The following is a 107,146-nucleotide window of genomic DNA, read 5'->3' on the forward strand; positions in this document are numbered from 1 at the left end:
TAATAAAAATCACTCTTACTATCGATTGCAATAAAGAACTCGAAACAGAATTTGGAACTGACCACCCAATAAGTTGATTGACCATCATTCCTATAGGCAAGTGTAATAAATACATTGAAAAACTACACATACCAAGATAGGACAATATATTATTTAATTTTTTGAATGAAGGCAATTTTAGATAAATATAAGATAATGTAACTATCCCCCATAAAAACGCTTCAATAGTAAAAGATAAAGAAACGAAAAAAACACTATTTTTTTGAAAAGTGAAAAGATATAAAAATGAAAATGATATTATGATTAATAAAAAAATTTGATATTTGAGTTTTTCAAGAAATTTAAAAAAACCTTTTTGATAATAATATCCTAAAATAATACCTATCACAAATTGGTCTAATCTACCAATTATTGTATGATAAGTATTGTAATAAATATCGCTTCCTTTTAAAATAGCGAGGTTAAATCTTGTCGCAATCATCAACACAACAAGCCCTATTAAATATTTAATACCATAACGTTTTAGAAATAATGTAATAAAAGGAAAAAGAAGATAAAACTGGAATTCAACCGCTATAGTCCAAATAGGGCCACTTGGGTAAAAATCATGCCCCCAACCTGTAATAGGATTTCCAGTATTTAGCTGTAAAGTAAAAATTCTTAATATATCCAGAGGCGTTGACACAGGCCTACTACAACAAATAACTATAAAAGCTAAAAAAACCATTAAAGGAAAGATTCTCAAAACACGGTTATAAATAAACCCCCAATATTTTAACTCTTTCTCCCCTCCTTTGGTTATTTGACAAAATAAGAACCCAGTCAAAACGAGGAAAAAAGACACGCCGGTTGAGCCATTTTGTAACCATAATGGTATGATAGATTTAAATTGCAAATGTCCATTCCACGCAATATTTCCACGAAAATGATGAAATATTAATAAAATTGCTGCAAAGAAACGTAAATGATCTAATCTATCTATATATTTTGTATTAAGTGAATACATATAAATCCTTTTATCTCAACTCCGAAAAAAGTCCATTTAAACATTTAAATAATATATTAGCATATTGGTTTTGTTAATTTACCACTTATCCACAATTTTTTTTACAAATTTTTCCGGTATTTATATATAAAAGGAATAAATTTGATAATTAGAATTTTTTTTATATCTTTTAAAGTAAAATATGGATTTTTTTTAGAATAAATCTCCCGATATTTTCGTATTTCTTTCGAAAAATATAATAAAAATGAATATCTATAAGGCATTTCCAATCGATTATAATTCCATTTATAGCTTTTATATTGTAAGCTGCAAATTAAATATTTGAGCTTTTCATATAGCATTTTATCTTTGCAAAAATTAATTATTTCTTCAAATTCATCACAAATACAAAAGACTTTATCTTTACTTTTTATTGAAGATTGTTCATGGATTCGGTAATAAATTAAAGCAGATTCAATAAGCATTAAGCGGTTTGCGTAAGCATACACTTTGAAACTAAAAGATGTATCTTGATAAGATGCTCCAGGTGTTTCTAAAAATCTTATATTATTTTTTTGAATAAATGTTCTTCTATAAATATTAGCCCACACTGAAGGCCACTGTAAAAATGGCGATACGTCTTCTTGAGGGTTAATTAAAACGTTACTTTCCATTTTACAAGCGTCTATTTTTTTTATTGCGCCATTTTTTTGTTTGTAAGTATAGAAATGACATCTTGCTACATCCAAATCATTTTTTATTGCCACGTTATACAATGATTCAAACATCTCAGGCTTGGCAAAATCATCTGATTCAACAATACCAATATATTCTCCGGAACATCCCTGAATACCAATATTCATAGAATCTCCATAACCACTATTCGGTTTATTTATAATCTTAATTCTTTGATCTTTAGCAGCATATTCCTTTAAAATTGTAAGAGAATTATCGGTTGAACCATCATTAACACAAATAATTTCGATATTTAACAATGTCTGCTTAACTATACTATCTAGACATTGTCGCAAATACGATTCAACATTATATACAGGCACAACAATTGAGACTTTAGGGAACATAAAATTCATCCTATTATTTGTTTGCTATTTAAATATGCTATAACCGTCTTTTTCAACCCACTGTCGAACTCCTCTTGTGGTTGCCAACCTAATTCTTTCTTTATTTTGGATGAATCGATAGCATATCGATAATCATGTCCCGGTCTGTCAGATACAAATTGAATTAAATCTCGATATTTTATTATTCCATTTTTATATTGGGGAGCAAGTTCATCAAGTATTTTACAAAGTTTTTCAACTAATACTATATTGGTTGATTCGTTATTAGCACCAATATTATATGTTTCGCCTATTTTACCATTGATTAAAACTGAATATAAAGCTTTAGCATGATCTTCTACATATATCCAGTCACGTATTTGTCGTCCATTACCATAAATAAGGATCGGTTTACCGGCAAGTGCATTTGAAATGACTGATGGAATTAGTTTTTCAGTGTGTTGGAAAGGACCATAATTATTTGTGCTATGAGTGATAATTGTTGGTAGGTCATAAGTTTTATACCAAGATCTAACTAGATGATCGCTCGATGCCTTTGATGCTGAATACGGGCTGTTTGGTGCATAAGAAGTCGATTCAGTGAAAAGATGGTTTGAATTTTGCAGTTCCCCATACACCTCATCGGTAGAAACATGAAGAAAGCAAAAATTATTCTTTGCTGATGTAGTTAAAGTATCAAAATAACAGCGATATGCTTCAAGTAAAGTATAAGTACCCACTATATTTGTTTCGATAAATACATGAGGATGATTGATAGAGCAATCGACATGACTTTCAGCTGCAAGATGCATTACTGCATCAGGACGATATTGTTGAAAAATCCGATCTAGCTCTGGTCTATTACAAATATCGATTTTTTCAAAAAAATAACGTTTATTGTCAGATACCTCTGCAAGTGCTTGCAAATTTGCAGCATAAGTCAGTTTATCAATATTAATAACTTGATGCACTGTTTGTTCAATAATATAGCGAATAACAGCCGAACCAATAAAACCCGCACCACCAGTTATTAAAATTTTTTTGCTATTAGACAAAACTACCGCCCTATCCCATAATCCCTAAGCTTATTAGCAATCGCAGTATGTGATACGCCTAATCGTTTGGCCAATTTTCTTGAGCTTGGATATTGGTCATACAATTTTAATAAAATCTCTTTTTCGAATTGCTTGGTCATTTCATCAAGTGTCTTATTTTCGATATTATCAAAATTAGACAATTTTGATGAAGTTTGCGCTGGTAGCTCAATATCTTTTATTGTTAATTTAGAGCACGTTAATTGTGACAATGCAGAATATAAGATATTTTTGAGTTGCCGAACATTTCCTGGCCATGAGTAATTTGATAAATAATCAAAAACTTCATTATCAATCTCAGGAGGATTGATTCCTTGCTTGTCTGCAAATTCATTGACAAAAATCTTGGTTAAAGGAGCGATATCTTCTTTACGCTCTTGCAATGAAGGTAGGTGCAATGAAAGAACATTGAGCCGGTAATACAAATCTTTTCTAAATTTACCTTGCTCAACTAAATCGGCTAAATCTACTTTTGTTGCACAGATAATACGGACATCAACATAAACTTCATTATCATCACCCACACGACGAAAATAACCATCATTGATAAAACGTAGTAATTTGGTTTGCATTTGGAATGACATTTCATCTATGCCATCAAGCAAAACTGAGCCACCATTCGCTTGCTCAAAAAAACCTTTTTTACTTTCAATTGCGCCAGGATAAGCACCGGCTGCATGACCATACAATTCACTTTCAACTACTTCATCGGGCATCGCCGCACAGTTTAATGCAAGAAAAGTTTGATCACCTCGTGCACTATACTGGTGACAAGCGTTGGCAAGCAAGTCCTTTCCGGTACCCGTTTCACCAGAAATGAGAAGCGGTTCTCTTTGCATTGAAAAAGCTTTTGCTTGTTTAATAAGTTTTTGCATTACAACACTTTGTATGGCAAAAATAGCAAAAGCATGATGATTAACAACTTTAATTTTTGACAAGTGCTTTTTTAAATATTCAATAGACTGAACAATAAAGACGATTTTTGATGATTCCACGACTTTTTGCAATAAAAAGTACTGAGAATTTAAAACAATAATTAGGTCGTCTTGTTGTTCTAGTTCATCTAGATTTTTAAGATTAAAAATAATCTGATAATCAAATGGTTGATTTAATATTAACGACGTTGAATCAAATAACTCTATTGCCTTGTCATTATATGCAATGAGTTGCTGGTTATGATTAATTTCAATGATGGCGGCTTGCATAATCTGCCCACTTCTCGTTTAATCTCATTAAATTTTCATGACGACGTTGCCAATCATAGCTTGTCCTCAAATCTTTATCGGTAATTTTGGTGTCAGCCAGTAACTGTTTGGCTTTACTTGTAGTTAAAGGCTGTGTTTTATTTAAAGCTTCTAATTGCTCTAAAATAGACAATGTTCCTTGACGATTATTACAGGCTAAAAGTAAATCACAGCCGGCCAATAATGCTGCTTGAGCACGCTGAGCATGGTCACCCAAGATGGAAGCACCTTCCATCGATAAATCATCAGAAAAAATCACACCATTAAAATGCAGTTGCTGGCGAAGGACTGTTTTGAGCCAATAAGGAGAACCACTGGCTGGTTTATCATCAAAAGCTGGATAAATTACATGTGCTGGCATAATTGCATCAAGTTTATTATCGGCAATAAGTTTGGCAAAAATCTGCATATCATGCTCTATTGATGATTTGTCACGGTGATCAATTGGTGTTTCTTTGTGTGAATCAGCAATTACATGACCATGCCCCGGAAAGTGCTTGCCAGTTGTTTTCATACCAGCACTGTGCATTCCATCAATCATTGCAGAAGCAATTTGATAAGCGATATTGACATCTTCATGAAAAGAGCGTGTTCCAATTGCTAAACAATCATGACCTAAATCTAATACTGGTGCATAACTAAGATCGATATCAAAAGCCATAAGCTCTGTAGCAAGCATCCAACCTGCATCAAATGCCAAGGATTTAGCTTGAGGTAACGCATTTAAAGCAGCAAAAGATTGCGCAGGAGGAATAATAGTAAAGCCCTGTTTAAAACGTTGAACTCGCCCACCTTCATGATCAACAGATATTAATAAACGCTCTGATGAGACAGCTCGAATCTGATTAATTAAATCACTCAATTGTGCTGGATCTTGATAATTACGGCCAAATAAGATCACTCCAGCAACTAATGGATTTTGCAGAAGTTTTTTATCATCTTCACTTAATGATATGCCTTCAACATCAATCAACAACGGTCCCATTATTTAGTTTCCTCTTGGGTTGAAGAAACTGATGATGACGAATTTTGTTGTTGAGGGAAATCTTTTGATGTTACACGAGTTAAAATTTCACCAGTTTGCGTTGACAGTAACTCCATAGAAAGGTTAGCATCATTGTTGTCTGTCGGCAGTTTATTAATCGTAGTAAATAACACAAAACCAGCATTGATAGATTTCGCTAAACCAATCATTTTACTACGGGAAACCAATTTATCATCAGCAGAAATACCCAACGCTTGTTTTGCTTGGATGATAGATTGCTTATCAGCAATAACAAAAAGATTTTGTTTATTCATTAAACTATGCAATGTTTCATCGATCTGATTTTTTGCTAAATAATCACCACTACGATTCTGAATATCACTAATTAACAAAACTTTATTGCCATCAATTGACGATGAGGATTTCAATATTTTTTGCACAAATGGCGACAATATAATATTCCAATCAGTTGATTTCACAATTGATGGCGGCGTCTCAATCACATCAGTATTATTTATTTGCGAGTCTTCAACCGGTGGTTTTACTTCAATAGGTTTAGTTTGATTAAAAAGCTGACAACCAGCTAAAATAAAACTTAATGTACCAATAATGACAACATGCTTGATCTGTTTCATATAAAAATCAACCTATTAAATGACCTAAATTCTTACCACCAAGTAAATGCATATGAATATGAAACACTTCTTGACCGCCGTCTTTATTGCAATTCATAATTAAGCGGTAACCACTTTCATCTATGCCTTCTTGTTTTGCTATTTTAGCAGCGACAGTCATCATATGACCTAATACTAATTCGTCTTGTTCGGTAATATCGTTAATAGTTGGAATTAATTTATTAGGTATAATCAAAATATGGGTAGGTGCTTGAGGAGAAATGTCTCGAAATGCAGTGACTTTTTCATCTTGAAAAACAATATCAGCTGGAATTTCATGCCGAATAATTTTACTAAAAATGGTTTCCTCAGCCATCGTGTTTCTCCTTTTCATTTATCAATATTTATTATTTCATAATTTCATTATTGCAAGCATAGCATATTTTGAAGAGAAAAATGTATACAAATCGTTACATTTTACAGATGTAGTATCAAATTTGCCATGACACTTAAAATTATCCTCACTTTGCAAGTAAAAAATCTAATGCAACTATTTGTCAATTATATTGTGTTGATATATAATGCCCCGTCGATTTCAACCGCCTATTTTTCATGTTCCTTGCTTTCAATGGGTTGCGGTTGCCCCGACAGAAAGCTGATTAATCCGTAGGGAGCGATAATGCGTCATTACGAAATTGTATTTATGGTTCACCCAGATCAAAGTGAACAAGTACCTGGTATGATTGAACGTTATACTGGTACATTAACCACTGATGGTGGAAAAATCCATCGTTTAGAAGATTGGGGTCGTCGCCAATTAGCCTATCCTATCGAAAAACTGCATAAAGCACACTATGTGTTAATGAATGTAGAAGCTACTCAAGAAGCAGTAAATGAACTTGAAGATAACTTCCGTTTTAATGATGCAGTAATTCGCAGTTTAATTATGCGTACAAAACACGCTGTAACTGAAACTTCACCTATGTTAAAAGCTAAAGACGAGCGTCGTAACGCTGAAGAAGATTTTAGCGATGTAAACATGGATGATGATTCCGAAGAATAATCGTTTAGAGTTATCGGGTATTGTTACTAAAACACCGATACGAAGAATGAGTCCGAGTGGGATTTCGCACTGTCAGTTTTATTTAGAACACGTTTCTGAACAAATCGAAGCAGAACTTCCAAGACAAGCATGGTGCACAATACCAGTTATCGTCAGCGGACAACAAGAGTTAAGTTACAGTATTAAAAAAGGCAGCAAAGTATTAGTAAGTGGCTTTATCAGCACACATACTAAACGAGATAAAACCAGTCAAATAGTTTTACATGCTGACCAAATTAAACTATTAGGAGAATAGCCAAATGGCACGTTATTTCCGTCGTCGCAAATTCTGCCGTTTTACTGCAGAAGGCGTTAAAGAAATTGATTATAAAGATGTTTCTTTATTAAAAAGCTATATCACAGAAAGTGGTAAAATTGTACCAAGCCGTATCACTGGTACTAGCGCAAAATATCAACGTCAATTAGCTCGCGCTATCAAACGCGCTCGTTACTTGGCATTATTACCATATACTGACAACCATCAGTAATTAGCAACAGAGGAACATATAATGCAAATTATTCTACTCGATAAAGTTGCTAATTTAGGCAGCTTAGGTGATCAAGTTAATGTTAAAGCAGGTTATGCACGTAACTTTTTGATTCCACAAGGTAAAGCCGTACCTGCAACTAAAAAGAATATTGAATTCTTTGAAGCACGTCGTGCTGAATTAGAAGCTAAACTTGCTGAAACATTAAAAGCCGCAGAACAACGCGTTGCTGAAATCAATGCTCTAGGTAAAGTTACTATCCAATCTAAAGCAGGTGATGAAGGTAGATTGTTCGGTTCAATTGGTACTCGTGATATCGCTGATGCAGTTAAAGCTCGTGGTATTAATGTATCAAAAAGCGAAGTTCGCTTACCAAATGGTGTATTGCGTACCACTGGTGAACACGAAGTATTCTTCCAAGTTCATAGTGAAGCTTTTGCTAAACTTATTGTTGATATTATTCCTGAATAATCATTCTACAATGATAAAAACCCGTCAATTATGTACGGGTTTTTTTATTTTCTCGATTACCATTACAAAGCAAATTTAACTAAATAGTAATTTATTATATTAACTATTTTATTTAATGACGAAGGATGTTCCTCTTCCACGACTATCTGAAACAGCCTCTGGTTGTTTATTAGTTACCTTAATCGCTTGAATATCACCATTAAAATCCTGTTGCTCAAAACGATAACCCATTTGTTCTAGTTTGTGTTTAAAATCCTCAGGGACTTTCTTTTGATAAGGTTCGGTAAAAATCACATTTTTAGGTAATAATTGATGATGATAACGTGGTGCATCCATTGCAGCTTTCAATGACATATGATTATCAAATACGTTTGTTATCACTTGGAAAATTGAAGTAAAAATCCTTGAACCACCAGGCGTACCAATGACCATAACCACATCATTATTTTTAATCAATATACTTGGAGTCATCGACGATAAGGGGCGTTTGTTAGGTTCAATAGCGTTAGCATCTTTACCCACTACACCAAATTGATTGGCAACACCGGGCTTACTGCTAAAATCATCCATTTCATTATTTAAAATAATGCCAGTGCCTTCAATCACAACCGCTGATCCAAACCAGCCATTAAGTGTATAAGTATTAGAAGCCGCATTACCCCATTTATCTACCACTGAAAAATGCGTTGTTTGCAGTTTTTCAGGTTCATTAGTTAAACCTGGTTTAACTTGTTCGGTGATAGAAATAGCTGTTGGATTGACTTGTTTAGCTCTTTCTGCCACATATTTAGCATCAATCAATTTCGCAACGGGCACAGTAACAAAATCGGGATCACCCATATATTCAGCGCGATCGGCAAATACTCGCTTTTCTATTTCAGCTAATAAATGAATATATTGTGGAGAATTAACGGAAACATTTTTAAAATCATTCGCTAAATCTTGTTTCATTAAAAGTAATTGAATTAAGCCAACACCACCTGAACTTGGCGGAGGCGCTGTCACAATCTGCATATCATGCCAGTTTGCAACGAGCGGGTCTCGCCATTTAGCTTGATAATTAGCCAAATCACTTTCACTAATTAAGCCATCATTTTGTATCATTTGCTGTGCAATTAATTTTGCTGTTTTCCCTTTATAAAAGCCATCACTTCCCTGCTCAGCAATACTTTCAAGTACTTTGCCAAGTTCAGGTTGTTTGAACACTTTACCTTCTTGCATTGAACCAAAGTATTGTTTAAAGTGACCATTAGTAGGGGCTGATGCTTCAACTTCTTGATAACGTTCAACTAACTGTTTATTGACTGTAAATCCATCATTGGCAAAACGGATTGCTGGTGCTAATACCTCTTTCCAGGTTAATTTACCAAATCGCTGATGGATTGCCCACATGCCCGCAACCGTTCCAGGTACTCCCGAAGCTTTATGAGAATACAAACTTAAGTCAGTAATAACATTCTTATTTTCATCAAGGAACATATCTTTATCGGCTTTTTGTGGGGCAGTTTCTCGATAATCAATGAAATAGGGCTTTCCTTCCATCCAAAGCGTCATAAAACCACCACCACCAATATTACCTGCTTCAGGATAAGTCACTGCCAATGCAAAGGCGGTAGCAACAGCAGCATCAGCAGCATTACCACCTTTGGTTAACATTTCCTCTCCAGCAATCGCACCATAATAATCGGGTGAAGCTATTGCGCCTGATTCAAGTTTTTGTTTACCATTTTCAACCGCATATATGGGCTGACAAAACATAAAAAACAGGATAAGGTAGCAATACTTTATCAACTGGCCTTTGCAATTTAACATTTTGTACCTCCTCATCAATATTGTATTTTCGTCCTTCCCTTTTACTCAAAGTACCAACAAAACATGATTAAATCATAATACTGTTGAATAAAGGGGAATTATCAATATAGCATATAATTTTAAAAAATTGAGTAAATATTAAACAATATCAAATTAAGGTGAACCAAAATATTTGAGGCATATATCAAATATAAGAATTTGAGAGAGAAATAAAAAGAGCGTCATCATTTTAATAAAAATTTAAACGCTCTAATAAGAATCAAAGGCAGACTATAGGTTCTGTATTTAACTATTTGCCTTTTGTTGTTCTCCTTTAAAAAGTTTGTTGTCGTATAACTTTACAAAAGGTAAATAAATCAATAATGCTAAAATAGCCGAAAGTATAGCAACAATCGCGGCTTTATAATCTCCACCTGTGCCAATAAAAGCGCCTAATCCTGCTGGGGATGGCCAAGGCACTAAAGCAATAATAGGATTCATAAAATCACTATTTATAGCAAAATAACCCAACGTACCACAAGCCATTGGCGCTAATAAGAATGGTATGGCAAGATATGGATTATAAACGATTGGCATACCAAAGATAACAGGTTCATTAATATTGAAAATGGCAGGCACAACCGAAGCTCGACCTAATATTTTTAATTGACTAGATTTAGCAAAAAAAGCAATAAAAAAGGTCATTAATAGCGTTGAGCCAGATCCGCCTAAAATGACTAATGAATTATTAAATTCACCAGCAAAAGGAATATGTGAACCAGAAGCATTTTCAGCCATATTGGCTAACATTATTGGCGTTATAAACGCACCGATAATACTAGCACCATGAATACCAACAACCCAAAGTGCATGAATTAAAAATAGAATTACCATGATACCAAGCCAACTTTTGGTTAGATTGGTCACAAAAGTAAATGGCACACCAATAATATCAAAAATATCGGTACCAAAGTAAATTAAAATGCCATTAAGAATGATGACAGTAAATGCGATGACAAATGTTGGAATTAAAGCTGTGAACGATCGAGAAACACCTAATGGAACAGTTTCGGGCATTTTGACAACCCAATTGCGTCTAACACAAACAAAATAAAGTTGAGTTGCAACTATCGCCATGACAATAGCAATAAAAATACCCGAAGTACCTAACCGAAAAATAAAAGGTTTTAAGCGTAAACCATTAAAAACCAATTCTGTTGTATCATTAAGTAAAACTACAGAGCCATTTTTCAAAACAAGCTCAGGTAAAGTCATAATAAAAGCAAATATGGAAAGCATGGCTCCATTGAGTGGACTAACTTTTAAACCCGTCTCTTCTTGTTCAATTTTAGTTAGTTCATAGCCAACAACAATATTAAAATAGATCGCTAAAATCCCCATGGTTGCTGTATTAGCAATCATATAAAGATCACTTATTCGAAAAATCGTATTCTCAAATAGACTTTCTAAACCAGTAAAAGTCATCGGTAATGTATTAAAAACTAAAAACATCGATCCTACGATACAAAAAGGAATTGATGCCATACCTGCCGCCATCACTGCTCGTACAATTTTAAATTGTGATATTTTTGCCATAGGCGACATCAAATACTTTTGTAAAAACATAAATCCAGTATTCATCTTGTTTTCCTCATCTAATTAATGATCGCTTGGTAAGCTAGAATTCTTTGATAGTGTTTATCTTTGTTACACTCAATCTTTTTCAATTTATAGAGCATTAACAGCGAAATAGTAAGACACCCTAATAAGAGTGCAAAAATGGTACTTAATGTTGTTGGTGCTACTTTTAAAAATGGAAAAAATAAATGAAACAGAGGGCTATAAACAGTAATAGTTACCACGCAATAACTGATAAAAATGGTTTGATAAAATAACTTGGCAAAAGGTAATCTATTTTGATGTTGCCGATATAATTTAATTTGTTCAAAGCTGGTTAATGTGCCTAGAATAAAAATCATAGCTGGTAAAATAGCCATAAATGACAGTGAACCAAGTAGAAATACCAACCAATAGAGATTTAAAAATAGGAACAACGCGGTGCTGTAACGAATGGCTAAAAAGCGATTGAAATAAAGGTTAGTTAAACTCGCTTTCTGATGTATTTTCAACTGTTTTTCCATGATTAGATTCAACCTCGTAATTTTTCGGTAAGCTGATGATTAAGCTCGTACAGATGGACCATTTCAATGGCAATTTCTCGCATAGTCATGGTTGTCATTAAATGATCTTGTGCGTGCACCATAATAATTTCCATGTTGATTTTGATGCCATTAGCATAACTTTGCAGTAAACCAGTTTGCGATTTGTGTGCTTGAAGAATCTCATCATTGGCTTGTTCAAGGAGTTGTTTTGCCAAGTTAAAATCAGCTTGCCGCATAGCGTTAAATGCATCATGAATTTTGGTTTTGGCATTACCACTATGTAAAATAATGTTAAAAGCAATCAATTGAATATCATCGGAACTCATTTCATCATTCATTGCTATGCTCCTTTTCAATAAGTTGAATAAAAAGTTGTCTAAATTGGTTAAAATTTTGCGTTTTGAGTAATTTTGCTTGCATATCAAGGCTATCTATTAAATTGACAATTGCTTTAGTCATCATCGCTAAGTTGGGATTTTGATAAATAGACGGTGAAATCAAAAAAACAAAATGTATTTTCGGGTGATTTTGCTGCCAAAATAGCCCTTCAGGAATAAGAGCGATGCCTATTTTTGACAACTTGCCTACAGGCTCAGCCGGATGAGGGACGGCAATGGTGTCACTAAAAAAAATATCGCCTAGTAACGAACGCTTATCTATCTGTTTTAGCATTTTATTTGTATAACAACAGGATTCATTTATCGATAATCGATCCAGTAATCGAACTAACAATTCATCTTTTGATATAGGATGTTGGCAGATACAAAAATAGTCGGCACTTAAATCATCAATAACTTGCTCAATATGCGTTAATTCACCTGAAACATTAGGTATTACTTTGTTGATTTGGGTACGATTAACAAAATTAAAGTGTTTTTTTGAAGCAAGATAACAACGGATTTTTTGCACATCGTCTTCAGTAAAAAATACAGAGACTTGAAAAACGGGAATTTTAAACACTTTTGATGAAAGATCGACGGAAGAGATGATAAAATCGACCTCATCTAACATTTCGGGATCAATTTCATAATATCCTCGTGTGTCGACAATTTTAATTCGTTCTTGAAATTCACGTTCAACTCGATTTTTTAATAGTTGTGCACTACCTAAGCCTGTAGCACAAATAATTAAAACTTTCGCTTTTTGTTCATTTTTAAGTTTTTCAATTGATGCTAGAAAATGGAGAGCCAAATAACCCCACTCATCATCTTGAATTGAATACTTGTTTAAATTGGGAAGCTGGCTAAAATAATGTTTTACCAATTCAAACAGTTCCGCCGAACAGGTTTTGATTTCTTTAAGTAAGGGATTTTCTAATTTTATATTTTGTTCTAAGCGTACTAACATCGGTTTTAGATGCTGTACTAACCCATTTTTTAACTGCTCATCGTTCAAAAATGGATAACCTGTTTCATGTTGAATTTTGACTAGCAAATTGCTCAACATTGTGCTTAATTGGCTATCTAAATTCTGCTCAATAACATTGGATTTACTCATCAAATGTAAAGTTAAATACATCTGCTCTTCTTTAGGGAACGAAAATCCAATTACTACTTCAATTCGATTAATAATTTTTTGAGCTACTTGGTATTCTAAGGTGTGATTAGCTGAACTTGGCAAATCAAGATTTTGAATAAATAATCCTGATTGTAAACGTTTTATACTCAACGCCAAATGCAACACAATATTTTGCATCATTACATCTGATAGTTTAATTTTTGCTTCACGACATTCATCTAAAATAATAATGGTTAAAGTATCAAAACTTATTACATCACTAAATTTATTGAGATAACTTAAGCGGTGTAAAAAATTGAGTGTTTCTTCATGAAAAAAATAGCTCATAATGAAATGTCGCTTTGCTTTTTCTGCACCATCTACATAAAACAAGCTGCGATTTTTTTTTAAAGTAAGTTCAAAAGGTTGAAGTTGAAGCTTGATATCTTGCATATCTTTGCATAATTGCGATGTACTAATAAATAACTGTTCTGATAATGTTTCAATATCTATTGTTTGGCTTTCAAGTAATAAAAGATTAAGGATATGGTGTTTTCTTTGGCAAAGTTCTCGACAATTAACTTGTTCTTGATTGGGATCCAATAAGTGATGTTTAATTAAAAATTGATTAAATACTGTTCTATCTTTTACTTGTAGTTGGTATCCGTAGCCTTGCTTACTCACAACAATGGCACCATTTTCTTCAATGAGTGATTTGAGATCATGAAGATAAGTACGTACCGTTCTATCTGATAACGACAACTCTTTTGCGAGCAAGGCACTACTTTTGAATATATTTTTAGAACAGACCATTAAAGCAATAAGGTCACGTTGTTTGTTTTTTATCATTATCATTTTTACCTGTGGCAACTAAAACCGCTATACAAAATATCGTGGTTAATTTTATCTACGCGAAAAACTCACCGACCAAGGTAATAAGGCGCTGTTATTTAAGGCATAGCAAATACAGCGCCAACCAATATATACAAATTTAACTTAGTTAATATTATCCTCAATCAACTTCGCTAATTGTTCAATCCCTGATTGGATAGGGATATAGGCTTGAAAAGGGATACTGACCACAGGCTTACCTACTTCATCACCTAATTTTTTAAATTTATCAAACATCATCATGGTTTGCGGACTAATTAAAAAAAGTGCAAAGTCACTGTTTTTGATCATGTTAGTGCCTTCAGTGGCTGAAACTGCATCAACGGTAAAAGCTTTATCTTCTTTTGCAAAAAATTCCGTGACTTTTTTTGCCATTAACGATGATGACATACCAGCAGCACAAATAATTAACGCTTTTTTCATAACTTCTCCTAATGAATTTGAATCGTTATAAGGTTTCACCATTTGACTCAATGACTTTTTTATACCAAGCAAATGAATCTTTTCGACTTCGTTTTAAGGTGCCATTACCTTTATTGTCTTTATCAACATAGATAAAGCCGTAACGTTTTTCCATTTCACCCGTTCCAGCGGACACTAAATCAATACAACCCCAAGGGGTATATCCCATCAAATCAACACCATCTTCTTCAACCGCTAACTTCATTTGTTTAATATGTTCTCGAAGATATTCAATGCGATAGCTGTCATGAATACTTCCATCAGCTTCAACTTTATCATATGCACCAAATCCATTTTCCACAATGAAAAGCGGTAAATGATACATATCAGTTAGCCAATTTAATGTGTAGCGCAAACCTTCCGGATCGATCTGCCAACCCCAATCAGATTTTTTAACGTATTGATTACCAATTAAATCGGTTTTTTCGTTATATTCATAGTTATCTGATTTTTTCCTAATCGCATTAGACATGTAATAACTAAAACCAATGTAATCAACAGTGCCGTTTTCTAACACTTCGAGATCTTGACTTGTCACGTCTAATTTAAAGCCTTTGCGTTGCCAGTATTTGATAATATGGTTAGGATATTGACCATGAACATGAACATCGGTAAAGAAATACTTACGTTCCATGACTTTTTGCGCCATTAAGATATCACCTGGTTTACAGGTTTCCGGATAGATTGGCACAACGGCAATCATACAACCAATTTGAAAATCAGGATTGATAGCATGACCGATTTGGACAGCTTTTGCACTAGCGACCAATTCATAATGTGCTGCTTGATACATAATTTGTTCGCGATCATCGCCAGCTTTATAGTAGATACCAGAATTAGTAAACGGTGCAAAGTCTTCATCAAAATTGGCTTGATTATTGATCTCATTAAAGGTCATCCAATATTTGACTTTATTTTTGTAACGATCAAAACAGACCTCTGCAAAGCGAACAAAGAAATCAATTAATTTACGATTACGAAAACCACCATACTCCGTAACTAAATAATAAGGTAACTCGAAGTGAGAAAGCGTAACAACCGGCTCAATATTATATTTCAAACATTCATCGAAAAGTTCATCATAAAACTTCAAGCCTTCTTCATTTGGCGCAAGCTCATCCCCTTTGGGAAAAATGCGAGTCCAAGCAATCGAAGTTCGAAAACATTTAAAACCCATTTCAGCAAATAGTTTAATATCATCTTTATAATGATGATAAAAGTCGATAGCCTCGTGATTAGGATAATACTCACCAGGAATGATTCCTTCGGTAATTTTTCGATAACTTTTAGGCGATCCAACAGTCATCACATCGGCAACACTAGGACCCTTACCACCAGCTTGCCAAGCACCCTCTAATTGATGAGCAGCAACAGCGCCTCCCCATAAAAAATCCTTTGGTAAACCTTTATTATTCATGATCAAATACCTGTATTAAATGAGAGATTAAATTCAGTATAAAAGGAAAAAATTTGAATTACTAACCAACTTTTTCCGTATTGATCAGGAAAAATAGAAAATGAGGACATGATAAGGAAAATTTATCTAACCTTTAGATAAAGCGATGAGATTGAGGAACTACTATAAAAATTTTATCTAATAAAAAAGGTGGTTGTACAAATTTGTTAAATAATTTTTTACTAAATAACTCGCATTTTTTTAAAACGATTAAGCTTATGATAAGTTAATGATTAGGTTGTATAACGACTAATTTAATCCCCGTTCGACAAATCGATTCTAATTTATTAAGTGGTTATTGATCGCCCTGACATACTGATTTGATTAGTTATTCTCTATTTTTACTTATATTTTTTCATTGATAATTAATCAATTCATAATAAATAGACTTAAATAAATTTAAATTAATTTTATTTAGCAAATAACATACTTATATAGAACTTGAAAAAGCCAAAAAAGCTCAACATTTTTATCAATTTTTTGAAACAGTGATATTAAAGGATGAATGGATTGATAATCGGTTCATTTTATAATGATACTTAGACTAACTATTTTTTAATAAAATTTTATTGATATTCATTAAAATTTTTTTGAGTATAATTAGATAAACACTTCAAACTGCTTCGCAAACTTTGTAGGTATAAATTCTATAAGTTCATATTGTGCAATTTGCTGAATACAAAATGGATCTTTTTGCATTATTGCTATTGCCTGTTCACGACTCTCCGCACGACAAAGAATAATACCACCAATACGCGGGACTTTGCGGCCAGAAGCAATAAAATGTCCTGATTGATAATGACGTTCTAAATAATCGATATGTTGTGGTAAGTATTTTTCTACTTCACTAACCGGCTTGAGGTAGGTAATTGAAAAAATGAACATTTTAATCTCTTAATTTAAATATAAATAAGCCAACCATACATGTTGGCTTGGATTATACTATTTTTTATTAATTATCAATTAAATAGCATTATGGTTTGTTAAAACAAGTATACAACATTAAAGTTACGATTTAGCGACCCATTTGCCGTTTTCATCTTTATGATAAAGCTTTTCAACCGCCGACCAAGCAACACGGAAAGCAACTTGCTCAGGTGTACTATTATCTCGTCGCTTTTTAGGATCTTGATACTCTTTTATGGCACTATTAAATGCTTCTTTAAAAATATCTTGAGCATGAACGGGTAAAACATGTCGAACGGATTCTGGTAGGTCATCTCGTGTTTGATAAGGCATATCACATTCCCCCATAAATTAATTATACATTATGGATAATTCTAAACGGTTATTGCGAACTCAACTTTCAAAACAGCTAAGATTGAATTTAGTCTTATTTTATAGGAAATACAAGAATTATTAATCAATGAATTGTATTAATTTTTATCTAAATCAATTTCGGGGTTAATAAAGCGGTGTAAAATTACACCACTTTATTGAATATCGATTTAGTTATTTACATCAACTACAAAGCGACCTTTAATTTTATTTGCGATCATCTTATTTGCCACTTCAGCACATTCATTTAATGTAATAGTCTGAGCTATATGAGAATACAGTTTTTCATCCATGTTTTCTGCTATCAATTGCCAAGCAGCAATTCGTTTATCATAGCTTGCCATCACACTATCCACACCTGCTAATGTGACGCCTCTTAAAATAAACGGAGCAACCGTTGCGGGTAAATCCATGCCTTGAGCAAGACCACAACAAGCGACAATGCCGCCATATTTAGTTTGCGCACAAATATTGGCTAATGTATAAGAACCAACTACGTCGATCGCCGCTGACCATAGCTCCTTTTGTAATGGTCGATTTGGCTCTTTCAAAGATTGGCTATCAATAATTTCCACTGCACCGAGTTTATGCAAATAATCTTTATCTGCCACTTTACTCGTAGAGGCAGTCACCTGATAACCTAATTTACTCAATATCACGATAGCAACTGAACCAACACCGCCTGTTGCACCAGTAACTAAAACTTTTCCATCTTCAGGTTTAACACCAAAATCAACAATACGTTTTACACACAATGCCGCTGTATATCCTGCGGTGCCAATAATCATCGATTGATAGGGTGTGATATTTTGGGGTAAAGGAATTAACCATTCCGATTTTAAATAAGCATATTGAGCAAAACATCCCCAATGGGTTTCACCACAACCCCAACCATTTAAAATAACCAAATCGCCGGATTGATAACGACCACTCTGACATTCAATTACCTCCCCTACTCCATCGATACCAGGAACCATTGGCCATTGTCTAACAATAGGACCGTTATTAGTTAATGCTAGTGCATCTTTATAATTGATACTTGAATAGTGAATTTGAACTAGAGTATCACCTTGTTGTTGCAGCAACTGTTGTTTTGTTATGGTTTTTAATGAATGTGAAAACCCATTTATCTCATCTTTTTCTAAAATAATGGCGCTCAATGACATACATATTCCTTATTAAATTTTTGTAAATCGGATTGGGTAATTCACTACAAAAAAGCTTAGTAATAAAGTTAACTTATTGAATTACTGTTTATAGACAAATAGTCTAAAGATTATAGACCGATCGTCTAGTTAATTGCAACAGATTACAATCAGATATTTTGGTCCTAAATATGGCTTTTGTTTTAACGGATTAATTATGTTCGATAATTCAAAAAATGCGTAATATTTGTCTTACTATCAATAATCTTGTAGGGATTAGTGGACAATTTTATCGAGAAACAGTTGAATAAAACGATCTAACGGATCAGATCGTTTTATTAACTTACTACGTGTCACCGCTCCTTCCCAACCAATCCAAAAAAATTCAGCTAATGCCTTGCAGTCACTATTTGATTTTAGTTCACCACATTGCTGAGCAAGAAGTAGACATTCTTCAAGTTTAGCTTGCCAATTTAGCAAAATTTGTTCAAGAACTTTTGCGTATCCCTTTGGCAGTAAGGATTCTTCTTGAATTAATTCCCCAATTAAACAGCCTCGATTGTAATCATATTTTGCCATACCTTGCTTCGCATCTTCATAAAACGCTTGGATTCTAGCTAAAGGTGATGAAATTGCATTATTAGTTAGATGTTTATCTAATTTATGTATAAAAAAATTGTTGTATGAGGTAATAATGGCATGACCAAAATCCGCTTTACTTTTAAAGTAGTAATAAAAAGAACCTTTTGGTACCCCGACTTGTTTTAATATACTTTCAATATTTGATGATAAATAACCATATGTTGTCATTAACTCCATACCACTACGAATTAATGCTGTTTTAGTATCATTTCCTTTTTTCAAGAGTGTTTGAGATGACATATAAATAACGATTATTGAATTTTTACAAAATTATAGTTCTTTAATAATAAGCAGTCAGTGAAACAAAAGCAACTCGATTATATAGTTAGTAAACTATACGACTATAATAGTTTAATAATGCTTGGAATAGTTAATGACAACTAAAAGTAGAAAAAATCACAATATTGATGCCTTATTTATTAACAATAAGATAAATAAATCCTACTTATTAAAACTAAGTTTGATAAATAATTATGGTTTCAATCATTTTGATATCATTAGTGTTAATTACATTTTTTGAATAATCTCAATGAAAAACCGATACCCTACTTAAATAAGATATCGGTTTGTATAAAATAAAATTAGGATCTAACTTAAACTACCAATTAGCTCTAAGACCTAAAGATCCCGTAATAGGTGCTTTGACATTGGCATCACCGCTGTTAGACCAAGTATGACCAATTTCAGTATATGCACTTATTTGACTATTGATCTCGTAACTTCCACCAATAGCAAGCTCTGTGCTTGTATAGCCCGCACCACTTTTAATTTTTGTTGAAGCACTTGGACTTGCAAAAATAGTGTGATCATCACCATCTGGCGAATAGAACAAATTGACACGGGTATAAGGTCGTAATGTACCTAAATCAGTCTGAAAATTATTCTCTAATCGTGCACCAACTCGGAATAACCAAGAATCATTATCGTCCTGTTTAACCGTTGTTTGTCCACTTATATGGCTGTTATTGATATTTAACCATTGATGAATAATTTGTGCTTGAGGTTCTAATTTCCAATCATAATAATTTAAATTAAATGGTTTTCCCGCTTCGATTGAAGCGCTAATACCATAACCTTTTTGACTACTATTTTTATTTTCGTCAGGTTTAATATCCACCTCATGACGCCCACCTTGTAGAACCAAATCTAAATAAGTGCCATCATTTTGCATGTAATTACCATAAGCGCCAATAAAGTAAGAGTTGAGATTATTTTTACCAACTTGGTTATAGTCACCACTAGCAAAGCCATTCATATGTAACCGTCCATATAAATAACCAAAGTAGCCCCCTGCTCTCCAATTAGTATCTTCACTCAACCAAACATCACTTCCAACTTGCAAACCTGTATAATTCCCTTTACTACGTGCATCAACGTCGCCATCTTGTTTAATATCTGAACGTGCCGCAATTAATCTTCCCCAACTGGTGTAATCATCAGGTAATAATGTATTACCTATACGTTGGTGCATATTACCTTGCATTATAAGGTCTGCTTGGCGTAATTGAGCGGCAACTGCGGCAAACATTGGTACTTCTTTACGATAAGTTAGTTTATGATTAACCGGTTTATCCGGATTAGTCGGATTAACGGGCTTATCGGGATTTGTTGGGTTAACCGGTTTATCCGGGTTTGTTGGGTTTACCGGCTTATCTGGGTTAGTCGGATTAACCGGTTTATCCGGGTCTGTTGGGTTTACCGGCTTATCTGGGTTAGTCGGATTAACCGGTTTATCCGGGTTTGTTGGGTTTACCGGCTTATCTGGGTCTGTTGGGCTCGTTGGTTTATAAGAGCGCAAATACCAGTTTTCGTTTTCTTGATTAAGGCCGCCTTTATATAAATAATATTCAAAAGCACCGACATCTAAATGATTGCCTTCTAAGTTAAACGCATCATTTGAACTTATACCCTTGACATTAACAATCTCAATACCATTAGTCATACCGGTGTTAGCACCTAATCCACCAACATTATTTATGTTTACTGATGTATGCCCTGAAGCATTGCCACCAATGAACAATTTATCGGTCGGACTATTACTATCTTGAACGACTGTATCAAGTAACAATCTGCCATTTTCACCATGGTAATCGCCTGTAATAGTTAAATTATCCCCAGCAAAACCATTATTTAGTGTAATAGTACCAGCATTATACACACTTCCTCGCACTGTAGCTTGATGCAAGGATGGCACTAAATCTAATACAGATCCGGAACTTAGGGTTAATTTATCAGTATTAAGATCACCTGTCAGTGATAAAATACCTGTTTGACCAACATTAATATTTTCCCAATCTAAAATAGCTACATTGTTGATACTGCCTGTTGAGTCAGAAGAACCAGTAAGATGCGTACTAAAATTAAGGACGTCTTTCTCTGACAAGTCCCCATCTCGGGTAGCTTTATGCCCACCATCAAGTACAGTTATATCAGAAATATCAGCACCTTGGTTAATATTCAACGTGTCATTACCTGTTCCAAGCAAAATTTTACCACTAACCTTAGAACCATCATTAAGATTGATAGTTGAATTCGTTACTTCGTTTCTGATAGCCGTACCAAGTGTAGAATAAACATTAGCACCATTATTAAGGTTAATATACGTTGCCGTACCTGATTGACCTGTAGTGTAAATACCGGCATCTTTGTTATTATTTTGATCGTTACCATCAGCGTAAACTTTATTAGCTATATCAATAACTGTATTATCGGTGCCGTTATTATTTACATAAATACCATTATCTCGTCCATGAATGGCTCCTTGGTTTTGTTTGATACTTACACCTGAGCTTGTTGTCCCATTATCAACCTCAATACCCGCTTTTGCTTTACCTACTACAATCCCCGATGTAACGATTACAACATTGCCTTTACCTGAATTATTTAACTTAATACCATTATTAGCACCTTGGATAATACTATCTGTTGATTGTGTCAGATCTATGCCTGTCGTATTATTTTGATTAGAGACATCTATCGCATCATCTAACGTCGAGTTAATTTTACCATTTAAAACTAAAGTAGATGATCCCTCGCCATTATTTATCAAATTCACGCCTTTACTATGACCTTTTATATCACCAGATTGTGTTACTGTAAATTTTAACAATCTGGTTTTAAGACCATTATTAATCAAAATCGCTTCAGCATTATAGCCATTTACTTCACCAGCAATTTCGATATCTGTTAACCCTTGACCATTATTGAGTGCATTAATACCATTATAAAAACCCGTAATACTGCCATCAGACTGTTTAATGTTTAAATCATTAGTTGTATCGTTATTAACGACCAATAAAGCATGTTGAGAATCACCCACAATGACACTAGATGTCTCAATATAGGTCGAAGCCAATCCATTATTAATTAAATAAACACCATTTGTCTTGCCATTTATGCTCCCACCAGACTGTATAAAATTTAATTCATCTGTCTGATTACCATTTTCTGCAAATACCGCTTCATTAGTATTAGCTGACACAGTACCGGATAAACCGATATTGGTTGTTCCTTTACCATTATTCTTGAGATTAATACCCTTTCCATTACCAGTAATAGTACCATTATATTGATTTATCGTAAGAGAATTGGCTGTATTACCATTAGTGATTGAAACACCATCATTTTGATAACTCAAAATATAACTGCTCAAATCTATCTGAGTAGAACCTCGACCATTATTTATGACATTTATACCGTTATTGTGACCACGGATATATCCTATAGACTGTGTAAGATTGATATTTGTAGCACTTTCTTCTTGATTGATAGCCTTAATGCCATCTTCTTGTTGACCAGTAACATCACCTGATATATTCATAATAATAGAGCTGTTACCTTTGTTGACAAAATTTAGCCCATTATTATGCCCCTTAATTGAACCTGATGTTTGATCTAATTTTAAAAGATCCGAACCCGTTTCATTTATCGCAATAATGCCATCTTTCTGTTGTCCTTCCACACCATTTCTGGTTGTAATGGTTGTCGCTCCTTTACCTTTATTTAATAAATTTAAACCATTAACATTTCCCCAAATACTTCCTCCACCCTGTGTTATGGATAATTTAGTTGAGTCTGGGTTTAAATTTTGAACCACAATCCCATCTTGTTGTTCACCAATTATTTTACCAGAAAGGTTAAAAGTACTTTCTCCTCTACCCTTATTAATAACGGTAATCCCATTATTGTGACCGGTAATTTCACTTTGTTCGAACTGAGTGATAAATACATCTGATCCTGTTTCAGCTGTTTCAGAGTAAATTGCATCACTATTACTTCCTATTACTTTTCCCTTTGACAAAATACTGGTTTTCTCTGAACCAGAATTATAAACAGAAATACCATAAGTATTACCAGAAATTATACTTTTTTCTTCTAATTGGTTTATGGTAATTATTTTGCTTTGATTACTATTTTTAACAAAAATACCTTCGCCATTGACCCCTTTTACCGAACCTGAAACCAGAATTTCGGTATTACCTATACCTTGATTATCGACATTTATACCACGATTACCACCCGTAATAACCCCTTCAGGTTTAGCATTATTTATTGAAATGTCGGTTGCCTGATTACCATTAATCACCGATATCCCATCTTCTTGGTTACCATTAACGGCACCTGAAGTATTAACATTCGTTGTACTTTTACCATTATTAACAACTAAAATCCCAGTTTTTCCACCTGTAATACTGCCATTGGTTAATTGTGTGATAATAATATCTGTCGAGTTTTCAGCATTTTCAGCCACAATACCATAATCTGTACTGCCCAGTATGGTTCCAGCAGTATTTATTGATAAAGTATTTGTACCTTGATGTACCAAGTTTAGACCACTAGTGCTGCCTGTAATTTTACCTGCTGTTTGTCCAAAGATTAAACTGTCTGTATCAGTCGCAGAAGTATATTCATATCCATTGCCACTATTATTTGTAACATCGCTATTTTGGCTCAAATGGATTGAACGCCCACGCGTGCTAATGCTTGAAAAGCTCTGAATATAATTAGCAGTATCAGTGTTAAATAAAGTTGAAGAATGAGTGGTAGAACAAGACTGATTAATTTGATCATTCTTACTACAGTTCGCATAAATAGGCGAAATCATAGCCGCAGTTATACCCGTTGTAATGATATTAATCAAAAATGTTTTACGTTTAGATTGTGCCTTCCTTAAGCTGTCAATATCATGTTGACGCGATGTGTTCCAAATTAACTTAGATACTTTGTTCATATTTCCTCTCACAAAAGCAATTATTGGCTTTCATCCAATTTTTTTATAGAAAAACATGAAAAACTTAATTAATTGGTTATTTTTATAGTGTTGCACTTAAATTTTAAAAACTAGTTTATTTATTGACTAAGTAATTTGAATAACACAATAATTCTCTAAAACCAGAATGACTTGTTGAATAAATAACGCTAAAAATTATTTTTAAAAATTTAAGATGGAAAAAAGAAAAGCTTTTGGTAACTCGATACCTTTTTACATTCAATTGTATACATACCGAATTATCAATTTATATTTCACCACATGGAGAATAAAACAGCAATCAAATTATAAAAATTTACATAATATTGAGTAAAATCAATTTTAAGACAAAATAACTAAAATAACGTATATTAATGATTAATATTGGCTTTTAATATGTTGATATATTTGATTCAAATTTACCTATTACAGTAATCATCAAATCAAAACAGCTTGAAATGATTTTGAAATTATATATAAACAAATTGGCAAGTATTTCACATTAATATACTCACCAATATATGTTATGTGTTGATAAAATAATTGATCTGTAGAAGCTTATTAATAACTTCACCTTGGTTTAACTTATTTCAGCAATTTTATTCCCTGCATTAATGTATTCACCTTCTTTAAGTTTATGTGTTAAAACACCCGACCGATGTGCTGTGATAGGAACCTCCATTTTCATAGCTTCCATAACTGCTATCACTTCACCTTGATTGACATTTTGATGATCATCGATTAACCATTTAAATAAACTTCCTGATACAGGTGACTCAACACTTAAAGTGGAATTTGGTTCTAGTGTCGAAGAGGGTTCTGCCAAAGAAAGTTTAGTTGATGTTGATAATCCAGCAAAAAGATTTGTAGGCAAACCAAGTTTGCAGCGTTTACCATCTATTTCAATAAAAGTATGAGTGATACTTGGCTCTAAATGTGGTATTTGTCTTTTAGCAGGTTGTAAAGTTGCAGAGAATTCGGTTTCAATCCAACGAGTATGTACTTTGAAATCAGTTGTAAAATCAGGACTTTCAAGCATTTCTCGATGAAATGGTAGAACGGATGCAACGCCATCAATGACAAACTCAGCTAATGCTCTTTTAGCCCTAGCAATTGCTTGTTCTCGATTTTCACCGACAATAATTAATTTAGCCATCAAGGAATCAAATGTTGCAGGGATAGTCGATCCTGTTTTTACTCCACTATCTAAGCGTACACCAGGTCCAGACGGGGCATCAAATCGAGTAATCGTCCCTGCAGCAGGTAAAAAACCATTTGCCACATCCTCTGCATTGATACGAAATTCAATAGCATGGGCACGAGGAATCGGCATTTGCTCAATGCTAAGTGGTAAACCTTGTGCAATGCGTAGTTGTTCAATGACCAGATCAATGCCGGTTGTTTCTTCGGTAACAGGATGCTCAACCTGTAGGCGAGTATTAACCTCAAGAAAAGATAATTTGCCATCTTGGCTTAATAAAAACTCAACTGTACCCACACCAACATAGTTTGCCTTAGCACAAATATCAATTGAAGCTTTTATTATTTGTTGCTCTAACTGTTTACTAATAAAAGGCGCTGGCGATTCTTCAATTAACTTTTGGTTGCGGCGTTGTAATGAACAATCTCGAGTCCCTACCACCACAATATTACCCAAGCTATCAGCAATAATTTGCGCTTCAACATGACGTGGATTATGTAAAAATTGTTCTAAAAAACACTCGCCCCGCCCAAATGCGGCTTCTGCTTCACGCACAGCAGAATGATAAAGTTCTTCAACTTCATCCATTTGCCACGCAACTTTTAAACCTCGACCACCGCCACCAAAAGCCGCTTTTATTGCAATCGGTAGGCCATGAGCATGTGCAAACTCAACCACTTCTTTAGCGTTTTTAACGGGCTCTTTAGTACCCATCACCAAAGGTGCCCCAACTTCAATAGCAAGTTTTCTGGCTTTGACTTTATCACCTAATATTTCGATAGTTTCTGGATTCGGCCCAATCCAAATTAAACCCGCATCTTGTACTGCTTTAGCAAATTCAACGCGTTCAGACAAAAAACCATAACCAGGATGAACCATAGTTGCACCAGATTTTTTGGCGATAGCAATAATTTTATCAATGTCCAGATAAGTTTCACTTGGTTTATTACCGAATAGACCATATGCCTCATCAGCCATTTGGGTATGAAGCGACTCAAGATCGGCATCGGCATATATCGCAACCGACAAAAATCCGATATCACGACAAGCACGTATTATACGCACAGCAATTTCGCCACGATTAGCGATCAATACTTTATGCACTATTTTTTTATTATGTTCAGACATGATCAACATGACTCCCTTCGAATTCTTTAAATATCCCAATAGGATTAAATTTTATTTTAGCATTGACAGGAATTTGACCTGCCAAATCTAAATGATAGTTACAAACAGCACCAATGACTGGATAACCTCCCGTTAAAGGGTGATCATTTAAAAACAGCACGGGTTGTCCATTTGCCGGAATCTGTATAGCGCCAATACAGGTTCCTTCACTCGGTAATTCTTGATGTTTTTCACGTGCTAATGGTGTATCACCTAATAAACGCAGTCCTATCCGATTAGAAGCTGGTGTCACTTGCCATAATTGTGAAGTAAGTAGTGATATTGCTTGCTTTGTAAACCAATCCGTACGTGGCCCTAGTACAATATCTAACTCAACCACATCATTAGAAGAAGGATAATGTAAAGCAGGTGTTTGAGTTAAAGAAACAGGATTTAATTTTTGCTGATGTTTAATTGCTAACGTATCACCAACTTTAAGCGGTGCAGGTCCGACTTGTGCAAGAGTATCAAAAGAACAACTAGTTAAAATGGGTGATACTTCAAACCCACCTCTCACCGCAAAATAACTTCGTACACCGCTTTTAACATGACCCAAACAAATCGTATCACCATGCTCTAACTGAATAGGTTGATACATTGAGGCTTGATATTTTTCACCTGTTGAGGTTGATATTGTGATCTCACAAACCGCACCTGTTACCGCAACTAGCATTGGGCTATTTATTTGAGCACTAAATCCACCTTGAGTAATTTCTAACGCAGCCTCATTAATTGGATTGCCTAAAACACGATTAGCACTATGTAGAGCCGTTTTATCCATTGCTCCTGATTCTGAAATACCTAAAGCTGCTTGCCCCATTCGACCATTGTCTTGCAAAAGCGTTTGTAAACCGGTCGATAATATTTTGATATCAGATGTTGGGTCAATAACACTATTTGGTCTTTTAGCCGCAGGCAAATGATATTGTACTGCGGTTTTACTCGCATCTACAAAATTAACACGAGTGCCCGGCTTAAAAAGAGCTGGTTGCTCACGATAAATATCCCATACAGCAACATCGGTGATGCCAATTAATTGCCAACCACCTGGACTTGCTTGTGGATAAATACTACTAAACTCGCCAGCTAAAGCAACAGAACCTGCTGGAATACGAACTCGAGGGGACTGTCGACGTGGTACATCCAGTTGGGCTGTTTTCGATACCATATAAGCAAAGCCTGGAGCAAATCCACAAAACGCAACTTGATATTCATTACTGGTATGACGTGTAATAACTTCATCAACCGTTATACCCAAATATTGAGCAACTTGATCTAAATCTTCACCATTATAACGAACAGGAATGGTTATTTGTTCACCGGATGTTATTACATCCGATGTTATATCGAGTTTTACAATGTGGCTAGCAATAGTGTTCGCATCAATTGTTATTGGATTATAACGAATCAAAATGGTGCGCGCTGCGGGAATAATCTCTTCTATATTGCCTTGAGCTAACAAACTTTGCAGCGAATTAGTCAGAGCCATTGTTTGCTCAAGAGAAGCAAGTTCAACAATTAGTGCATCAATATTAACAGGTAAAAAACGCATTAAACACCTCGGTAAATGGCAAATACTTCAAGACTAAATAGAGATATTTTGTCTGAATGTAAAACGTTGTAAACAAATTTACACATCTTTCACCTTTGCAAATGAGGTTATTGTAATGCCATTTTGTTGTAATCTTTCTTTAACTTTTTGCGCCATAGCTAAAGCTCCAGAACTGTCACCATGCACACAAATTGAGCCAGCATCAATACGAACAAATTGACCATCAATCGAGGTAACTCCGCCTTCATTGACCAATTGTAACATTCGTTCAGCAATTAAATCAGGATCATGTAATACTGCACCTTCTTGTTTTCGAGAAACTAATGTTCCATCAGCATGATAAGCACGATCAGCAAAAGCTTCAGCTACTACATTTAAGCCTTTATCTTTTGCCCAATTAATTAGCTGTGAACCGGCAAGTGCTACCAATGTCAATGTTGGGTCAATAAGACAAATTGCTTCAATAACTGCCATTGCTTGACGTTTATCATGTGCAATAGTGTTATATAACGCACCGTGAGGTTTAACATAACTCACTTTACTACCAATTGACGTCGCTAACCCTTTTAAAGCCCCAATCTGGTAAATGACATCGGCAATTAATTCTTCGGTCGCAACGTCCATATTTCGACGACCAAAACCAACTAAATCTGGGTAACCAACGTGCGCACCAATGGCCACATTATTTAATTTAGCAGCTTTTAATGTTTTTAAGATTCCCTCAGGTGAACCAGCATGAAAACCACAGGCAATATTTGCACTACTTACGATTTTTAAAATTGCTTCGTCATTACCCATTTTCCATTGACCAAAACTTTCGCCAAGGTCACTATTTAAATCAATTAACTTGTCGATGATCATATTGCCCTTCTATTTTAAATAATTGAAGATAGTTGCTACTGACATTGCCCCCATATACCACGTAATAGCACAGACTACTATACCAGACCATAATAACCATCGAGGAAAATGATAACCAGACATCAGATCAGATCGTCGCCATCCAATATAAACAAAAATAGTTAAGCCCAGTGGTAATACTAAGCCATTAAATCCTCCTGCAAAGACTAACAATGACACCGGAGCTGTTCCCATAATTAAATAAACAGCAAGCGAAGTGACAATAAATATAATGGTGGCAATTTTACGTTGTCTTTCCGTTATATTACGTTTGAAGGGGGTAATAAATGTCATCGAAGTATAAGCAGCACCGATAATACTTGTTATTGCAGCCGCCCATAAAATTAAACCAAAAATGCGTAACCCTAATTCCCCTAACGCCGCTTGAAACGCCTGTGATGCAGGGTTAGCCGCATAACTTGAAATATCAATAGTCACACCACTTGCAACAACACCTAAAATAGCTAAAAACAAAATGTAACGCATTAAGCCAACAACCATTATGCCTTTGGTTGCAGCACCAGAAACATAGTCAATATGTTCAACGCCCACCATTCTTTTGTCTAGTAATCGATGAGCACCAGCATAAGAAATATAACCACCAACCGTGCCCCCTACGATAGTGGTAATCGAGGCAAAATCAATACTACTAGGAAAAACCGTTTCTTTTAACGCTTCGCCTACGGGTGGATGTGAAGCAAACACCACAAATAATGTCAAAATAATCATTAATAAACCAAAACCAATCATTAAACGATCAATAAAGTGACTGGCTTGTCGGGATGAAAATATATAAACTGACATTAACGCACTGATTGCCCCTCCCCATTTAGGATCGAGTCCAACCAATGCGTTTAAACCTAATCCTGCTCCAGCAATATTACCAATATTAAAAACTAATCCACCAAATATAATAAGTACTGCTAACACATAGCCACTAAATGGAATAGTTGCATTAGCAATATCTGACGAATTCATTTTAGTTAATGCAACGACGCGCCAAATATTTTGTTGCACCACAAAATCGATAATAATAGAAGCTAAAATACCAAAAGCAAAAGCGGTACCTAAAGTAACGGTAAAGGTGGCTGTTTGAGTAATAAATCCAGGACCTATTGCCGAAGTAGCCATTAGAAAAATGGCACTTATTAACGAAGATCGCCGATTTTTTACAAAAGCAACTGTACTACTGCTATGATTTTCCATATGCATATTTCCTCTAAACTTATTTCTATAATTATTGATTTAATTATATTCAATATTATTACAAGCAATTACTATGCCAGTAGTTCTTAACATCTTTATAAAATTGGATAAATATAATTACTGTTTTTAAAGTAAAAAACTAATAAAAAATAATTATAATGTTTTATTAACAGACAATAATTGATTTATAGTGTTCAAAAAGATGACTAGTTTTGCACCAAAATGAGAAAAAATCATGCCATCAAATAGTGCAAACAAATTAAAGCAACCTTACTAAAAATAACATTTTATGTAAAGATGTTTAAGGTAATATAGACATTTAAGTATAAAAAGTAACATAAATTTGTCTATTTTATATCAATATAGAAACACAAACACTATGCTATTTGTCGATATTTACTCGCTCATACGATATAAAAAATGCCTATTTTTACCACATTCTATTGATTAAAGTGTTTTAAAAAGTCGATTTGCGCGAACATTGATATAATTTAGCATTAAGCAATCAATGATCTAGTGAGCATTGATCATGTTTAAATGTAAAGATTTTCTCAACACGTTCAAATATTTTTACTGTCGAAAGATACATTCAATGCCGTTTACTTACTTAATTTATTATCATCATAAAATAACGACGAAATAAGCAATAAATCTTGGTAAATAAGGTACGCAAAAGGCATTGCTTACAATACCAGCTGATTTATGTTATATTTCGTACATTTTTTATCTAAATACGAATCGCGAATGGATATTAAGCTGGGCAAAAATGATAAACGTTATATTGAAGGAACTGATGATGTTTATAACATCATGAAAAACGTATTACTACGTGATAACAAAATAGATCAAGAAAAAGAACATTTCTGGATTATCGGTTTAAATGCTGCTGGCTATATTGTACATATTGAGCTTATCGCTTTAGGCGCATACAAATCAGTCAATATCGAAACAATGAATGTCTTTCGAGTGGCTGTAATGAAAAATGCATCACGTGTAATTGCGGTACACAATCACCCTTCAGGACGCTTAGCCCCATCTGTGTGTAATAAAGATATGACCGATCGCCTTATTCAAGTTGGACGAATTCTTAACATCGAACTGGTTGATCATCTAATTATTTCAACCAAAACTTATGTTAGTTTCAAAGCGATTGGATTAATGGACGAACTGGAAAAAAGCTTGAAATATGTCCCTGCTTATCAAATTATGGAACAAATCCGCAAAGAAGAAAAAGCCATAGCAAAAGAGAAGTTAGCATGTGAAAAACATAAAGCAAAATCAGAAAAAGATAGACGGGAAAAATTAGAAATCATCATGGTTACCACCTTATTAGAAAAAGGCATGGATAAGCAAGCTATCGCCAAAATAATGGGAATTACACTTAAACAAATAGAAAAATTATTAAATAAAAAACAATGAACTTCATTAACAATCTAATTTTTAATGCTAACACACCGATTAAATATCATAACTGAAAAATTAAAAACAATTTATCTAAGTCAGGTAAATAAGCTAGCTAAGTTATTACAGCAACAATCAATAAACGAGGTAGTACAATTAACGTTGCAAAGCAATAGTTTAGAAGATGATAAACTAATACAACAAATTCCGATTTTAGATAGAAAAATACAACAAGTAGAGCAAAGTTTACCCACAATAAAACACACTGTTGAAGCACTAGAATATACTTATCATCTAAAAAAAATTTTGAAAAACTCAAATACCACAAACGATTAGAATATGGTTATAGTATCTGGACGTATGCGGTTGAAAGCCCGAAAAGTACCAAAAGTGCATGGCTATTTGTACAATGCTTATTACTGATATTGTTTACAAAAAATGTGATTTAAAGATTATTACCAACATTAACTACAGGCTAATATTACAATAATATAAAAATAATTGATATAAATTAATAAATAACCTATCATTCTGAGAATGAATTCGCTTATCGTTATTACGTATAAAACTATTTAATAAGTGAACAATAATAAAAATTGATTGCAAATAATAAGGAATTCCTATGTTGATCTCACAGCGAGAAACAGGGTATCTTGGTTCTATCATTTCTGATTCTTTGAACAACCGTTATACATTAAAACTTAGTGATCTCTCATCACTTTCGATAGTCTCGGTTGTCGGACGTGAATCACTCAATACCCCTTGGCGGTATGAAATCATCTTTACCAGCCCCAATAAACAGCTGCGAATCAATCATTTATTGAGTCAGCCTGCCTCGTTAACCTTTGAAGCCCCCAGCCTTGCGAAGCAATTAGCATACATCAGCTCCCTAGATATGCCGATACTTCCGCGCACCTTATACGGCGTGATTACGGAATTTAGTTTGTTACTGTTAGCAAAGACGAAGCGCGTTACCGAGTGGTATTATCGCCACGACTAGGGTTACTTGCCAATGACCATTACAGTGCAATTTACCAAAACCAGAGCGTGGTGAGTGTGGTTGAGGAGGTGCTACGCCGTCATGGTTTTTCTGGTGTTGACTACCGCCTTGAATTAAACAATAGTTACCCAGCGCGTGAGATGATTACGCAGTGGCAAGAGAGCGACTTAGCGTTTATTCAACGATTGCTTAGTGACGTAGGAATTTGGTTTCGATTTGAAAGCCATGCTGAACATCATTGTGATGTGTTGGTATTGAGTGATAATGAACAAGGCTTTAAGGATGCCGGACATATCGTCTTTAAGGCGCCTAGTGGCATGGTTGACGCAAAACAAAACAGTGTGTGGGATGTGCAGTTTACCAGTACGACGCAGCCTAAGGATGTTATTACCCAAGATTACAATTACTGCACCGCAAATGCCGACCAACATTCACAGGTTAATACTGATGCTAAAGATGATACCACTGTGGGTACGGACTACCGTTATGGTGAGCACTACAAAAACAAAGGTGATGATAATGAGGTTGAAAGCGGTCAGTGGTATGCAAGCATTCGTCATGAGGCACACCTCAGTCAAAAACTGATTATTCAGGGGGAATGTAACGACTATAACTTAATACCGGGTCAGCGTATTATTATTGATGGTAGTGCCATTGATGTTATTAACGAAGGGATTATTATCTTGTCAACTGAGAGCTACGGTGACCGTAGTGATGCTTATCAATGCCATTTTACCGCAATTCCTTATGACGTATTAAAACCGTATCGACCACAACCGTTACCGTGGCCACAAGTGGCCGGTACGTTGCCTGCGAGAGTGACCAGTCCGGATAACGATACCTATGGGTATATTGATACCATGGGGCGTTACCGCGTTAAGTTTGATTTTGACCTAAAAACATGGAAAAACGGCGAAGAGAGCTTATGGGTACGGCTGGCCAAACCGTATGCGGGTGATACCTATGGTTTTCACTTCCCGTTAATTGATGGTACGGGCGTTGCCATCGCATTCACTGAGGGAAATCCAGATAGGCCGTATATTGCTCATGCCTTGCATGACTCAACTCATCCTGACCACGTGACAACGGTCAACAAACACCGCAATGTTATTCGCACACCGGCCAATAACAAACTACGGATGGATGATAAACGCGGTCAAGAGCACATTAAATTGGCCACCGAATATGGCAAAACTCAACTCAATATCGGTCACTTAGTTAATCAGAATAAAGAACAACGCGGTGAAGGGTTTGAGCTACGAACCGACGAGTGGGGAGCGATAGCGGCCAATAAAGGACTCTATCTTACTGCCCAAACGGAACCGAAAGCGCAAGGTAAGCAGCTTGATATGCAAGGTGCTATCACGCAACTGGAAAATGCATTGTCAATTGCTAAAGCGCTACATAACGCGGCGCAAACCGCGCAAGCGCACCCTTCTGACATTGATAATCAGCAACAACTGCAAGCTGCATTAACTCAGTTCAAACAAGCCGGTATTTTAGCGTATGCACCGGAAGGCATTGCCTTAACCAGTGATAAAAACATCCAGTTATCCTCAGCGAGTAGTATAACAACGACCTCAGAGAACAGTACCGATATTAGTGCATTAAAAAACATTACCTTAGCGGCAGAAGAGGCAATCAGTTTATTTGCCCATAAAACAGGGATGAAACTGTTTGCCAATCAAGGCAAGCTAGAAGTTCAGGCACAAAATGATGCAATGGAGATTGCCGCTAAGCAAGATATTAAGGTTGATAGTGTGGATGGTTCGTTATTAATTTCAGCATCAAAGGATATTACCCTTGTATGCGGGGGGTCCTATATCAAAATTAGTGGAAGTGGCATAGAGCTAGGAACGTCAGGTAATGTCAGTGTGAAATCCGCGGCGCTTGAAAAAATGGGACCATCACAACTCAATCTATCACCGACACTTTTACCTGTTCCGTTTGTTGATAGCTCTGGGCAGCTTAAACTCTTTTACCATGACAGTGATTTAAATCCAATTCCTCGAGCGAGTTATCGGGTTGAATTTGAAGATGGTTCTGTGCGCGAAGGCATTTTGGATGACAATGGTGAAGCTTTGCTTGAAGATACTCCACTTGGTCAAGCAAATGTCTATTTTGGTTACAGTACCGATGATGCAATTTTACCAACCATTAAAGAATATGAGGCAGATGATTACTCTAAAATGAGTGTCACGGAACAACTCAATGAACATATCAACATAACTTCAGACGAGCTAAAGGCTTATATCGACAGTCAGCTCGCTTACACAGAAGAGTATCTTGAAATCGGTAAACAAAAACTAGGGAAAGGATAATGGCTAGCGAATACGATAATAATGAAATTGAGTTAGAAGATGATGAAGAACTTGAACAAGAATTTGAAAATGATGAGCAAAATGATGCCATTAGTGACGAGGCTTCTCAAGATGAAAAAAATGCTTATGCTGAAATTATGGGCGATATGGCCTATGCAGTAGCTTCAAGTATTCCACCATTGTCATTAGCAGTAGCTGTATCTGAAGTGGCAAAAGCAGCTTGGGATTTGTTGAATTCGACATCACGCGCTGAATCTTCACAAGCAAAATTTCAATTATTAATGGGTATTATTTGTGTTGTTCCTGGTATCGGTGGCGGATTTAGATTAGCATTTAAATCATTGATTAGAAAACCGCAGTTTTATGGTCCAGTGATGTTTGATGTGGTTGTGGCGATTTTAGAAGAAGCTAATCGGCTTTTTAAAATGGACTTGCCACTAAATCCGGAAAAATATCTAACACAGATGATAGATGTTCCTGTGTTGCAAGGATATCTTGATGATATTCGAGTTAAAAGCGTTGCTGAACTTAGTCAATATACAGCGGCTCGTTGGCTTGGATTACCTGAAAAGCTAGATGAGTTTTTACGTGGTGTTAGCGGCCAATTAACCACCATTATTGAAGATATACTCGCTCCTGCTGTGCGAATTGCTATTGAGCGTTGTATCATGCGCCGCAAAAATTCAGCAACTAACAGTAACGTCACCGCTAAAAACAAAAACGCTGGGGCATCCACAACAAATAAGGGTAGCACACCGACAGTAACAAAAAGTCGAGGTAACTTGACAGCTCGAATCAAAAGTCAGTTTAACAATATCAATATGAACTTTGTTATTGGTGGTGTGGGCGAACATATTGCTGATTATTATTGCCTCGAAGAGTTGGGTTGGGGTAAAGGGCAATGGGAGGGGCATGATAAAGCTAAGCAAGGGACATGGAAACAATCACCAAGTTCATTACATTTAGGTAAACTCAATGATGCTAAAAAACTAAACCATAACAGTGCAATAGGCAATGATACAGGGATAGACGGCTTATGGCGAGCAGATCCGCTTACTAACCAAGGTAAAAAATATGCAGTAATTGAAGCAAAAGCCACTGCGGGTGTAGCGAGGCCAACGACTAAATATGTTGCGAGTAGATTAGGTGTATTGAAAGAAACGGATAAAGGAAAACCTATCGTACAGATGAGTTATAAATGGATTAACGATCGTATTAAAATTGAATCATCAAAATTACGAGGGGATTCTTTAACCGATATTAATAATGCTATTATTCGGAAAAATTTACAGAGTTTATATTGTAGGCATATTATAGTTGTATCTTTATTATTTGAACCTGGACTATCACATATCGAAGCTTTACTTGATGACACTAAAACGGATCTTGATCACGTTGTCCATCATGGTGTGGTAATACATAAATATGGTGAGCCTACTATTGAAAATATTATCCAAGAAAAACATCGACGTATTAAAAACAAAGACAGTAGTAATAAGCCTAAGTAAAGAATAAATTGAGGAGACAAACAAATATGTCAGAATTTGAACAACAAAGCCGCCAAAAACTATTAGATGAAGATTTTTATCCTTATGTACAAAATAACTTAAATGTGCAGATAAATGAATTATTGAAAGAGATAAAAAAAATAGATGATCCTTTTTTAGAACCAATGATAACTTTATATTACCAACAATTATGTCTTGATTATACAATAGGTAAACCTGTCGTAGATTTATTTACAACTATGGAAAAAGTAATAAACTATACTCAGAACACAATTGATCATGTTGAGCGCTATAATCATGCTAACCCAGATGATTACATAAATATTACTGTCTTAACCGAGTATTTTGAAACAGATATGTTATCGAATTTACTGGGTTTAGCTATTTTATTTGAACATCAAGACTGGTTTGAAACCATTGTTAAAGCTGTCGACCTTGATCAAGAAAATCGAGAGAAAGCTATGGATAGTCTCATTGCCATGAAAATTCCTAACTATCCTATTACCGAAGCAAAAACGCCACGAGAACTAAGCTTTCGCAACCCCCTTTATAAAGCGATTCATGCCGAGTCCCCTAAAGATACCTTAAAGTTCTTAGATGAATACTTACGCCGTTGGTACGATGGATTACGTAAAGCAGGCAATGTTTATATTGATAGCCACTTAATACAACAGGGCGATTCTAGGGATTGTTGCTGGTTTGTTGGCTACTGGTGTTTTGAAGCTGCTGCTGTTGCGTATTTAAAAAATATTGATGACAGTACGTTACACCGCTTTATGTACTACCCAAAAGACATGGTTCAATATGCACGGGCAAATCATGGAGCTTAATTGAAAATGACTGATTCTGAGTTATCCAAATTTGAACAACAACGCCGCCAGAAACTATTAAATGAAGATTTTTATCCATATGTTCAAGAAAGGTTTGAATGGGAGATAAAAGAGTTTAAAAAAAAGGTACAATCTATTAAAGATCCTTTTATGGAGCCAATGATAGATCTTTATTATCAACAGTTATGCCTTGATTATACAGTAGGTAAACCTATTGCTGATTTATTGCCGACGATGGACACAGTAATAAATTATACCGAAAATACAATTGATCACGTTAAACGATATAATCATGCTCACCCAGATGACAAGGCAGAAATTACAATTTTAACTGAGTATTTTGAAACGGAAACATTATCAAATTTATTAGGTTTAGCTATTTTATTTGACCGCCAAGATTGGTTTGAAATCATTGTTAAAGCTGTTGATTTTGACAAGGAAAATCGAGAAAAAGCGTTAGATAGTCTGATTGCTATGAAAATTCCTAACTATCCTATTACCGAAGAAAAAACGCCGAAAGTACTGAGCTTTCGTAACCCTCTTTATAAAGCGATTCATGCAGAAACACCTAAAGCTACCTTAAAGTTCTTAGATGAATACTTGCGTCGTTGGTACGATGGATTACGTAAAGCAGGCTATGTCTATATTGATAGTCATTTATTGCAACAAGGCGACTCGCGAGATTGTTGTTCATTTTATGGCTACTGGTGTTTTGAAGCTGCTGCTGTTGCGTATTTAAAAAATATTGATGACAGTACGTTACACCGTTTTATGTACTACCCAAAAGATATGGTGGAGTATGCACGGGAAAATCATGGAGCTTAATTGAAAATGACTGATTCTGAGTTATCCGAATTTGAACAACAACGTCGTCAGAAACTATTAGATGAGGATTTTTACCATTATTTCCAAGAAAGATTAACCAAACTAATTAGTATGGTTGATAGTGATATGAAAAGGGAAAAAGATGGTTATGCTGAATTTATGATAGGACTACAGTATCAACAACTCTGTTTAGATTATACCGTAGGTAAAAAAATCATTGGATTATCATCCAGAATAGAGTGTATTTTAAAATACATACAAAGTTCTATTGATTATGTAGATAAATATAATATTGCCAATCCTAATAATAGAATGGATATTACTATCCTGACGGAATATTTTGAAACGGAAACATTATCAAATTTATTAGGTTTAGCTATTTTATTTGACCGCCAAGATTGGTTTGAAACCATTGTTAAAGCAGTTGATTTTGACAAAGAAAATCGAGAAAAAGCGTTAGATAGTCTGATTGCTATGAAAATTCCTAACTATCCGATTACCGAAGCAAAAACGCCACGAGAACTAAGCTTTCGCAACCCCCTTTATAAAGCGATTCATGCAGAAACACCTAAAGCTACCTTAAAGTTCTTAGATGAATACTTACGCCGTTGGTACGATGGATTACGTAAAGCAGGTAATGTCTATATTGATATTCATCTATTACAGCAAGGTGATTCACGAGACTGTTGCACATTCCATGGTTATTGGTGTTTTGAAGCCGCTGCTGTTGCGTATTTAAAAAATATTGATGACAGTACGTTACACCATTTTATGTACTACCCAAAAGATATGGTGGAGTATGCACGTAGTCAATCAATAGCCTAAAGGAAAAGATAGGAATTAAAACGTGTGGACTAAAACAGATATTGCAAAACTACCAACACCTAAGCCAATTAGACTGTGGAACTGGATCAGTATCATGCTACTGGTATTTGTGTGTGTATTATTTTTTATGCTGTTTGTTACTTCTGTGAGTGTAAGCAATAATACACTTTTTATTGTGATTCTTAGTGGTATTACACTATTTGTAACGGGATTGCTATTTAGTGTACGCATTTTTTTGTATGGTTTAGAAGAGGAAAAAGTCAAAATTTGGGATGAACAAATCAAAAACCGTAATAAGCAATGGCAAGAATGGTCAATGCAATCGTTGGCAGTGCTTGGTAGTGTTTTCATTACGCCTCAAGATTTATCAGTTGATGACCTATTAAAAAATCAAGGTCAATTGCATTTTTCTGCCCATGAACTTTTTAGTTTTCGTAAAACTAATCACAGATTTTATCTTGAATCCTATGAATGGATATTCGCTAATTTTTATGACTATTTAAATCAAATAGGCAATAACTATACACTTAAGGTGTTATTACTAGGTTCGCCTGAATACCACATTGAACAAACAAAATTGATTCGACAGGCATATAAGCAATTAGGCGGAAGTCTTCCTCTTGAGTTTGATTATCAGTCAATATTTGGTTCACAGCAGGATGATATTAATCAGCTCATCGATAATGAAGAGCCTATGCTCTATTTGATTATTGCAGATAATGCACAGTCAACCGATAGTTCTGCATTTATGAGTGCTTTATTACTGGCTAATGAGTCTTTATACACAAACATCCCAAATTTACGTGCGCAAAGTTACGTTTTACGATCAATGCAAACAAATCGGGATGAATTTCCTATGGCAATTGCACAAATGCATGAAATTCAACCCGCATTTAGTCATATTGAACAACTTTGGTATAGTCAATTCGATGAAAAAGCTGTAGCGGATTTGAGAATATTATTTTTTGAATATGACATCATACTTAGCGAAATGGAGTACCCTGCAATCTATCCGTTAGATACCTATTTCGGTCATCCCAGTAAAGCATTAAGTTATTGGTTACTCCTTGCTTTAACAACACAAGCTGTAACAAAAACACAACAAACACAACTTGTAGTAGCGAGTATTCTGGATAATCTATGGTTTACCGTAGTATCGCCCCCCATAGATGATAATGTAACGGAGTGAATTAGTTGAGTGGTTTATTATGACTTTAACACTTCGCCCCGATTGCGACAGTGCCCTCAAACATGCACTAACCGCCTTACAACAAAAAATCCTACACTCACTTGCCAAGTGGCCGAGTATTAAAGGACAAAGCACCCCCGAATATTCCAAAGCACTGTGTAGTGCGATTAATGGCAAAAAACGCCATAGACAAGCAGATTTACAGGCTTTAGCGGCTGCTCGAGGTGGATTATGTTTAGCAAAGCATACACCACCATGAATGATAAAGTCACATGGCAATGTGCTAAGGGACATCGGTGGCAACGCGCAGCGAGTTTCATTCAACTTGGGCGCTGGTGTCCCTACTGTGCCCATAAAACCTATACCATTGAAGATAGCTTCCTGTAAATCAAATAACTCACCGGTTAACTGACCAAAGCTACGCGAAGTCATTATATTTTGTTTTGGCGTGGACATATCATCTAACTCGATACAAGAAGTTCCTTGTAGCTCCAGTAATGTACTGCTGCCTAGATAGCTAGTCAATATTTAGACGAACTGTTCAGAAAATACACTACTACAATAACACATTTTTTGGGCTAAATTCTCTTGGATGACTCCATTCTATACTGAAAAGTAAAACCGTTAAATCACTTGCGAATTCTAAGCTTTGTGGACTTTAATGGACTATACTGGATGTTATATTGGAGCGGGAAACGAGGTTCGAACTCGCGACCTCAACCTTGGCAAGGTTGCGCTCTACCAACTGAGCTATTCCCGCATATTTGAAGACTTCTAAAGAAGTGGTGAGCATTATACAAAAATTTTTGTATCTGACAACCACTTTTTTCTTTATTTTTTTTGTTTCCAGCTAAGTGATTCAAAAACACCAAAAATAAAAAGACGAAGTGCTTTATATTTGTCCTGCTCTTTTTCTTGGTTTGTCATCGTTGATTGTAACATCCACGCTTGTAAACCATGGGTTATAGCAAAAGCGATTAATCCAACATAGGCTACAATGTTTGCCGGTCTTGGATAAGGGTGGATAAGATTAAATAAAAAAAACAACCAAATTAAGGAATATAAAACTTTACCAATAAATATAAACATTAAACATCTTCTCGTATAAAAAGGTAGCTATGTACCTGCCCTGCGGTTTTTTCGCGATGTAAATACCAATTGCATGGAATATCATTCATGACATTATAATTTATTTCAGTCTCAATGTAGATATAAGCAGAAGGTTTAAGCCAACCATTCTCTTCAAGCTGGCTAATGGTTTTTGCCACCAATGCTTGATGAAAAGGCGGATCAATAAATACTATATCAAATTGTTTATAAGCTGAACGATTAAGCCACTGTAAGGTATCAGTAGGATAAACATCAATAGCTGTGCTTGCTAACAGTTGTGTGTTTTTGATTAAGAGTTGAGCTGTTTGTTTATCTTTCTCAAGTAAAGTAACACTCTGCGCACCGCGCGATGCAGCTTCAAAGCCTAATGATCCGCTTCCCGAAAAACAATCTAAACACTCACTACTATGTATAACTGGCATTAACCAGTTATACAATGTTTCTTTTACTCTATCAGTGGTTGGGCGCAAACCTTGTTTATTTAGAACTGGCAATTTACGCCCACGCCATTTGCCGCCAATAATTCTTATCGAACCATTCATTTAAAATCCTTAAGTTAGAATAGCTCTGAAGTATTACCTTGTGAATCAGTCACACTGGTACCGACTTCTTGTGTCGCATATGTTGTGGGTTCAGTTCCTTTAATAAAATACTCTGACATGGTTTTCGCACCAGGGTTAGGGAGTAATCCTGTTTTCTGATCGATCGTGACAGAGATAACATTTTCAGGTTGTACATCTTCTTTTACTGGCACATCTTTTAATGCTACTTTCATATAATCAACCCACACCGGATTTGCTGTCACAGCGCCCGCTTCGGCTCGGAAAGTGCGTCCTAATTCCCTGCGATGATCATCAAATCCCATCCAAACAGTTGTAACAATATTCCCACCAAATCCTGAAAACCAAACATCTTTGGACTGATTGGTCGTACCTGTTTTTCCTCCCACATCTTTTCGACCTAAAGCTTTAACACGCCAAGCCGTGCCTTGCCAATCAGAGCCGCCAAAGACGATAGAGCGTAGACCATCTTTCATAATAAATGCAATACCACTATTTATAGTATGAGGCGCATATTTAGGTGTATTATCATTTGTTTTATTAGCATCATTAATGTCTGGTAATATCAATTTATCATCAGATTTAAGATTGGCTTGTTCAGGCTCTTCATTACCTGACTCATTAGCGACATCTTCAACATTATTAAGGGATAGATGTTTTGAGTCATTAGAGACTTCATCATCCTGACAATTGTGACAAGCAATTAAAGGTTGATGCTGATATATCACCCGATCACCATTATTTTCTTCGATTTTTTCAATTAAATAAGGCGAAATCAAATAACCACCATTAACAATAACCGAATAAGCTCTTGCCACTTGTAACGGCGTAAATGATGCTGATCCAAGTGCTAAAGATTCATTATGTGAAATGTTTTCCTTTGGAAAACCAAAACGCTCCAAATAACTTGCTGCGTAATCAATACCAATGGCCCTTAATGCTCTAACCATCATCACGTTTTTAGACATCCCTAAACCAATTCTTAAACGAAGTGGTCCTGCGTAATTTGGAGGGGAATTCTTAGGTTGCCATATTTGGCTACCGCTGGTACGAACAATAGGCGCATCATTGAGCAAGGTAGCCATAGTCAATCCCTGTTCTAATGTAGCTGTATAAATAAAGGGTTTGATGTTTGAACCTAATTGACGTAGCGCTTGTGTTGCCCGATTAAATTTACTTAAATTATAATCATAACCACCTACAATTGCTTTTATAGCACCATTATCAGAATCTAATGAGACTAGTGCCGCATTTACCGCAGGAATTTGTGCTAAATCCCAATTGTCACCTGATTTTTTCACCCAAATTAATTGACCTGGTTTTAGTGTATCAGATACTTTTTTGGGAAACGCACCTTGTTGGTTATCACTAATAAATGGACGAGCCCACTTCATACCAGCAAATAATATTTTAATATCACTTTTATCGGATAAAACAACTTTGGCTTCGGTATCGGAAGATTGCATAACAACCCCTGGACACATTTGGTTGTAACAAATATATTTATCTAACGCTTGCTGAATTTGTTCTGCATTCAACGGTGGTTCGTTACTTTTCCACAATATTTTTTCAGCACCACGATAACCATGTCTTATATCGTAATCAATAATATTTTTTTGGACGGCCTCAGTTGCTGCTATTTGGTCTGTTTTGGAAATAGTTGTATAGACTTTATAACCATCAGTATAAGCATTTTCACCAAATTTATCATACATAAATTGTCGTGCCATTTCAGCAACATAAGGGGCTGAAAATTCTATCTGTGGTGAATGATAACTCACGCTTAATGGTTTTTTTATCGCTTCATCAAATTGAGCTTGGGTAATATAGGATTGATCAAGCATACGACCTAAAACCCAATTACGCCTTGTCAAAGCGCGATCAGGATGAGATATTGGATTAAAAGCCGAAGGTGCATTAGGTAAACCGGCTAATAATGCAGCTTCATCGATAGTTAACTGATCAGGGGTTTTACCAAAAAAGGTATAAGCAGCAGCAGCAACGCCATAAGCTCGCGAGCCAAAGTTAATCATATTAAGATAGAGCGCCATGATCTCTTCTTTGGATAACTCTTTTTCCATACGAATCGCTAAAATCATCTCTTTTACTTTACGTGAGATACTTTTTTCTGGCGTTAAAAAAAAGTTTTTTGCCACTTGTTGAGTGATAGTACTACCACCTTGTGAAAAGCCTTTCTGTTTCACGCCAATATACATTGCTCTGACAATACCAATAGGATCGATACCAAAATGTTCATTAAAACGAGCATCTTCGGTGGCAATCACAGCATTAACCACAATTGGCGGAATTTCATCATACTTCAATGGAGTGCGTCGACGTTCACCAAAAATAGCAATCAATTCACCATCTTTACTTAATACTTGCATTGGTGTTTGTAAGCGCACATCTTTCAATGTCGCAACATCGGGTAAATCCTTTGAATAATAGGCATATCCAGCGATCCCAATAATTAAACCACAAAGAAAGCAGCCGATTAAAAGTTTTAGAATAAATTTCAACACTCTAATTAATATCACAAATTATTCCTAATTTAATTTTTAAATAAAATATGGGCAACAAATGCTATATTTGTTACCCAAAAATGTTTTAATTCATATAGTTGTGAATAAATATATCATTAATTTAGTAATCCAGCGCTTATGGTAATTACACGCTTATATGATAAAAATAACATAATTATGGATATTATCTCCCATATTAAGCTTAATTTTAAGCAATTTTTAACAACACCATGTAATAATTCTGTTTTATCAAGATCGAGGCATTAATATGTGGAGCACAAAACTCACTAATTCTTATCAACAAATTGCTATTTTTTCAATTTTTTATTTGATTTTAGTCATATTGTGTTTATTACAACTTGCTCATACCACATTAAATAGTTATACCTTTATTGTGGCATTAATCTTGGTTATCGAATGGTTTCGAGCGCTACACTATTGCAAAACAATAAAAGGAGAATTTGCTTTATTTCACCATATCAACCAGATATATTGGCATAAACAACGTTGGTATTTATTACGCAAACCTTTATTGCTTCGCTATATGATAATTCTTAATTTACAATCACGTCATAATGGTAAACGTTGCACACTTTTATTGATGACAGATCATACAATACCTAACGATTGGCGAACGCTACGTTATTATTTGTTTCAAATTGAATTGATTGATTAATATGAATCGTTTTCATTAAATTGTTAACAGATATTAATGCGATTTTCTTATCCAATAGTGATAAGGTTCCGATTCTATTTGAGATGCTATTAGCTCATGATCCATATGCCTACAAAAACTTGGCACATCACGCGTTGTGGCAAAATCATCTGCTACAATATGAAGAACTTGACCTATCTCAAGTTCTCTAATCGTTTTTCGAATTAACATAATAGGCTCAGGACATCGTAACCCTAACGTATTAAGTTCTTTATCAAAATTAAGATTCATAAAATTATTCAGATTTGTTAAAGAAATAAATGACTCAGATAATGAGGAACAGCGTCATCAACATTTGATCCAATGACTTCTAAGTTAGGTAATCGCTGCTTTAAATCTGCGCTAGCATTTTCCATGATACAACCTTTACCCGCCAAAGATAACATCTCAACATCATTCATGCCATCACCAAATGCGATACTATCTTTTAATTCGAGTCCCAATTTTTCAACAACTTTTTTAAGTGCACTACCTTTTGACACATTTTCCGCCATAACTTCAAGACAGTTTAATGACGAAAATGTGATACTTACTTTATCGCCATATTTTGCATCAAGTCTTTCTTTGATTTTTACTAAATGTGGGTGAAATTCATCGCCACTTGTTGTGTAGTAGATCTTAGCGATATCATCAGTTGCAAAATCAAGCGGATTAAAAAACTGATAAGTAAAATCAGTATCACGAAAAAAGCTTAGAGAATAAGTATCTTCTTTATTGATAAGCCAATTATCGCCACGATACACATGGGTATAAACTAGTGGATCATCAATACATTCTTTAGCAAGTTCACTGGCTAAGTGTGGTTTAATACTTTGACTAAAAACTAAATTACCCGCACTGTCATGTACCCGAGCACCATTAGATGTAATCATAAAAGCATCAATTTCCATATTTTCACGCATTTGCGCGACATCAATATGATGGCGCCCAGTCGCAAACACAAAATGAATATCTTTTTGGCGTAAAGCTTGAAGCACTTGTTTTGTATAAGGTGATAAGCTATGCTCAGGCGTTAATAAAGTACCATCTAGATCAGAAGCAACAACACGAAACATAATATTCTCTATAGTGATAATAAGTTGTAATGATGATAAATAGAAAGCTTTATAATTTGAAAATGATAAATTATAAGCTAAGTAAACCATCAAAAATAAGACCTTGTATAATACAACGCTGTTCTCATTTACTCAACTAATTGTGGGGTTATAAAAATAACTAATTCTCTTTTCTGTTGTTTTTTACCTTTATATTTAAATAAGTTACCGACCAAAGGAATATCACTAACACCGGGCACATCACGTTTGGTTTTATCATTTAACTGTTGAAAAATCCCCCCTAGTACAACAGTCTCACCACTTTTAACCATAACTTGTGTTTTAATTTCTTGCGTATCAATCGCTAATGCTTCCCCACCATCACGGCGTTTAATAGAACGACCGGTAGTGTTTTGTGTAATATACAAGTCTAAAATCATTTTTTTATCATCAAGTATTTTAGGTGTGACTTCTAAGCCTAAAACCGCCTGTTTAAATTCAATTGTCGTTGCGCCATTGTTACCACTTGATACTTCGTAAGGCACATCTGTTCCTTGTTTAATCGACGCCGTATTTTGATTGGCAGTTAATAAATTAGGGCTAGCAATAATTTCAAGTTGATTTTCCGATTCTAATGCTGATAGTTCTAAATTAAGTAAACTACCAGAACGTTTTGCTAAGTTGAATCCTAAAGTTGAAGTTGAATTAACCACACCAAGCCCAACATCAAACTTGTCTAGTAATTGTGAGGATCCTCCCGCATATCCCCATTTAATACCAAGCTCATCCATACTTTCATCACTCATTGTGACAATATGTGCTGATATGTGTACTTGTGGCATTGGTTTATCAATAACTTCAACCAGTTTTTTAATCAGATAAAATTGCTTTGAAATGTCGGTGATGACTAATGAGTTTGTCCGTTTATCCATCACAACACTACCTCGTTCCGATAATAAGCCTTGCTGCTTAATGGCATCGATTAACGTAGTCAAATCGGCATGGTTAACAGCAATAGAAAGTGTCTTTAATGCTTGTGTTTGCTCTTGTTGTTTCATCTCAGCTTGCTGTTTTTGTAATAACAGTTCAGGATCGTCAGCTTTGGAAATGAATAAAATATTATCCTCTATTTTTGCCTGTAAATTTGCTGATCGAAGAGCGATATCTAAAGCTTTTTGCCAATCCACATCACGTAATTTAATAGTTTGCTTCACAGACAGATCATCAGCCATAACTAAATTTAATCCTTTACTGTCAGCCAAAGCCTGTAAAATGATAGCAATATCGGTTTGATAAAAATTGATTGAAACCTTGTTTGAGATACTCAAATCAGGTGTTCGATAAGCCGTGATTTGGTTGGCATCAATCTTGGTAGTCACTACTATCATTATCAACAGACCCAGACTAACAACCTTCAATTTTAATTTCAATTCATTTAGGAGTTGATAAAAAAAACACATCATTTGTTTACTGTTCATTTAATTGCATCATCCATTGCACTGTGTCATGACAATAGTTCGTAAGATTTGCTTGCCAGATAATTTGATCATTTTGCAAAGATTGTATAAACCAAGGAAATAACACATGTGGCACAATATCATCGGTAATTGATAACCACTGATTTTCAGAATAAAGCCAAATTTGATGATACGAATTATTCGCCTGAGCTATTATCCCTTTAAATTGCCAGACTTTGATCTGCTTAAGTAAACTCTCTTGTTGTTCACTACACGCCATTTGTTGAGATGGTAAAAAAGGATCACGATTTACTCCATCATCGCCGCGAGAAAAGGAACTTATTAATAACAAAAATTGTGCTATGAAAAAGTTAATTTTCACTCAATCCCCTTTTTGAATAATAATGTAAAAATAATTTGAAGATACGTTTCTTGATTGGTTATAGTTAAACTTTCAAAATCCAAATAAAAATAATCATTATTGAGTTCGGATAGAAAGTGAATAAAATTACTAAAATTACCTTTAAGTCCAACTTCCCACCTATAACCCGTATCAGTTTGATGATATTTAAACATGTTTAATACTAATTGATTTTTCTCGATAAAATATGCAAGTTGATTTTGATTAATCACGCGCAATGCATGTTGTTTTCCTGCTTGATAACGCGCAATTTTTAATTTTGATAACTCGATTTGTTGCAACTGTTCTTGGTATAACGTTCGCTGTTGTATTAACTCATTTCTAATATCCTCAATTAAAACTAAATAACCTATTAAAAACGCAATAATGGGAAATAAAATGCAAATTAAATACTGTTGCCAAAGTGGTCTATAAAAAAAATCATTATTCATGTAGCGTTAAATCCATATCAAACAATAAACTTTGATTATCACTACTGATCGTTTTAATGTGTCCTTGCTCAATAAGGTCTTGCTGTAATAAATTTAAATTAAAGTCTGTAATATCTTTATAGTTGAAGCTATGTCCTAATAAACTCACTTTATTGGTGGTATAAGTAAACGAAGTCAACCAAATATTTTGTGGTAAAAGTTGTGAAACCAATAATAATGACCATTTGATTTGCTGTTGACTTGGTGAAGAATCGGGCTTATAAGTTGAAAGTTGATAAGCTAAGTTTTGTTTAATTATTTGTTGCTTAGAACTTTGTGTTAAATAATAATCTAATTCATTGCGAACTTGTAGCCACCAATAACAAAATAGGCAGCTTAAAATTCCAATTAAACTTAATGTAGTCATTGTTAAATAGAGTTTATGCGATTTATGTTTTGCTTGTCTCCAAGGTAAAAAATTGAATTTATACTGTTTGAAAACATAACCGATAAAACTCAACCGACAATGATATTTTTTAAATAGCTCAATCCATTGATTCACATATTTACGATCACAAATCGCAACCATTAATTGTTTTTGTGATTTAGCCAAATAAACAAAATCAAAAAACGAGTGACTTGCTGGTAATTCAAATAGTTTATAGATAGAAGCTTCAATATATAAAAGTATTTCATTTGAATTTAACTTAACTTGGGGAATCTCAAGTTTAGTTGATTGAATATAATCTTCATGCAAATTTAATTCAAAAGACGTAAGTGTAGGTAACTTTTCTTGTAATGCACTGAGCAATATGTCAATATCAACAAAGTTCTGATAAGGATATTCCATTAAATCTTCAGGCAATGAAGCTGTTAATCGATCCCGGTTGTTTACTACTTTATACCGTATGATTGATGGCTCAATAAACATAACCACTCGATATTTATTTATGATCTTCATCAATTAGCAATTCATGTAATTTAATTTTCATGGCTCAATCATAAGCATCGTCGCCAAAATAAAAATCGCAAAAACGTGTTTTTGTGAAGTATCATCCAAAAAATGTTTAAATTTAAACCGAACAAGGTTATTTTTGCAGAAATATAAAAAAAAAGGTTGACTGAAATAAGACGTGCCTTATAATGCACATCCACACGGTAAGGGTGATTAGCTCAGTTGGGAGAGCACCTCCCTTACAAGGAGGGGGTCACTGGTTCGAACCCGGTATCACCCACCAATCTTTACCGTGACGTTTTAGAAATAAAACCTTTGGGGTGATTAGCTCAGTTGGGAGAGCACCTCCCTTACAAGGAGGGGGTCACTGGTTCGAACCCGGTATCACCCACCACTTTTAGCAGTTTTCTACATGGGTTGTTAGCTCAGTCGGTAGAGCAGCGGACTTTTAATCCGTTTGTCGAGCGTTCGAATCGCTCACGACCCACCATTTTATCCAACTAAATCAAATCAAAAAAAACAAACCTCATAAAAAAGTAACGCGATGAGAACGCCAGCGTTCGACAAATTTGTCTGGAACAAATTTGAACAACACGCAGTGTTGGCCCGAAGGGGTGAGGCACACGATGTGCCGAATAATCATGCTCACGACCCACCATTTTCGTTACACTCAGTTAAATCAAAAAAACAATTTCATTTTCCTCCTCTTTATCTTCACCTCTAATTATTCTTTAAAATTATTAACCATTTCAAAAACTCTGCTGTAGAATATTTACCCATATTATCCAAAAAATATAAGGTAATATTATGAAAAGAATTCTTGTAGCAGGATTAATAACATTGGCATTACTAACCGGTTGCGAGTCATCAACACGAACTAGTTTTTATAATGATCCGGACATTCTTTATAAAAAGGCAACAACATTAAATGATGCTGATGCACAATTTGCTTTAGGTTGTAAATATTTTTGGGCAGATGATCCTAATTATAAACAGGATTATGTTGAGGCTAGAAAATGGTATGAAGAAGCAGCCAAGCAAGGTAATGTACCTGCACTAAATAATTTAGGGATAATATATGCTCAAGGAAAAGGTGTAAAGCCTGATTACAAAAAGGCGATTAAGTATTTTGAACAAGCTGCACAAAGTAATTTCCCTAATTCACAAAGATATTTAGGATACATTTATTGGCAAGGGCTAGGTGGTATTCCTAAGGACATAGATAAAGCTAAAATGTGGTTTGAAAAAGGAGCAAATCAAGGAGATGGTAAATCTATAGCCGGATTAGCTACAATTTATATACTCAATGATAAAAACTACCCTGCCGGATTAAAACTGCTCAAGGACGCGTTAAAAGACAATAAGCCAGAAGTACAGACATTAATGGGAGCATTATATTATAATGGCACAGCCGTTCCCAAAAATATAAACGAAGCTAGAAAGTATTTCGACTTAGCCTGTAAAAATGGATTTCAGAAAGGCTGTGAACTATTAAAAGATATAAAATAACGGCTGATAATTATATCAAAACAGCTAATGATTTTTCATCATTAGCTGTTGTATGCTAATTAACACTCAAAATATCTGATTACTTTACAATCAAATTGTTAAAGTAAATTCAATCAATTACGCTATAATAAAAAATTAAATACGATAAAATAAACAAATTATTTATCTATTGTAGGAAGTTGTATGCTAAGGTTAGGTGCTAAATTATTTTTGCTTTTATGTTTTAGTATGGTTGTCGATGCCGAGCAACAAACTTTTTTCGATTTTAATCATGAATATCAAAAAGCAACAGAACAAAATGATGCCAATGTCCAATATCATTTGGGCGTTATGTATGCCAATGGCACGCAGACCAATAAACGCCAATTCAAAGGCATTGAACAAGGAATTGATGAACAAGCCGAAACACAATCGCAACCAGATTATATTAAAGCTAAGGAGTGGTTTGAAAAGGCAGCCAATCAAGGCCATGCTAATGCACAACACCAATTAGCCGTTCTTTATTATAATGGACAAGGAACCAAACAAAATTATCAAGAAGGAATAAAGTGGGACACAAAAGCTGCTAACCAAGGCGATCCTATTGCTCAATATACTTTGGCAACACTTTATTATCAGGGAAAGGGTGTAAAACAAAATTATTTTAAAGCAAAACAGTGGTTTGCTAAAGCTGCAGAACAAAACTACGCTGATGCTAAAGATCATTTAGCAATCGCATCAAAAAAAGTCGCTGCAATAATAGCTTCACAACAAGCTAACAAAAAACAAAAAAGTACTGTTGATTGTGGTTGCGACTAATAAAGATGCATTACGATACATTTGTATATACTATTACTGTTAACAAAGTAACAGTAATAGCATTAAACAGTCAACTTATCAATTAGTTAACCCATAACCAAATGGATACATTGCTTGCATATCATTAGATAAATCTGACGCTTGTTTGGCTACACTTTCCATCGAGTCAGGCAGCGCAAATGGCATTTTAGCTATATAGGACTTATCCGAAAATAATCTTTCAAATAGTACATCATCTTTCACGCCAAAATTAGCCACTATCGCATTAGCATTATTTTTTAAAGGAGTGAGTACCGCAGGCCTATCTAAATACACCGTTACTACAACCGGATGCTTTTGGCTTGCTTGCGTAATAAAAGTAATATCTTTGTCATTGGCAGGAAAAGCTAACGAACCTTCATGATGTTTTATGCCAAAAAAGTAACTTTTATGATTTTGCTCATAAGGAGCATTGATGCGTGCAACAACCACATCAGCTTGATCTAAATTATCAACTATATTGACCTTATCTTTCAGAAGATTTTTAGCTTCCGGTAAAAATCCATATAAATATACTTTACTGTTACTTTTTAGTGGAAGTATATTTTGTTTGTTTTCAAGCAGAACAAGTGAATTAAATTGCGCTAGATCCGCTATCTTTTGAAAGTCTGGGTTACCAACAAAATTACTAGCCTTGGTTGAATCAATGTAAGGATTTTCAAACTGCCCTAGTGCAAATTTTTGAACCAAGATAGCTAAAACTGAATCATCTATAAGTTTTTCATTTAACTTTTTATTTTTAACGGCTGAAACAATAACTGAACTATCACTAACGCCACCAAATTGTTGGACGCCTGCTTGAATTGCTTTAATAAAGCGCTCTTCAACTGTTAAGCTTTCAACGCCCCAAGGCATACCTTCAGCTTTTGGCGCTACACCTGCTGGAGTTCCATTCACACAAACCTCATTACAATCTTTTGTGATGTTCCAATCACTCATAATGATACCTTTAAATTTATAAGTACCTCGCAAAAGGTCCTTTAATAAATATTGATTAAATCCACCACCTACCTGCTCTATTTTATGATTATTTAATTCTGCATTTTTTAAGATCGAATACGTTGGCATAATTGCAGCTACATTTACCTCAAAAGCACCTGTAAAGGGAATGATATGCTCTTTTAAACTGTCTTTTTTAGTGAATAATGCATATTTACCATAAGCACTGTGACTATCTAATCCATCTTCAGCTGCACCATAACCAACCCAATGCTTAACAACGGCTGCAACACTTTGCGAATTTAAACCCTCTTTACCATTTTGCATACCTGAAATATAACCACGTACCATTTTTTTACTTAATTGAGGATTCTCACCAAATGTCCCTTCAAAGCGAGCCCAGCGTGGTTCTGTTCCTAAATCAGCCATAGGCGATAATGCTTGGGTTACACCTAATGAACGATATTCTTGACGAATAATATCACCATATTGATTTATATCTTTCTCGCTACCAATTGCCGCCATACCTAATGTCCCAGGCCATTGGCTAAATCCGCTTTTACTTGTTGCTCCATTTGCATAATAAAAAGTATTTCTAGGATCGACACTAATGGTTAAGGGAATAGATAAGCGATCAGATTCGGCAATTTGTTGCAATTGATTATTTTGCTCAGCAAAATCTTTTGGATTTACTTCTAATCGTGTAATTAAGCTATTAACTTTATCTTTTAAGACTAATTCACTTATTTGATCTAAATTGTATTTATCGCCATGACCCAGTTCATCATTCAAACTTCGGGCATTACCATGCATCATCATACCGGCTTTCTCTTCTAATGACATTCTTGCAAGTAAATCTTTAGCCCGTTCAAGTGGCGTTAATCGCCAATCCTCATAAGGTGTTAACTTACCATCCTTATCCATATCTTTGAATTTAAGATTATCGACACTAATTATCTTCAATCGATGACTATCAATTTTAACTTGATCAATAGCTAATAGTGGATTAACGACCAGTACACTACTTATCAGCAATGCTAATTTTAATGTTTTACATTTCATTTTCTACTCCTTAAATGATTTATTATCTATGAGATAAATTTTTACTGGATTAAAAAACAAAAAAACCTAAACACTTTGTTATCCAAAATGTTTAGGTTTTGCCTGAAAAACCTGAAGATTTAACAGTTACAATCCGAATGAGTTACGCCATAACCTAACACTAATATTGAAAAGTTGAAAACATAATTAACTATATTTAGTACAATTGTGATAATAATCACATTATTAATCAATTTATAATCTATAAATTGAAAATGAGAACTTAATTTATACTTTTCAAGCAAACTTGAATCCAATTATAAATTGATTTATAAACTCATCGCTTCGCTAAGCGACATATTGAAGCTATTATACAACTACAAAAAGTACTATCTTTTACCAATCAAAAAAACAGCAATAATGACTCAATAAATAGTTTATTAAGTGCCTATAACCCTAACATAAAAATAAGAAAAACCGATCAATCGATTATAATTGATACTGTATTTAGTATTAACGAAGATGATTTTGATGTTTTATTTAAAAAATCAACTTGAAAAAATAGTGCTGAAGCAAATACTTAATTAAATTATATAAATCAATATGGTAATTCAGTTAAGAAAAATTATGTTATAGCTTGGGGATGCGTTAAGCTTGCTAGCGAATACGATCTTGTTAATGCCCAATATTATTTAGACATCATTTATCAATAAATGATTGAGTTTTGAACACGACATTTATATCACTAAATCTTATTCACAACAAACTTATAAAATCACTCAAAACAAGTTTGAGAAAAAACAAAAATATTGTTTTGATAACAATTTTACTATCATAAATTTAAGTAGAATTTAACTTGCAAAAAACACATACATAACTAGCCGATAAGCAATATAAAACATCACAGCACCGACAATGCAGTCCAAAATTACCCACATTCTTTTTTGTTTAAATAAAGGAGTAAGTAATCGTGCTCCATAGCCAATGCTAAAAAACCAGATAAATGAAACACAAACTGCACCAATCAAAAAAGCCAATTTTTGTTGACTATTTAACGTGCCCGCAATACCGCCAACAATTACAACAGTATCCAAGTATACATGTGGATTAAGTAAAGTGACGGCCAAGGTTGCCATTACAACTTTTACCCGGCTAGTGTTATCAGTGCTTTGCGATTCTATTTGCATGCTGCTTGTACCATTAATCGCACTTTTAAATGCACCAAAACCATACCAAATTAGAAAAAGCGCGCCCAATATTGCCAATATATTGGTAATTAACGGATTACGACTAATAAATGTACCAAGACCTAAGATACCAATAGACATTAAGCCAAAATCACAGACAAAACAAATTGCTGACACATAAAAGATATGGTTTTTTAATAATCCTTGTTTTAAAACAAATAAATTTTGGGCGCCAATAGCAATAATTAAGCTGGCTGAAATTAACGCACCGTTCACTATTTCTGAAAGCATTGGTTATAACACCTAATTAAAAATGACAGGTATTATTATATAATCATGTGTTACAATCAAGTTGTTATATCTATTAAAGAAAATCGACTAACTGTCTTGGTTGTTTTGTTCTAACCAAAGCGGTTGATTACGATTTTTATTCAAGTAGAGCATGACAATACCAATGGCTAACCAAACTACGCCAACAATTTTCGCATCGTTATCAATATGCAGTAATACCGGTAATAATACTACAATACCAGCAACAGGTACTAAGATATCAAAAACCCAAGAGAGCCATCCTTTAGAAGCTTTTTTGAATTTAAAATAACCAATTACTGCAACATGTAACATTATAAAAGCAGTTAATGCACCGACATCAACAAATGAGACTAAAGTAGACAGCCCCTTATCATTATTTGCCGCAATAACAACTAAAACTAAATTAAAGATCGCCGCAAATAAAATTGCGACAGTTGGCACACCACTTTTTTGACCGACTTTGGCTAAAAATGAAGGTAAACGTTTATCTCGTCCCATACTAAATAATAAACGGCTTGCTGCAGCCTGCCCAACCATTGCTGCAAATGATGCACCGATCGCTTTCATTAAACTTAACGACCATCCTAACCATACATTAATTTCGTGATTAACAATGTCATAATAAGCTTTACCTTTTAGTTCAGGATGACTATTTAAATAATCTGCACTATATGGATTAAGTAAAGCACCAACATAAATTTGTACTACAAATAAAGCACCCGCTAAAACTAAACAGCAGATAATCGCTCTACTCACTATGTTACGTTGACCACTATTTTCTTCAGAAAAAGTAGCAATTGCATCAAAGCCTAAATAAGATAAAACTGCGATAGACACCGCATTAAATAATTTGCCCCAAGTAAATAAATCACCACCAATAAAAGGATGTAACCAATTGCGGCTAATATCACTATTTGCGATAATCCAAATACCCACCAATAACACAGCAAATAGTATAATAATTTCAAGAAGTAAGATAATTAATGTGATTTTTGCTGATTTTTTAACCCCAATTAAATTTAATGTTGTGGTAATAACGACGGCTAAACAAGTCCAGATCCATACAGGCACTTCCGGAATTAATGCATTTAGTGATATACCACTAAATAGATAAGCAACAGCAGGAATAAACATATAATCAAGTAGCAATAACCAGCCGACTAAAAAACCAGCATTGGGATGAATACCAACAGAACAATAGGCATAAACTGCGCCGGCATGTGGTAAAGCACTAGCCATTCTAGCATAAGAATACGCGGTAAAAGCCATAACGAAAGTAGCAACAATATACACTAAAGCAATGGCACCATCACTGATCGCATATAACACACCAAATAATCCTACTGGTGCTGCTGGACCAATAAAAAGCAATCCCAAAATCACTAAATCTCGGAATCGCATATTTTTCTTTAACTGCTGCATAATCATACTCTTATTACATTTCATTCAATAAAATAGAATGTTATACGATTAATGCAAAACAGACTAAGATCAGCTAGTTATTAGATTATAATTATAAGTTATATAAAATAGTTAACGTTGCTCTCTAATCTCATAGGTATAAGACATTTTGGCTGTTTTACCTAACATAATTGAAGCACTGCAATATTTTTCTGAAGCAAGCTTTACCGCTTTTTCAACGCTTTCGTTGTCAATATTTACGCCGGTAATCACAATATGGAAATTAATTGAGGTGTAAACCTTGGGTGAAGATTCTGCCTGCGTTTTATCAATATCAATCCAAAGATCACGCACATCTTTTTTATTATTTTTTAAGATAGCGATAATATCATAAGCCATACAGCCAGCAGCACCGTGCAGTAAAAGTTCCATTGGACGAGCGCCACGATTACGACCTCCGTGCTCAATGCCTCCATCCATGACCAATGAGTGGCCACTTGCGGTTTCACCTAAAAAACCAAAATCATCAATCCACTTTAAACGATCTTTCATTATTTCACTCCTTTCAATATAAAATTGTCATAATATTTTGTGACTTCTTTTGAATTACTCAATAACATAAGCTTTTTTGATCATTATGTCATCTTTTAGCGTATTAGTTTGTTATCAAACTGATTTCTAATATTTCATTATTTACTCTTTGATAGATTGCTACTATTCAAATATGTCAGGTAAAATAACCAGCCAATGAGAAAAATAATCGACACTGTCGTTAAAATAATTAACCCAGTCATCAATTTATCTAATTAACAAATGGAAAAGTGATTAGTTTTACGTTAATCACTATAAGGACTTAAAATGCTTGTTGAATTTGTTATTTTCATCTGTATTGGCGCATTTGCCGGTTTGCTGGCTGGCATGTTTGGTATTGGTGGTGGTGCATTAATCGTTCCAGCTTTGATTTTTACGCTTGACCATTTCAATTTTGGTAACAACTGGATCAACCATATTGCAGTTGCTTCATCATTAGCAACAATCATTGGTACGAGTTTATCATCAAGTTGGTTGCAAAATAAAAACCATAATATTCAATGGTCTGTGTTAAAGAAAATGGTATTGGGTTGCATTGTCGGTACAATAATTGGATCGTATATGACCCCTTATATTCCCGGTATCTATCTTAGGTGGATCTTTATAGCTTTTCTGTTTTACATTGGCGGAAAATTTATTTTTAAGACCAGTAAAGTTAATAACAGTCAAACCACTCAAAAAATAAGTACAGGGAATAGTATTTTTTTGCTTGTTGGTGCATTTATTGGTGTTTTTGCGGCATTGGTCGGCGTAGGTGGTGGTGTATTAGTGGTACCATTCTTGAAAAAATGTGGTATCGATATGCGTAAAGCAATTGGCACATCAGCGGCATTTACTCTGCCAGTTGCAATAGGTGGAACAATTGGGTATATCATTGCTGGCTGGAACATTCCAGAACTTCCTCAATACAGCCTTGGATTTGTGTATCTACCCGCTGTATTTTCAATTATGCTAGCCAGTATACCTATGGCTAAAGTTGGTGTTCAAATAGCACAAAAATTATCAATTAATAAATTAATCAAGTATTTTGGTATTTTTTTATTACTGTTAGCACTAAAATTATTGGTATCTTCTCTGTAATGAGAATATAGCATTTATTAATCGTAACAAATAACGAGGATGGATAAAGATAAGATTAAGTCATTTTTAAAAATAAGGTCGCTAAAGCGACCATATTTTAGTAAATCATCTATTCAAGGCTATCTTGCCTCTTTAACAGCTAATCCTAATTGCCATACTGCCATCGCATAATGGGTACTGTGATTATAACGTGTTATGGCATAAAAGTTAGGTAAACCATACCAAAATTGATAACGATCCCCCATATCCAAACGTAGTAAACTTGCTTCTTTGTAACCATCTAAAGAACTTTGTGGTTTCAAACCGGCATTAGCTAAGGTTTCAATTGAATATTTAGTACTAAACCCAGTATCAAGTGATAAAGGCGCTTGACCATTCGCCATAACTGCTACTTTTTTGTCACGTTTCCAGCCATGAGCTTTAAAATAATTAGCAACACTACCAATCGCATCGACAGGATTCCAAAGATCGGTATGACCGTCACGATCAAAATCTACAGCATAATTTCGGAAAGCTGATGGCATAAATTGACCATATCCCATCGCACCTGCAAACGATCCTTTCAAATCAAAGGGATCGACACCTTCATCACGACACATTAACAAGAAATCTTCCAACTCTTCAGAAAAGTATTGCGCGCGTCTAGGATAATAGAAGGCAAGTGTAGATAAAGCGTCAATAATAGTTGTTTTACCCATTACTCGCCCCCAACCAGTCTCAACACCAATAATCCCGACAATAATTTCGGGTGGCACACCATATTCTTGGTAAGCGCGTTTCAAATCTGATTCATACTTATTCCAAAAATCAACACCTTTAGGTATATTGCTATCAGTGATGAATTTATTTTTATACCGAATCCATGCACCATTTGGTATCGTTGATACACCAGTTTTTGGTGCTTGTTTATCCATCAAATTAATCACCCAATCAAGTTTATTTGTTTGAGCAAGTACATTTCGCAATTGTTGGCGATCAAAACGATATTTATTGACCATTCGATCGATAAATTTTTCTTTAGTAATCTCTAACGGACCGCTATTGGTTAGCGGTTGATTATGTTTTTGTTCTAGGTAAACACCGCCTTTAACATTCGTATGTCCTCGATGTTCTTGCATCGGTGTAGGTGAAGATTGCTTGTTACTTGTACAAGCAGCAAGCAATAAAATCATAGAAGCTACGATAACAATACGTTGCATAATTCATCCATATTTTGTTAATTAAAACAATAAGCAATGTCCTAAAATTATTGGCGTTACTCAACAATATTAGGACTTGCTTTTCCTTCTGATATCTGTTGTATATTATTTAAAGTTGTGTCAGATATATTTAATAATGCTTCTTGAGTTAAAAAAGCTTGATGCCCTGTAAAAATCACATTATGGCATGATGATAAACGTCGAAATACGTCATCTAAAATGACATCATTAGATTTATCTTCAAAAAATAGATCTCGTTCGTTTTCGTAAACATCCATACCTAGCGCACCGATTTTGGTCTGCTTTAACGCTTCGATTGCAGCAGTTGCATCCAATAAGCCACCACGGCTGGTGTTGATAATCATTACGCCGTTTTTCATTTTGTTAAATGAATCTTTATTTAATAAATGATAATTTTCTGGTGACATTGGACAATGCAGCGTGATGACATCTGATTTTGCATAAAGTTCATCTAATTGAACATACTGAGCACCTAATTCGACAACGATATCATTTGGATAAGGATCATAAGCAAGAATATTCATGCCAAACCCTTTTAAGATGCGAATAACTGCTTGACCAATTTTACCCGTACCTATCACCCCTGCGGTGCGGTTGTGCATGTTAAAACCAGTTAAACCTTCCAGTGAAAAATTAGCATCACGGGTACGCTGATAAGCTTTATGAGTTCGACGATTAAGTGTCATCATTAACGCAACAGCATGCTCGGCAACCGCTTCAGGTGAATAAGCCGGTACTCGCACGACGGTAATACCCAATTTTTTAGCTTCAGCTAAATCCACATTATCAAATCCAGCACAACGTAATGCTAATATTTTAATACCATAATGGGCTAATTTTTGTAGAACTTGCTTATCAACTTCATCATTAACAAATACACAAACGGCATCAAATCCTTGCGCTGTAACCACTGTTTTATGACTAAGTTTATGTTCATAGTATTCAATCTCAAAGCCATATTTTTTATTAGCAATCTCTAAATGTTCTTTATCATAATGTTTACTGCTAAAAACCGCTATTTTGATTTTACCTTTCATACTAATTAACCTCTTTCAAATTTATGCAATGAATATCGTGATTATTTGTTTTAAATGTTTTTACTTTAAGTCTGCCCTAAAAGAGTTTAACTCCCTAGATTAAGATTGTTATTAAAATAAGTCAAAACTGATTAAAATTTTTACTTTTAGTCAATCTAGTCAGAGTAAAACGCTTTTTATTGGCTTTAACAATTATTTGTTATTAATGTGCTATGATATCACTTTGCAAAAAAACTAACCATTAATGTTAAATAATGAATAACACGCAAAACACCCTCTTTAAAACCATCTTTACAACTAAAATGCTCATCTGTATTTTTACAGGTTTTGCATCTGGTTTGCCATTTTATTTGTTACTACAACTTTTACCTGCGTGGTTAGAAAGCGAAGGAATAAATATTAAAACAATTGGTGCATTTTCTTTAACACAAATTCCTTATATTTTTAAATTTGTTTGGGCACCTTTTATGGATAATACCTCATTATTCCATTTAGGCAGGCGCCGAGGCTGGATGCTAATGTCGCAAATGATATTAGTATTATCCATTAGTTTATTAGGTTTTTTATCACCTTCACTCAATATTTGGCTCATTGCCACTCTTTGTTTTATTATCGCGCTGTTCTCGGCGACGCAAGACATTGCTTTAGATGCATTTAGAAGAGAGATCTTATTTGATAATGAACTGGGTCTAGGAAATAGTATTCACACCAATGCCTATCGAATTGCAGGACTCGTACCTGGATCATTATCGCTTATATTGTCTAGTTATCTAGCTTGGCACAGTGTTTTTATTATTACTGCGTTATTTATGATTCCAGCTATCATCATGACGTTATGGGTCAAAGAACCACTTAACCAACCAGTTAAAAAACATAATCTTGAAGCGATCATCATAAAACCATTTAGTGAATTCATCACTCGTCAAGGTGTTAAAAATGCAATCATTATTTTAGCCTTCATATTTCTTTATAAATTGGGCGATAGTATGGCAACCTCTTTAGCTACACCTTTTTATTTACAAATGGGTTATAGTCGATTAGATATTGGTTGGATTGCTAAAAACGCGTCTTTATGGCCGAGTGTTTTCGGTGCATTAATTGGTGGAATATTGATGATCAAAATTGGAATTAATCGAGCGCTTTGGGCTTTTGGTTTTGTACAAGTTATTTCCATTTTAGGCTTCGCTTGGTTATCGATTGAAGGACCATTTACAACCATTACCGGTTATCAACAAATTATGTTAGCCATTGTTATAGGATTTGAAGCATTAGGGGTGGGTTTAGGATCTGCCGCATTTGTCGCGTTTATCGCTAAAACCACTAATCCACTTTATACAGCAACGCAGTTTGCTTTATTTACAAGTATCGCATCAATTCCCAGAACATTGATAAATGCAACGACTGGCGTGATGGTCGAACATCTAGGTTGGACAACCTTTTTTGCTTTATGTACGATTTTAGCCTTACCAGGTATGCTATTATTAATTAAAGTTGCACCATGGAATACACAACATTAGGAGAGAATATGGATCAATTAAATCAGGCTTTTGAATTTAGACATGCATGTAAAAAATTCGACATCAATAAAAAAATCAATGATGTCGACATGGAATATATTTTAGAAGCAGCACGTCAATCTCCATCGTCATTTGGCATGGAGCCTTGGCATTTTGTTGTGGTGAGCAATGATAAAATTAAAATGCAATTACGTGCAATTTGTTATGACCAAGAACAAGTAACTAGCTGCTCACATTACGTTGTTGCCCTTTATCGTAAGGCTAATAATTTTACATTACAAAGTGATTATTTGCGTCGAACCATTGCTCGAACATTACCGAATCCAGAGGATAAAACCGCTATCGACATTGCTTGCCAATCCTTTATCAATTTTTGTAAACATGGACTCGCTGATGGTTTAACCCTCAATCACTGGTCAGAAATGCAAATCTATATAGCAAGCGCAAATATGATGACAGCAGCTGCTTTTAAAGGCATCGATTCTTGTGCAATAGGTGGGTTTGAGAGTGATAAAGTCATCAAAATTTTTGAAAATACGATTCCTCAATTCAGCGGCCAAGTATTTGGTGTTGGACTTTGTATCGCCTTTGGATATCGGGCTGATGAACCTAGTTCACCACATATTCGCTGGCCACTTACCGATATGACAACTTATTTACCTAATGACAAATAAGGCAGTAATTACCTTCACTCGTCACTAGGCGAGATGAAGGATAAGTCAACTAACATTTCACTACCTATTATTTCACTAAATTATATAGCGCTTCTGCATCAGAAGAAGCGCAATCTATTATAAACTCAATGCCTGATAAAATATTACCGAGTTGAGGATCATTAACCTGTTGTTGTACCGAATTTAACATTTGTTGTGCCCAACTAATTTTGGAAAGCACTGACTCGACTTTTTCTATAGTAGTATTATTCATCTTATATCCTTTTAGTTTATACGGGTAATCTAAACAGATAACCGGAATAAAATTATAAAAAACTTAAAAAATTAATTTTAATCGTTTAAAAAAGCAAATTAAACAAAATATAGTTTTAAAAAAAGAAAATAATTTAAAAAAATTGAAAATATAAAGATAAACTTTGAAAATTACCATAATAAAAATTATTGCGATAACCTATTACTGCAATAACCAATTTTTTTCACCACATGGATTGATAATGTTAAACTTATCAGTTATAAATTGCACAGCTTTGGTTGCTAATAGCCAGAATATTTAAATAATAAGGATAGTAATATGAAAACTAAACATGCTCGTTTATTAATACTTGGTTCTGGCCCTGCTGGTTACACGGCAGCAGTTTATGCTGCAAGAGCAAATTTATCACCAGTATTGATTACTGGTACACAAGAAGGTGGACAGCTGACAACCACTACCGAAATTGAAAATTGGCCAGCTGGGGCACCCGAACTTACCGGCCCTGAATTAATGGTCAAAATGAAAGAACATGCTGAAAGATTTAATACAGAAATTATTATCGACCAAATCGATCGTGTTGATTTTAGTAAAAAACCTTACAAACTTTACGGTAGTGAAACTGAATATAGCTGTGATGCATTAATTATTGCTACCGGAGCATCAGCACAATACTTAGGATTACCATCAGAACAAGCTTTCAAAAGTAAAGGCGTTTCGGCTTGTGCCACTTGTGATGGATTTTTCTATCGAAATCAAAAAGTTGCAGTCGTAGGGGGTGGTAACACTGCTGTAGAAGAAACGCTTTATCTTGCCAATATTGCTAGTGAAGTACACTTAATTCACCGACGAGATAGTTTTCGAGCAGAAAAAATATTGATGGATCGTTTAAATGAAAAAGTAAAAGAAGGTAAAGTAATATTGCATACTCATCAAGTCGTGGATGAAATACTGGGTGACAATATGGGGGTAACAGGTGTTAGGATGCGTAGCACACAAGATAGCAATCTCACCGAGCAACTTTCTGTGATGGGTGTATTTATCGCTATTGGTCACAAACCCAATACCGCAATATTCGAAGGACAGCTTGAACTAAATGGTGGTTATGTCAAAGTACAATCAGGCACTCAAGGTAATGCCACTCAAACGAGTGTTGAAGGTATTTTTGCCGCAGGTGATGTGATGGATCATGTCTATCGACAAGCGATTACTTCAGCGGGAACAGGTTGTATGGCTGCGTTAGATGCCGAGCATTATTTGGATAATTTAAAATAAAAATAAAATTTCATGTCTTTAGATAAACAACGTCAAACCTATCTACTTGGCTGGTTAAAACAGCACGCAAAACTTCATAAAGCTGATTTGCGTGCTTCACTATTAACTGGCCTTTTACTCACTATTTTGATCATTGTTCAAGCAGCACTATTGGCTAGTATTTTGCAAAAATTAATTATTGAACAACTTAATTTAAATAGAGTATTACCCTATTTTTTAGCGCTCGCAATGACCTTTCTAGCGCGTGCTGCATTAATTTATTTTCGTGAAAAAATTAACTTTTCATTGGCTAAAAAAATTCGCAAACACATTCGACACCAGCTTATCAATCAACTTGAATTACTAGGCCCGGCTTATTTAAATCAAAGCACTACAGGTGCTTGGAGCACCTTACTCATTGAACAAGTTGACAAGCTGCACGATTTTTTTGCTCGTTATTTGCCGCAAATGCGCCTAGCGAGTATGGTGCCTATATTAATTTTCTTTGCTATTTTACCGTTTAACTGGGCTGCGGCTGGTATATTACTATGTACAGCCCCACTTATTCCTATCTTCATGATTTTAGTTGGCATGGGGGCTGCCGATATTAATCGTCGCCATTTCAAAGCACTGGCTTACCTTAGTGGGCATTTTTTAGATCGCCTAAAAGGACTAGCAACGATTCGGTTATTTAATCAAGGTGATAAACAAGCCAAACAAATAACCCAAGCATCTGAAGATTTTCGCATCAAAACCATGCAAGTCTTAAAAGTAGCATTTTTATCATCTGCGGTATTAGAGTTTTTCACTTCAATATCAATTGCAATTGTTGCAGTTTATTTTGGTTTTTCTTATTTAGGTGAATTTAATTTTGGTTCATACAATAGCACAGTAACGTTATTTGCCGGCTTTTTTGCACTTATTTTAGCACCTGAATATTTTCAACCATTACGCGATCTTGGCACGTATTATCACGCCAAAGCAGAAGCGATTGCAGCGGCCGATAATATCGAAACATTTTTGAGCCAACAGCAACCAAAACAAGCAAGTCATAACTTACAAACCAATATTGAATTTAAGCAAACATTACAGACGATTAAAGCAACTAATTTAATCGTCATGTCTAGCGAAGGCATGCCTATTGTAGGGCCTTTAACTTTCACGCTAAAGGCACCGTTCAATCTAGCTTTGATAGGCACCAGTGGTGAAGGCAAAACGTCATTAATGAATGTATTATTGGGCTTTTTACCCTACCAAGGATCGCTAACCATTAATGATATTGAATTTAGCCAAATAGAGATTAAAACATGGCAACAACAAATTAGTTGGATTGGTCAAAATCCTTACTTAATTAATGGCACTGTCCGCGAAAACATTTTACTGGGTAAACAAAATGCATCAGAACAAGAACTCGAAGCCGTTATAAAAAAAGCGCAATTAGTCGATGTTATAGCCAAATTGCCATCTGGTATAGATACACAAGTGGGGGAAGATGCAGTTAGACTGTCAGTTGGACAAGCCCAACGTATAGCATTAGCTAGAGCAATGTTAAAACCGTGTCAATTATTGATTCTTGACGAACCCACAGCTAGCTTAGATAAGCAAACGGTACAGCAAATTGATCAACAAAATATTGCGATCAACACGATTACCATTACTCACCAAAATGAAGATATGCAACAATATAATCAAATATGGCAATTGTCACAGGGAAAACTACACAGTATTAACAGCAAGGAGCATGCATGTTAGCTATTTTACGCCCCTATATTGCACTGTATAAACACTATTTTTGGCAAATTATATTGGGATTATCACTATCTATACTGACGTTATTTGCCAGTGTTTTTTTATTATCTTTATCCGGTTGGTTTTTAGCTTCAACAGCGGTAGTTGGTGTTGCAGGATTATATACATTTAATTATATGTTACCGGCGGCAGGTGTGCGCGCGGCAGCAATTACACGAACAGCTTCACGCTATATGCAACGATTAGTTGATCATAATACGACCTTTAAAATTTTAGCGTATTTAAGAACGTTGGCTTTTAAAAAAATATTGCCGCTAAGCGCTCATCAATTAGCACATTATCAAAAAGCTGACTTACTTAATCGTTTTATTGTTGATATTGATGCATTAGATCATCTTTATTTAAAATTATTTTCACCAATTGTAACGGCATTAGTCATGATTGTGCTGCTATTTATTGGATTAAGTACCATTAATCTACCCATTGCATTAATCATTTGTATTATACTTACGGTAACCTTACTTGCTGTGCCCATTATTTTTTATTATGCCGGTAAACAGTTGGGTGAACAGCTAGCTCAGCAACAAAGTGAGTATCGAGCGCTGTTAATCAATTATTTACAAGGGCAAGCTGAGCTCACTTTATTTAACGCACAGTGCCGTTACCGAGTTAAACTAGATGAACTTGAATCTAACTGGCTTTACAATCAACAACGCCAATCAACCTTAGTGGCATTATCAACCGCTCTGGTTATACTGATTTCAGGCTTTTTAACATTACTGGTGCTTTGGCTTATAACCCAATATACCTTATCACCACTTGTTGCATTATTTGTATTTGTTTGCCTTGCCAGTAACGAAATTTTAATGCCAATTCCTGCGGCATTTATCTTTTTAGGTCAAGTCATTGCCTCGGCTAAACGTACAACAAATATTTTCAACCAAACACCCGATATACAGTTTGTTGAACATGGCAAGACAATTGATTTAAATTCAGCAAAATTACAATTTGATCACATTAATTTTTGTTATCCAAATCAACCTTTTGCGATATTAACCAATTTTTCATTAACGGTTGAAGCTGGTGCACATATAGCATTAGTGGGTAAAACCGGTTGCGGCAAATCAACATTACTAAGTTTAGTCACGCGTAGCTGGCAACCCAATTCTGGTACTATTTTTATTAATAACACACCTATCGAACAACTCGATGAGCCAACTTTGCGCAAAGTTATTGCCGTTGTACCACAAATTATCACTATTTTTAGTGATAGCCTTCGTCAAAATCTACTTATTGGTAATAACCAAGCATCAGATAAGCAATTAATAGAGGTATTACATCAAGTCGAATTGGACAAACTACTTGCAACCGAACAAGGATTAGATTTACCACTTGGACAAGGTGGAAGAACGTTATCAGGAGGCGAAATTCGACGAATAGGTATAGCAAGAGCTTTACTCCATAACTCGCCTTTGATCTTGATGGATGAACCAACTGAAAGCCTTGATCAACAAACTGAACAGCAGATAATTCAATTAATTAAACAGACATGTGCTGGAAAAACGTTACTTATGGTTACTCATCGTTTAACCAATAATCCGTTATTTGATCACGTTATTACACTTTAAGTTATAGTTATAGTTACATTTCCCTACTCCCCAATGATCACAACATTTATTGGGGATAGCTAGTGATTTTTAAGTCAGTAAACGGCTAGATTAATTTTGCTACCAAAAGTTCGGGATATTATCACCACCATTCTATTTAAAAAATATGCTATACTGACGCTTTATATTTAACAGTAGAGAGATTATTTTGCAACAATCGTTACAAGATTTTATTATTGATAAAATTGATGATCTAAAAGGCAAAGACATTGTTACCCTAGATGTGCGCGGCAAATCAAGTATTACAGATTATATGATTATCTGTACTGGTACGTCTAATCGTCACGTTGCCTCAATAGCTGGACATTTACTCGATGAAGCAAAAAAACAAGGATATTTGGTCTTAGGAAGTGAAGGTCAAAATGATGCAGATTGGGTAGTGGTTGATATGGATTCAGTTATCGTACATATTATGCAGGAACAAAGCCGACAACTATACGAACTGGAAAAACTGTGGAGTTAATCTAGTGAAGATTCAACTTATTGCTGTTGGCAACAAAATGCCTAATTGGGTTACAACAGCTTTTGATGATTATTGTTCTCGCTTTCCTAAAGATATGCCTCTAGAACTAATTGAAATTCCTGCCGGTAAGCGCACCAAAAATGCGGATATTGTCCGCATTTTAGATAAAGAGGGTGAAATGATGTTAAATGCTTGCGGTAAAGGTAATCGCATTGTCACACTCGATATTCCTGGCAAAGCGTATACAACACACAATTTAGCTCAACAATTAGAGCGCTGGAAAACCGATGGTCGCGATGTGAGCTTACTTATAGGTGGTCCTGAAGGTCTTTCTCCTGCATGTAAAATTGCAGCTGAACAGAGTTGGTCACTTTCTCCACTTACTTTGCCCCATCCACTGGTACGGGTAATTGTTGCCGAAAGTTTATATCGCGCTTGGAGCTTGACCACCAATCATCCTTATCATCGTGAATAATTGTCATTAGGAAAATAAAATGAGTGAAATTATTTTAGATTTGCAAATCGCGAGTGAAGAAACAGAAAACCTACCGAGCGAAACACAAATCATGCAGTGGTTAGAAGTGATTTTACCACAATTTATGGATCAAGCAGAAATTACCATCCGCATTGTTGACCAAGCAGAAAGTCAACAGCTAAACAATACTTATCGCCATAAAGATAAACCGACTAATGTATTATCTTTTCCATTTGAATCACCGATTGAAATTGATGTGCCACTATTAGGCGATTTAATCATATGTAAGCAGGTGGTAGAAGCTGAAGCGCAAGAGCAACATAAATCACTAACTTCACACTGGGCACATATGATTGTTCATGGTTGCTTACACCTATTAGGTTATGATCATATCCTTGACGAAGAAGCCGAAGAAATGGAAAATATTGAAATAGACATTATGCGACAATTAGGCTTTGATAATCCTTATCAACCAATTGACTAATGTAAGCATTTAGTTAATATAACTATCTACCACAACCAATTAATTAATAAATCAAAACAAAGGAAGAGAGCAAATGAGTGATGATAATCACCGGAGAACCAAAAAAGGGTTTACACTATGGTTAAGTCAGTTATTTAATTCAGAACCAAAGGATAAAGAAGAACTGATCGAAGTTATCCGCGAAGCAGAAGAAAACGAACTCATCGATCCTGACACGCTTGATATGATTGAAGGTGTGATGGATATTGCAGATCAACGCGTTCGCGACATTATGATTCCCCGCTCTCAAATTATCACAATCAAAGACAATTACACGCTTGATCAATGCTTAGATATTATTTCTGAACATGGACACTCTCGTTATCCTGTGATTAGTGAAGATAGAGATCACATTGAAGGTGTGCTACTTGCCAAAGATTTACTGATTTTTATTCGCCAAGGTGTTGCTGATTTTGATTTAAAAAAAATCTTACGACCAACAGTGATTGTGCCCGAAAGTAAACGTGTTGACCATATGTTAAAAGAGTTTCGTATGCAGCGTTACCATATGGCAATGGCCATTGATGAATTTGGTGGTATATCAGGACTAGTCACTATCGAAGATATTTTAGAGTTGATTGTTGGTGATATCGAAGATGAATACGATGAAGTCGAAGATCGTAATATTCGTCGTTTATCTCAATCCGTTTACACCGTACGGGCGCTTACACCTGTTGAAGACTTCAATGAAATTTTTGCAACTTCATTTAGTGATGATGAAATGGATACCATTGGTGGACTGGTTATGCAACATTTTGGGCGTTTGCCGTTACGCGGTGAAAGTATCTTGATTGATGGCTATCAATTTAAAGTAACGATAGTCGATCGCCGGCGTATCATTCAATTACATGTAACAATCCCTGAAGGTGCAACTATACCTAATTTAGAGCTACCAGAAAATGCTTAAACACCTTTTCCTAAGTTTAATTTTGGGGGGCATAGCTGTTTTTAGTTATGCGCCTTTTCATATTTGGCCGTTAGCTTTTATCTCATTTATTGGTCTATTATGGTTGATTGCTAATAAATCCAAGAAACAGGCCCTATTGATAGGATTAACTTGGGGAATAGGTTATTTTGTTGGTGGCGTGCATTGGATTTATATCAGTATCAAACAATATGGTGAATTACCCACCGCAATGGCTATTGTCATATTGGGACTATTAATTGCCTATTTATCGCTTTATCCAATGCTCTTTGCACTGTTATTAAGAACGCTGGATCGCTATGCTCCTCCCTTTTCTTTTAAACAACTTGTTATTACTGCACCTGTAATTTGGCAATTTAGCGAATTTTTACGTGGCTATATTTTAACTGGATTTGCTTGGCTAGAGCTTGGATATAGCCAACTAGATAGCCCTTTGCGCGCATATTTTCCTATTATTGGTATAGAAGGGGTTAACTTAGTTACTAGTATTATCTGTGGATTAATACTTTATATTTTACATCAATTGCGTTCCAAGGTTTATAAAAAGCACGTGCTTGGTGCGATAATTGCACTAATAGCGATCTTTATTGCACCAATTTCATTCAAAGATATTGATTGGACAACCGTAGATCAGCAACGTACAGCCAACTTTTCGTTAATCCAAGGCAATATTCCACAATCATTACGTTGGAATAGTGAACAATTGGAAAGCACATTAAAAACTTACTATCAACTCACACAACAATCTTTAGGCAAAGATAAAATCATTATCTGGTCAGAAGCGAGCATTACTGACTTCGAGATAAATCAACAACCGTTTTTATATTATTTAGATAACGAAGCGAGAGCTAAAGGTTCCGAAATAGCGGTGGGTATTATTGATTACCGTTTAAAAAACGCTGAAGGTCAAACTAACGGTGATATTTACAATACGCTCTTAGTATTAGGAGGTAAAGAAGCTTATCAGTATCCTACAATCAATCGTTATCAAAAACATCATTTAGTCCCTTTTGGCGAATTTATTCCGTTAGAATCTGTACTTGAACCAATTGCAGCGTTGCTAGATATTCCTATGTCATCAATGAAACAAGGAGATAAAAAGCAACCCCAATTAACAATGCAAGGATTTAAATTTACAACGGCAATCTGTTACGAAGTGATTTTATCTAATTACATCTGGCATAACTTTCAACCTGATACTGACTTTTTACTGACTGTTTCAAATGATGCTTGGTTTGGTGACAGTATTGGACCAAAACAACATCTGCAAATGGCACAAGCAAGAGCATTAGAGTTTGGCAGACCCTTAATTCGTAGTACCAATAATGGCATAACTGCAATTATTGACAAAAAAGGGTATATTATTCAACAAATACCTGCATTTACTGAAGGTGTGTTAAATGCAACACTATCCCCAACCACTGGTTTAACCCCTTATGCAAGATGGGGAAATTTTCCTTATTATGTTCTTATCCTATTCATGTGTATTATCACTTTTATAAAAAAACGTTCATAATTTAAGATACTGGCATAATTATTGCTTAAATTAAATTGAGTTCCAAATAAAACCTGAGGCTTCATTAATTGCTAAAAATGCAAAATATCAATTAATGTATCTAGCTCCAATAATCTATAAATAAACAGTAAAAAGTACTTTTATGCTAAAAAATAAGTTATAATATACGCCCTTTGTAAAAATATTAAATAAATTTAATATGATACAAAATAAACAGTAGGAGATGACTATGAACAAAAAAACAAAATTAACCAAATTAGTTTTATCATTTGCAATGTTAGGTCTAATGGCTGGAACTGCAGTTGCAGAAGAACTCAGTGGCACATTAGCTAAAATCAAAGAAAGTGGTGTGATTGTTGTTGGTCATCGCGAATCGTCAATTCCGTTTTCCTACTACGGTGATAATCAAGAAGTTATTGGTTATTCGCAAGATTATTCTAATTTAATTGTCGATGCAGTTAAAAAAGAACTTAATTTACCAAATCTTAAAGTAAAATATTTACCAATTACGTCTAAAACACGTATTCAACTACTCAATAACTATACTTATGATTTTGAATGCGGTTCAACCACGAATAATCTTGAACGTCAAAAAACTGTCGATTTTTCAGATAGTATTTTTATTGTTGGTACGCGCTTTTTAGTAAAAGCTGACAGTAATATTAAAAGTATTGAAGATCTTAAAGGCAAAAATGTGGTTACCACTGCCGGCACAACTTCTGAAATTCGTTTAAACCAAATCAATGCTAAAGAAAACCTAGGCATTCGTATTATTACCCCTAAAGATCATGGTGATGCATTTAATGCGCTTGAAACAGGTCGTGCCGAAGCATTTTTAATGGATGACGCGTTACTTGCTGGGGAACGTTCGCGTGCAATAAAACCAAATGATTGGAAAATTGTTGGCGAACCATTATCTTATGAATCTTATGGCTGTATGTTAAGAAAAGGTGATGTTCAATTTAAACAATTAATGGACAAAACTATTTCTGACGCACAAAAATCAGGAAAAGCACTTGAATCTTACAACAAATGGTTCACTCAACCTGTTCCACCTAAAGGCGCCAACATGGCACTTGAAATTTCACCAAAAATGGTTGAGCTGTTTGCAAATCCTAATGATAAAGCATTAGATTAATACTATTCTTATCTTTCTAATCCATGTACTAAATGTATTAGCATTTAGTACATAACCTAAATTAGTGAATTAAATATATTATGAGTTTTAATTGGACACTATTTTTTGAACCCACCCCATATGGTGATGGGATTTACTTAAACTGGCTATTAGATGGCATCTTTGTTACTGTGTCGTTAGCTGTGACCGCTTGGATCATTGCCTTTGTGTTAGGATCTTTGGTCGGGATATGCCGAACACTTGACAATAAGTTTCTTAATAACTTTGCCGCGAGTTATATCCAGCTGTTTCGTAATATTCCATTACTCGTACAAATGTTTTTATGGTATATGTTATTTCCAGAAATTTTAACAGGTAGCTTAAAAACATGGTTTATATCTGGCTTATCGCCAAATGTCAGCTCTTTTATCACAGCAGCAATTGCTTTAGGATTATTTACTTCAGCACGTATCGCAGAACAAGTCAGAACAGGTATTCAAACTTTACCTAAAGGTCAACGTTATGCGGCTATCGCACTTGGATTAACTAATCGTCAAGCTTACATATACATTCTATTACCTAATGCTTATAGACGTATAATTCCACCATTAACCTCAGAAATGACGAATATAATTAAAAATTCATCTGTGGCGTCAACTATTGGGCTAATCGATCTAATTGGTCAAATTGATCGCATTAATGAATCGACTAATAGTATTGTGGAAATACTTTGTGGTGTCACTATTGCATTTATGTTAATCAATTATGCCGTACTGACTATTATGCGAATTGTTGAAAAACACACTCGCTTACCTAACATGAATCATGGAGGATAAAATGCAGTTATTTGATTGGATTGCTAATATACCTTCATTAGTATCAGACAACTATCATCTTTTATTAAGTGGTTTATGGTTGACCACAAGAATTACGCTCAATGCGGTCGTTTTTGGCATTGTTTGGGGAACAGTGCTTGCATTAATGCGTTTATCAAATAACAAAATACTTAATATATTTGCTAAATGCTATGTGAATTTATTTCGTTCCATTCCACTACTTTTAGTGCTGTTATGGTTCTATTTAGCGCTTCCGCAAGTTATTAAATATGTATTTAATTTACCACCTTATGCCGATGTTCGCGTTGTATCAGCAATGATTGCCTTTGCTTTATTTGAAGCAGCTTACTATTCTGAAATTATTCGCGCAGGTATTAACGCAGTAGCTAAAGGCCAATATCACGCTGCTTATGCACTTGGTATGACTAAAGCGCAAGCAATGCGCTTAATCATTTTACCGCAAGCATTTAGATCAATGGTACCGCTATTACTTACTCAAGGTATTATCTTATTCCAAGATACCTCTTTAGTTTATGTCATGAGCTTGATTGATTTATTTGGCGCAAGTGTGACACAAATCGGCAACGTTCAAGGTGGCACGGTTAAATATTCTATGATTATTTTTGCAGCAGCAAGTTATTTTATAATTTGTTTTACTGCTTCACGTTTAGTTAATTATTTCAAAAAAGGGATAAATCGATGATCTCCTTAGAAAATGTATCAAAATGGTATGGACAATTTCAAGTATTAAAGAACTGCTCAACAAAAGTAGGAAAAGGCGAAGTAGTGGTTGTTTGTGGCCCATCTGGCTCAGGAAAGTCCACACTAATCAAAACTGTAAATGGTTTAGAGCCAGTACAAAAGGGCAAAATTATTATTGATGGCACAGAAATTACTGATAAATCGACCAATCTGGCTAAACTTCGATCTAAAGTAGGCATGGTGTTTCAGCATTTTGAATTATTTCCGCATTTAACAATATTAAAAAACTTAACGCTTGCTCAAATCAAAGTATTAGGAAGAGCGGATGAAGAGGCACGTGAAAAAGCTTTAAATCTATTAGAACGTGTAGGTTTACTGGCGCATGCAGATAAATACCCTGCTCAGCTTTCTGGTGGACAACAGCAACGAGTAGCAATTGCCCGTGCACTTTGTATGGATCCTATTGTTATGTTATTTGATGAACCAACATCTGCACTCGATCCTGAGATGGTTAATGAAGTGTTAGACGTTATGGTCGAGTTAGCTTATGAAGGTATGACTATGATGGTAGTGACACATGAAATGGGCTTTGCTCGTAAAGTTGCACATCGTGTTATCTTTATGGATGCCGGTGAGATCATTGAAGACACTTCAAAAGAGCAATTCTTCACTAATCCACAATCAGATCGTGCTAAAGACTTTTTAGCGAAGATCATTCATTAATTATCATCATAAAATAAACAGCACTTGGTTAATCTAGCAAGTGCTGTTTGCCTACATTACTGCTTATCATCTACATAAAAAAAGATTATGTAGATAAATCATTCCTCATGATGCATTAACAACGTTTATTTTTATCTAGTTAGTTTGAAAATCTTTTACCAAAATTGATGAGTTATATTTGCAAATCAAATGTTGCCGGTAATGAGCTATATCTAAATAGCTCAACAATAAATAAGGATTGATTTAAGGAAATAATGAACTACCAGCCACTAAATCGGTTTTTAAAAAAGCATAACAGATTATTATCTTAAAAATCTTTATAGTCTGCTTAAATTATCACGTCAGCTAATTATATTTTTAACTTGAAAGCCTTTAACCACATTATCTACTACAAAAATTAACAAACTTTTTAGACTAAAAACGTTACCATCACTATGTTATGAGCTAGTGTTTTCTATTTGTTGAGCTAACCCGCTTTCACGATGTATTTGACTTTTAACGGAAAGCGCTAAAATCTGAGTATCGGCATAAATCGATACTGTTTTTTTAGCTCGCGTAATTGCAGTATAAAGTAAAGAGCGATTGAGTAATGGTGAATAATCAGTTGGCAATATAATATTTACATCATCAAATTCAGAACCCTGTGATTTATGAATAGTCATTGCATAAGCCGTTTCATGCTCAGGTAACCTGAAGGGTGAAAACCCTTTGATAGAACCATCAGCAAAAGGAAAATAAACACGTAATTTACTACTATCATGCTCAGCAGGTAGGGCTATGCCAATATCACCATTATATAATCCTAATGCGGCACTATTACGTAAAATCATAATAGGGCGGCCGATATACCATGCCTCTTTATTCTTTATCTGAATTAACTTATGTTTAGCTAATAGAGATTCAATTTGTAAGTTTAAACCGCTAACACCGAACATTCCTGATCGCAAAGCACAAAGCAAGCGATAGTTGGCAAACTTAGCTAAAATGGACATAATATCATTATCACCACTAGACTTTATTGCCTTTAAATAATCTGAATAATGTTCAACACTCTCATTTAAAATGGACTGATAGGTCTCTTTTGATGCTAAATTATAGAAATGAATGTCATTAAATTCAGCATTCATGAGCAGTGCTTTTACCTTGCTCACACTGCCCTCTTTTACCGCATTAGCCAATACACCAATACCTGAGGTTTGATCAAATCGGTAACTTTTTTGTAATAAGCATATACTATCGGTAATCGTTGCAACTTTCTGCGCACTCGGCACAACATAACCGGTTAATTGCGTTAATTCTTGGGCGCGTGCTGGGCTATAGCCTTTACCAATAAAAGCACAAAGATCACCAAATACTGCACCAGCCTCAACCGATGAAAGTTGGTCTTTGTCTCCTAATAGAATTAAACGTGCCGTAACAGGTAATGCATCAATCACTCTTGACATCATATTAAGATCAACCATTGATGCTTCATCAATCACTAATACATCAACATGAAGAGGATTTTGTTTATTGTAATGAAATGAACGATTATCTGTTTTAGCACCCAATAAACGATGTAAAGTAATGGCTTCTGCTTTAATATTAATTTTTTGATTAACAGGCAATTGTGCTATGGCTTGGCTAAGTGATTCTGTTAACCTTGATGCAGCTTTACCCGTTGGAGCTGTTGCAATAATGCGAGAATTAGGATTGGTTAACAAAATGCCAGCTAATATTTTAGCCACTGTTGTGGTTTTACCGGTACCTGGTCCACCCGAAATAATAGCAACTTTACGCGTTAACGCCACTGCCACAGCGATTTTTTGCCAATCAATGGTTGCCGATCGTTGAGTAAATAATTGATCTAAAATCGTAATTAAATCAGCCTGTGATGCTAATTGTTGTTCAAATAGGGATTGATTAAAATAAGATGCAACTTGCTTTTCATCTAGGTACATACGTTGAAAATAGAGTCTATTATCAATAAATACAAGCGGTGAAAGCAACGTGCCATCGCTGATTATCTGATTATTTTGTGCTTGCAAAATAGTGGTTAACCAATCTTGCACAGTGGGAGACGCTAAATCATGCCAAAGCTTTGGATCATAGTTTTGCTCGTCTATCTGGGAAATATCCAAACAAACATGCCCCGCTCTGACCTCAAAACTGAGTAATAAAATTAAAAAAGCCAAACGTTTAATGACAATATCATCAGTTAGCTGTGCTTTTTTTGATAAAAACAGCGCTAAATGAATATCAAGTAAATTAATTTGACTATTTTGCTTAAATTGTTCTAACCACGTTGTTAACATACTTTATACTTTGTTTTATAGGGGTTATAAACCATATATATCATTTTCTTTATCATTCGGATAAGTAATTTTGAAACTCATATTCAGGTCTTTACTTTCACTTGGGTTTAAAGTGAACTGCCACGTTAATAATCCGGTTTGTTTATCATATTTTGCACCATCATATTTGGCATCATCAAGTATTACCGCTTTATTTAAAATAACTGGTAATTGATCGTTTACGACAATATTTATTGGCAACGTTTTGGTATTTTTGACATCAATAGTATATGCATACTTTTGTGAAACATCATTACCAAATAGTGATGGCGTCGAGGTTTCTTTAATATTACGATTTCTGGTAATTAAGATACTTTTATCGCGCCCTAATGACAAATCTAATGTCCCTTTGGTATTTTCAGTGGAGATAATTGTTTCACCCATAAAATCACCATTGAAGAAGATATTGGCTTTTCCTGATAATAAATTCAACTTATCCCAATCATTTATTTGTGCGAGTAAGTATACGCTACTATCTACTTTAGGCATTGAGATGTATTGGTAATTTGCATTAACTTCTTTTGTTTGTAAAGTGAGTATATTATTTTTACTATCGTTTTTGATGGTATAAGGTAATGTGATATCAAAACGGGTATTGATACCTAATGTGTTAACATTACCAAATTGACCAGAGTTAGCCAATTTCGATTTAGATTCGCGTTCATAATGTTCTTCTTTTTCTGATTTAGAAAAAAATAAACCACTTTTTTCACTATAAACGTCAATATACCATGGATTAAAATTTGGCGGAGTAATATTTTTGCTTGGATTGGATGTTGATAAACTAAAATCCACATCTTGCCAATCTAAACCGGTGTTTTGGTGAATTTCTGCTTTATATGTTAATTGCAGAGGTGAGTTGATATCCGCTACTCGCACATCATAAGCAGGTTCCCAACCTGCTTTGGTTGTTATATATGAAAGCGTGATAGGTAATGTTATATCTTTTTTAGAAGCAACTTTGACTATAACGGCATTGTGTAGCTTTCCATTGTTTGTTTGCTTTTCTTCTAGCTGTTTTTGGTATTGGCTTATCTGTTCGTCTAACTGATCGACCTCTTTTTGTAATCGATTCTGTTCATTTAACGTCGTAGTTAAATTGGTTTTCACAAAATCTAATACATTTTTCATGGCTGTTAAGTCTTCAGATCCATTTCTTGTTAAACTACCTAAACGGTTACCTTGTAAAAGTAATATTTGCTCATTGACAGCTTTGAGCTGGATTTCGACCGTATCTCGCTTTTCTTGTAACTGTTTTTGTTTTTCGAAAATCGACAGAATATTTTCATCGTTACTAATGTCACCCAAATAGCTTTCATTTAATGATGTAGATAATACTTGAACATCACTATTACTACCAAAACCAACATTGATTGAATTTGGCTTAATATCATTCGCAATACCTGTTAATACTATTTCACTTTCACCTTTAGTTAATGAAACAGTTGACTGACCTTGTAATTCTGCGCCCTGAATAAATAGTGTCACTTTATTTAACTTAACGTCATTATTTGCTAAAGCATTTCCTGAAATTAATGCAATTGCTAATGCAATTTTTTTCATTTAATCATTTCCTTATATCATGATGATTTTATTTATTAATTAATTTTGTGTTACTTAAAAAGGATATTGCCCGTTTTTTAACGGTAAATAAATATTCTCTATTTTATATTTAATTACTATTAGATTTAACTTAATTAGGCAAAATTATTTTAATTGTTTAATATATTGAACAATTATTAAAAATATTGTACATTTTGTTACAGATAAAAAACAAAAGGTAAGGAGGCGATATGAATGGTTTTAGTTATTTGAAAACAGCCATAAAACGCAAAAATTTATCGTTACAAACAGTTGCTGATGCCTGCCAAATGACCAAAGGTTATTTGAGCCAACTAATTAATGATAAAATCAAAAATCCTAGTGCTCAAAAGTTACAATCACTCCATCACTATTTGCAAATTGATCCCAATTGTAAACATAAAAAAGTAGGGGTTATTTTTGGAAAGTTTTATCCACTACATACTGGCCATATTTATCTTATTCAACGAGCTATTAGCCAAGTTGACGAACTTTATGTGATTCTTTGTTCCGATACGATGCGAGATATGGCGCTATTTAAACAAAGCGCAATGTCACGCCAACCAACAATTAACGATCGGATTCGTTGGTTATTACAAACGTTTAAATATCAAAAAAATATCCATATTGAGCTTTTAGAAGAAGATGGTATTCCTTCATATCCAAATGGTTGGAATGAATGGAGTGATCGCGTTAAAAAGTTATTTAAGGAAAAAGGCATTAATCCTAGTTGTGTCTATTCCAGTGAACCACAAGATGTAGCGATGTATAAAGATTTATTCGATTTAGATACAGTGCTTATTGATCCTACACGCCGATTTATGCAAGTAAGTGGAACACAAATTCGTCAAGCGCCTTTAAAAAATTGGCAATATATTCCAACTGAAGTTAGACCGTTTTTTGTACGAACTGTCGCTATTCTTGGTGGTGAATCAAGCGGTAAATCGACATTAGTCAATAAGTTAGCCAATATGTTTAATACCACTAGTGCTTGGGAATATGGTCGTGATTATGTATTTTCTCAACTTGGTGGTGATGAACGAGCATTACAATATGCTGATTACGATAAAATTGCTTTAGGACATGCACAATATATCGATTTTGCAATCAAACATGCCAATAAAGTATCGTTTATTGATACTGATTTTATTACTACGCAAGCATTTTGCAAAAAATATGAAGGTAAAGAGCATCCATTTTTACAGGCCATGATCAATAACTATCGATTTGATCTGGTTATTTTATTGGGTAATAACACGCCTTGGGTTGCTGATGGATTACGTAGTTTAGGTAGCCCAAAACAGCGAAAGGACTTCCAGCAACTACTTATCTCATTATTAGAAAAAAACCATATTAGTTATGTTCAAATCGATTCACCTGACTATGATGAACGATATTTACGCTGTATTGAACTAGTCAATCAACTTATTAACGATGAAGAGTCTTAATCATGAATAAATTAACCAATTTTATTATCACTATAGGACGTAATCGATTTTATCCTTACTTCTGTGTACTTTGTGTCACCTTAGCTTTTTTATATACAGATCCATTTAATAACTTCAATTTACGTTATGCCGTATCGTATGCTGGTGCATTTTGTGGATTGTTATGTGTAATCTTATTAGCTAAACGCAAAAACTTAGGGAATGTGCTAGGAATGCTAGCCGTAGTCGCTGAGTGTTGTGCTAACTTTCTTGGTGGCAATATTGGTGCAGGCTTGCCTACTTTTTACTATTTTGGTTCACATGTTTATGGGCTAATCACTTGGCAAAAAAACCTGGATAGTCATCAACATGTCAAAGTTCGTTCACTTAGTGAGCAAGCTTTTTTATATACCCTCATTTTTCTGATTATAGCTGTTTTTTTTAATGTCTATTTAACTAATGCTATTGGCGTAGATAATACTATATATCAACTTATCACAAACTGTTTTATTTTTGGATTAGGTGTGGTCGCTCAACTTTTACTAATGATGAGATATTCATTCAATTGGTATTTGTGGGTGATTTTAAATGTCTTGGTTATTGGTTTAAATATTTATACCAATAATATTATCATTGCAACTCAATATCTGATTTATTTGTTCAATGCTATTTATGGAATTTGTGAATGGAAAAATTCTGAACAAAAACAGTAAATTGTTGCGTTAGAGTCAGGTATAGAAGTTCAATTGTGCGTTTTAGAATAAAAGGATACTAAAAAAAGTAAAACGCCCAAATAAGAATCTATAAAATATAGATTATATAGTTAGTATAAAACGTAATACGTAACAATTACCAAACTAACTTAAGATCGCCACAAATAAGAAAGGCCTAGAATAAAATCTAAATGCATTAAAATAAAAGCCATCAATCAATTTGATGGCTTTTATTATTCAATATCACCTTTTACTAACGGAACAAACTTAACATCACCAACAGTATTGACAATAAAATTATCACCGTCTCGTTCAATAACCTGCAAAATTTGTTTATGTTCATTACCTACCGGTATAACCAATCGACCTTTATCGGCTAATTGTTCGAGTAATTTACTAGGCACCTCAGATGCAGCAGCCGTAACAATAATACCATCAAAAGGCCCTCGTTCAGGCCAACCTAACCAACCATTTCCATGACGAGTTGAAATATTGTGAAGATCTAACTGTTTTAAACGCCGTTTAGTATTCCATTGTAAACTTTTAATCCTTTCTACAGAACAAACATGATCAACTAACTTAGCTAATATCGCCGTTTGATAACCCGAACCTGTTCCAATTTCAAGTACTCTTGAATGGGGTTCTAGTTTCAATAATTCTGTCATTTTGGCAACAATGTAAGGTTGTGAAATAGTTTGCCCACTACCAATAGGTAAAGACCGATTATCATAAGCCTGATGAGAAAGCGCCTCATCAACAAAATGCTCCCTAGGAATAGCAGCAAACGCTGTTAAGACACGCTCATCTTTGATTCCTTGCTGACGCAACAATTTAATTAAAGATTGCATTTTTAAACTTTGCATGTATTTACTCACTTCCTATTATCAATTCACGTATCACGCTTGTTGCATAACAACCTGATGGTAAATAGAATTTCAAATTAACATTATTATCATCTAACCATTGCCAACTCAATTGTGATGGATAAACGACTATCGAACGTCTTGCTGTTTCAACACGCTCTTTGGCAAATAATGAGTTAAAATTAGACCAACTTTGTAAACAAGATTGCTCAAATTCAAAAGCGACAGATGTTGTCCCTAATGGCGAATCACCAACCATAGGTGCTGTTATATTGATTTCACCTTGATGTACACGTTGTTGTAAAGAGGGTAACTCTTCAGCTTGGGCAACAAACCAACTGCCACGACCAGCAAGCTGTAATATATCACCATCAAGCACTGTTTGATGCAAATTCTGTGCAATTCGTTGGCTGACAATATTATTAAAAATTGCACTTCGAGCAGCGGAAAGATAGAAGCTACGCTTTTTACGATCAGTAACAGATATTTCACCATTAGCCCATTTTATTGCTTGAATAACATTATTTTGCTCACGACCAAAACGTTGTTCACCAAAATAATTTGGTACACCAAATTGTTTAATCAAAGCTAATTTTGATTCAATTTCGGATTTATCGCTTAATGATGTTAGGTTGATATTAAAATAGTTGCCTTTTAATGCGCCTATTTTTAATTTCTTATTATGGCGAGTTACTTTTAGTATTTTACATCCATCTAAATTAAAATTCGAAAAATCAGGCGTAGCTTGACCAGGCATATGTAAACTAAACCACTGTTGAGTGACAGCTTGACGATCTTTTAACCCTGCATAACTCACAAATTTAGCCGAAATACCGACATATTTTGCCAACTGCTCGGCAACAAAAATTGTATTGCAATCGCATTTTTCCAAAAAAACAAAAACATGTTCACCATCGTTGGTCAACTCAAAACCAAGATCTTCTGTAACAACAAAATCTTCAAATTTTTGTTTATACTGGCCGATTGTGGTGGGTTTTCCATAAAAATAATTTAGTTCAGCTAACACAGATACTACCTATTTTTTTAATTTAATTGTCTTTAACTATTTTAGTTAATAACACTACTGCTTCACAAGCAATACCTTCTTTACGTCCAGTAAAACCCAATTGTTCAGTGGTTGTTGCTTTGACACTAATTTGATCAAAATGAACATTCAGATCCTCGGCGATATTAATCCGCATTTGATCAATATGGGGGCGCATTTTTGGTTCCTGTGCAATTATTGTGGTATCTAAATTAACCAGTTGATACCCCTTAGCTTGTATTGTGCTATAAACTTTTTTTAATAATATACGACTATCTATACCTAAGTATTGCGGATCGTTATCAGGAAAAAACTTGCCAATATCACCTAATGCTAATGCGCCGATTAAAGCATCAGTAATAGCATGTAATACAACATCGCCATCGGAATGAGCTATCAGACCATATTGATAAGGAATTTTCACGCCGGCAAGAGTAATTGGCCCTTCACCACCAAATCTATGAACATCAAATCCATGCCCTATTCTCATACTAGTACCTACTTTGAAATTGAATGAGTTAAATAAAAAGTGGCTAATGCTAAATCCTCAGGTTGAGTAATTTTTATATTGTCTCGGCGACACTCAACTAATAAAGGATGCCCTCCACAATACTCAATAGCAGAAGCTTCATCGGTGATAGTTACATGATTATTCAACGCATTGAGTAAACATGATTTGAGTACTTTAGCTGTAAATAATTGAGGGGTTGCAGCTGCCCATAAATGTGTTCTATCTTCTGAACGTTCAATCATTTTATCATTGTCTTGATAGGCACGCTTTATCGTATCACTGACGCGAGTGGCTAAAATGCCACCTTGCTTTGAATCTAACACAATATTAATTAAATGCGTAATATCGTCATGATGAACGCAAGGCCTAGCTGCATCATGCACTAAAGCCCAATCATCATCTTGCAACAAATGTAAACCAGCTAACACAGACTCGGCTCGAGTTTTACCGCCTATCGTGATTTTTATTTTATCATGCGCAGCAATAGCAAGTGTGTTAAATATCACATCTTCTGGGCTAATAACAACGATAATTTGTGCTATTTTTGGATGTGATAATAACTTATTTAAGGTGTGCTCGATAACCGTCATGGAGCCAATTTTTAAATATTGTTTTGGTAATTGGCTACGCATTCGACAACCTATCCCTGCTGCTGGAACAATGGCCGTAATATTACAATTCCTATTCACTGCATTATGCCTTAACGATGTTGTGTTTTTGAATCAACAATAATTCGATAAAAATATTCATTGGGCTTGACCATACCTAAATGGCTACGTGCTCGCTCTTCTATCGCTTCCGAACCACGCTGCAAATCATTAATTTCAGCAAACATCTGTTCATTACGGTCTTTCAATTGCGCATTTTGTTCATGAAGATCTGCCAATATTTGAACATTATCTTGATAATCATAAACATTATTTTTGCCATACCACAGTGAGTATTGCAAATAGCTAAGTACAGCTAATAAAATTAATGGGACTTTCCATCTAATCATGAGTTTTATCTAACCACTAAATTTAGATACATTTAACTGGTTTCGGTAAACCAGCAAGTTTAGTTGCCTGTTTTGCCGGACCATCAGGAAATAACTTATACAAATAGCGACTATTGCCTTTTTCAGTGCCAAATTTTTTTTCCATAGCTTTGACTAATGCTCGAATAGCTGGCGAAGTTTTATATTCTAAATAAAAATCACGAACAAATAAAATCACTTCCCAATGCGCATCAGTTAATTCAATGGACTCTTTAGCTGCTAAGAGTGGAACTAAATCAACAGTCCAATCCTGCCAATTTTTTAGATAACCTTTATCATCGGTTGGTATTTGACTTAACATTTTTATAAACACGCTGTTTTATTTGAATCATATTATACTCATTTAAAGAAATGATGGCACTATTTTGATGGTAAAAGCATCATAACACGAATATTCACCCTAAATTTGATGAAATTTAAAGCAAACGATGAAAAAATTGAAAATAGCTATTTACAAATTCATAAGTCTCCTTTAATATTCACAGCCATTGCGGAAGTGTGGCTGAGCGGTTGAAAGCACCGGTCTTGAAAACCGGCGAGGGGCGACCCTCCCAGAGTTCGAATCTCTGCGCTTCCGCCATCTTTCCTAAAGATTGTTCAATTAGTCGCAATTCAAGTTTTAATAAACAGCTTTCCTTCAAAAATATCTCTTAGAACATACTGTAACCCTTAAATTTATTACTCCTCCAAAATATTAGATTATTATAAATAAAAACGAATATAGGTCTTAGTCCAGCTAAATAGAAATTAACCACATTTCACTGTTTTTGAGCATAAACCAATAGACAATAGACGATACAGAAAATATTTATTCAGTTTTACATCTGTCTTCAGATAAAAAGTAAATAAAGTAACAGTAAAGATTTTATTTTATCCAGCAACTACTATACAATCTGCCATCAAATAAGGTGATTATCTAGAGTCGCAATAGGAAATGATCACTTAAACCAAAAATGGATGCTTGCTTTTACGCAATACCGATTATTTGATTTATTAAAAGGAGATTAAGCTTGAAAATATACACAGCACCTGGAGCACGATCTTTGGCTGTTATCTGGGCTTTGGAAGAAATAGGTCTTCCTTATGAAGCAATCCGGGTTGAAATACACACAGATAATGCGGTCGTCAAATCACCTCATCCTTTTGGTAAAGTACCATTTTTAACGGAAGGGAGTTTTTCATTAAGTGAAACGTTGGCCATATGCCTTTATATTTGTGAAAAGAAACAAAATACGTTATACCCTGCGAATTTACAAGAAAAAGCTATTATCAATTCTTTAATCAGTTTTTCGATTACTGACTTAGAAACGCCACTTTCTTGCCTTGCTAAACAGATACTGTTTACTCCTAAAGATAAGCAATGGCCAGAATTTATCGATTACTTTAAAAAACAAACCATTGATGTTTTGTCTAGGATAGAACTAAAAGAAACAAATGCATGGCTCATTGGTGATACCTTTACGTTAGCAGATATCTTTTTATCTCATCGATTAATGTTTGCAAAAGCATTTGGCATTACGTTGGACAAAAAACTTGAAAACTATCTTCAAAAAGCGACGAGTAGACCGGCATTTTTGAAAGCTCATAAAATAAATGATAATTAATTCTCATTTATTTTACGTTTTTGATTAACCGCTTCATGGCGGTTTTTTTGACAGTACTCTCTTTACTGAATTGGATTTGTTAAGCCATGAGCAAGTGAGTTGTGAACTACTACTTTATCGTTACCAATTGACTGATTTGGGACAAATTTATCAATACGTTATTAAGCAGTACTGTAAAGTTAACTCATTCTTAATATAATTATACAAATGAAGACAAGTAAATTTTATCAACAACATCATTATTAATAAACTTAGTAAGTATTTCACCAAAAAACTTAGCTTTAGCTTTAGCTTTAACTTTGACTGTACATCATATTATTTTAGTCCATACTAGTTTAAAACAATCCAGTTTTTTAGAAGTAGCTCCAAAGGTAGAACAGAGATTTACGCAAAAGATGAAGCATGATTAATTTACATAAAATCGATTAGTTAAATTAGAATTCTTTTTTTCTGCGCTTCCGCTATCTTTGCTAAAGATTGATCAATTAGTCGCAATTCAAGTTTTAATAAACAGCTTTCTTTCAAAAATATCCCTTAGAACATACTGTAACCCTTAAATTTATTACTCCTCCAAAATATCAGATTTTTATAAATAAAAAACGAATAACCTTAAAATGATTCAATTAAACTTTACCAACACAATATTCGTATACTTAATTCTTATTCAACAGCGCTGACACTAAATTAATGGCGTCTTGTTCAATCTGATCACGAAGATTCTTATCATTTTTATACTCTACACCAATATTAATAAGACCTTCAAGAATCACCACCAGTTTATTTGTCAAAGACTCTTTATCGGAATAGTCTTGAAGTTTTGAATAAATTAGGCTTCTAACAAATTCTTTATGCTCCATAAGTATATCGGATACGCAAGGCAAGGTTTCACGCATTTCCTCAACTGCTCGCATGAATAAACAGCCATTATAATCCACTTCGGAAAACCATTTTTTATGCCATTTGAATATTCCTAAAATCGCATTTTTACCATTAAGTCCTTTAATAGAATCCTCAAGTTTTAAACGAAATATTGAGTCTCTATGTTTCAATACTTCCATTATAAGTTTATCTTTGCTTCCAAAGTGATTGTATAAAGTAGTCTTTGAGCATCCTGATATATCCCTAATATCATCTACCCCTACACTTGAAAAACCAGTCCGATAAAACAGTTTTTCAGCAGTCTTAATAATTAATTCATCTGTTTTTTTCAAAATAAATCACCCAAATAAATTGCAGAATGAACAGATCTGTACTATTATCAATTTGGTGTACAGATCTGTTCATATTATCTATTCATACATTATAACTTATAAGGAAAACTATTAATGAAATTCTTTTTTTGGGGTAGTGAAAAACTACCTAATAGACCTAAATTACTTGATTTATTTCAAGGACTGTTAGGCGGAACTTTGGCAATTTTAACTCTGGAATATCTGACTATCTATTCTGGTAGCTATTTTATTATGGCCCCGTTTGGCGCTTCATGTGTCATTTTATTTGCTGTTTCTCAGTCTCCTCTTGCACAACCAAGGAATGTAATTTTTGGGCATCTTATATCAGCATTTATTGGTCTAGTATTTTTAAAATTATTTGGTGATTCAATTTTTATTACTGCTTTAGCGGTGGGTTGTGCTATTGCAGCAATGCAATTTTTAAGATGTGTACATCCACCAGCAGGCGCGAATCCATTGGTTATACTGTTAACAGCAAGTCAGGTTAATTACGATTTCAGCTTTTTATTGTTTCCCGTGCTCTCGGGCTCTATTTCCCTAGTAATCATAGCCTATGTTATTAACAATCTACTATCTAAAAACCAGTGGCCAATTTATTGGTTAGCATTTTTTAATAATAAAAAGGAGAAGTAATTAAAATACCTTTAAATGTACTAAGGAATTAACCTATCGATATGCAATATATATTATGGATCTTGTATCGATAAAGGACACCTAGAAAAGATAACCGAGCGCTTATAATTGGTAAAGCAAGATAATAACCAACGATTAACTTGTCAATGTATACAATCTATTGATATTGACACATATGACACCTGCTCTTTTGGATTTGTATACCATTATGCAACCATATCAAAGGGATGAATAGTCGCTAATAGACGCCAACATAATAAATTCTCATCCAAATTAGTCGGTTTTTTTCTTAAAACAGACACGATTAAAGATAAACCAGATCAGCCGTAATTTAATTTACTAAATGAGTTATTTTAATAGCAAGATTCGGGTTTTTAATCGTTCTGATTTTGTTTATCATCAATACGTATCATAGAGAAAAACATAAATAAGTTATCAACAGGTAAATATACTGTATTGGTTAATAAAACTAATCAACGGTCAAATACTAAAAAAATTCAAACAACATGTATAAAAGATAACTTAGGAATGGTAATTGTAGCTAGAGCAAATAAAGATTTATACGTCTATCTTTACTAAACATCGCTCGTTATTACCAGAGCAAAGACAAATTCGATAATTTTCAAATAGGCAATGAGTAGAAAGATATAACGTTTATCTCTCTTCATTGAAGACTTGACCGAGAAAATACTTTTGTTAGGAAATTGATAAAGTTTGATATTTCTTTAGTGTTTATTAGACCTGTATCTCAGAAAAATATGGCACAATTTATTAATGATACTGTAGGGTGCCTATCACCCATAACTTCATTGGTTTGCAGAAAAGGAATATTCAAAGTGAATAAACAAAAACAGAGAGATTTTGATCGAATAAAAAAAGCCATTGGATATTTGAATGAAAATTATAAATTTCAACCAACGCTCGAACAGGCCGCAGAACATGTACATTTAAGTCCTTATCATTTCCAGCGTATGTTTTCTAATTGGGCTGGAGTGAGCCCTAAACAATTTCTAAGATATATCAGTATTACTCACGCTAAAAATCTTCTAAAAGAAGAAAATGTCTCATTATTGGATGCCACCTATGAATTAGGTTTGTCGAGTACCAGCAGGTTGCATGATCTGTTCATTGATATTGAAGGTATGACGCCGGGAGAATATAAAAATGATGGTGAAAACTTATCAATTAATTATAGTTTTATTGAAAGCCCTTTTGGTGAAACCATCATTGCATCAACAACAAAAGGAATTTGTTATCTTGCTTTTGTTGAGGATGAACAGTCATCACTTCAATCATTGAAAGCGTTATATCCTAATGCGCAATATCGACAATGTACTGACCAGATTCAACAAAATGTAATCTTCGTATTTACGCAAGACTGGTCAAAACTAGCTAAAATAAAGCTGCATATTAAAGGTACGGATTTTCAACTTAAGGTGTGGCAGGCTTTGTTATCCATCCCTATGGGAAAACTTTCAACTTATAGCAACATAGCAAACAAGATACATAATCCCAAAGCGAGTCGTGCGGTTGGCTCTGCTATTGGTGATAACCCAGTGGCTTTCTTAATTCCTTGTCATAGAGTTATAAAATCAACAGGATTATTAGGGCAATACCATTGGGGTAGTGACCGCAAAGCAGCCATGATCGGTTGGGAAGGTGTTAAACTAGATCTTGAACGGAGGGAATAACCAAAAAGAGCATCGTTTATAATTAGCAAAAAATAAAGGCAGGCTAATAAAGTTTAATGGTTATATAAAAAATCCACGGAAAGCTAAATTGCAAGACTGAAAAGTACAATAGATATGAGAGGTATTTTGGAAAAAAATAAACTTTATGGCGACGCTATACTCATGAAAAAAATAATATTTTATAAAATTATTAACAATCAAATGATTATCATCTTGTCACTGTTGTGTAAAACATCTAATTCACGAGCAATGTAACATATATATTGTCCTAATCTAAATCCAACATAAATATCCATATAACTATTTTTGGTTAACATTTCCTATTATTCATAAAAATAAATAGCGACTATAGAATCTTTTTTCAAGAAGTGTCAATGAACTAAATTTATCAAATATAAAACAAAAGGTTAATATTTTAGCAAGATTCGGATTGTTAGTAAGATTGAGAAAATGCAAATATAACTATGAAGTGTCAGTATGAGGAAAATAACAACATGGACAAATTACTAATTCATAAGATTTCTTATTCCAATTTATGTGCGCAATTCTCTGAACAAATAATAATAGCTGTGCTGCCGATTATAGCAGTACTATCTATACATGCTTCAGCGTCTGAAACAGCATTTATACAAATGATAAATACGTTACCTTTTCTATTATTATCGATTCCAATGGGAATACTTGCAGATAGAGTATCTAGAAAGAAATTGATGATCATAATGGAAATTGTTCGTGCAGCAGCCATATTTATATTGTTTTATTTGACATTTTTAGGGAATCTGACAATAAATAAAATTGCATTATTCGGTTTTTTTATAGCAATTGGTACTGTTATTTACAGTGTAGCAAGTCCCGCTTTAGTCGCATCTTTTGTCATAAAAGATCAGTTAATTAATGCCAATAGATCAATAGAAATTGCCAAAAGTGTGGCTTTTACTGCCGGTCCAGCATTCGGTGGTATTCTTGCTGGCATTTATTCAGCAGGATTAGCATTCATATTGGCTTTTTTACTTTCAATCATCAGTGCCTTTTTTCTAATATGTTTACCCAAGGAGCCTGTACAAAAAAAATCAGAAAGAAACATAATTCAAGAACTATGTGATGGTTTTATTTTTTTACTCAAAAATAAATATTTAAGACCTATAACGATAACAGCTTTTGTCTTTAATTTATCATTTAATTTGTTATTATCAATATTTGCTTACTATACTATCAATAATCTCTCCTTTACTTCATTTGAAGTCGGAATATTATTAAGCCTAATCGGTTTAGGAATGTTTTTGGGATCCGTTCTATACAAATTTATATCTACAAGAATAAATTTTGGATTCCAACTGACTTTAGGGCCTGTATCAGCTTTTGTAGCTTCAATATTAATGCTTTTAACTACCATATATCCTGTCAAGGAATTGGTTTTTATATCTTTTTTCTGTTTTGGATTTGGCCCCATCATATGGACCATATCTACAGTCTCGCTAAGGCAGTTAGTTACGCCTAATAATATGATAGCGAAAATATCTTCAGTGATCATGACGGTTACTTTTGGTGCCCGGCCTTTAGGCGCTGCTTTAGGTATATACATAAGTGCAAATTTTGGTGTAACTAATTGCATTTTCGCTGTTTTTATTGGTTTTTTTATTCAGTTAGCAATTATTCTTTTCTCAAAACCAGCCAACTTAAAAAAATTATCAGATGCAGAGAAATAATGTTAAAAAGGTTGAAAATGTGTTGTTATGTGAAATATTGTTGAAAATTGCCAAGTGATGATGCTCTAAATGTATATCAACTAACAATGATGTACCAATAAATCTAATCGTGCTAATACATTTTAATAAAACACAGGAATCAATAATTATGTTTAATAGTACACGCTACACACCAAAAATTTATGGTTGGACAAGAGATTTAGAAAAATCGATTAACCGTTATGATTCAGGGGTTCGCTTAAAAAAAGATAAACAAGGAAGACCTTATTTAAAACAGATGCGATATGCTGATGATACCTATTGTGAACTGGGGCGATTTAGCAATGGCGAAAGAACCAACAATATTTTATTTGGACTATTGGCTTTTATTAGCATGTTGATTTCTGTAGGAGGATTGTTATATGCAGCAATTTTTGCCATTACCGAATTAGATAATATCGGACTGGCTTTTATTTGGCTCTGTTTTATTGTTGCCATTGTCCCTTTTTTAAGCATTTGTACTTCTGGTTTAACCATCCGCAGTTTATTGTTACCTGCCGATATTCCTGTCCGTTTTAATCGACAAACTGGTAAAGTCTATGTCTACGACCCACAATTGAATAAACATTATTTTTGGTTTCCATGGAAAGTCTTAATGCGAATGGCAACTCCCGATATTAAAGTATTTGAATGGGACAATTTAAGTGCTTTTTCACGGCGAAAAGGGGTTGTTAACGAATTATGGTTAGCCGCATGTAAGCCCGGCACTTATGAAGTGATTGATTACTTTCTTGTGTGTGATGCTCCCGCACTTTATGATGAATGGCTTTGGATTATGGAGTATATGGCGTTTGCACGTGAGCTAAGCTATAAAAGTGAAGTACAACCAACACATTGGTCGCATGATATTAATCTTCGTTTTGCTTCACCGATTATCTGGCCAGAAGGTGTTGATAAAGCATCGAAAGCCAGCTCGAAAGCAGAATTGGCCGAAATTGAAAAACAGTATGACTTAGTGGGCAAAATGTATCCACCCTACAATATTGAACACCAAGCATAGGTCTGCTTGTAAAGCAGCTTAAATATAAGAATAACTATAAATAAGGATTAAAGCATGAATATGAAAGCCATCTTGATATTAATACTCGCTGGGATAGTGTTTTTACTCACCAAGTGTGACTTTTCTCATTTTAAAGAGAAAATTCAACAAGAGTATGATGCTTCTAACCCTAATGGTGATAAGGGATTTTGTCTATCTTTTAGTGGGAAAGGCGTTTATCCTTATACATCAATAAATACCTTTCCGCCATATACTGATGCTCTTGACATCATAGGTAATAACCGTTTAAATCAATCATTACACGCTTTTAGCCAAATAGGGTTATTTAGCGAAGAGCCTACCGGTGAAGATGATGGCAAACCTATTTATCGTTACAGTTTAACCCCTTTTGGGCAACAGCATTTTTACCGTCAATCATCTACTGATGGTTTTTGTTTTGGTCGAATTGTTGTGCAGAGCCTTAAAAAATCTTATAAAGATATGCCTACTGATAACTATGAAGTAACCTATATTTCTGGAAGAAAAAAGAAGCGAGTCTACTTTGATTTTACCATCGAAAATTTGCCTGAAGATTGGTTAAAAGCCAATATGCCTTTTATCAAAGAATTATATGGAGAAGAAATAGAAGAGCTTTTAAGCGAAAAAGAAGGGCGTTATAGAGTGTATTTTGCCAAGGAAGCCGGCGCCAAAGAGTGGCATATTGTAAACGGAATTATAATTCATAATGGATTTTTTTTACATCAAAGGGACTAACGTGATTTAAAAAATTGGCGGTATTAGGTATTTTTTAACAGTATAAAAGATTAATATTGCTTGCGAATACAAATATTATTAATTATTAAATAAAAAATAATAGGAAATAAACAATGGGTAAATTGCGTGGCGTTATTCGCTTAGGCGATTCTACAGATCATGGTGGCAAAGTTATTTCGGCCTCCTCAACAACAATTATTCAAGGAAAGCCCTTAGCGCGCATCGGAGATATGGTTAGCCGCATGTAAGCCCGGCACTTATGAAGTGATTGATTACTTTCTTGTGTGTGATGCTCCCGCACTTTATGATGAATGGCTTTGGATTATGGAGTATATGGCGTTTGCACGTGAGCTAAGCTATAAAAGTGAAGTACAACCAACACATTGGTCGCATGATATTAATCTTCGTTTTGCTTCACCGATTATCTGGCCAGAAGGTGTTGATAAAGCATCGAAAGCCAGCTCGAAAGCAGAATTGGCCGAAATTGAAAAACAGTATGACTTAGTGGGCAAAATGTATCCACCCTACAATATTGAACACCAAGCATAGGTCTGCTTGTAAAGCAGCTTAAATATAAGAATAACTATAAATAAGGATTAAAGCATGAATATGAAAGCCATCTTGATATTAATACTCGCTGGGATAGTGTTTTTACTCACCAAGTGTGACTTTTCTCATTTTAAAGAGAAAATTCAACAAGAGTATGATGCTTCTAACCCTAATGGTGATAAGGGATTTTGTCTATCTTTTAGTGGGAAAGGCGTTTATCCTTATACATCAATAAATACCTTTCCGCCATATACTGATGCTCTTGACATCATAGGTAATAACCGTTTAAATCAATCATTACACGCTTTTAGCCAAATGGGGTTATTTAGCGAAGAGCCTACCGGTGAAGATGATGGCAAACCTATTTATCGTTACAGTTTAACCCCTTTTGGGCAACAGCATTTTTACCGTCAATCATCTACTGATGGTTTTTGTTTTGGTCGAATTGTTGTGCAGAGCCTTAAAAATTCATATGAGGATATGCCTACTGATGACGATGAAATAACTTATATTTCTGGAAGAAAAATAAAACCAGTCTATTTTGAATTTACCATCGAAAATTTGCCTGAAGATTGGTTAAAAGCCAATATGCCCTTTATCAAAGAATTATATGGAAAAAAAATGGAAGAGCTTTTAAGCGAAAAAGAAGGACGTTATAAAGCGTATTTTGCCAAGGAAGCCGGCGCCAAAGAGTGGCATATTGTAAACGGAATTATAATTCATAATGGATTTTTTTTACATCAAAGGGACTAACGTTATTAAAAAAATTGGCGGTATTAGGTATTTTTTAACAGTATAAAAGATTAATATTGCTTGCGAATACAAATATTATTAATTATAAAATAAAAAATAATAGGAAATAAACAATGGGTAAATTGCGTGGCGTTATTCGCTTAGGCGATTCTACAGATCATGGTGGCAAAGTTATTTCGGCCTCCTCAACAACAATTATTCAAGGAAAGCCCTTAGCGCGCATCGGAGATATGGTTAGTTGCCCGAAAAAAGATCATGGTGTCAATCCCATCATTGAGGGAGAGCCAACCTTTCTTGATCAGGGTAAGCCCGTCGCGTTAGATGGTCACCATGCTGCTTGTGGATGTGTGTTAATTTCATCACTAACTAATGTGGGGAAAGGTTAATGTCTGTTGATTTAACATCATTACCCCCCACCCTACCTAACCCCAAGAAATTTAACTTTTTATTTTGGGGGGGGGTATTAATCGTTTTTGTTGTAATAGGATGCATCACTACCTTTGTATTGAGCTTTTTTTACACCATAGCCAATTTATTATTTGTATTCGGAGCATTAGTCTTACCAGTTTTAATTTGGGTGTTTATATTTTTGTATGGTCTTTATTATAGAGGTTATCGAGAAACCTATATTAAACAATGGAACGCTTACCGAGATATACGCTATCAACAACTGGTTAACTACGCAAGGCGTGGGTTATATGTTTTGTATTACAACCTTACCACCGAATATAGTGAATATAATAATGCCAACGGTATTGTTAATAACCGATTTGTACTGATTACTAAGCGTCATCCAAGTGGTAGTAGTATTATTCCACATAGTGCATTATCCTTACCTAATAATGTAAATAGTGGTGATTTTTATGAACGATTAGAGCCACTATTTAAACAATGGCAACAGCATTACAAATCTTATTTTAACCAGTTACCATCGGATTTGAACATTCATGTGCGTTTTTTTATTGATTCAACAAGTCCAATCGAGAATCTTGAAAACCTATGGTCACAAACAGTAGGTTCACTTATTCGTACTTCAAGTTTTAAAATTGAAGACACTAAAAGTAGTTCTACATTTATAGAAGCATGGCTAGACAATAGTGATCATGATGACGATTTGCTACTTGTTATTAGTGCTCATTTATTTAATTCCCCAACAAAAAATGAAGGCGAATTTGCATCATTAATGCTATTAGCAGGCGAACGCGCAGTTAAAACACCATTTTTATCAACCTTACAATTACCTTTAGTAAAAGTGTGCCGTAGTGAACAGACAGATTCATTAAGTCAAACAATAGATAAAGCTCTATTGTGGGGAAATACAGATAATAAACGTTTTGACGGTGTTTGGTATGGCGGTATATCAAACGACATTAATATTCAAATCATGAATCACTTTAATGACATTGATTTCAAACCAAACGGCATTTTTAATATCGATACCTCGATTGGTTCTGTAGGTTATAGTACTTATTGGCTGGCATTAGCTTTAGCTGTAGAAAACACACTAACAACTAAGAATAAACAGTTTGTGATAGTCGGTAATCCAAACATTAGTGCTCAAGTTGTTGAATATTTGCAGGGAAAATAGAACAAATGAAAAAAATCACTATAACTTGGATGATATTGTTATTTCTGATTGCAATTATCGTTATTTATTTTATTTGGCAAAACAGTTTTTCTTTTTTTACGACCAATGGTGATAAATGGTTAGCAACAACTGTCGTAATCATTATTGCATTGGTATTATCGCATCTAAACAATTTGATATTTTTGTCATTAAATAAAATAATAAAATTCAACTTCAAAATGATGGATAAAAGTCATATTGATACTGATGATAAAAAAACAAAAAAATCCGAAAAGACTGGTTTTTTCGATGAAATAGTTAAGTTTTTTTATAGTCGCTACGGCATCTTTTGGCGCTATAAAATTCGCAAATGTTTAGTATTAGGATCTGCTTCTGATGTGCAAGCTTTATTACCAAATTTAACGGCTGAAGGCTGGCAATTATGTGATGAGACGTTAATGATTTATGGTGGGGATATACAAGATGAGATCAATACTCCTTGGTTGCAAGCCTTAAAAAAACAACTTTCTCGTTGTGTGCCTTTTTGGGGAAAACCAATTAATGCCTTAATTTGGGCTTTACCTGAGCATTATTTAGATAATACAAGGCAACATCAATTAGCTCTCGAAAAAGCAGTAGTCCAGTTACATAAACGAAATAAAATATTAAATTGGTCTGCCCCACTTTATTTAGTTGCAAGGCAAAAAGAAGAGTGGTCACAAGCTGGGCGCATAGAACAAAGTGTTGGCGTTTTCTTTTCAACGTTAAAAAAAGAGTCAATGGAGTCTGTTGATTTATCACTTAATCAATTAGCCAAAGATTGTAGTAAACGTGGAATACAACAAATCAAAAGGAATGTTTGTCACGCCTTTTTATTGCAAATTAGCCAAAATTTAGTTAAAGGTGATATCACTAATATTAAACGTTACTTGACCTTGCTAACTTCCTTCCGTTTCTCTCCTTGCGTTCGTGGCCTGTTTTTTATGTCTAACCAGCATAATTCAAATCACGATTCCTCTTTTTTTGAACATTCATTGTTAATGACACCAACATGGCAGTCAATTAGTGATGATGCAAATTTACAATTTGGACGAAGAATGGGGATTCAATGGGGGTTATTATCTTGTTACGCTTTAATTGCTGTAATGACAATGACAAGTGTTGCATTACTGACTTCATTTTTCCGTAATGCATCACTAATCAATGATAGCGTCGAATTGGTTAAACAAGCCGATAATTCAGTAACTCAAAACTATACCGTTCAATTGCAAACTCAATACCAGTTACAACAACGTTTAGAACAGTTGCTTTTTCGACAACAACACGGTGCACCATTATCGTATCGATTTGGCTTAAATCATAATGATGCGCTATTAAATAAATTATGGCTTACCTATCGTGCAACCAATTCACGTAATATTGCAACACCATTTTATGACAATATAGCTCAGTATTTAACATTACTGACTGAATTACCACCAAATGATCCTAGACGAAATAAACTGGTAGAATCCGCATATGATGCATTGAAAGCTTATTTAATGATGAATCATCCAGATAAAAGTGATGGAGATTATTTAAGCAAATTTGCTAGTAAAATATGGCGTGCACCTCAAGGAGTCAATGATGGTGATTGGTTACGTTTAATGCCGGATTTGGTTCGTTTTTGGGGACAAGTACTCAATATGCATCCTGATTGGGCACTATCTAGCAATCCGCGTTTGATTAAAGACGTCCGCCAAATTTTGATTAATAATATTGGTGTACAAAATGCGGTGAATACTCTTTACCAAGAGATGATTCAGCGAGCAAGCCAGCACTATGCAAATCAAAACTTAAATCAATTGCTTGAAGGTTTAGATAGCCGATTACTCTTTTCGAATGATATGGATGTGCCTGGTGTCTATACCCGAAAAGCTTGGGATGATACCATCAAAGATGAAATTGATAATATTGCTAAGTCACGTAAAGAACAAATCGATTGGGTATTAAGTGATGGGGTAAATGCATCAACATCATCTATTTCGCTTGAGACATTAAAACAACAACTTACTGAACGTTATTTTAGTGAGTATAGTGCCGCTTGGTTGCAATTTTTAAATACAATTGAGTGGCATAAAGCCGATAATGTATCGGATGTGATTGAGCAACTCACTTTACTTGCTGATACCAGACAATCACCATTAATTGCGCTTATGAATGTGGTGAAATACCAATCAGAAGTCGCATATACTGGGGATGGATTATCCGACAGTTTGATTCGTTCAGCACAAGAACTTATGGGGAGTAAATCTCAAACAGGATTACCTAAAAATAATGAAGCATCAGGCCCATTAACAGCAACTTTTTTACCTGTGAACAACTTACTAAAAAATGACAATACTAATGGACTTTCTTTGCAAACTTATTTACTGAGAGTGACACAAGTTCGCCTCAAGTTACAAAATGTTACAAACAGCGCTGATCCTCAAGCAAGAATGCAAGAATTAGCAAAAAGCGTTTTTAAAGGGACTTCTGTCGATTTAACTGAAACACGCGATTATGGCAACTTAATCGCGGCAAATCTTGGTGAGGAGTGGTCAGGGTTTGGTTACAATTTATTTAAACAGCCTTTAGAACAAGCATGGCAAGTCGTTTTAGAGCCTGCTGCCACAAGCTTTAATGATCTATGGAATAACTATGTGGCAAGTCAATGGGAAAAATCGTTTTCTGGCCGTTATCCATTTAAAGACAGAGAAAATGATGCATCGTTAGCTGAATTAGCGCGCTTTTTACGACCTGACACTGGAATTATTGATCGTTTTATTATCAGTGAATTAAGTGGTGTATTAGAGAAGAAAGGTGGAAGCTGGGTTGTGAATACAGCTAACGCGCAGGGCTTAAATTTTTCACCTAAATTCCTTGAAGCATTAACATTATTTAATCAAATTGCAACAGAAATATTATCAAGTGGTGATGTTGCTTTGTCGTTTGATATCATGCCTCGCAGTGGAAATAACATCGCGCGTTCTGAATTGGTAATTAATAAACAAAAATTAGAGTATTTTAATCAAATTCCAACATGGCAGCGTTTTAACTGGCCAGGCGATGGCTATTCACTTTCTTCACAATTGAGTTGGAGTAGTGATGCATCTGGAATGCGTCTTTATAAATACTATAGTGGTGATTGGGCATGGATACGTCTACTTGAATCAGCATCTGTGAAACCATTAGATTCAAGTCGTTATGAATTGATTTGGAATGCACCCGATGATCGTAAACTACGTTTTATTTTACGCACCCAATTAGGTGGTGGTCCGTTGACATTGTTAAAATTGCGGAATTTTTCATTGCCACAAAATGTATTTGAATAATGATGTATTATAAAAATGGAATATTTTTATGTTTAGTCAACTATTGAATCGTTTTTTTGGACAGCAAGATCCAAAAGAATCCATAGCACAACAATTAAATCAACATTGGGCTGATTGGTTACAGCCGATTAGTTTAGATAAACCAGCGGGTGAAGATTTAACATATTCTGATTCTTTTCAAGAAATTAAAGAAGAAATAACTAAACTTTCAGGTATTAATTACACGCTGATTGCAACAGAAAGCGAAACTATCTTGAAACAAAATAGTAAAGATATTCGTGTCGCCACTTATTATTGCTTGGCTCGTTTACATATTGATGGTGCAGAAGGATTTGCTGATGGGGTTGAACTACTAGCAGGATTATTGGACAAATTTGGTGAGTCGATTTACCCTTCCCGTCACAATATTCGTAAAAATGCCATAGAATGGTTAGCTAGTAGTAAATTTATTGATGAACTTACCCCATTACAGCCGATACCAGAAGCATGTTTAACACGTATTATTGTAGCATTAAACATGATAGATACCTGTTGTAATACGTTATTTGTAAATGAAGATCTTAATCACCCAATTAGCGCCCCTGATTTAACAGCTTTAGTTCATTTTTTTACAAATGGAATCAAGCAAGCGCCCAACCTAAATAAGACGGAAGAAAACATCGAGGAGACACCACCTTCCCCACCATTATCTACACCAATTCGTAGCGAAGGTGAAGTCAAAATCAGCTCCCAACGAGACTTACTCGAGCAAGCTAGAAAAATGGCTTCTTTTTTACGCGAAAAACCAGAAGGTTACCTAGCTGCAGGGCGTTTTTTACGAGTTATTCGTTGGGATACCATAAATGATTTACCACCAGCCGATCATCGTGGGAAAACACGATTGCCAGCACCAAGAACAGAACTTAAACAACATATTAGTCGTTTAATTATTCAACAACAATGGCATGATCTTTTTGAACGCGCCGAGGCCGCATTCACCGAAAGTGCCAATCACTTTTGGTTAGATTTACAACGTGCAACCATAATAGCATTACAAAAAATGGGAGAACCTTATCAATCTTGGGCTGATATTTATCTGACTGATATTGGTTTGATGCTAGAACGATTAAACGGTGTTGAACATCTTTGTTTTGAAAATGGGATGCCATTTGCCGATGATGAAACACTAAGTTGGATAAGTAACAATGCCCGTATTCACCATTTAGATGAAGGTGAAAGTATGGTACAAATTGCGGTATCGGGCGAAAACGATTGGAATGAGATTGAAAAACAAGCATTAGAGCTCGCGCACACAGAAAATTTAGAGAAATCGTTTCAATGGTTACAAAATTTACCGTCATTACGCTCTCCTAAACAACGATATTTTCTACAATACACCCAAGCACGTGTAGCTGAACAATTTGGTCAACAAGATGTGGCACTAAAACTGTTAACTGGACTTAATGAACAACAACAAGGTATCACGTTATTACAATGGGAACCGGAATTGTTATTTGATGTAAAACGATGTTTACTACGATTAATGAAACAAAAAAATCATCTCAAAGATGGTATAAAACCAAATCTTTCTGCTCAAATTGAGCAGTTACATCATGAATTAATGCAACTCGATCCCGCAAGAGCATTAAGTATAATGTAATATGATTCATGGTATTTGGATAGGAATAATAAATAATAATCAAAGAGACAAACAATGGATGATCTAATTCTACGCTATTACGAATCAGAAATGCGCTATTTGCGTGAAGCAGGAAAAGAATTTGCAAAAATTCATCCTGACAGGGCAAGTGAACTAAATTTAGATCGAGTAGGTGATCGCGATCCTTATGTAGAGCGTTTATTTGAGGGCTTCGCTTTCTTGACAGGGCGCTTACGCCAAAAAATTGATGATGATTTGCCTGAACTCACTGAAAGCCTAGTTAGCCTACTTTGGCCGCATTATTTACGTTTAATACCGTCATTATCGATTATCGAGTTAACGCCCAATTATGCAACATTATCGCGCCAAGAGCTCATTCCTGAAGGATTAAAAGTACAAAGTGAGCCTCTTGGACAAGCTGGCACTAAATGCCCTTATCGAACAACCCAAGATGTTATATTACAACCAATTAAAATTAGTCAAGCTAACTTAGGATTTCACCATGATGGTCGAAGTATGATTACTTTGCGTTTAAGTTTTGGTGAGTTAGCAGATTTTGAACAACTTGATCTATCTAAATTACGACTTTATTTGAATGCTGATGGACCCATTGCATCAACATTGCATTTTGCTTTAACGCAGCAAGTTGCTTCCATGCATTTACGGTATTCAACAAACCCGGAAAATCGGGTAACAATTCAAGGTAAAATAACCCCAGTTGGTTTTTCTGATGATGATCGGTTATGGTTAAAACCAGATAATGCTTTTGCCGGCTATCAGCTTTTATTGGAATATTTTGCTTTTCGTGAAAAGTTTATGTTTGTGGATCTTCATGGACTCAATATTGATGACGTACCAGAGCACTGCCGTTATATCGATATTGAGCTCATTTTAAATCAAAATTGGCCAACCGATATGCCGTTTAATCACGATAATATTCGTTTACATTGTGTTCCGGTCATCAATTTATTTGATTTAGAGGCAGATCCAATCGTTGTTAACCAATTGGAGAGCGAGTATTTACTTAGGCCGTTACTTCGTCAAGATGGACATGTCGAGGTTTATTCTGTTGAACATGTGGAAGCCATCACCCGTAATGGTCGTTATCACTATGTGCCTTTTACCAGCTTCAAACATCGAGGAGGAATGTTAAGGCATGATGCACCTGAAAGATATTATCATACACGCGTTCGCAAAGGTGCATCAGGATTACATGAAACTTGGTTAATTCTGGGCGGTAAGATCTGGGATAAAGATGAAATGTTAGAAACCGAAACATTATCATTACAAATTACCGGTACAAATGGTATGTTGCCGCGTAAAGTATTACGCAATGCACGTATTGATGAGCTTTGTCATGCTCAAAACAGCATAAGCCGTGTACACAATTTATGTTCGCCAACATTACCATGTTATCCGCCAACGGAAGATCGCTTTTATTGGCGCGTTTTGTCGCATTTAGCACCGAATTATCTCTCCTTGATGAATGCAGAAGTGTTACGAGGAACGCTAGCTTTATATGATTGGACCGATAACGAACTCAATCGTCGACGATTGGAGGGCATTGTTAATGTCTCTCATCGAATGATTAAGCGTATCGAAAAAGGAATGCTACAGCGAGGTATAGAAATAGAGGTGACGCTCAATAGTTATCAGTTTGCCGGTGAAGGCGATGTCATGCTTTTTGGTGAGTTGTTACATCAATTTTTTGCCCTGTATGCCGATGTAAATTTATTCACTAAATTAGTTATTATTCCTTTACCAACAGGAAATAAAATTATATGGAATCACAGCAAAATATCGAAAACAGCATTTTAATGCAAACACTTGAAAGTGTTTTGCCAAAAATGAATTTTTATCGTTTTTGTCAATTACTTGAGCAAATGTATGCAAATGAACCTATACTTGGCAAATACGAAACACCCGCAGCCGATCCTTTGCGTTTTGCGCCATCGATCGATATGTCTTTTCCTGCTAGTGAACTAAAATATATCGAAAGAGCACCTTATGTTAATCGACCTGCTACAGTAAGAACGCGATTTTTAGGATTATATGGGGTTGACTCGGTACTACCGCTGGGCTTACTTGATAATATCATTCGTCGTGAAGAAAACTATCAAGTAATGACTGATTTCTTGGATATGTTTAATCATCGTACCATCACTCAGTTTTATCGTATTTGGTTAAAATATCATTACCCTGCGAGTTTTCTAAGTGGAGGAAAAGATCCATTATCAAAATGTTTGCTTGGATTGACGGGACTGGGGATCAAAGGCACGGTCGAACAAATTGGTACACCAGCATCACGTTTTTTGGCATTATTAGGTTTAATTACACAAAAAACACGAACAGCTGACGGTATTGTTGGTTTGGTACGTGTTTTAGTACATGATGCAAAAGTAGTAGTAAGTGAATTCTATCCTATTTGGCAGTCAATTGATAACCCAGCACAATTAGGCGATAAAGTACAACCGGTTAGTTTAAATGGAGGAGCGGTATTAGGTTCTCGTTTTAGAGAGTGTAATCAAACCGTTCATATTGCGATTACGCCTCAATATGAACAGCAAGTGATTGATTTACTGCCGGGAGGACAGTTACATCGTGATTTGATGGCTTTATTACGCGCTTATTTAGGTTATCAGGTTGATGCCAAAATGACACTTTGTATTCAACGTCGATTTTTACCACGAAGTCAATTAAAACCTAAAAATAGTCGTCTAGGTCAAACAGCATCATTAATAAAAAACACGACTAATGAAAAGATTGAGGATGAAGTTGCTGTGAACATAGGCCACTACTCTGGAATAGATTATGCTGCATAATAAAAAAGGATTAAATATGAGATTAATTTGTGTATTGATAATAAGTATATTAACCATAGGATTAACGGGTTGTGGAATTGCCCAAAGCGTATCAGAAGGTGCAGTTGGCTTAAGTAATTCTGTTTTTTCATGGGATATTAGGACAATACATCTGGATTTTATTGCAAGAGCAGAATTAAATATGGATGATGACAGCCACTCTTCACCTGTTGTTATTCGTATTTATCAATTAAAGGATGATAAAACATTCAATTCCGCTCCTTATCAGGATCTGGTTAACCAAGATAGTGATGCATTAAAGGAATCATTAATTGAGAGTAAAGAATTGATTTTAAAACCTAATACATCAGTTTCTGTTGATGTTCCTTTTAATAAAAAAGCTGAGGTTGTGGGAATTGCCGCACTTTATAAAGACCCTAATTTAAAGGAAAATAGTTGGCGAATGGTATTAACCCGTAGTGATTTAAATATCACTAAACCACGACAAATTATTGCAAGCCAATATACTATAAAACTAGTGGATGAAAGTAAATGAGTGCTTCATTATACGATATTCTTTATGGCTATTTTCAATCAGGCATCCCCATTGACGATGTAGCGGAAAATGAGCAAACCATTATTAGTGTCATGGATAATATTGAACGTATCTTAAATAGTCGGGCTGGTGCAGTAAAACATATGCCCGATTATGGCTTACCTGATATGTCAACCATCTTTCAAGCCCTACCCTCATCAGCTTATATTTTGATGAGAGCAATAGAACAAACACTATTAAAGTATGAACCTAGGTTATCTTCCATTGATATCCATATCGACGATAAAAACCATGATACCATGGTCCTTGCTTATGAACTAACCTGCCATTTGAAAGAAGGTGGACTTGTCAAATATGGAACTTATTTTATGCCCGATGGTAAAGCACGTTTAAAATATACCCGTAATGGTGTCACTGTTAACAAAAATTGACCCAATAAATAATAAATTTTAAGTTAGTTATTTTCACATAAAATTTATGAAATCGTTTAGCAATCAAAATAAATTGGCCCAAAGCATGTTATGGCATAGGATTTGGCGATTGGTCTGGTTAAAGGAATTTATCCCACTAATTTAACACTATTACAAAACTGGCGACACTATGCCATTTGGTGTAGTGCTGCAAATGACGATAGCAATACAGTGAAAAATATGATAACTCGCGTGCTACAAAAAGATTTCAAGCATACAATTAATTAGTTTGCAAAAAGCATGCTAAACAAGGGTGCTAAATCGAGTGGCTTAAGTAAACGATATTTGTAAAGTAACCGGAATAAAAATGTGAGAGCTCAGCAAAAATAAGTATCGTTTACGTTTTAATTTTTAATTTTTAATTTTTAATTTTACAGTAAACAATAATGCAGTGGTATGAGTCTATTATAGTACAAAATATCTAGCATAATCATTTTGCTTGGTGGTTTGACGATAGTATTTTTTGATGTTTTTCAACTGGATGAGAGCACTTTTTATTGTAAAGCACCTAAAAAACAGAGTTATAAAGTTGAAAACCACCGTATATTTTAGTCAATATTACTACCTGATTTTGTTATATCAAAAAGTGTAGATACTTTAATTAATACGCTCTGTTTTTTTAACTTTTTTAATGTGGATTTCACCATTTCGATACTTTTGACTTCTTTTAGTTTGGTTGTTTTTAAAATGGATCCTTCATCTGTAACCTATTTAATGAAAAGCTTTTTTTAATGTTAAAATAGCTATCCTATCTATTTTTGCGCTTCTCTTTTAGTAAGACTTTTTACAAAACCTTTGCCTTCCCTATAAGGAATTTACCGTGTTGGTATTCCTGTTATCTAAGATACCTTCACACACCACTAATTAATGTTTTTAAAAATTGATAATCAAATACCATACAAAATCACCCGCATTGTAATTTAGCTACAATTATTGTAAATAAATTGCAAAAAATGTTTATATCAGTAAAATAGCATACCTATATAAAAACAAACACCAAATATCAGTAATGATGAGGTGTTTAAATTAAACATAACAACATATTTTATGGATACACATGTACCTATGTTAAAATCAAAAACAGAAGATATTAAAAAATCTGCATTAATTCTTATCGAATGCCAAAATGAATGGCTTCATCCTTCTGGGCATTTATACCAAAGCTTTAAAGATAAAGATCTATTTGAAGAATCAATCAAAAATATTGAATCAAGCTTATTTTATGCAAGGCAAATTCACATGCCAATTATCCATTGTGGTTTGAGATTTCAAAAAGGTTATCCAGAGTTAGCCAATGGAAAAACAGGCCTAAGGCATGCAATTAGTCACTTTGGTACATTTCCTGTCGATAGTTTTAATTCGCAATTTTATGAAACATTAACACCAAAAAATGAAGAATTTATTGTAATGGGTAGAACCGGATCAAGTGGCTTTTCTGGTTCTAATTTAGACATTTACCTTAGAAACAATAGTATTGAAACACTTTATTTAGTAGGATACGCGACCAATGTTTGTGTAGAATCAACCTTTCGTGAAGCTCAAGACAAAGGCTATTTTCCAGTCATCATTAGTGATGCTACAGGTACATTCGATAAAATTCAGCAAGAACACATGTTGAAATACACAGTTCCTCATTACGGCGAATCGATAACGACTAAAGAATTTGAACGATTGTACGATGATCGATAACTTGTTAAAACAATATCAATATTTTCAATAGATTCAATTTAATATAAAAAATAAGTTAGGCTGTCCCAACATTGGGATAGCTATATCATACTCATCAAATTTAAGCTAAATATCAACTAACAGTATTAAAGCAATCAATAGCAATCTTTTTAAATTGAAATATAACGAATCATTCGTAGGTACTTTTTGCTCTTATCTAAAAATATCTCAATGATTGTGAGTTAATTGTTTTGATAAGATTAAAAAATTAATAAGATACCAAAAAATATAGATTTTAATATAAAAGAAATTAAGGGGCATTGAAAACTTTTTATCTAATATGAGTAAAACAA

The 107,146-nt window shown here is 34.6% G+C and carries 102 protein-coding genes and 5 tRNA genes; 58 read left to right on the plus strand and 49 right to left on the minus strand.

Annotated features, from left to right (window positions below):
* From A9G03_RS09035 to hinT, 7 genes are all read right to left on the minus strand, one after another.
* Positions 1-1,006 (minus strand): acyltransferase family protein (locus A9G03_RS09035; protein WP_065798996.1); only part of this gene is annotated, 1,006 nt, incomplete at its 3' end.
* 101 nt (positions 1,007-1,107) lie between these two features.
* Positions 1,108-2,067 (minus strand): glycosyltransferase, encoded by a 960-nt coding sequence (locus tag A9G03_RS09040; protein ID WP_065798997.1) that lies wholly within the window; start codon positions 2,065-2,067, stop codon positions 1,108-1,110.
* 5 nt (positions 2,068-2,072) lie between these two features.
* Entirely contained in the window at positions 2,073-3,101 is a 1,029-nt protein-coding gene (rfbB, locus tag A9G03_RS09045) for a dTDP-glucose 4,6-dehydratase (RefSeq protein ID WP_065798998.1), read from the minus strand.
* A gap of 2 nt (positions 3,102-3,103) precedes the next feature.
* Positions 3,104-4,345: a sigma 54-interacting transcriptional regulator gene (locus tag A9G03_RS09050; protein WP_065798999.1), complete on the minus strand. Its 1,242-nt coding sequence runs from the start codon at positions 4,343-4,345 to the stop codon at positions 3,104-3,106.
* Entirely contained in the window at positions 4,326-5,369 is a 1,044-nt protein-coding gene (gene nagZ / locus A9G03_RS09055) for a beta-N-acetylhexosaminidase (RefSeq protein WP_065799000.1), read from the minus strand. The genes A9G03_RS09050 and nagZ overlap by 20 nt, the downstream gene beginning before the upstream one ends.
* Positions 5,369-6,004 carry a hypothetical protein gene (locus A9G03_RS09060; protein WP_065799001.1) on the minus strand — a complete coding sequence of 212 codons (636 nt, stop codon included), beginning with the start codon at positions 6,002-6,004 and terminating at the stop codon, positions 5,369-5,371. The genes nagZ and A9G03_RS09060 overlap by 1 nt, the downstream gene beginning before the upstream one ends.
* A gap of 7 nt (positions 6,005-6,011) precedes the next feature.
* Positions 6,012-6,359 carry a purine nucleoside phosphoramidase gene (gene hinT, locus A9G03_RS09065; protein ID WP_065634402.1) on the minus strand — a complete coding sequence of 116 codons (348 nt, stop codon included), beginning with the start codon at positions 6,357-6,359 and terminating at the stop codon, positions 6,012-6,014.
* 303 nt (positions 6,360-6,662) lie between these two features.
* Here hinT and rpsF point away from each other — a divergent pair, with 303 nt between their 5' ends.
* Genes rpsF through rplI form a run of 4 tightly spaced genes read left to right on the plus strand, consistent with a single transcriptional unit; the run spans position 6,663 to position 8,044 of the window.
* Positions 6,663-7,046 (plus strand): 30S ribosomal protein S6, encoded by a 384-nt coding sequence (gene rpsF / locus A9G03_RS09070; RefSeq protein ID WP_065634401.1) that lies wholly within the window; start codon positions 6,663-6,665, stop codon positions 7,044-7,046.
* Positions 7,033-7,341 (plus strand): primosomal replication protein N, encoded by a 309-nt coding sequence (gene priB / locus A9G03_RS09075; protein WP_416379561.1) that lies wholly within the window; start codon positions 7,033-7,035, stop codon positions 7,339-7,341. The genes rpsF and priB overlap by 14 nt, the downstream gene beginning before the upstream one ends.
* A 4-nt stretch (positions 7,342-7,345) precedes the next feature.
* On the plus strand, positions 7,346-7,573 hold the full coding sequence (gene rpsR, locus A9G03_RS09080; protein WP_025314965.1) for a 30S ribosomal protein S18: 228 nt from the start codon (positions 7,346-7,348) through the stop codon (positions 7,571-7,573).
* Positions 7,574-7,594: 21 nt separating this feature from the next.
* Positions 7,595-8,044: a 50S ribosomal protein L9 gene (rplI, locus tag A9G03_RS09085; protein WP_065634399.1), complete on the plus strand. Its 450-nt coding sequence runs from the start codon at positions 7,595-7,597 to the stop codon at positions 8,042-8,044.
* Positions 8,045-8,152: 108 nt separating this feature from the next.
* Here rplI and ggt read toward each other — a convergent pair whose 3' ends face one another.
* The 16 genes from ggt to A9G03_RS09165 all read right to left on the minus strand — a co-directional run bounded on the left by ggt (position 8,153) and on the right by A9G03_RS09165 (position 30,642).
* Positions 8,153-9,802, minus strand: coding sequence for a gamma-glutamyltransferase (gene ggt / locus A9G03_RS09090; RefSeq protein WP_442903114.1), 1,650 nt, complete (start codon positions 9,800-9,802; stop codon positions 8,153-8,155).
* 339 nt (positions 9,803-10,141) lie between these two features.
* Positions 10,142-11,476 (minus strand): PTS cellobiose transporter subunit IIC, encoded by a 1,335-nt coding sequence (celB, locus tag A9G03_RS09095; RefSeq protein WP_065799003.1) that lies wholly within the window; start codon positions 11,474-11,476, stop codon positions 10,142-10,144.
* Between the two features lie 14 nt (positions 11,477-11,490).
* Positions 11,491-11,976 carry a hypothetical protein gene (locus tag A9G03_RS09100; RefSeq protein WP_082209434.1) on the minus strand — a complete coding sequence of 162 codons (486 nt, stop codon included), beginning with the start codon at positions 11,974-11,976 and terminating at the stop codon, positions 11,491-11,493.
* A gap of 8 nt (positions 11,977-11,984) precedes the next feature.
* On the minus strand, positions 11,985-12,323 hold the full coding sequence (locus A9G03_RS09105; protein WP_065634418.1) for a PTS cellobiose transporter subunit IIA: 339 nt from the start codon (positions 12,321-12,323) through the stop codon (positions 11,985-11,987).
* Between the two features lie 4 nt (positions 12,324-12,327).
* Positions 12,328-14,343: a BglG family transcription antiterminator gene (locus A9G03_RS09110; protein WP_065799005.1), complete on the minus strand. Its 2,016-nt coding sequence runs from the start codon at positions 14,341-14,343 to the stop codon at positions 12,328-12,330.
* A gap of 147 nt (positions 14,344-14,490) precedes the next feature.
* Positions 14,491-14,808, minus strand: coding sequence for a PTS cellobiose transporter subunit IIB (locus A9G03_RS09115; protein WP_065799006.1), 318 nt, complete (start codon positions 14,806-14,808; stop codon positions 14,491-14,493).
* A gap of 25 nt (positions 14,809-14,833) precedes the next feature.
* Positions 14,834-16,264: a 6-phospho-beta-glucosidase gene (locus A9G03_RS09120; protein WP_065799007.1), complete on the minus strand. Its 1,431-nt coding sequence runs from the start codon at positions 16,262-16,264 to the stop codon at positions 14,834-14,836.
* 639 nt (positions 16,265-16,903) lie between these two features.
* Positions 16,904-17,188, minus strand: coding sequence for a YciI family protein (locus A9G03_RS09125; protein ID WP_065799008.1), 285 nt, complete (start codon positions 17,186-17,188; stop codon positions 16,904-16,906).
* A gap of 123 nt (positions 17,189-17,311) precedes the next feature.
* On the minus strand, positions 17,312-17,542 hold the full coding sequence (locus tag A9G03_RS09130) for a ChaB family protein (protein WP_065799009.1): 231 nt from the start codon (positions 17,540-17,542) through the stop codon (positions 17,312-17,314).
* Positions 17,543-17,751: 209 nt separating this feature from the next.
* The gene (gene acuI / locus A9G03_RS09135; protein ID WP_065799010.1) at positions 17,752-18,747 is read right to left on the minus strand and encodes an acrylyl-CoA reductase (NADPH); all 996 of its coding nucleotides are present in this window, start codon (positions 18,745-18,747) and stop codon (positions 17,752-17,754) included.
* 255 nt (positions 18,748-19,002) lie between these two features.
* Positions 19,003-19,608 carry an acrylate utilization transcriptional regulator AcuR gene (acuR, locus tag A9G03_RS09140; RefSeq protein WP_065799011.1) on the minus strand — a complete coding sequence of 202 codons (606 nt, stop codon included), beginning with the start codon at positions 19,606-19,608 and terminating at the stop codon, positions 19,003-19,005.
* Between the two features lie 358 nt (positions 19,609-19,966).
* Entirely contained in the window at positions 19,967-24,598 is a 4,632-nt protein-coding gene (locus A9G03_RS09145; RefSeq protein WP_065799012.1) for an autotransporter outer membrane beta-barrel domain-containing protein, read from the minus strand.
* 598 nt (positions 24,599-25,196) lie between these two features.
* On the minus strand, positions 25,197-26,945 hold the full coding sequence (locus A9G03_RS09150; protein ID WP_082209442.1) for an acetyl/propionyl/methylcrotonyl-CoA carboxylase subunit alpha: 1,749 nt from the start codon (positions 26,943-26,945) through the stop codon (positions 25,197-25,199).
* Positions 26,938-28,536: an urea amidolyase family protein gene (locus A9G03_RS09155; protein ID WP_065799014.1), complete on the minus strand. Its 1,599-nt coding sequence runs from the start codon at positions 28,534-28,536 to the stop codon at positions 26,938-26,940. Before A9G03_RS09155 ends, A9G03_RS09150 begins: the two co-directional genes overlap by 8 nt.
* 78 nt (positions 28,537-28,614) lie before the next feature.
* Entirely contained in the window at positions 28,615-29,391 is a 777-nt protein-coding gene (locus A9G03_RS09160) for a LamB/YcsF family protein (RefSeq protein WP_065799060.1), read from the minus strand.
* 15 nt (positions 29,392-29,406) lie between these two features.
* Positions 29,407-30,642, minus strand: coding sequence for an NRAMP family divalent metal transporter (locus A9G03_RS09165; RefSeq protein ID WP_143425842.1), 1,236 nt, complete (start codon positions 30,640-30,642; stop codon positions 29,407-29,409).
* Between the two features lie 744 nt (positions 30,643-31,386).
* Between A9G03_RS09165 and A9G03_RS09170 the strand changes: the two genes are divergently transcribed.
* The 11 genes from A9G03_RS09170 to A9G03_RS12875 all read left to right on the plus strand — a co-directional run bounded on the left by A9G03_RS09170 (position 31,387) and on the right by A9G03_RS12875 (position 40,928).
* On the plus strand, positions 31,387-32,061 hold the full coding sequence (locus A9G03_RS09170) for a JAB domain-containing protein (protein WP_065633316.1): 675 nt from the start codon (positions 31,387-31,389) through the stop codon (positions 32,059-32,061).
* Between the two features lie 24 nt (positions 32,062-32,085).
* Positions 32,086-32,379 carry a hypothetical protein gene (locus tag A9G03_RS09175; protein WP_065799016.1) on the plus strand — a complete coding sequence of 98 codons (294 nt, stop codon included), beginning with the start codon at positions 32,086-32,088 and terminating at the stop codon, positions 32,377-32,379.
* Between the two features lie 286 nt (positions 32,380-32,665).
* Positions 32,666-33,043, plus strand: a complete 378-nt coding sequence (locus A9G03_RS09180) for a hypothetical protein (protein ID WP_065799017.1) — start codon at positions 32,666-32,668, stop codon at positions 33,041-33,043.
* Positions 33,022-35,364 (plus strand): DUF2345 domain-containing protein, encoded by a 2,343-nt coding sequence (locus A9G03_RS09185; RefSeq protein ID WP_082209435.1) that lies wholly within the window; start codon positions 33,022-33,024, stop codon positions 35,362-35,364. The genes A9G03_RS09180 and A9G03_RS09185 overlap by 22 nt, the downstream gene beginning before the upstream one ends.
* Positions 35,364-36,872 carry a hypothetical protein gene (locus tag A9G03_RS09190; protein ID WP_065799019.1) on the plus strand — a complete coding sequence of 503 codons (1,509 nt, stop codon included), beginning with the start codon at positions 35,364-35,366 and terminating at the stop codon, positions 36,870-36,872. Before A9G03_RS09185 ends, A9G03_RS09190 begins: the two co-directional genes overlap by 1 nt.
* A 26-nt stretch (positions 36,873-36,898) precedes the next feature.
* Positions 36,899-37,702: a PoNe immunity protein domain-containing protein gene (locus tag A9G03_RS09195; RefSeq protein ID WP_065799020.1), complete on the plus strand. Its 804-nt coding sequence runs from the start codon at positions 36,899-36,901 to the stop codon at positions 37,700-37,702.
* A gap of 6 nt (positions 37,703-37,708) precedes the next feature.
* Entirely contained in the window at positions 37,709-38,527 is an 819-nt protein-coding gene (locus A9G03_RS09200) for a PoNe immunity protein domain-containing protein (RefSeq protein WP_143425843.1), read from the plus strand.
* 6 nt (positions 38,528-38,533) lie between these two features.
* Entirely contained in the window at positions 38,534-39,352 is an 819-nt protein-coding gene (locus A9G03_RS09205) for a PoNe immunity protein domain-containing protein (protein ID WP_143425844.1), read from the plus strand.
* Between the two features lie 22 nt (positions 39,353-39,374).
* Positions 39,375-40,541 carry a YrzE family protein gene (locus tag A9G03_RS09210; RefSeq protein WP_065799023.1) on the plus strand — a complete coding sequence of 389 codons (1,167 nt, stop codon included), beginning with the start codon at positions 39,375-39,377 and terminating at the stop codon, positions 40,539-40,541.
* Positions 40,542-40,560: 19 nt separating this feature from the next.
* Positions 40,561-40,800 carry a hypothetical protein gene (locus A9G03_RS09215; RefSeq protein WP_065799024.1) on the plus strand — a complete coding sequence of 80 codons (240 nt, stop codon included), beginning with the start codon at positions 40,561-40,563 and terminating at the stop codon, positions 40,798-40,800.
* Positions 40,797-40,928 (plus strand): zinc-ribbon domain-containing protein, encoded by a 132-nt coding sequence (locus A9G03_RS12875; RefSeq protein ID WP_442903113.1) that lies wholly within the window; start codon positions 40,797-40,799, stop codon positions 40,926-40,928. Before A9G03_RS09215 ends, A9G03_RS12875 begins: the two co-directional genes overlap by 4 nt.
* A gap of 297 nt (positions 40,929-41,225) precedes the next feature.
* On the opposite strand, the gene A9G03_RS09220 is transcribed toward A9G03_RS12875, so the two are convergent.
* The 4 genes from A9G03_RS09220 to A9G03_RS09235 all read right to left on the minus strand — a co-directional run bounded on the left by A9G03_RS09220 (position 41,226) and on the right by A9G03_RS09235 (position 44,739).
* Positions 41,226-41,301: transfer RNA gene (locus tag A9G03_RS09220), tRNA-Gly, on the minus strand.
* 71 nt (positions 41,302-41,372) lie between these two features.
* Positions 41,373-41,630 (minus strand): DUF1145 domain-containing protein, encoded by a 258-nt coding sequence (locus A9G03_RS09225; RefSeq protein ID WP_065633311.1) that lies wholly within the window; start codon positions 41,628-41,630, stop codon positions 41,373-41,375.
* Entirely contained in the window at positions 41,630-42,193 is a 564-nt protein-coding gene (rsmD, locus tag A9G03_RS09230) for a 16S rRNA (guanine(966)-N(2))-methyltransferase RsmD (protein ID WP_065799025.1), read from the minus strand. The genes A9G03_RS09225 and rsmD overlap by 1 nt, the downstream gene beginning before the upstream one ends.
* A gap of 14 nt (positions 42,194-42,207) precedes the next feature.
* Positions 42,208-44,739, minus strand: coding sequence for a penicillin-binding protein 1A (locus A9G03_RS09235; protein WP_065799061.1), 2,532 nt, complete (start codon positions 44,737-44,739; stop codon positions 42,208-42,210).
* A 262-nt stretch (positions 44,740-45,001) separates the two neighbouring features.
* Between A9G03_RS09235 and A9G03_RS09240 the strand changes: the two genes are divergently transcribed.
* A complete protein-coding gene (locus A9G03_RS09240; RefSeq protein ID WP_065633309.1) occupies positions 45,002-45,409 on the plus strand; it encodes a protein YgfX in 408 nt (135 codons plus the stop codon).
* 33 nt (positions 45,410-45,442) lie between these two features.
* Here A9G03_RS09240 and tusA read toward each other — a convergent pair whose 3' ends face one another.
* The 6 genes from tusA to A9G03_RS09270 all read right to left on the minus strand — a co-directional run bounded on the left by tusA (position 45,443) and on the right by A9G03_RS09270 (position 49,731).
* A complete protein-coding gene (gene tusA, locus A9G03_RS09245) occupies positions 45,443-45,679 on the minus strand; it encodes a sulfurtransferase TusA (RefSeq protein ID WP_065633308.1) in 237 nt (78 codons plus the stop codon).
* A 17-nt stretch (positions 45,680-45,696) separates the two neighbouring features.
* On the minus strand, positions 45,697-46,503 hold the full coding sequence (locus tag A9G03_RS09250; protein WP_065799062.1) for a Cof-type HAD-IIB family hydrolase: 807 nt from the start codon (positions 46,501-46,503) through the stop codon (positions 45,697-45,699).
* Between the two features lie 128 nt (positions 46,504-46,631).
* Positions 46,632-47,861, minus strand: coding sequence for a secretin N-terminal domain-containing protein (locus A9G03_RS09255; protein WP_218837113.1), 1,230 nt, complete (start codon positions 47,859-47,861; stop codon positions 46,632-46,634).
* An 88-nt stretch (positions 47,862-47,949) separates the two neighbouring features.
* The gene (locus A9G03_RS09260) at positions 47,950-48,321 is read right to left on the minus strand and encodes a hypothetical protein (protein ID WP_065799026.1); all 372 of its coding nucleotides are present in this window, start codon (positions 48,319-48,321) and stop codon (positions 47,950-47,952) included.
* Positions 48,318-48,791 carry a hypothetical protein gene (locus tag A9G03_RS09265; RefSeq protein ID WP_065799027.1) on the minus strand — a complete coding sequence of 158 codons (474 nt, stop codon included), beginning with the start codon at positions 48,789-48,791 and terminating at the stop codon, positions 48,318-48,320. The genes A9G03_RS09260 and A9G03_RS09265 overlap by 4 nt, the downstream gene beginning before the upstream one ends.
* Positions 48,784-49,731 carry a PilN domain-containing protein gene (locus A9G03_RS09270; protein ID WP_082209436.1) on the minus strand — a complete coding sequence of 316 codons (948 nt, stop codon included), beginning with the start codon at positions 49,729-49,731 and terminating at the stop codon, positions 48,784-48,786. Before A9G03_RS09270 ends, A9G03_RS09265 begins: the two co-directional genes overlap by 8 nt.
* Before the next feature lie 201 nt (positions 49,732-49,932).
* Between A9G03_RS09270 and A9G03_RS09275 the strand changes: the two genes are divergently transcribed.
* The 5 genes from A9G03_RS09275 (at position 49,933) to A9G03_RS09295 (ending at position 52,032) form a co-directional block, all read left to right on the plus strand.
* Positions 49,933-50,008 (plus strand) — tRNA-Val (locus A9G03_RS09275).
* Between the two features lie 35 nt (positions 50,009-50,043).
* A tRNA-Val gene (locus tag A9G03_RS09280) sits at positions 50,044-50,119 on the plus strand.
* A 20-nt stretch (positions 50,120-50,139) separates the two neighbouring features.
* Positions 50,140-50,215, plus strand: a tRNA-Lys gene (locus tag A9G03_RS09285).
* A 317-nt stretch (positions 50,216-50,532) separates the two neighbouring features.
* Positions 50,533-51,234, plus strand: coding sequence for a tetratricopeptide repeat protein (locus A9G03_RS09290; RefSeq protein ID WP_065799029.1), 702 nt, complete (start codon positions 50,533-50,535; stop codon positions 51,232-51,234).
* A gap of 183 nt (positions 51,235-51,417) precedes the next feature.
* Entirely contained in the window at positions 51,418-52,032 is a 615-nt protein-coding gene (locus A9G03_RS09295) for a tetratricopeptide repeat protein (RefSeq protein ID WP_065799030.1), read from the plus strand.
* Positions 52,033-52,110: 78 nt separating this feature from the next.
* Here A9G03_RS09295 and A9G03_RS09300 read toward each other — a convergent pair whose 3' ends face one another.
* The 4 genes from A9G03_RS09300 to A9G03_RS09315 form a co-directional block, all read right to left on the minus strand.
* The gene (locus tag A9G03_RS09300) at positions 52,111-54,072 is read right to left on the minus strand and encodes a glycoside hydrolase family 3 protein (RefSeq protein WP_065799031.1); all 1,962 of its coding nucleotides are present in this window, start codon (positions 54,070-54,072) and stop codon (positions 52,111-52,113) included.
* A gap of 830 nt (positions 54,073-54,902) precedes the next feature.
* A complete protein-coding gene (locus A9G03_RS09305) occupies positions 54,903-55,529 on the minus strand; it encodes a LysE/ArgO family amino acid transporter (protein ID WP_065799032.1) in 627 nt (208 codons plus the stop codon).
* 87 nt (positions 55,530-55,616) lie between these two features.
* Entirely contained in the window at positions 55,617-56,972 is a 1,356-nt protein-coding gene (locus tag A9G03_RS09310; RefSeq protein WP_218837114.1) for an APC family permease, read from the minus strand.
* A 111-nt stretch (positions 56,973-57,083) separates the two neighbouring features.
* Positions 57,084-57,503 (minus strand): OsmC family protein, encoded by a 420-nt coding sequence (locus tag A9G03_RS09315; protein ID WP_065633299.1) that lies wholly within the window; start codon positions 57,501-57,503, stop codon positions 57,084-57,086.
* A gap of 306 nt (positions 57,504-57,809) precedes the next feature.
* On the opposite strand from A9G03_RS09315, the gene A9G03_RS09320 reads away from it, so the two are divergent.
* Positions 57,810-58,622, plus strand: coding sequence for a sulfite exporter TauE/SafE family protein (locus A9G03_RS09320; protein ID WP_065799034.1), 813 nt, complete (start codon positions 57,810-57,812; stop codon positions 58,620-58,622).
* A gap of 119 nt (positions 58,623-58,741) precedes the next feature.
* On the opposite strand, the gene mltB is transcribed toward A9G03_RS09320, so the two are convergent.
* Both mltB and A9G03_RS09330 read right to left on the minus strand, forming a co-directional pair.
* Positions 58,742-59,821 carry a lytic murein transglycosylase B gene (mltB, locus tag A9G03_RS09325; RefSeq protein WP_065633297.1) on the minus strand — a complete coding sequence of 360 codons (1,080 nt, stop codon included), beginning with the start codon at positions 59,819-59,821 and terminating at the stop codon, positions 58,742-58,744.
* 56 nt (positions 59,822-59,877) lie between these two features.
* A complete protein-coding gene (locus A9G03_RS09330) occupies positions 59,878-60,867 on the minus strand; it encodes a 2-hydroxyacid dehydrogenase (RefSeq protein ID WP_065633317.1) in 990 nt (329 codons plus the stop codon).
* Positions 60,868-61,133: 266 nt separating this feature from the next.
* On the opposite strand from A9G03_RS09330, the gene A9G03_RS09335 reads away from it, so the two are divergent.
* Positions 61,134-62,396 carry an AmpG family muropeptide MFS transporter gene (locus A9G03_RS09335; RefSeq protein ID WP_065633296.1) on the plus strand — a complete coding sequence of 421 codons (1,263 nt, stop codon included), beginning with the start codon at positions 61,134-61,136 and terminating at the stop codon, positions 62,394-62,396.
* Between the two features lie 8 nt (positions 62,397-62,404).
* Entirely contained in the window at positions 62,405-63,070 is a 666-nt protein-coding gene (locus A9G03_RS09340) for an NAD(P)H-dependent oxidoreductase (protein ID WP_065633295.1), read from the plus strand.
* Between the two features lie 67 nt (positions 63,071-63,137).
* Here A9G03_RS09340 and A9G03_RS09345 read toward each other — a convergent pair whose 3' ends face one another.
* A complete protein-coding gene (locus A9G03_RS09345; protein ID WP_065633294.1) occupies positions 63,138-63,323 on the minus strand; it encodes a hypothetical protein in 186 nt (61 codons plus the stop codon).
* Positions 63,324-63,641: 318 nt separating this feature from the next.
* Here A9G03_RS09345 and trxB point away from each other — a divergent pair, with 318 nt between their 5' ends.
* The 12 genes from trxB to A9G03_RS09405 all read left to right on the plus strand — a co-directional run bounded on the left by trxB (position 63,642) and on the right by A9G03_RS09405 (position 75,270).
* Positions 63,642-64,595, plus strand: coding sequence for a thioredoxin-disulfide reductase (gene trxB, locus A9G03_RS09350; RefSeq protein ID WP_065634192.1), 954 nt, complete (start codon positions 63,642-63,644; stop codon positions 64,593-64,595).
* Between the two features lie 12 nt (positions 64,596-64,607).
* The gene (cydD, locus tag A9G03_RS09355; protein ID WP_065799035.1) at positions 64,608-66,326 is read left to right on the plus strand and encodes a heme ABC transporter permease/ATP-binding protein CydD; all 1,719 of its coding nucleotides are present in this window, start codon (positions 64,608-64,610) and stop codon (positions 66,324-66,326) included.
* Entirely contained in the window at positions 66,320-67,951 is a 1,632-nt protein-coding gene (gene cydC, locus A9G03_RS09360; protein WP_065799036.1) for a heme ABC transporter ATP-binding protein/permease CydC, read from the plus strand. Before cydD ends, cydC begins: the two co-directional genes overlap by 7 nt.
* Before the next feature lie 184 nt (positions 67,952-68,135).
* Complete coding sequence (gene rsfS, locus A9G03_RS09365) at positions 68,136-68,453, plus strand: ribosome silencing factor (RefSeq protein ID WP_065634195.1); 318 nt, start codon at positions 68,136-68,138, stop codon at positions 68,451-68,453.
* Between the two features lie 4 nt (positions 68,454-68,457).
* The gene (rlmH, locus tag A9G03_RS09370; RefSeq protein ID WP_065799037.1) at positions 68,458-68,928 is read left to right on the plus strand and encodes a 23S rRNA (pseudouridine(1915)-N(3))-methyltransferase RlmH; all 471 of its coding nucleotides are present in this window, start codon (positions 68,458-68,460) and stop codon (positions 68,926-68,928) included.
* 19 nt (positions 68,929-68,947) lie between these two features.
* Positions 68,948-69,412, plus strand: a complete 465-nt coding sequence (gene ybeY, locus A9G03_RS09375) for an rRNA maturation RNase YbeY (RefSeq protein ID WP_065634197.1) — start codon at positions 68,948-68,950, stop codon at positions 69,410-69,412.
* A 73-nt stretch (positions 69,413-69,485) separates the two neighbouring features.
* A complete protein-coding gene (corC, locus tag A9G03_RS09380; protein WP_065799038.1) occupies positions 69,486-70,358 on the plus strand; it encodes a CNNM family magnesium/cobalt transport protein CorC in 873 nt (290 codons plus the stop codon).
* Entirely contained in the window at positions 70,351-71,892 is a 1,542-nt protein-coding gene (lnt, locus tag A9G03_RS09385) for an apolipoprotein N-acyltransferase (protein WP_065799039.1), read from the plus strand. Before corC ends, lnt begins: the two co-directional genes overlap by 8 nt.
* A 229-nt stretch (positions 71,893-72,121) precedes the next feature.
* Entirely contained in the window at positions 72,122-73,030 is a 909-nt protein-coding gene (locus A9G03_RS09390; protein ID WP_065634200.1) for a glutamate/aspartate ABC transporter substrate-binding protein, read from the plus strand.
* 80 nt (positions 73,031-73,110) lie between these two features.
* Positions 73,111-73,845 carry an amino acid ABC transporter permease gene (locus tag A9G03_RS09395; protein WP_065799040.1) on the plus strand — a complete coding sequence of 245 codons (735 nt, stop codon included), beginning with the start codon at positions 73,111-73,113 and terminating at the stop codon, positions 73,843-73,845.
* A gap of 1 nt (position 73,846) precedes the next feature.
* Positions 73,847-74,548: an ABC transporter permease subunit gene (locus tag A9G03_RS09400; RefSeq protein WP_065634202.1), complete on the plus strand. Its 702-nt coding sequence runs from the start codon at positions 73,847-73,849 to the stop codon at positions 74,546-74,548.
* Entirely contained in the window at positions 74,545-75,270 is a 726-nt protein-coding gene (locus A9G03_RS09405; protein WP_065634203.1) for an amino acid ABC transporter ATP-binding protein, read from the plus strand. The genes A9G03_RS09400 and A9G03_RS09405 overlap by 4 nt, the downstream gene beginning before the upstream one ends.
* A 437-nt stretch (positions 75,271-75,707) precedes the next feature.
* Here A9G03_RS09405 and recD read toward each other — a convergent pair whose 3' ends face one another.
* Both recD and A9G03_RS09415 read right to left on the minus strand, forming a co-directional pair.
* Positions 75,708-77,564, minus strand: a complete 1,857-nt coding sequence (recD, locus tag A9G03_RS09410; RefSeq protein ID WP_065799041.1) for an exodeoxyribonuclease V subunit alpha — start codon at positions 77,562-77,564, stop codon at positions 75,708-75,710.
* Positions 77,565-77,588: 24 nt separating this feature from the next.
* The gene (locus tag A9G03_RS09415) at positions 77,589-79,166 is read right to left on the minus strand and encodes a DUF4139 domain-containing protein (protein WP_065799042.1); all 1,578 of its coding nucleotides are present in this window, start codon (positions 79,164-79,166) and stop codon (positions 77,589-77,591) included.
* A gap of 230 nt (positions 79,167-79,396) precedes the next feature.
* Between A9G03_RS09415 and nadR the strand changes: the two genes are divergently transcribed.
* The gene (gene nadR, locus A9G03_RS09420; RefSeq protein WP_065633000.1) at positions 79,397-80,632 is read left to right on the plus strand and encodes a multifunctional transcriptional regulator/nicotinamide-nucleotide adenylyltransferase/ribosylnicotinamide kinase NadR; all 1,236 of its coding nucleotides are present in this window, start codon (positions 79,397-79,399) and stop codon (positions 80,630-80,632) included.
* Between the two features lie 2 nt (positions 80,633-80,634).
* Positions 80,635-81,324 carry a nicotinamide riboside transporter PnuC gene (gene pnuC, locus A9G03_RS09425; RefSeq protein WP_065799043.1) on the plus strand — a complete coding sequence of 230 codons (690 nt, stop codon included), beginning with the start codon at positions 80,635-80,637 and terminating at the stop codon, positions 81,322-81,324.
* 233 nt (positions 81,325-81,557) lie between these two features.
* Here pnuC and A9G03_RS09430 read toward each other — a convergent pair whose 3' ends face one another.
* Genes A9G03_RS09430 through A9G03_RS09455 form a run of 6 tightly spaced genes read right to left on the minus strand, consistent with a single transcriptional unit; the run spans position 81,558 to position 85,080 of the window.
* Positions 81,558-82,187 (minus strand): protein-L-isoaspartate(D-aspartate) O-methyltransferase, encoded by a 630-nt coding sequence (locus tag A9G03_RS09430; protein ID WP_065799044.1) that lies wholly within the window; start codon positions 82,185-82,187, stop codon positions 81,558-81,560.
* A 4-nt stretch (positions 82,188-82,191) separates the two neighbouring features.
* Positions 82,192-83,214, minus strand: a complete 1,023-nt coding sequence (gene truD / locus A9G03_RS09435; protein WP_065799045.1) for a tRNA pseudouridine(13) synthase TruD — start codon at positions 83,212-83,214, stop codon at positions 82,192-82,194.
* Positions 83,215-83,236: 22 nt separating this feature from the next.
* Positions 83,237-83,722: a 2-C-methyl-D-erythritol 2,4-cyclodiphosphate synthase gene (ispF, locus tag A9G03_RS09440; RefSeq protein ID WP_065799046.1), complete on the minus strand. Its 486-nt coding sequence runs from the start codon at positions 83,720-83,722 to the stop codon at positions 83,237-83,239.
* A gap of 8 nt (positions 83,723-83,730) precedes the next feature.
* Positions 83,731-84,432, minus strand: coding sequence for a 2-C-methyl-D-erythritol 4-phosphate cytidylyltransferase (gene ispD / locus A9G03_RS09445; protein WP_082209437.1), 702 nt, complete (start codon positions 84,430-84,432; stop codon positions 83,731-83,733).
* An 11-nt stretch (positions 84,433-84,443) separates the two neighbouring features.
* A complete protein-coding gene (gene ftsB / locus A9G03_RS09450; RefSeq protein WP_065632994.1) occupies positions 84,444-84,740 on the minus strand; it encodes a cell division protein FtsB in 297 nt (98 codons plus the stop codon).
* A gap of 22 nt (positions 84,741-84,762) precedes the next feature.
* Positions 84,763-85,080 carry a TusE/DsrC/DsvC family sulfur relay protein gene (locus A9G03_RS09455; protein ID WP_065632993.1) on the minus strand — a complete coding sequence of 106 codons (318 nt, stop codon included), beginning with the start codon at positions 85,078-85,080 and terminating at the stop codon, positions 84,763-84,765.
* A gap of 191 nt (positions 85,081-85,271) precedes the next feature.
* On the opposite strand from A9G03_RS09455, the gene A9G03_RS09460 reads away from it, so the two are divergent.
* Together A9G03_RS09460 and A9G03_RS09465 are read left to right on the plus strand one after the other, a co-directional pair.
* Positions 85,272-85,359: transfer RNA gene (locus A9G03_RS09460), tRNA-Ser, on the plus strand.
* A 430-nt stretch (positions 85,360-85,789) separates the two neighbouring features.
* Positions 85,790-86,383, plus strand: coding sequence for a glutathione S-transferase family protein (locus A9G03_RS09465; protein ID WP_065799048.1), 594 nt, complete (start codon positions 85,790-85,792; stop codon positions 86,381-86,383).
* 653 nt (positions 86,384-87,036) lie between these two features.
* Here the strand turns inward: A9G03_RS09465 and A9G03_RS09470 are convergent.
* The gene (locus A9G03_RS09470; RefSeq protein ID WP_065799049.1) at positions 87,037-87,594 is read right to left on the minus strand and encodes a TetR/AcrR family transcriptional regulator; all 558 of its coding nucleotides are present in this window, start codon (positions 87,592-87,594) and stop codon (positions 87,037-87,039) included.
* Positions 87,595-87,708: 114 nt separating this feature from the next.
* Between A9G03_RS09470 and A9G03_RS09475 the strand changes: the two genes are divergently transcribed.
* The 18 genes from A9G03_RS09475 to A9G03_RS09550 all read left to right on the plus strand — a co-directional run bounded on the left by A9G03_RS09475 (position 87,709) and on the right by A9G03_RS09550 (position 106,814).
* The gene (locus tag A9G03_RS09475; protein ID WP_065632990.1) at positions 87,709-88,248 is read left to right on the plus strand and encodes an HPP family protein; all 540 of its coding nucleotides are present in this window, start codon (positions 87,709-87,711) and stop codon (positions 88,246-88,248) included.
* Positions 88,249-88,356: 108 nt separating this feature from the next.
* Positions 88,357-88,479 carry a DUF1848 family protein gene (locus A9G03_RS12880; protein ID WP_081297410.1) on the plus strand — a complete coding sequence of 41 codons (123 nt, stop codon included), beginning with the start codon at positions 88,357-88,359 and terminating at the stop codon, positions 88,477-88,479.
* Positions 88,480-89,084: 605 nt separating this feature from the next.
* A complete protein-coding gene (locus tag A9G03_RS12770; protein ID WP_065632989.1) occupies positions 89,085-89,939 on the plus strand; it encodes a methylated-DNA--[protein]-cysteine S-methyltransferase in 855 nt (284 codons plus the stop codon).
* A gap of 494 nt (positions 89,940-90,433) precedes the next feature.
* The gene (locus A9G03_RS09485; protein ID WP_065799050.1) at positions 90,434-91,645 is read left to right on the plus strand and encodes an MFS transporter; all 1,212 of its coding nucleotides are present in this window, start codon (positions 90,434-90,436) and stop codon (positions 91,643-91,645) included.
* Between the two features lie 148 nt (positions 91,646-91,793).
* A complete protein-coding gene (locus A9G03_RS09490; RefSeq protein WP_065799051.1) occupies positions 91,794-92,684 on the plus strand; it encodes a DUF6708 domain-containing protein in 891 nt (296 codons plus the stop codon).
* Positions 92,685-92,738: 54 nt separating this feature from the next.
* Complete coding sequence (locus A9G03_RS09495) at positions 92,739-93,437, plus strand: hypothetical protein (RefSeq protein ID WP_065799052.1); 699 nt, start codon at positions 92,739-92,741, stop codon at positions 93,435-93,437.
* Between the two features lie 113 nt (positions 93,438-93,550).
* A complete protein-coding gene (locus A9G03_RS12365) occupies positions 93,551-93,685 on the plus strand; it encodes a PAAR domain-containing protein (protein ID WP_082209440.1) in 135 nt (44 codons plus the stop codon).
* Positions 93,686-93,701: 16 nt separating this feature from the next.
* Positions 93,702-93,986, plus strand: a complete 285-nt coding sequence (locus A9G03_RS09500) for a hypothetical protein (RefSeq protein WP_143425845.1) — start codon at positions 93,702-93,704, stop codon at positions 93,984-93,986.
* 54 nt (positions 93,987-94,040) lie between these two features.
* Positions 94,041-94,739, plus strand: a complete 699-nt coding sequence (locus A9G03_RS09505; protein ID WP_065799054.1) for a hypothetical protein — start codon at positions 94,041-94,043, stop codon at positions 94,737-94,739.
* 113 nt (positions 94,740-94,852) lie between these two features.
* Complete coding sequence (locus tag A9G03_RS09510) at positions 94,853-95,125, plus strand: PAAR domain-containing protein (RefSeq protein ID WP_082209441.1); 273 nt, start codon at positions 94,853-94,855, stop codon at positions 95,123-95,125.
* Positions 95,125-96,327 carry a hypothetical protein gene (locus tag A9G03_RS09515; RefSeq protein ID WP_065799055.1) on the plus strand — a complete coding sequence of 401 codons (1,203 nt, stop codon included), beginning with the start codon at positions 95,125-95,127 and terminating at the stop codon, positions 96,325-96,327. The genes A9G03_RS09510 and A9G03_RS09515 overlap by 1 nt, the downstream gene beginning before the upstream one ends.
* Positions 96,328-96,332: 5 nt before the next feature.
* Positions 96,333-99,659 (plus strand): ImcF-related family protein, encoded by a 3,327-nt coding sequence (locus tag A9G03_RS09520; protein ID WP_065799056.1) that lies wholly within the window; start codon positions 96,333-96,335, stop codon positions 99,657-99,659.
* A gap of 28 nt (positions 99,660-99,687) precedes the next feature.
* Entirely contained in the window at positions 99,688-101,298 is a 1,611-nt protein-coding gene (tssA, locus tag A9G03_RS09525) for a type VI secretion system protein TssA (RefSeq protein ID WP_065799057.1), read from the plus strand.
* A 54-nt stretch (positions 101,299-101,352) separates the two neighbouring features.
* On the plus strand, positions 101,353-103,116 hold the full coding sequence (tssF, locus tag A9G03_RS09530) for a type VI secretion system baseplate subunit TssF (protein ID WP_065632975.1): 1,764 nt from the start codon (positions 101,353-101,355) through the stop codon (positions 103,114-103,116).
* Complete coding sequence (tssG, locus tag A9G03_RS09535; protein WP_065632974.1) at positions 103,080-104,120, plus strand: type VI secretion system baseplate subunit TssG; 1,041 nt, start codon at positions 103,080-103,082, stop codon at positions 104,118-104,120. The genes tssF and tssG overlap by 37 nt, the downstream gene beginning before the upstream one ends.
* Positions 104,121-104,136: 16 nt before the next feature.
* Positions 104,137-104,655 carry a type VI secretion system lipoprotein TssJ gene (gene tssJ / locus A9G03_RS09540; RefSeq protein WP_176700929.1) on the plus strand — a complete coding sequence of 173 codons (519 nt, stop codon included), beginning with the start codon at positions 104,137-104,139 and terminating at the stop codon, positions 104,653-104,655.
* Positions 104,652-105,086 carry a type VI secretion system baseplate subunit TssE gene (gene tssE, locus A9G03_RS09545; protein WP_065632972.1) on the plus strand — a complete coding sequence of 145 codons (435 nt, stop codon included), beginning with the start codon at positions 104,652-104,654 and terminating at the stop codon, positions 105,084-105,086. Before tssJ ends, tssE begins: the two co-directional genes overlap by 4 nt.
* A 1,104-nt stretch (positions 105,087-106,190) precedes the next feature.
* A complete protein-coding gene (locus A9G03_RS09550; RefSeq protein ID WP_179854756.1) occupies positions 106,191-106,814 on the plus strand; it encodes a cysteine hydrolase in 624 nt (207 codons plus the stop codon).
* Positions 106,815-107,146 lie beyond the last annotated feature (332 nt).

The sequence above is a fragment of the Gilliamella sp. wkB171 genome (assembly GCF_001693755.1).
Lineage (GTDB): Bacteria > Pseudomonadota > Gammaproteobacteria > Enterobacterales > Orbaceae > Gilliamella > Gilliamella apicola_F.

Coding starts and splice junctions, on each gene's coding strand:
- A9G03_RS09040 (WP_065798997.1), bottom strand. CDS start 2,067: ATGTTCCCTAAAGTCTCAATTGTTGTGCCTGTATATAATGTTGAATCG.
- A9G03_RS09050 (WP_065798999.1), bottom strand. CDS start 4,345: ATGCAAGCCGCCATCATTGAAATTAATCATAACCAGCAACTCATTGCA.
- nagZ (WP_065799000.1), bottom strand. CDS start 5,369: ATGGGACCGTTGTTGATTGATGTTGAAGGCATATCATTAAGTGAAGAT.
- A9G03_RS09060 (WP_065799001.1), bottom strand. CDS start 6,004: ATGAAACAGATCAAGCATGTTGTCATTATTGGTACATTAAGTTTTATT.
- hinT (WP_065634402.1), bottom strand. CDS start 6,359: ATGGCTGAGGAAACCATTTTTAGTAAAATTATTCGGCATGAAATTCCA.
- rpsF (WP_065634401.1), top strand. CDS start 6,663: ATGCGTCATTACGAAATTGTATTTATGGTTCACCCAGATCAAAGTGAA.
- rpsR (WP_025314965.1), top strand. CDS start 7,346: ATGGCACGTTATTTCCGTCGTCGCAAATTCTGCCGTTTTACTGCAGAA.
- rplI (WP_065634399.1), top strand. CDS start 7,595: ATGCAAATTATTCTACTCGATAAAGTTGCTAATTTAGGCAGCTTAGGT.
- ggt (WP_442903114.1), bottom strand. CDS start 9,802: ATGTTTTGTCAGCCCATATATGCGGTTGAAAATGGTAAACAAAAACTT.
- celB (WP_065799003.1), bottom strand. CDS start 11,476: ATGAATACTGGATTTATGTTTTTACAAAAGTATTTGATGTCGCCTATG.
- A9G03_RS09100 (WP_082209434.1), bottom strand. CDS start 11,976: ATGGAAAAACAGTTGAAAATACATCAGAAAGCGAGTTTAACTAACCTT.
- A9G03_RS09105 (WP_065634418.1), bottom strand. CDS start 12,323: ATGAGTTCCGATGATATTCAATTGATTGCTTTTAACATTATTTTACAT.
- A9G03_RS09110 (WP_065799005.1), bottom strand. CDS start 14,343: ATGATAAAAAACAAACAACGTGACCTTATTGCTTTAATGGTCTGTTCT.
- A9G03_RS09115 (WP_065799006.1), bottom strand. CDS start 14,808: ATGAAAAAAGCGTTAATTATTTGTGCTGCTGGTATGTCATCATCGTTA.
- A9G03_RS09120 (WP_065799007.1), bottom strand. CDS start 16,264: ATGAATAATAAAGGTTTACCAAAGGATTTTTTATGGGGAGGCGCTGTT.
- A9G03_RS09125 (WP_065799008.1), bottom strand. CDS start 17,188: ATGTTCATTTTTTCAATTACCTACCTCAAGCCGGTTAGTGAAGTAGAA.
- A9G03_RS09130 (WP_065799009.1), bottom strand. CDS start 17,542: ATGCCTTATCAAACACGAGATGACCTACCAGAATCCGTTCGACATGTT.
- acuI (WP_065799010.1), bottom strand. CDS start 18,747: ATGTCATTGAGCGCCATTATTTTAGAAAAAGATGAGATAAATGGGTTT.
- acuR (WP_065799011.1), bottom strand. CDS start 19,608: ATGTCATCTCAAACACTCTTGAAAAAAGGAAATGATACTAAAACAGCA.
- A9G03_RS09145 (WP_065799012.1), bottom strand. CDS start 24,598: ATGAACAAAGTATCTAAGTTAATTTGGAACACATCGCGTCAACATGAT.
- A9G03_RS09150 (WP_082209442.1), bottom strand. CDS start 26,945: ATGTCTGAACATAATAAAAAAATAGTGCATAAAGTATTGATCGCTAAT.
- A9G03_RS09155 (WP_065799014.1), bottom strand. CDS start 28,536: ATGCGTTTTTTACCTGTTAATATTGATGCACTAATTGTTGAACTTGCT.
- A9G03_RS09165 (WP_143425842.1), bottom strand. CDS start 30,642: ATGGAAAATCATAGCAGTAGTACAGTTGCTTTTGTAAAAAATCGGCGA.
- A9G03_RS09170 (WP_065633316.1), top strand. CDS start 31,387: ATGGATATTAAGCTGGGCAAAAATGATAAACGTTATATTGAAGGAACT.
- A9G03_RS09175 (WP_065799016.1), top strand. CDS start 32,086: ATGCTAACACACCGATTAAATATCATAACTGAAAAATTAAAAACAATT.
- A9G03_RS09180 (WP_065799017.1), top strand. CDS start 32,666: ATGTTGATCTCACAGCGAGAAACAGGGTATCTTGGTTCTATCATTTCT.
- A9G03_RS09190 (WP_065799019.1), top strand. CDS start 35,364: ATGGCTAGCGAATACGATAATAATGAAATTGAGTTAGAAGATGATGAA.
- A9G03_RS09195 (WP_065799020.1), top strand. CDS start 36,899: ATGTCAGAATTTGAACAACAAAGCCGCCAAAAACTATTAGATGAAGAT.
- A9G03_RS09200 (WP_143425843.1), top strand. CDS start 37,709: ATGACTGATTCTGAGTTATCCAAATTTGAACAACAACGCCGCCAGAAA.
- A9G03_RS09205 (WP_143425844.1), top strand. CDS start 38,534: ATGACTGATTCTGAGTTATCCGAATTTGAACAACAACGTCGTCAGAAA.
- A9G03_RS09215 (WP_065799024.1), top strand. CDS start 40,561: ATGACTTTAACACTTCGCCCCGATTGCGACAGTGCCCTCAAACATGCA.
- A9G03_RS12875 (WP_442903113.1), top strand. CDS start 40,797: ATGAATGATAAAGTCACATGGCAATGTGCTAAGGGACATCGGTGGCAA.
- A9G03_RS09225 (WP_065633311.1), bottom strand. CDS start 41,630: ATGTTTATATTTATTGGTAAAGTTTTATATTCCTTAATTTGGTTGTTT.
- rsmD (WP_065799025.1), bottom strand. CDS start 42,193: ATGAATGGTTCGATAAGAATTATTGGCGGCAAATGGCGTGGGCGTAAA.
- A9G03_RS09240 (WP_065633309.1), top strand. CDS start 45,002: ATGTGGAGCACAAAACTCACTAATTCTTATCAACAAATTGCTATTTTT.
- tusA (WP_065633308.1), bottom strand. CDS start 45,679: ATGAATCTTAATTTTGATAAAGAACTTAATACGTTAGGGTTACGATGT.
- A9G03_RS09250 (WP_065799062.1), bottom strand. CDS start 46,503: ATGTTTCGTGTTGTTGCTTCTGATCTAGATGGTACTTTATTAACGCCT.
- A9G03_RS09265 (WP_065799027.1), bottom strand. CDS start 48,791: ATGAATAATGATTTTTTTTATAGACCACTTTGGCAACAGTATTTAATT.
- A9G03_RS09270 (WP_082209436.1), bottom strand. CDS start 49,731: ATGAAGATCATAAATAAATATCGAGTGGTTATGTTTATTGAGCCATCA.
- A9G03_RS09290 (WP_065799029.1), top strand. CDS start 50,533: ATGAAAAGAATTCTTGTAGCAGGATTAATAACATTGGCATTACTAACC.
- A9G03_RS09295 (WP_065799030.1), top strand. CDS start 51,418: ATGCTAAGGTTAGGTGCTAAATTATTTTTGCTTTTATGTTTTAGTATG.
- A9G03_RS09300 (WP_065799031.1), bottom strand. CDS start 54,072: ATGAAATGTAAAACATTAAAATTAGCATTGCTGATAAGTAGTGTACTG.
- A9G03_RS09305 (WP_065799032.1), bottom strand. CDS start 55,529: ATGCTTTCAGAAATAGTGAACGGTGCGTTAATTTCAGCCAGCTTAATT.
- A9G03_RS09310 (WP_218837114.1), bottom strand. CDS start 56,972: ATGCAGCAGTTAAAGAAAAATATGCGATTCCGAGATTTAGTGATTTTG.
- A9G03_RS09315 (WP_065633299.1), bottom strand. CDS start 57,503: ATGAAAGATCGTTTAAAGTGGATTGATGATTTTGGTTTTTTAGGTGAA.
- A9G03_RS09320 (WP_065799034.1), top strand. CDS start 57,810: ATGCTTGTTGAATTTGTTATTTTCATCTGTATTGGCGCATTTGCCGGT.
- mltB (WP_065633297.1), bottom strand. CDS start 59,821: ATGCAACGTATTGTTATCGTAGCTTCTATGATTTTATTGCTTGCTGCT.
- A9G03_RS09335 (WP_065633296.1), top strand. CDS start 61,134: ATGAATAACACGCAAAACACCCTCTTTAAAACCATCTTTACAACTAAA.
- A9G03_RS09340 (WP_065633295.1), top strand. CDS start 62,405: ATGGATCAATTAAATCAGGCTTTTGAATTTAGACATGCATGTAAAAAA.
- A9G03_RS09345 (WP_065633294.1), bottom strand. CDS start 63,323: ATGAATAATACTACTATAGAAAAAGTCGAGTCAGTGCTTTCCAAAATT.
- trxB (WP_065634192.1), top strand. CDS start 63,642: ATGAAAACTAAACATGCTCGTTTATTAATACTTGGTTCTGGCCCTGCT.
- cydD (WP_065799035.1), top strand. CDS start 64,608: ATGTCTTTAGATAAACAACGTCAAACCTATCTACTTGGCTGGTTAAAA.
- cydC (WP_065799036.1), top strand. CDS start 66,320: ATGTTAGCTATTTTACGCCCCTATATTGCACTGTATAAACACTATTTT.
- ybeY (WP_065634197.1), top strand. CDS start 68,948: ATGAGTGAAATTATTTTAGATTTGCAAATCGCGAGTGAAGAAACAGAA.
- corC (WP_065799038.1), top strand. CDS start 69,486: ATGAGTGATGATAATCACCGGAGAACCAAAAAAGGGTTTACACTATGG.
- lnt (WP_065799039.1), top strand. CDS start 70,351: ATGCTTAAACACCTTTTCCTAAGTTTAATTTTGGGGGGCATAGCTGTT.
- A9G03_RS09390 (WP_065634200.1), top strand. CDS start 72,122: ATGAACAAAAAAACAAAATTAACCAAATTAGTTTTATCATTTGCAATG.
- A9G03_RS09395 (WP_065799040.1), top strand. CDS start 73,111: ATGAGTTTTAATTGGACACTATTTTTTGAACCCACCCCATATGGTGAT.
- A9G03_RS09400 (WP_065634202.1), top strand. CDS start 73,847: ATGCAGTTATTTGATTGGATTGCTAATATACCTTCATTAGTATCAGAC.
- A9G03_RS09405 (WP_065634203.1), top strand. CDS start 74,545: ATGATCTCCTTAGAAAATGTATCAAAATGGTATGGACAATTTCAAGTA.
- recD (WP_065799041.1), bottom strand. CDS start 77,564: ATGTTAACAACGTGGTTAGAACAATTTAAGCAAAATAGTCAAATTAAT.
- A9G03_RS09415 (WP_065799042.1), bottom strand. CDS start 79,166: ATGAAAAAAATTGCATTAGCAATTGCATTAATTTCAGGAAATGCTTTA.
- nadR (WP_065633000.1), top strand. CDS start 79,397: ATGAATGGTTTTAGTTATTTGAAAACAGCCATAAAACGCAAAAATTTA.
- pnuC (WP_065799043.1), top strand. CDS start 80,635: ATGAATAAATTAACCAATTTTATTATCACTATAGGACGTAATCGATTT.
- A9G03_RS09430 (WP_065799044.1), bottom strand. CDS start 82,187: ATGCAAAGTTTAAAAATGCAATCTTTAATTAAATTGTTGCGTCAGCAA.
- ispF (WP_065799046.1), bottom strand. CDS start 83,722: ATGAGAATAGGGCATGGATTTGATGTTCATAGATTTGGTGGTGAAGGG.
- ftsB (WP_065632994.1), bottom strand. CDS start 84,740: ATGATTAGATGGAAAGTCCCATTAATTTTATTAGCTGTACTTAGCTAT.
- A9G03_RS09455 (WP_065632993.1), bottom strand. CDS start 85,080: ATGTTAAGTCAAATACCAACCGATGATAAAGGTTATCTAAAAAATTGG.
- A9G03_RS09475 (WP_065632990.1), top strand. CDS start 87,709: ATGAAATTCTTTTTTTGGGGTAGTGAAAAACTACCTAATAGACCTAAA.
- A9G03_RS09485 (WP_065799050.1), top strand. CDS start 90,434: ATGGACAAATTACTAATTCATAAGATTTCTTATTCCAATTTATGTGCG.
- A9G03_RS09490 (WP_065799051.1), top strand. CDS start 91,794: ATGTTTAATAGTACACGCTACACACCAAAAATTTATGGTTGGACAAGA.
- A9G03_RS09495 (WP_065799052.1), top strand. CDS start 92,739: ATGAATATGAAAGCCATCTTGATATTAATACTCGCTGGGATAGTGTTT.
- A9G03_RS12365 (WP_082209440.1), top strand. CDS start 93,551: ATGGGTAAATTGCGTGGCGTTATTCGCTTAGGCGATTCTACAGATCAT.
- A9G03_RS09505 (WP_065799054.1), top strand. CDS start 94,041: ATGAATATGAAAGCCATCTTGATATTAATACTCGCTGGGATAGTGTTT.
- A9G03_RS09510 (WP_082209441.1), top strand. CDS start 94,853: ATGGGTAAATTGCGTGGCGTTATTCGCTTAGGCGATTCTACAGATCAT.
- A9G03_RS09515 (WP_065799055.1), top strand. CDS start 95,125: ATGTCTGTTGATTTAACATCATTACCCCCCACCCTACCTAACCCCAAG.
- A9G03_RS09520 (WP_065799056.1), top strand. CDS start 96,333: ATGAAAAAAATCACTATAACTTGGATGATATTGTTATTTCTGATTGCA.
- tssA (WP_065799057.1), top strand. CDS start 99,688: ATGTTTAGTCAACTATTGAATCGTTTTTTTGGACAGCAAGATCCAAAA.
- tssF (WP_065632975.1), top strand. CDS start 101,353: ATGGATGATCTAATTCTACGCTATTACGAATCAGAAATGCGCTATTTG.
- tssG (WP_065632974.1), top strand. CDS start 103,080: ATGGAATCACAGCAAAATATCGAAAACAGCATTTTAATGCAAACACTT.
- tssJ (WP_176700929.1), top strand. CDS start 104,137: ATGAGATTAATTTGTGTATTGATAATAAGTATATTAACCATAGGATTA.
- tssE (WP_065632972.1), top strand. CDS start 104,652: ATGAGTGCTTCATTATACGATATTCTTTATGGCTATTTTCAATCAGGC.
- A9G03_RS09550 (WP_179854756.1), top strand. CDS start 106,191: ATGTTAAAATCAAAAACAGAAGATATTAAAAAATCTGCATTAATTCTT.